This is a genomic window from Acinetobacter wuhouensis (assembly GCF_001696605.3).
Classification (GTDB): domain Bacteria; phylum Pseudomonadota; class Gammaproteobacteria; order Pseudomonadales; family Moraxellaceae; genus Acinetobacter; species Acinetobacter wuhouensis.
Genome location: NZ_CP031716.1, coordinates 3,341,859 through 3,457,201 on the forward strand (window position 1 = coordinate 3,341,859; position 115,343 = coordinate 3,457,201).

General features: G+C 38.4%; 106 protein-coding genes and 1 pseudogene. 51 read left to right on the forward strand and 56 right to left on the reverse strand.

Features of this window, described 5'->3' with window-relative positions; translation table 11 throughout:
* Window positions 1–194 precede the first annotated feature (194 nt).
* From BEN71_RS16665 to BEN71_RS16690, 6 genes are all read left to right on the forward strand, one after another.
* Entirely contained in the window at window positions 195–1,754 is a 1,560-nt protein-coding gene (locus tag BEN71_RS16665) for a helicase HerA-like domain-containing protein (RefSeq protein ID WP_068973567.1), read from the forward strand.
* A 202-nt stretch (window positions 1,755–1,956) separates the two neighbouring features.
* The gene (locus tag BEN71_RS16670; RefSeq protein WP_068973566.1) at window positions 1,957–2,718 is read left to right on the forward strand and encodes a globin domain-containing protein; all 762 of its coding nucleotides are present in this window, start codon (window positions 1,957–1,959) and stop codon (window positions 2,716–2,718) included.
* 317 nt (window positions 2,719–3,035) lie between these two features.
* A complete protein-coding gene (locus BEN71_RS16675) occupies window positions 3,036–3,479 on the forward strand; it encodes an RrF2 family transcriptional regulator (protein WP_068973565.1) in 444 nt (147 codons plus the stop codon).
* A 98-nt stretch (window positions 3,480–3,577) separates the two neighbouring features.
* The gene (gene yihA / locus BEN71_RS16680; protein WP_068973564.1) at window positions 3,578–4,432 is read left to right on the forward strand and encodes a ribosome biogenesis GTP-binding protein YihA/YsxC; all 855 of its coding nucleotides are present in this window, start codon (window positions 3,578–3,580) and stop codon (window positions 4,430–4,432) included.
* 137 nt (window positions 4,433–4,569) lie between these two features.
* Window positions 4,570–5,514: a metal-dependent hydrolase gene (locus BEN71_RS16685; protein ID WP_068973563.1), complete on the forward strand. Its 945-nt coding sequence runs from the start codon at window positions 4,570–4,572 to the stop codon at window positions 5,512–5,514.
* Window positions 5,515–5,649: 135 nt separating this feature from the next.
* Complete coding sequence (locus tag BEN71_RS16690; protein ID WP_086322755.1) at window positions 5,650–6,177, forward strand: hemerythrin domain-containing protein; 528 nt, start codon at window positions 5,650–5,652, stop codon at window positions 6,175–6,177.
* 190 nt (window positions 6,178–6,367) lie between these two features.
* On the opposite strand, the gene BEN71_RS16695 is transcribed toward BEN71_RS16690, so the two are convergent.
* A complete protein-coding gene (locus tag BEN71_RS16695; protein ID WP_068973636.1) occupies window positions 6,368–7,606 on the reverse strand; it encodes a dicarboxylate/amino acid:cation symporter in 1,239 nt (412 codons plus the stop codon).
* Between the two features lie 150 nt (window positions 7,607–7,756).
* Window positions 7,757–8,632: an acyl-CoA thioesterase gene (locus BEN71_RS16700; RefSeq protein ID WP_068973635.1), complete on the reverse strand. Its 876-nt coding sequence runs from the start codon at window positions 8,630–8,632 to the stop codon at window positions 7,757–7,759.
* Window positions 8,633–8,920: 288 nt separating this feature from the next.
* Between BEN71_RS16700 and plsB the strand changes: the two genes are divergently transcribed.
* Window positions 8,921–11,503 carry a glycerol-3-phosphate 1-O-acyltransferase PlsB gene (gene plsB, locus BEN71_RS16705; RefSeq protein WP_068973562.1) on the forward strand — a complete coding sequence of 861 codons (2,583 nt, stop codon included), beginning with the start codon at window positions 8,921–8,923 and terminating at the stop codon, window positions 11,501–11,503.
* Window positions 11,504–11,585: 82 nt separating this feature from the next.
* On the opposite strand, the gene BEN71_RS16710 is transcribed toward plsB, so the two are convergent.
* The 5 genes from BEN71_RS16710 to BEN71_RS16730 all read right to left on the reverse strand — a co-directional run bounded on the left by BEN71_RS16710 (window position 11,586) and on the right by BEN71_RS16730 (window position 14,997).
* A complete protein-coding gene (locus BEN71_RS16710; RefSeq protein WP_068973561.1) occupies window positions 11,586–12,038 on the reverse strand; it encodes a hypothetical protein in 453 nt (150 codons plus the stop codon).
* The gene (locus BEN71_RS16715) at window positions 12,010–12,321 is read right to left on the reverse strand and encodes a hypothetical protein (RefSeq protein WP_068973560.1); all 312 of its coding nucleotides are present in this window, start codon (window positions 12,319–12,321) and stop codon (window positions 12,010–12,012) included. Before BEN71_RS16715 ends, BEN71_RS16710 begins: the two co-directional genes overlap by 29 nt.
* Window positions 12,322–12,380: 59 nt before the next feature.
* A protein-coding gene (locus BEN71_RS16720; RefSeq protein WP_117276768.1) for an IS3 family transposase occupies window positions 12,381–13,540 on the reverse strand; the annotation gives its coding sequence in 2 pieces (ribosomal slippage) (window positions 12,381–13,306 and window positions 13,306–13,540; 1,161 coding nt in all).
* 70 nt (window positions 13,541–13,610) lie between these two features.
* Window positions 13,611–14,126 (reverse strand): DUF6731 family protein, encoded by a 516-nt coding sequence (locus tag BEN71_RS16725; RefSeq protein WP_068975222.1) that lies wholly within the window; start codon window positions 14,124–14,126, stop codon window positions 13,611–13,613.
* Between the two features lie 112 nt (window positions 14,127–14,238).
* Window positions 14,239–14,997, reverse strand: a complete 759-nt coding sequence (locus BEN71_RS16730; protein WP_068975221.1) for an NAD(P)H-binding protein — start codon at window positions 14,995–14,997, stop codon at window positions 14,239–14,241.
* Between the two features lie 59 nt (window positions 14,998–15,056).
* Here BEN71_RS16730 and recG point away from each other — a divergent pair, with 59 nt between their 5' ends.
* Window positions 15,057–17,102: an ATP-dependent DNA helicase RecG gene (gene recG, locus BEN71_RS16735; RefSeq protein WP_068975220.1), complete on the forward strand. Its 2,046-nt coding sequence runs from the start codon at window positions 15,057–15,059 to the stop codon at window positions 17,100–17,102.
* Window positions 17,103–17,402: 300 nt separating this feature from the next.
* Entirely contained in the window at window positions 17,403–18,086 is a 684-nt protein-coding gene (locus BEN71_RS16740; RefSeq protein WP_068975219.1) for a ComF family protein, read from the forward strand.
* Here the strand turns inward: BEN71_RS16740 and BEN71_RS16745 are convergent.
* Together BEN71_RS16745 and BEN71_RS16750 are read right to left on the reverse strand one after the other, a co-directional pair.
* Window positions 18,083–18,475 carry an NUDIX hydrolase gene (locus tag BEN71_RS16745; protein ID WP_068975218.1) on the reverse strand — a complete coding sequence of 131 codons (393 nt, stop codon included), beginning with the start codon at window positions 18,473–18,475 and terminating at the stop codon, window positions 18,083–18,085. The two genes, BEN71_RS16740 and BEN71_RS16745, sit on opposite strands and share 4 nt — an antisense overlap.
* Before the next feature lie 92 nt (window positions 18,476–18,567).
* A complete protein-coding gene (locus BEN71_RS16750) occupies window positions 18,568–19,164 on the reverse strand; it encodes an LOG family protein (protein WP_068975217.1) in 597 nt (198 codons plus the stop codon).
* A 158-nt stretch (window positions 19,165–19,322) separates the two neighbouring features.
* On the opposite strand from BEN71_RS16750, the gene BEN71_RS16755 reads away from it, so the two are divergent.
* Window positions 19,323–20,336, forward strand: coding sequence for a magnesium and cobalt transport protein CorA (locus tag BEN71_RS16755; RefSeq protein WP_068975216.1), 1,014 nt, complete (start codon window positions 19,323–19,325; stop codon window positions 20,334–20,336).
* A 112-nt stretch (window positions 20,337–20,448) separates the two neighbouring features.
* Here BEN71_RS16755 and BEN71_RS16760 read toward each other — a convergent pair whose 3' ends face one another.
* The 8 genes from BEN71_RS16760 to dxs all read right to left on the reverse strand — a co-directional run bounded on the left by BEN71_RS16760 (window position 20,449) and on the right by dxs (window position 29,429).
* The gene (locus BEN71_RS16760; RefSeq protein WP_068975215.1) at window positions 20,449–20,736 is read right to left on the reverse strand and encodes a toluene tolerance protein; all 288 of its coding nucleotides are present in this window, start codon (window positions 20,734–20,736) and stop codon (window positions 20,449–20,451) included.
* A 27-nt stretch (window positions 20,737–20,763) separates the two neighbouring features.
* Window positions 20,764–21,387 (reverse strand): MlaC/ttg2D family ABC transporter substrate-binding protein, encoded by a 624-nt coding sequence (locus BEN71_RS16765; protein WP_068975214.1) that lies wholly within the window; start codon window positions 21,385–21,387, stop codon window positions 20,764–20,766.
* A gap of 21 nt (window positions 21,388–21,408) precedes the next feature.
* Entirely contained in the window at window positions 21,409–22,089 is a 681-nt protein-coding gene (mlaD, locus tag BEN71_RS16770) for an outer membrane lipid asymmetry maintenance protein MlaD (RefSeq protein ID WP_068975213.1), read from the reverse strand.
* Window positions 22,089–22,868 (reverse strand): lipid asymmetry maintenance ABC transporter permease subunit MlaE, encoded by a 780-nt coding sequence (mlaE, locus tag BEN71_RS16775; RefSeq protein ID WP_068975212.1) that lies wholly within the window; start codon window positions 22,866–22,868, stop codon window positions 22,089–22,091. Before mlaE ends, mlaD begins: the two co-directional genes overlap by 1 nt.
* Entirely contained in the window at window positions 22,865–23,683 is an 819-nt protein-coding gene (locus BEN71_RS16780; protein ID WP_068975211.1) for an ABC transporter ATP-binding protein, read from the reverse strand. The genes mlaE and BEN71_RS16780 overlap by 4 nt, the downstream gene beginning before the upstream one ends.
* A gap of 422 nt (window positions 23,684–24,105) precedes the next feature.
* Entirely contained in the window at window positions 24,106–25,938 is a 1,833-nt protein-coding gene (locus tag BEN71_RS16785; RefSeq protein ID WP_068975210.1) for a DEAD/DEAH box helicase, read from the reverse strand.
* 601 nt (window positions 25,939–26,539) lie between these two features.
* Window positions 26,540–27,370, reverse strand: coding sequence for an inositol monophosphatase family protein (locus tag BEN71_RS16790; RefSeq protein WP_065994065.1), 831 nt, complete (start codon window positions 27,368–27,370; stop codon window positions 26,540–26,542).
* Between the two features lie 154 nt (window positions 27,371–27,524).
* Window positions 27,525–29,429 carry a 1-deoxy-D-xylulose-5-phosphate synthase gene (dxs, locus tag BEN71_RS16795; RefSeq protein ID WP_068975209.1) on the reverse strand — a complete coding sequence of 635 codons (1,905 nt, stop codon included), beginning with the start codon at window positions 29,427–29,429 and terminating at the stop codon, window positions 27,525–27,527.
* A gap of 317 nt (window positions 29,430–29,746) precedes the next feature.
* Between dxs and ribA the strand changes: the two genes are divergently transcribed.
* Entirely contained in the window at window positions 29,747–30,349 is a 603-nt protein-coding gene (gene ribA, locus BEN71_RS16800) for a GTP cyclohydrolase II (protein ID WP_068975208.1), read from the forward strand.
* A 291-nt stretch (window positions 30,350–30,640) separates the two neighbouring features.
* Here ribA and hemN read toward each other — a convergent pair whose 3' ends face one another.
* Complete coding sequence (gene hemN / locus BEN71_RS16805) at window positions 30,641–32,005, reverse strand: oxygen-independent coproporphyrinogen III oxidase (protein ID WP_068975207.1); 1,365 nt, start codon at window positions 32,003–32,005, stop codon at window positions 30,641–30,643.
* Between the two features lie 181 nt (window positions 32,006–32,186).
* On the opposite strand from hemN, the gene hemF reads away from it, so the two are divergent.
* The 3 genes from hemF (at window position 32,187) to aroE (ending at window position 34,518) form a co-directional block, all read left to right on the forward strand.
* Window positions 32,187–33,125 carry an oxygen-dependent coproporphyrinogen oxidase gene (hemF, locus tag BEN71_RS16810; RefSeq protein ID WP_068975206.1) on the forward strand — a complete coding sequence of 313 codons (939 nt, stop codon included), beginning with the start codon at window positions 32,187–32,189 and terminating at the stop codon, window positions 33,123–33,125.
* Between the two features lie 264 nt (window positions 33,126–33,389).
* Window positions 33,390–33,596 (forward strand): hypothetical protein, encoded by a 207-nt coding sequence (locus BEN71_RS16815; protein ID WP_068975205.1) that lies wholly within the window; start codon window positions 33,390–33,392, stop codon window positions 33,594–33,596.
* Window positions 33,597–33,729: 133 nt separating this feature from the next.
* Complete coding sequence (aroE, locus tag BEN71_RS16820; protein WP_068975204.1) at window positions 33,730–34,518, forward strand: shikimate dehydrogenase; 789 nt, start codon at window positions 33,730–33,732, stop codon at window positions 34,516–34,518.
* Window positions 34,519–34,587: 69 nt separating this feature from the next.
* On the opposite strand, the gene BEN71_RS16825 is transcribed toward aroE, so the two are convergent.
* Window positions 34,588–36,864, reverse strand: a complete 2,277-nt coding sequence (locus BEN71_RS16825) for a hypothetical protein (RefSeq protein WP_227542624.1) — start codon at window positions 36,862–36,864, stop codon at window positions 34,588–34,590.
* An 83-nt stretch (window positions 36,865–36,947) separates the two neighbouring features.
* Between BEN71_RS16825 and BEN71_RS16830 the strand changes: the two genes are divergently transcribed.
* The 3 genes from BEN71_RS16830 (at window position 36,948) to BEN71_RS16840 (ending at window position 40,701) form a co-directional block, all read left to right on the forward strand.
* On the forward strand, window positions 36,948–37,973 hold the full coding sequence (locus BEN71_RS16830) for an IS30-like element ISAba125 family transposase (protein ID WP_004994718.1): 1,026 nt from the start codon (window positions 36,948–36,950) through the stop codon (window positions 37,971–37,973).
* A gap of 246 nt (window positions 37,974–38,219) precedes the next feature.
* Window positions 38,220–40,043 carry an acyl-CoA dehydrogenase C-terminal domain-containing protein gene (locus tag BEN71_RS16835; RefSeq protein WP_068975292.1) on the forward strand — a complete coding sequence of 608 codons (1,824 nt, stop codon included), beginning with the start codon at window positions 38,220–38,222 and terminating at the stop codon, window positions 40,041–40,043.
* Between the two features lie 229 nt (window positions 40,044–40,272).
* Window positions 40,273–40,701, forward strand: a complete 429-nt coding sequence (locus BEN71_RS16840; protein WP_068975291.1) for a hypothetical protein — start codon at window positions 40,273–40,275, stop codon at window positions 40,699–40,701.
* Window positions 40,702–40,808: 107 nt separating this feature from the next.
* Here BEN71_RS16840 and BEN71_RS16845 read toward each other — a convergent pair whose 3' ends face one another.
* The gene (locus BEN71_RS16845; RefSeq protein ID WP_068975290.1) at window positions 40,809–41,972 is read right to left on the reverse strand and encodes an MFS transporter; all 1,164 of its coding nucleotides are present in this window, start codon (window positions 41,970–41,972) and stop codon (window positions 40,809–40,811) included.
* A 113-nt stretch (window positions 41,973–42,085) separates the two neighbouring features.
* Here BEN71_RS16845 and BEN71_RS16850 point away from each other — a divergent pair, with 113 nt between their 5' ends.
* Entirely contained in the window at window positions 42,086–42,433 is a 348-nt protein-coding gene (locus BEN71_RS16850; RefSeq protein WP_068975289.1) for a winged helix-turn-helix transcriptional regulator, read from the forward strand.
* A gap of 46 nt (window positions 42,434–42,479) precedes the next feature.
* On the opposite strand, the gene hemW is transcribed toward BEN71_RS16850, so the two are convergent.
* A complete protein-coding gene (hemW, locus tag BEN71_RS16855; RefSeq protein WP_068975288.1) occupies window positions 42,480–43,634 on the reverse strand; it encodes a radical SAM family heme chaperone HemW in 1,155 nt (384 codons plus the stop codon).
* Between the two features lie 120 nt (window positions 43,635–43,754).
* Here hemW and BEN71_RS16860 point away from each other — a divergent pair, with 120 nt between their 5' ends.
* A complete protein-coding gene (locus tag BEN71_RS16860; RefSeq protein ID WP_068975293.1) occupies window positions 43,755–44,216 on the forward strand; it encodes a DMT family transporter in 462 nt (153 codons plus the stop codon).
* A 39-nt stretch (window positions 44,217–44,255) separates the two neighbouring features.
* Complete coding sequence (locus BEN71_RS16865; protein WP_068975287.1) at window positions 44,256–45,614, forward strand: MATE family efflux transporter; 1,359 nt, start codon at window positions 44,256–44,258, stop codon at window positions 45,612–45,614.
* 62 nt (window positions 45,615–45,676) lie between these two features.
* Here BEN71_RS16865 and BEN71_RS16870 read toward each other — a convergent pair whose 3' ends face one another.
* Window positions 45,677–45,895, reverse strand: coding sequence for a DUF1737 domain-containing protein (locus BEN71_RS16870; RefSeq protein ID WP_068975286.1), 219 nt, complete (start codon window positions 45,893–45,895; stop codon window positions 45,677–45,679).
* A gap of 207 nt (window positions 45,896–46,102) precedes the next feature.
* Here BEN71_RS16870 and BEN71_RS16875 point away from each other — a divergent pair, with 207 nt between their 5' ends.
* Both BEN71_RS16875 and BEN71_RS16880 read left to right on the forward strand, forming a co-directional pair.
* On the forward strand, window positions 46,103–47,401 hold the full coding sequence (locus BEN71_RS16875) for an ABC1 kinase family protein (RefSeq protein WP_068975285.1): 1,299 nt from the start codon (window positions 46,103–46,105) through the stop codon (window positions 47,399–47,401).
* Between the two features lie 240 nt (window positions 47,402–47,641).
* Window positions 47,642–47,890 (forward strand): type B 50S ribosomal protein L31, encoded by a 249-nt coding sequence (locus tag BEN71_RS16880; protein ID WP_068975284.1) that lies wholly within the window; start codon window positions 47,642–47,644, stop codon window positions 47,888–47,890.
* A 68-nt stretch (window positions 47,891–47,958) separates the two neighbouring features.
* On the opposite strand, the gene crcB is transcribed toward BEN71_RS16880, so the two are convergent.
* Both crcB and BEN71_RS16890 read right to left on the reverse strand, forming a co-directional pair.
* Window positions 47,959–48,339, reverse strand: a complete 381-nt coding sequence (crcB, locus tag BEN71_RS16885; RefSeq protein WP_068975283.1) for a fluoride efflux transporter CrcB — start codon at window positions 48,337–48,339, stop codon at window positions 47,959–47,961.
* 109 nt (window positions 48,340–48,448) lie between these two features.
* Window positions 48,449–49,297: a DUF2071 domain-containing protein gene (locus tag BEN71_RS16890; protein WP_068975282.1), complete on the reverse strand. Its 849-nt coding sequence runs from the start codon at window positions 49,295–49,297 to the stop codon at window positions 48,449–48,451.
* Window positions 49,298–49,449: 152 nt separating this feature from the next.
* Here BEN71_RS16890 and BEN71_RS16895 point away from each other — a divergent pair, with 152 nt between their 5' ends.
* The gene (locus BEN71_RS16895) at window positions 49,450–49,782 is read left to right on the forward strand and encodes a HopJ type III effector protein (protein WP_068975281.1); all 333 of its coding nucleotides are present in this window, start codon (window positions 49,450–49,452) and stop codon (window positions 49,780–49,782) included.
* Window positions 49,783–49,860: 78 nt separating this feature from the next.
* Here BEN71_RS16895 and BEN71_RS16900 read toward each other — a convergent pair whose 3' ends face one another.
* The 4 genes from BEN71_RS16900 to BEN71_RS16915 all read right to left on the reverse strand — a co-directional run bounded on the left by BEN71_RS16900 (window position 49,861) and on the right by BEN71_RS16915 (window position 52,834).
* On the reverse strand, window positions 49,861–50,463 hold the full coding sequence (locus BEN71_RS16900) for a flavin reductase family protein (RefSeq protein ID WP_068975280.1): 603 nt from the start codon (window positions 50,461–50,463) through the stop codon (window positions 49,861–49,863).
* 19 nt (window positions 50,464–50,482) lie between these two features.
* Complete coding sequence (locus tag BEN71_RS16905; protein WP_068975279.1) at window positions 50,483–50,893, reverse strand: GFA family protein; 411 nt, start codon at window positions 50,891–50,893, stop codon at window positions 50,483–50,485.
* A 92-nt stretch (window positions 50,894–50,985) separates the two neighbouring features.
* Window positions 50,986–52,185, reverse strand: coding sequence for a TIGR03862 family flavoprotein (locus tag BEN71_RS16910; RefSeq protein WP_068975278.1), 1,200 nt, complete (start codon window positions 52,183–52,185; stop codon window positions 50,986–50,988).
* Window positions 52,175–52,834 (reverse strand): class I SAM-dependent methyltransferase, encoded by a 660-nt coding sequence (locus BEN71_RS16915; protein ID WP_171405038.1) that lies wholly within the window; start codon window positions 52,832–52,834, stop codon window positions 52,175–52,177. Before BEN71_RS16915 ends, BEN71_RS16910 begins: the two co-directional genes overlap by 11 nt.
* Before the next feature lie 85 nt (window positions 52,835–52,919).
* On the opposite strand from BEN71_RS16915, the gene BEN71_RS16920 reads away from it, so the two are divergent.
* Window positions 52,920–53,087, forward strand: coding sequence for a DNA gyrase inhibitor YacG (locus tag BEN71_RS16920; RefSeq protein WP_068975276.1), 168 nt, complete (start codon window positions 52,920–52,922; stop codon window positions 53,085–53,087).
* A gap of 223 nt (window positions 53,088–53,310) precedes the next feature.
* On the opposite strand, the gene BEN71_RS16925 is transcribed toward BEN71_RS16920, so the two are convergent.
* A protein-coding gene (locus BEN71_RS16925) for an IS3 family transposase (protein ID WP_117276768.1) occupies window positions 53,311–54,470 on the reverse strand; the annotation gives its coding sequence in 2 pieces (ribosomal slippage) (window positions 53,311–54,236 and window positions 54,236–54,470; 1,161 coding nt in all).
* 369 nt (window positions 54,471–54,839) lie between these two features.
* Here BEN71_RS16925 and BEN71_RS16935 point away from each other — a divergent pair.
* Window positions 54,840–55,022 (forward strand): hypothetical protein, encoded by a 183-nt coding sequence (locus tag BEN71_RS16935; RefSeq protein ID WP_068975490.1) that lies wholly within the window; start codon window positions 54,840–54,842, stop codon window positions 55,020–55,022.
* A gap of 102 nt (window positions 55,023–55,124) precedes the next feature.
* Here the strand turns inward: BEN71_RS16935 and BEN71_RS16940 are convergent, their stop codons facing one another.
* From BEN71_RS16940 to BEN71_RS16960, 5 genes are all read right to left on the reverse strand, one after another.
* On the reverse strand, window positions 55,125–55,769 hold the full coding sequence (locus BEN71_RS16940) for an MBL fold metallo-hydrolase (RefSeq protein WP_068975491.1): 645 nt from the start codon (window positions 55,767–55,769) through the stop codon (window positions 55,125–55,127).
* A gap of 40 nt (window positions 55,770–55,809) precedes the next feature.
* Window positions 55,810–56,820: a ferrochelatase gene (gene hemH / locus BEN71_RS16945; protein ID WP_068975492.1), complete on the reverse strand. Its 1,011-nt coding sequence runs from the start codon at window positions 56,818–56,820 to the stop codon at window positions 55,810–55,812.
* A 97-nt stretch (window positions 56,821–56,917) separates the two neighbouring features.
* Window positions 56,918–57,934 (reverse strand): DUF4062 domain-containing protein, encoded by a 1,017-nt coding sequence (locus BEN71_RS16950; protein ID WP_068975498.1) that lies wholly within the window; start codon window positions 57,932–57,934, stop codon window positions 56,918–56,920.
* A gap of 108 nt (window positions 57,935–58,042) precedes the next feature.
* Entirely contained in the window at window positions 58,043–58,921 is an 879-nt protein-coding gene (gene murI, locus BEN71_RS16955) for a glutamate racemase (protein ID WP_068975493.1), read from the reverse strand.
* A 48-nt stretch (window positions 58,922–58,969) separates the two neighbouring features.
* Window positions 58,970–59,581, reverse strand: coding sequence for a DUF1285 domain-containing protein (locus BEN71_RS16960; RefSeq protein WP_068975494.1), 612 nt, complete (start codon window positions 59,579–59,581; stop codon window positions 58,970–58,972).
* 215 nt (window positions 59,582–59,796) lie between these two features.
* Here BEN71_RS16960 and BEN71_RS16965 point away from each other — a divergent pair, with 215 nt between their 5' ends.
* Window positions 59,797–61,509, forward strand: coding sequence for an electron transfer flavoprotein-ubiquinone oxidoreductase (locus BEN71_RS16965; RefSeq protein WP_068975495.1), 1,713 nt, complete (start codon window positions 59,797–59,799; stop codon window positions 61,507–61,509).
* A gap of 48 nt (window positions 61,510–61,557) precedes the next feature.
* Here BEN71_RS16965 and BEN71_RS16970 read toward each other — a convergent pair whose 3' ends face one another.
* The 5 genes and pseudogenes from BEN71_RS16970 to tusA all read right to left on the reverse strand — a co-directional run bounded on the left by BEN71_RS16970 (window position 61,558) and on the right by tusA (window position 68,323).
* Window positions 61,558–62,478 (reverse strand): hypothetical protein, encoded by a 921-nt coding sequence (locus tag BEN71_RS16970; RefSeq protein ID WP_152033051.1) that lies wholly within the window; start codon window positions 62,476–62,478, stop codon window positions 61,558–61,560.
* 1,194 nt (window positions 62,479–63,672) lie between these two features.
* Window positions 63,673–63,949 (reverse strand): annotated as a pseudogene (locus BEN71_RS16975) (DUF2345 domain-containing protein); the annotation flags it as partial.
* 3 nt (window positions 63,950–63,952) lie between these two features.
* Window positions 63,953–65,112 (reverse strand): IS3 family transposase gene (locus BEN71_RS16980; protein WP_117276768.1). Its coding sequence is split into 2 segments (ribosomal slippage): window positions 63,953–64,878 and window positions 64,878–65,112, totalling 1,161 coding nucleotides; the frame shifts between segments, so codons are not numbered across the junction.
* A 24-nt stretch (window positions 65,113–65,136) separates the two neighbouring features.
* Window positions 65,137–67,932 (reverse strand): type VI secretion system tip protein VgrG, encoded by a 2,796-nt coding sequence (gene vgrG, locus BEN71_RS16985; protein ID WP_117276791.1) that lies wholly within the window; start codon window positions 67,930–67,932, stop codon window positions 65,137–65,139.
* Between the two features lie 133 nt (window positions 67,933–68,065).
* Window positions 68,066–68,323, reverse strand: coding sequence for a sulfurtransferase TusA (gene tusA / locus BEN71_RS16990; protein WP_068975110.1), 258 nt, complete (start codon window positions 68,321–68,323; stop codon window positions 68,066–68,068).
* Between the two features lie 193 nt (window positions 68,324–68,516).
* Here tusA and BEN71_RS16995 point away from each other — a divergent pair, with 193 nt between their 5' ends.
* The 3 genes from BEN71_RS16995 (at window position 68,517) to BEN71_RS17005 (ending at window position 71,418) form a co-directional block, all read left to right on the forward strand.
* On the forward strand, window positions 68,517–69,356 hold the full coding sequence (locus BEN71_RS16995; RefSeq protein WP_068975109.1) for an HlyC/CorC family transporter: 840 nt from the start codon (window positions 68,517–68,519) through the stop codon (window positions 69,354–69,356).
* The gene (gene lnt / locus BEN71_RS17000; protein WP_068975108.1) at window positions 69,353–70,912 is read left to right on the forward strand and encodes an apolipoprotein N-acyltransferase; all 1,560 of its coding nucleotides are present in this window, start codon (window positions 69,353–69,355) and stop codon (window positions 70,910–70,912) included. The genes BEN71_RS16995 and lnt overlap by 4 nt, the downstream gene beginning before the upstream one ends.
* A gap of 80 nt (window positions 70,913–70,992) precedes the next feature.
* Window positions 70,993–71,418 carry a GFA family protein gene (locus BEN71_RS17005; RefSeq protein ID WP_068975107.1) on the forward strand — a complete coding sequence of 142 codons (426 nt, stop codon included), beginning with the start codon at window positions 70,993–70,995 and terminating at the stop codon, window positions 71,416–71,418.
* A gap of 56 nt (window positions 71,419–71,474) precedes the next feature.
* On the opposite strand, the gene BEN71_RS17010 is transcribed toward BEN71_RS17005, so the two are convergent.
* The 3 genes from BEN71_RS17010 to gspF all read right to left on the reverse strand — a co-directional run bounded on the left by BEN71_RS17010 (window position 71,475) and on the right by gspF (window position 73,789).
* Window positions 71,475–71,810 (reverse strand): hypothetical protein, encoded by a 336-nt coding sequence (locus BEN71_RS17010; protein WP_068975106.1) that lies wholly within the window; start codon window positions 71,808–71,810, stop codon window positions 71,475–71,477.
* Between the two features lie 282 nt (window positions 71,811–72,092).
* Window positions 72,093–72,530, reverse strand: a complete 438-nt coding sequence (gene gspG, locus BEN71_RS17015) for a type II secretion system major pseudopilin GspG (RefSeq protein WP_068975105.1) — start codon at window positions 72,528–72,530, stop codon at window positions 72,093–72,095.
* Between the two features lie 53 nt (window positions 72,531–72,583).
* Window positions 72,584–73,789, reverse strand: coding sequence for a type II secretion system inner membrane protein GspF (gene gspF, locus BEN71_RS17020; protein WP_068975104.1), 1,206 nt, complete (start codon window positions 73,787–73,789; stop codon window positions 72,584–72,586).
* Between the two features lie 154 nt (window positions 73,790–73,943).
* Between gspF and BEN71_RS17025 the strand changes: the two genes are divergently transcribed.
* On the forward strand, window positions 73,944–76,169 hold the full coding sequence (locus BEN71_RS17025) for a primosomal protein N' (protein WP_068975103.1): 2,226 nt from the start codon (window positions 73,944–73,946) through the stop codon (window positions 76,167–76,169).
* Between the two features lie 17 nt (window positions 76,170–76,186).
* Here the strand turns inward: BEN71_RS17025 and BEN71_RS17030 are convergent, their stop codons facing one another.
* From BEN71_RS17030 to BEN71_RS17040, 3 genes are all read right to left on the reverse strand, one after another.
* Window positions 76,187–78,700: a tetratricopeptide repeat protein gene (locus BEN71_RS17030; protein ID WP_068975102.1), complete on the reverse strand. Its 2,514-nt coding sequence runs from the start codon at window positions 78,698–78,700 to the stop codon at window positions 76,187–76,189.
* Between the two features lie 78 nt (window positions 78,701–78,778).
* Window positions 78,779–79,051: a hypothetical protein gene (locus BEN71_RS17035; RefSeq protein ID WP_068975101.1), complete on the reverse strand. Its 273-nt coding sequence runs from the start codon at window positions 79,049–79,051 to the stop codon at window positions 78,779–78,781.
* Window positions 79,052–79,082: 31 nt separating this feature from the next.
* The gene (locus BEN71_RS17040) at window positions 79,083–79,550 is read right to left on the reverse strand and encodes a Holliday junction resolvase-like protein (protein ID WP_068975100.1); all 468 of its coding nucleotides are present in this window, start codon (window positions 79,548–79,550) and stop codon (window positions 79,083–79,085) included.
* Window positions 79,551–79,693: 143 nt separating this feature from the next.
* Here BEN71_RS17040 and BEN71_RS17045 point away from each other — a divergent pair, with 143 nt between their 5' ends.
* The 4 genes from BEN71_RS17045 (at window position 79,694) to BEN71_RS17060 (ending at window position 82,876) form a co-directional block, all read left to right on the forward strand.
* Window positions 79,694–80,338 carry a ParA family protein gene (locus BEN71_RS17045; protein ID WP_068975099.1) on the forward strand — a complete coding sequence of 215 codons (645 nt, stop codon included), beginning with the start codon at window positions 79,694–79,696 and terminating at the stop codon, window positions 80,336–80,338.
* Between the two features lie 100 nt (window positions 80,339–80,438).
* Window positions 80,439–81,557, forward strand: a complete 1,119-nt coding sequence (locus tag BEN71_RS17050) for an AI-2E family transporter (protein ID WP_068975098.1) — start codon at window positions 80,439–80,441, stop codon at window positions 81,555–81,557.
* A gap of 218 nt (window positions 81,558–81,775) precedes the next feature.
* Window positions 81,776–82,327: a superoxide dismutase family protein gene (sodC, locus tag BEN71_RS17055; RefSeq protein WP_068975097.1), complete on the forward strand. Its 552-nt coding sequence runs from the start codon at window positions 81,776–81,778 to the stop codon at window positions 82,325–82,327.
* 72 nt (window positions 82,328–82,399) lie between these two features.
* Window positions 82,400–82,876 (forward strand): hypothetical protein, encoded by a 477-nt coding sequence (locus tag BEN71_RS17060; protein WP_068975096.1) that lies wholly within the window; start codon window positions 82,400–82,402, stop codon window positions 82,874–82,876.
* A 44-nt stretch (window positions 82,877–82,920) separates the two neighbouring features.
* On the opposite strand, the gene BEN71_RS17065 is transcribed toward BEN71_RS17060, so the two are convergent.
* On the reverse strand, window positions 82,921–84,153 hold the full coding sequence (locus BEN71_RS17065; protein WP_068975095.1) for a DUF2252 family protein: 1,233 nt from the start codon (window positions 84,151–84,153) through the stop codon (window positions 82,921–82,923).
* 185 nt (window positions 84,154–84,338) lie between these two features.
* Here BEN71_RS17065 and yccS point away from each other — a divergent pair, with 185 nt between their 5' ends.
* Window positions 84,339–86,489, forward strand: a complete 2,151-nt coding sequence (gene yccS, locus BEN71_RS17070; RefSeq protein WP_068975094.1) for a YccS family putative transporter — start codon at window positions 84,339–84,341, stop codon at window positions 86,487–86,489.
* A 133-nt stretch (window positions 86,490–86,622) separates the two neighbouring features.
* Window positions 86,623–86,904, forward strand: coding sequence for a DUF3817 domain-containing protein (locus tag BEN71_RS17075; RefSeq protein WP_068975093.1), 282 nt, complete (start codon window positions 86,623–86,625; stop codon window positions 86,902–86,904).
* 60 nt (window positions 86,905–86,964) lie between these two features.
* On the opposite strand, the gene craA is transcribed toward BEN71_RS17075, so the two are convergent.
* Window positions 86,965–88,206 (reverse strand): chloramphenicol efflux MFS transporter CraA, encoded by a 1,242-nt coding sequence (gene craA / locus BEN71_RS17080; RefSeq protein WP_068975092.1) that lies wholly within the window; start codon window positions 88,204–88,206, stop codon window positions 86,965–86,967.
* 328 nt (window positions 88,207–88,534) lie between these two features.
* Between craA and BEN71_RS17085 the strand changes: the two genes are divergently transcribed.
* Complete coding sequence (locus BEN71_RS17085) at window positions 88,535–88,927, forward strand: hypothetical protein (RefSeq protein ID WP_068975091.1); 393 nt, start codon at window positions 88,535–88,537, stop codon at window positions 88,925–88,927.
* 57 nt (window positions 88,928–88,984) lie between these two features.
* Here the strand turns inward: BEN71_RS17085 and BEN71_RS17090 are convergent, their stop codons facing one another.
* From BEN71_RS17090 to BEN71_RS17110, 5 genes are all read right to left on the reverse strand, one after another.
* A complete protein-coding gene (locus BEN71_RS17090; RefSeq protein WP_068975090.1) occupies window positions 88,985–89,881 on the reverse strand; it encodes a pirin family protein in 897 nt (298 codons plus the stop codon).
* 101 nt (window positions 89,882–89,982) lie between these two features.
* On the reverse strand, window positions 89,983–91,056 hold the full coding sequence (locus BEN71_RS17095; protein WP_068975089.1) for a hypothetical protein: 1,074 nt from the start codon (window positions 91,054–91,056) through the stop codon (window positions 89,983–89,985).
* A gap of 99 nt (window positions 91,057–91,155) precedes the next feature.
* Complete coding sequence (locus BEN71_RS17100) at window positions 91,156–91,527, reverse strand: hypothetical protein (protein ID WP_068975088.1); 372 nt, start codon at window positions 91,525–91,527, stop codon at window positions 91,156–91,158.
* 77 nt (window positions 91,528–91,604) lie between these two features.
* On the reverse strand, window positions 91,605–92,033 hold the full coding sequence (locus BEN71_RS17105; protein ID WP_068975087.1) for a hypothetical protein: 429 nt from the start codon (window positions 92,031–92,033) through the stop codon (window positions 91,605–91,607).
* A 147-nt stretch (window positions 92,034–92,180) separates the two neighbouring features.
* Entirely contained in the window at window positions 92,181–93,590 is a 1,410-nt protein-coding gene (locus tag BEN71_RS17110; protein WP_068975086.1) for an FAD-binding oxidoreductase, read from the reverse strand.
* 384 nt (window positions 93,591–93,974) lie between these two features.
* Here BEN71_RS17110 and serA point away from each other — a divergent pair, with 384 nt between their 5' ends.
* Both serA and BEN71_RS17120 read left to right on the forward strand, forming a co-directional pair.
* Window positions 93,975–95,207: a phosphoglycerate dehydrogenase gene (gene serA / locus BEN71_RS17115; protein WP_068975085.1), complete on the forward strand. Its 1,233-nt coding sequence runs from the start codon at window positions 93,975–93,977 to the stop codon at window positions 95,205–95,207.
* Window positions 95,208–95,399: 192 nt separating this feature from the next.
* Complete coding sequence (locus BEN71_RS17120) at window positions 95,400–96,269, forward strand: EamA family transporter (RefSeq protein ID WP_068975084.1); 870 nt, start codon at window positions 95,400–95,402, stop codon at window positions 96,267–96,269.
* Between the two features lie 364 nt (window positions 96,270–96,633).
* On the opposite strand, the gene BEN71_RS17125 is transcribed toward BEN71_RS17120, so the two are convergent.
* On the reverse strand, window positions 96,634–97,329 hold the full coding sequence (locus BEN71_RS17125) for a metallophosphoesterase (RefSeq protein ID WP_227542626.1): 696 nt from the start codon (window positions 97,327–97,329) through the stop codon (window positions 96,634–96,636).
* Window positions 97,330–97,337: 8 nt separating this feature from the next.
* On the reverse strand, window positions 97,338–98,771 hold the full coding sequence (locus BEN71_RS17130) for a tetratricopeptide repeat protein (RefSeq protein WP_068975082.1): 1,434 nt from the start codon (window positions 98,769–98,771) through the stop codon (window positions 97,338–97,340).
* A gap of 169 nt (window positions 98,772–98,940) precedes the next feature.
* On the opposite strand from BEN71_RS17130, the gene BEN71_RS17135 reads away from it, so the two are divergent.
* Window positions 98,941–99,810: an EamA family transporter gene (locus tag BEN71_RS17135; protein ID WP_068975081.1), complete on the forward strand. Its 870-nt coding sequence runs from the start codon at window positions 98,941–98,943 to the stop codon at window positions 99,808–99,810.
* A gap of 60 nt (window positions 99,811–99,870) precedes the next feature.
* On the opposite strand, the gene BEN71_RS17140 is transcribed toward BEN71_RS17135, so the two are convergent.
* Window positions 99,871–100,332, reverse strand: a complete 462-nt coding sequence (locus tag BEN71_RS17140; protein WP_068975080.1) for a hemerythrin domain-containing protein — start codon at window positions 100,330–100,332, stop codon at window positions 99,871–99,873.
* Between the two features lie 313 nt (window positions 100,333–100,645).
* On the opposite strand from BEN71_RS17140, the gene hisIE reads away from it, so the two are divergent.
* Window positions 100,646–101,431, forward strand: coding sequence for a bifunctional phosphoribosyl-AMP cyclohydrolase/phosphoribosyl-ATP diphosphatase HisIE (gene hisIE / locus BEN71_RS17145; protein WP_068975079.1), 786 nt, complete (start codon window positions 100,646–100,648; stop codon window positions 101,429–101,431).
* A 64-nt stretch (window positions 101,432–101,495) separates the two neighbouring features.
* On the opposite strand, the gene BEN71_RS17150 is transcribed toward hisIE, so the two are convergent.
* Window positions 101,496–103,676 (reverse strand): PhoX family protein, encoded by a 2,181-nt coding sequence (locus BEN71_RS17150; RefSeq protein ID WP_068975078.1) that lies wholly within the window; start codon window positions 103,674–103,676, stop codon window positions 101,496–101,498.
* Window positions 103,677–103,962: 286 nt separating this feature from the next.
* On the opposite strand from BEN71_RS17150, the gene BEN71_RS17155 reads away from it, so the two are divergent.
* The 10 genes from BEN71_RS17155 (at window position 103,963) to BEN71_RS17200 (ending at window position 115,282) form a co-directional block, all read left to right on the forward strand.
* Complete coding sequence (locus BEN71_RS17155; protein ID WP_086322694.1) at window positions 103,963–105,456, forward strand: UvrD-helicase domain-containing protein; 1,494 nt, start codon at window positions 103,963–103,965, stop codon at window positions 105,454–105,456.
* A gap of 31 nt (window positions 105,457–105,487) precedes the next feature.
* Complete coding sequence (locus tag BEN71_RS17160) at window positions 105,488–106,855, forward strand: ATP-binding protein (protein WP_068975076.1); 1,368 nt, start codon at window positions 105,488–105,490, stop codon at window positions 106,853–106,855.
* An 18-nt stretch (window positions 106,856–106,873) separates the two neighbouring features.
* Window positions 106,874–107,878, forward strand: coding sequence for an AraC family transcriptional regulator (locus BEN71_RS17165; RefSeq protein ID WP_068975075.1), 1,005 nt, complete (start codon window positions 106,874–106,876; stop codon window positions 107,876–107,878).
* Between the two features lie 136 nt (window positions 107,879–108,014).
* Window positions 108,015–108,644: a sterol desaturase family protein gene (locus BEN71_RS17170; protein ID WP_068975074.1), complete on the forward strand. Its 630-nt coding sequence runs from the start codon at window positions 108,015–108,017 to the stop codon at window positions 108,642–108,644.
* 418 nt (window positions 108,645–109,062) lie between these two features.
* Window positions 109,063–111,900, forward strand: a complete 2,838-nt coding sequence (locus BEN71_RS17175; protein WP_068975073.1) for a monovalent cation/H+ antiporter subunit A — start codon at window positions 109,063–109,065, stop codon at window positions 111,898–111,900.
* 3 nt (window positions 111,901–111,903) lie between these two features.
* Window positions 111,904–112,269, forward strand: a complete 366-nt coding sequence (locus BEN71_RS17180; protein ID WP_068975072.1) for a Na+/H+ antiporter subunit C — start codon at window positions 111,904–111,906, stop codon at window positions 112,267–112,269.
* On the forward strand, window positions 112,269–114,071 hold the full coding sequence (locus tag BEN71_RS17185; RefSeq protein ID WP_068975071.1) for a monovalent cation/H+ antiporter subunit D: 1,803 nt from the start codon (window positions 112,269–112,271) through the stop codon (window positions 114,069–114,071). Before BEN71_RS17180 ends, BEN71_RS17185 begins: the two co-directional genes overlap by 1 nt.
* Window positions 114,072–114,593, forward strand: a complete 522-nt coding sequence (locus BEN71_RS17190; RefSeq protein ID WP_068975070.1) for a Na+/H+ antiporter subunit E — start codon at window positions 114,072–114,074, stop codon at window positions 114,591–114,593.
* Complete coding sequence (locus tag BEN71_RS17195) at window positions 114,590–114,865, forward strand: monovalent cation/H+ antiporter subunit F (protein WP_068975069.1); 276 nt, start codon at window positions 114,590–114,592, stop codon at window positions 114,863–114,865. Before BEN71_RS17190 ends, BEN71_RS17195 begins: the two co-directional genes overlap by 4 nt.
* A 36-nt stretch (window positions 114,866–114,901) precedes the next feature.
* Complete coding sequence (locus BEN71_RS17200; protein ID WP_068975123.1) at window positions 114,902–115,282, forward strand: Na+/H+ antiporter subunit G; 381 nt, start codon at window positions 114,902–114,904, stop codon at window positions 115,280–115,282.
* Window positions 115,283–115,343 lie beyond the last annotated feature (61 nt).

Genomic DNA, 115,343 nt, shown 5'->3' on the forward strand with positions numbered 1-115,343 from the left:
TTATCAAACTTTTATTACTCGGCATCCATTAAATTCCCTAAACATTTAAAACACTATAAATTCAGTAATTTTAGAATTCATCTTACTTTGTCTGAGCATTGTAAAAATAGATAAAAATTAAGCACAACGCATTCTTTCTATGTTAAAAATTAAAGCAATAATTCCAAAGTTTATAGTTAGAAATAGGTTTATTTATGGCAACGCCAATCGTCATTGCAAAAAAAACATCAGATACATCACAAGATATTGTTTTACACTCACAATTTGCTAACCGTCATGGATTAATCGCAGGCGCAACAGGGACAGGAAAAACAGTCACACTCAAAGTCCTTGCTGAAAGCTTTTCACGCATCGGCGTACCTGTATTTTTAGCTGATGCCAAAGGCGATGTTTCTAGTATTGCCAAAGCAGGATCAAGTAACCCTAAATTCGATGAACGTATCAAAAGCTTAGGGATTGAGAGTGTTCCTTTTGCAAGTTCACCAACCACGTTTTGGGATTTATTTGGTGAGCAAGGTCATCCCATTCGAACAACGATGTCGGAAATTGGACCACTCCTCTTGGCGCAAATGCTGAATTTAAATGACACCCAAGAAGGCGTACTTTCAGCGGTATTCCGTGTGGCGGATGATCAAGGTTTATTATTAATTGACTTTAAAGATCTCAAAGCCATGCTGACCTATGTCAGTGAAAATGCAGCCGATTTAAAAGCAGAATATGGCAACCTTTCTCCTGCAAGCTTGGGGGCAATACAACGTAATTTACTCGCTTTAGGCGATCAAGGTGGTGAACGCTTCTTTGGTGAACCTAGCTTAGACATTATGGATTTCATTCAAACGGATACCAATGGTCATGGTTATATCAATCTATTGGTTGCCGACAAATTGATGAATACCCCTAAACTTTATGCAACTTTCCTTTTATGGATGTTGTCTGAACTTTTTGAAAAACTCCCTGAGGTGGGTGATCTAGACAAACCAAAACTCGTATTCTTCTTTGATGAAGCACATTTACTCTTTGACAATGCTAGCCCAACACTACAAGAGAAAATTCAACAAGTCGTCCGCCTGATTCGTTCTAAAGGTGTCGGAATTTACTTTATTACCCAAAGCCCACTGGATATTCCAGAAAGTGTTCTTGGACAATTGGGTAACCGTGTGCAACACGCCTTACGTGCATTTACTCCTAAAGATCAAAAAGCAGTAAAAACTGCGGCTGATACTTTCCGTGCCAATCCTGAATTTAAAGTTGCCGAAGCGATTACTGAACTGGCTGTTGGTGAAGCACTCATTAGTTGCTTAGATGAACAAGGTACGCCACAAGTGGTTGAGCGTGGCATGGTCATGCCTCCATACTCGTCATTTAGCCCAATTACACTCGATGAACGTAAAGCACTCATGGCACAAAGTATTGTTGCAGGGGTATATGACACTGAAGTCGATCGTGACAGTGCTTATGAAATGCTACAACGTAAAGTGGATGACTCTACGCAACAACAAATCGCTTTCGAAGCAGCAGCTCAACAAGCCAAACAGCTTGAAGAAATGACTAAGCAACAAGCTGCTCTAAATAAGCAAATTGCCAAAGAACAAGAACAGCAAGCTAAAGAAGAAGCCAAAGCCGCTGCTGCACGTGCAAAGCTCACTCAAGATGTGATTGGAACTTTTGCGAAAAGTGCTGCGCGTACTTTAGGTGGACCAACAGGGCAAAAATTGGTTCGCGGTTTATTGGGTTCACTGTTTGGTGGGAAATAAGTAATTCCCTCCTAACAACATCTATACATGAGGAAGGTGTAAATGACACCTTTCTCAAAACCATCTAACATTATCATTTTAATCGTGATATAAAATTAACCATAAAAATAATATGGATTTATTTAAAAGATGTATTGCAAATACATATTAATAGATGTATTTTAAATATATCTTATAAAGCCAGATAAAAAGGTCTAGCCAAATGACTCCACAACATATCGAACTCGTAAAATCTACTGTACCTGTCCTTCGTGAAAATGGCGTTGCATTGACAAGCTATTTTTATAAAAGAATGTTGGGGAATAATCCTGATTTAAACAATGTATTTAACCTTGATAGTCAAAATTCTGGTCGTCAACCACGTGCTTTAGCTGCGGCAGTTTTGGCTTATGCTGAAAATATTGAAAATCCGTCTGTATTGGCAAAAGCAGTTGAACATATCACTACAAAACATGTCAGCTTAGACATTCAGCCTGATCAATATTCAATTGTTGGCGAGAATCTATTGCACTCGATTAGTGAAGTTTTAGATGTTCCTATGGATTCTGAACTGATCGCAGCGTGGAAAGCAGCATATTTACAATTGGCTGATATCTTGATTGGTGTTGAAAAGCAAAAATACGAAAACTTGGCTGCACAACAAGGTGGCTGGGCAGGTTGGAGAGCATTTGAAATCACTGAGATTGAAGTGGCTGAAAATGGCAAACTCTTTACCATTCGTAGTGCGGATCAACAAGCAACTGCTCAAGCAGACAACAATGAGTTTATTTCTGTAAAAGTAAAAGTACCAAACAAAGGTATTGAGCAACCGCATCAATATACATTGTCTGCAAATACAGAGAATACTTATCAATTCTTAGTAAAACCTGAAGTCGACCATACTGAATATTCAGTATCGAATATTCTTCTCGACAACTATAAAGTGGGTGATCAAGTACAAGTGACTGCACCTCAAGCCAAATAAGTTTGCATACAAACTTAACTCAAGCTAAAAATTGGCGGTATATGTATCACCCTCGTTCATATATCGCCTTTTTTATCTCAGCATAATGAGTACTCGAAGCAGTTTGAAACGGTAATTTAATCATTTCACGCAATACACAGCCTTAATTCATCAAAGTTCTCATTAACCATTACTTAGGTGACTTATCAAAACATCTCTTTGATTATTGATAAGACAAACACTCTCCAACATGCTAATCTCTTAAAAATTTCTTTTCTTAACAGCATTTACACTCAAGACTGTTATTCAAATGTACATTTCAAAGTTTATTTAAGCTTATGCAACTCAACAAATTTACCGACTACGCACTTCGTATTTTGATGTATATCTCACAACCTAGAGATATACCTTATACCATTGCTGAAATCGCAGAGGATTTAAAAGTTTCACAAAACCATTTAGTGAAAATTGTGCATTTTATGGGTAAACAAGGTTGGCTGATCACCACACGCGGTAAAGGTGGTGGATTAAAATTAAATCCTGAAATTTTAGAATTTCGCTTAGGCTATGTTGTGCGTATTTTACAAGGCGATCAACACATCGTTGAATGCAATACACCACCATGTGTGTTACGCCCGCGTTGTGGTCTGAAAGGCATTCTGGATCATGCTGTTGAAGATTTTTATAAAAGCTTAGATAAATACACAGTTGCTGAAGTTTTAGCAACGCCACCGCAACAACAAAAACAAGTCAGCTCGCCGATTCCAAATTTAAACTTATAAATTTCCGAAGTTTCCTCAATAAAACATTGCAAAATTCGCTTGAATCTTCGACTTCCTTTATAATGCACTATGTTCATCCGTTTAATTGAAGTTGAAGTATGCATCGCAGCAGTGGAAAGTCTAAAAACAGTAAGACCTCAAATGCCCCTAAACAAAAGATTAGCTATGAAAAAAAGGCTGATCCTGCGATTTCAGAATACTCAACTTCATCTTTGAACTGGTTGCGTAAAGCTGAATTCCTTATGAGTGCGCCAAAGCTCAACCTTTGTGTAGAAGACACAGGTTATGAGATTGCTTTTGCAGGTCGTTCAAATGCAGGTAAATCAAGCGCGATTAATGCCCTGACCAATCAAAAGCAATTGGCTCGTGCATCAAAGCGTCCTGGTCGTACCCAAATGATTAACTTTTTCAGTTTGGGCAATCCCGATCAACGCCTAGTCGACTTACCTGGTTATGGCTACGCAGCCGTACCTGAAGCCATGAAAATCGTGTGGCAAAAAGAACTTGAGAATTACTTAATCCATCGTAAGAGCTTACAAGGTCTGGTATTGCTCATGGATATTCGCCATCCATTACAACACTTCGATGTGATGATGTTGGAATGGGCACATTCTCGTCATTTATTTGTCCATGTCCTTTTAACCAAAGCTGACAAACTCAATCGTGGTCCCGCATCTACTGCATTACAAGAAGTGAAAGCTGCATTGAAGAAAATGAAATTGAGTTTCTCAATTCAATTGTTCTCATCACTTAATAAACAAGGTTTAGAAGAACTGGCTTCGGTGATGGCAGGTCGTTTGAACTATACCTTAGACAAAACCATCGGTTTTGACCTTGATTCTATTCCAGAAGCCAGTGCAGATGATGTTGAAGAAGACGCTTTTGAGCAAGACTATGTGCTTGATGAAGCATCACACTCAGAACAAATCGTGGATGAAAATGCAAACAAATAAATAAAATGTGCATTGTCTAACAAAATTCATCACATATTGATACTCGAATGTCCTAAATTGCTAATAACTATTTAGGACATTTTTTTATACTTAAAACATAGAGTGTGAAATCAAGATAGAAAAATTAGGACACTGTGATGAAATTATTATCGAAATTAAAAAACAGTAAGATTGGATCGTCTATTCAATATCATATCAAACCACGTAAAGTGAAGTTTGAATGGCAAGATACCCCGATTGATTGGATTCCAAATCAGCCATTTACCAGTTATTTCATTAATGAAATTAACAACATTCTACCTGCGGGTGAGTTTTGGTTCTGCCGTTTATACAACCGCGTATTGCCTAAAGTGACCGATGAAAAATTGGCTGAGGATGTTCGTGCATTCATTCGCCAAGAAGCGATGCATGCTCAAGCCCATGTTTCTGCAAATAAAGAATACCTCACTGTACGTAACATCGATATTCAACGTAACTTAGATGTGATGGATTTCCTTTTTGGTAAATTACTTGCAGATAAGCCATTTGGTCTTAATGTTCCCAAAGTTCTTGATCATCAATGGGATTTATTCCGTGTTGGTATTGTAGCAACCGTAGAACACATGACTTGTGTACTTGGAAAATATGCTCTTTATAATACCGAATGGGAAAAGTTAGGTGCAGATCCGAATATGCTTGATTTGATCAAATGGCATGGTGCAGAAGAAATTGAACACCGTACAGTTGCATTTGATTTATATCGTCACTTAGGTGGTGGTTATATTTCGCGTTATTATCAAAGTGTCATCGCAATCATTGCTATTTTGGGCTTATGGGTCGATGGTGCTGCACATATCATGGGGCAAGACCCACGTTTTGCAGATAAGAAACCTGCCTTTTATAAGCCGTGGATTTGGCGTGAGTGGGCAGCAATTGCACAGAAAGACAATCGCATCATGCCACACCCACTTTGGTTAGTATCACAGCAATTGGGTTATTTAATGCCGTGGTATGATCCTGTTCATGAAGCGAAGACTGAAGATGCTATTGCATATTTAGATCAGTCTCCTGCTGCTAAGCGTGCCTTACCAAAAGTTGCTTAATATAAAACGCTACTAATCAATCATATTAGCCCTATACGAAAACTGCTTCGTCTAGGGCTTTTTTATTAAAAACAGTGTGACATTGACTATATTTTATGCTTAAAATCCAATCGCCTTAATTTATAAGCAAGCATAATGATTAAATTTATACTCAAGTTATTTAATAAGTTTTTCAACTTTAACTCGCATAAATCACAAGAAACAAGCAAGCAACCCTTAGTTTCAACGGATGAACAGCGCATTTCTTATTCACCTCAACTCATCCCATCTTTAAAGCATGATCATCAAAATTTAGTAGAATTATACAGTAAAATTTCAATCCTCCTGCACACACAACGCTATGTAGAAATCGAGGATATCCTCAGTTCACTTAAAACAGAATTTAACCGCCACATCATGCAAGAAAACGTCAGTTTTTATTGTTATTTAGAACAGCAGTTTGCTGATGATGCCAATCACATGGAAACCATTCGCGACTATCGTAAAGAGATGAATGGCATCTCACATGCATTTATTAAATTTATTAAGAAATGGCAAAGTGATGTGATCACTGCACAAAACGCTCAAGCATTTCGAGAGGAATATGATGCTATTGGTGTTGTATTGGCTCAACGAATCAACAGCGAAGAAAATCACTTATACCCTTTATACCACCCTTCTTAAATCTAGCTTTGATCATTCAAATACTCAGTAAATGCCTTAACTAAAAAAATTTAAGACAAATCAAAAAAGCAGGATTCAATCCTGCTTTTTTATGGCGATTCTGTGTCCCATCCTGAAATAAGTTTACACATTAGAGACTTATTCCATTCTTCCTATCCAATAAAAATTAACAACTTAGTTTCTGAACCATTTAAGACGGCTCTCCCATATCTCGCGTATTCCGATCTACTACTACACTGATCATCATATCGCCTTGGACATTCACCACGGTTCGTACAGTATCTAAAATACGGTCAATCGGTAAGAGAATCGCAATCGCTTCAGCAGGCAAACCGACAGACTGTAGCACCATGATCATGGTCACCATCCCTGCACTTGGAATCCCTGGTGCACCCAAAGAGGCAATCATTGCGGTTAAACAGACAATAATTTGTTGGGTAATGGATAATTCCAGCCCCATTAAATTGGCAATAAATAGAGCAGCAGCCGCTTCATAGAGTGCCGTGCCATCCATATTCAACTGTGAACCAAAAGGAATCACAAAACCTGCGATTTGCGGACGTACACCTAGATTTTCTTGAGTACATTTCAAACTTAAAGGCATGGTTGCCGAACTTGAACTAGTGGCAAATGCGGTAATCAACGCAGCACGCGTGCCTTTAAAAAAAGTGATTGGATTCATTTTGCCAAAAATCCACAGCAACAACGGCAATACCACCACGCCATGAAAAATCGTCGTACCTGTCACCACAACGGCGAACTCAGCCAAACGACTGAGAATCGAAATATCTTCAGTGGCGATTAATTTTGCCATCAAGGCAAAAATACCAATCGGGGCAACTTTCATTACCCAACCGACGAGCATCATCATGATGTCGAAAAATTGACGTGCTAACTGTTTTATACCATTAAAACGCTCACCACCCTGCACCAAAGCCAAACCAAGCAACAATGCAAATAAAACCACCGCAAGGACATTCCCCTCACTAAATGCTTTAAATGGATTGATCAATGTATTTTGAATAAAGTTTGTTAAAAAGGAACTCGGTGTCAGTGTATCTGGGCTTTTATGGTTATTCATTGCTTCTTGGAATAATGCAATATCAACACCTTGCCCAACGTTGAATAGATGTGTCGATGCTAAACCTAGAATCAATGCCAAAGTGGTTGTGGTCACACAACACGCCAAAGTAATTTTCCAAACTCGGCTCAGTTGATGCCCTGCTTCCAAGTTAGAAACACCAACTAGGATTGAACTGAAAATCAGTGGTACTAATAGCATTTTCAATAAGCCAATGAAAATGCTACTGGCAATGCTTAAACCATAAATACTGTTCTCTAAAAATTGTGTATTTGGAAATTGATTAAGTAAAAATCCAAAGGCAACACCAAGAATGGCGGCAACAAAAATTTGGGTGTTTAGGCTGATCTTCACGGACAATAACTATATTTATTTTCAGTTTTTAAACTATGCCATTGAAGTTATTTAGAATCGAGCATTTTTTTGTCACAAGCTCTGCTTTAAAATAGAAAAGCCATCTCGAAAGATGGCTTAGTTCTAGTGAAATAGAATCACAACTTATCTTGGTTCAATTTCACGGGTACGCATCAAGCCTTCTTGAACTGTACTACACACCAACTCACCACCTTGCCACATACGACCATGGCTCAAACCACGAGAACTTGCTGTCACCGTGGCTTCCATGTCGTACAACATCCATTCATCTGCTTTCACTGGCTTATGGAAATAAATTGCGTGGTCAATACTGGCGATTTGTAAACTTGGAGTTAAATAGCTCACGCCATGCGGACGCAAAGCGGTGGTCATAAATGAATAATCTGAATAGAACGCAATGATCGCTTGATTCAATGCCACATCATTCGCCAATTCTGGAGGAAGCTTGTCATAAGCTTTCATATAATAAGCATTAGACGGCGCTTCAGGCTGTGGCTGAAAAGGATTGCCAATATTGATTGGGCGAATATCGACTTGGCGTGGACGCATAAATGCAGTACGCACATTTTCAGGAATAAAACTAATTAAATTCTCTTTCAGTTCTTGCTCTGATTTTAATTCTTCTGGTGCAGGATATTCAGGTTCAGCAATTTGATAATCCAAACCTTCTTCTGGTGTTGCAAATGACACCATTGCTGAGAAAATAGTACGACCGTGTTGAATGGCACGCACTTGACGGCTTAAAAAGCTTTTACCATCACGTAAACGATCCACTTCATAAATGATCGGTGCATTAATATCACCGCCATATAAGAAATAAGCATGTAAAGAATGCACTGGACGGTCAGCGGTATAAGATGCCGCACGTAATGCCTGACCTAAAACTTGCCCACCAAAAACACGCTTACCGACAAGGTTACGGCTTTGTCCACGGAAGATATGTTCTTCAAGTTTTTCAAGGGTTAACAGCTCTACAAGCTCTTGGGTTAAAGCATTCATAAATGACCTTTCAGTATGCTGACGATGTTCAAGCGAGTTGAACAAGGTTTTCATATTCTAGAGAATGGCTCTATTTTGCCATAAATTCTGAGCAATACACTAAAGTTTCATAGACGCTCATGTCACTTCTCATGCACAGTCAGATTGTTTAAAATAAGTTTTTAAAAGATAAAATCTACCCAGAGATAGTCAATTTGTCTGAAAATGACATGCTGTTCTGTGGTTAAATTATAGAAAATATCACCTTATGCGCTTTATCGCGTTATTCACCATTGGCTAGGAGTATTTATGTCCAAGAGTGGCTTTGGTCAAATGTATCGTCGACTTTCGAGTAAAATACTTGACCTCGTGGTAACACCACATGTTCTTGGAGAGGTTCCTACAGAAACTCCACCTCTAGACAACACAGCTGAAAATACTGAAGTAAATACAAGTAAGCAAAAAATTGTTTGCTATGTACTGCAAAATCATTCTCGTAGTAATGCTTTGGTGGTCGATGGTGAAACACGTCGTTTAAAACTACCGCCTGCATTGGATTCTTTTATGATTGGAAACAATCGTGAAAAGGCAGCGGTGATTTTCCTACAGCATCAAGATGAAAATAATTATTTCAACCCACCGACACATAGTTTTCCACCACGCTTATTGCGCTTAGTTGAAGCATTAGATCAAAACCCAGATTTAGACATCGAGTTGGTTCCTGTGACGATGTTGTGGGGACGCTCACCAGATAAAGAAGATTCACTATTTAAACTTTTATTTACCGATACTTGGGCAACGCCAAGTAAGGTTAAGCAGTTGGTGAATATAGGCGTTCATGGTCGTCAATCATTTATTGAATTTCATGAAGCAAAATCACTCCGTGAGTTGGTTGGCGATGCGCAAGAAAAGCATCCAAATGTTTCGCCTGTCACTTGTATTGTCAATCAACTGAATGATTTCCTTGATCGTCAACGTGAGGTGATTCTAGGTCCTGACTTGTCTGACCGTCGCAATGTCATGCAGTCTTTAATCAAAGCACCTGATGTACAAGACGCGATTCGTAAGGAAAGCGTCCGTTCAAAAATCAGCATGATTGATGCAGAGCGTAAAGCGATTGGCTTTGTCAATGAAATTGCTTCTGATTATTCAGCTTCAACGGTTCGTTTTGCTGAACGTGCGCTGACACGTTTATGGACGCAACTCTATGACGGTGTAGAAGTACATAACTTCAATACAGTCCGTGAGCTCGTCAAAGACTATGAAGTGATTTACACGCCATGTCACCGTAGCCATATCGACTATTTATTATTGTCTTATGTGATTTATAAACGTGGCTTGATGGTGCCGTATATCGCTGCGGGTGATAACTTAAATATGCCATTTGTAGGGCAAATTTTACGTGGTGGTGGCGCATTCTTTATTCGTCGTTCATTCCGTGGCAATGCGCTTTATACTTCGGTATTTAAAGAATATTTATTTAACATTCTGTCACGTAATACACCGCTTGAATATTTCATCGAAGGCGGGCGTTCACGTACTGGTCGTTTGCTTCCACCTAAAACGGGTATGCTGGCAATGACCGTACATGGTCATTTACGTGAAAAAGCAAAGCCAATTGTATTTATTCCAACTTACGTGGGTTATGAGCGTTTGATGGAAGGCGCGACCTATGTCGGTGAGATGAATGGTAAAGCCAAAGAGTCTGAGTCGATTTGGGGTATTGTTCAAACCTTGAAAAAGATTGAACGTATCTTCGGTCGTGTGCATGTTAACTTTGGTGAACCTGTTTTCTTAGATGATCTATTAAAACAACACGGCGCAGATCAAATCAAAATTGAACATAATGATGATCCAATTCCGCAAGAAATTTCGGATGCTGTGAATAGCTCAGCCAATGCGATCTTGGAAAATATCAACCGTGCTGTGGTGATCAACCCTGTTTCGTTATTGTCTTTAATTTTATTGGCAACACCGAAGCATACGCTAGATGAAGATATTTGCGTAAAACAGCTCGATACTTATCGTAATTTGTTGACTGCGATTCCGTATGATGGTCGTACGCAAGTCACACCACTTTCAGGTAAAGAAATCATTGCCTATGGTTTAAAACTGAAATTGATCAAGCGTGTACAACACGTATTGGGCGACATTATTGCGATTGAAGATAATCAAGCGGTATTGCTGACTTATTTCCGCAATAACATTTTACATGCCTTTGTTTTACCATCGCTCATTGCTGCTTTGGTTGAACATAATGGTAAGATCAGTAAGGCTGATTTGCTCAATGTGATTCGTACTTTATATCCATTCTTAAAAGCTGAATTGTTCTTAAAATGGAAAGACAGTGAAATCAATGCTCAAGTTTCTGAATATATTGATGCTTTGGCACAAGCGAATTTAATTTTTGTCGATGATGAAGATTTGATTTTCTGCCCTGCACCAAATTCGGAAGATCATAATCAGTTGAAAGTATTGGCTGCACCTGTACGTCAAAGTCTTGAGCGTTATTACATGACTTTGGCATTAATCACGCAACGTGGTTCAGGCAATATTTCAATTCGCCAAGTTGAAGAATTGAGTCACTTGGTCGGTCAGCGTTTGTCTGTGTTGTATGAGTTCAATTCGCCTGAGTTCTTTGATAAAGCCTTATTCCAGAGCTTTGTGAAAGTGTTGACTGAGCAAGGTTATATCAAGACCAATGAAGATCATGCGATTGTGTTTGATGCCCAGTTCCGTAATGTGGCGCAGTATGCCAACTTGGTGTTGGATGATGTCACTTTGCAAATGTTGCAACATATCACGTCATTTACCGATGATGAGTTAAAAGAAGCGTTAGATGCTTTGGCTGCTCAACAAGCGAAGAAACGCTTGAAGCGGAAGAAGAAGTAAATCCTTGTAAATTCCCTCTCCTTTTAGGAGAGGGCTAGGGAGAGGTTATCATATTATTTTCTCCCTAAATGAAACTACTACATTAACTCATAACAACAAAAATATTTTTAAATTTTGAACCAATAGAAACAACTAATAACCCTGAGTAGACCGATAAAAATATAATACAAGTAAATAAGAATTTTAGGTAAAGTACATTAATTAGAAAAGTTAAGAAACAGGCTACCAATAATATTAAAAGTGATAAACATGCTCTAAAAGTGATGCTAACTAATACACCATATTGCCCATTACTCCTCATATTTTGAATTAGTGTTCTATCCATAACTGCAGTTAATAAACTTACAGCACCTATTAAAAAGCCTAACAAAGTTCCTGCAATACCTGCTAACATTTTAATAAATTCATATGGTCCATTACTCTCTTTCAATAAAGTAAGGTAATCTGCACCATATATCCAAAATAATACAGCACAAATTAATGACACAATAAAAGGTATTAACTTCCTAATCTGTGTGAATGTTGAGGTACTCATTTATATCTACCTCCGCATCTAGGTAAGCATCATGTATTAATTTATATAAAGACACTCGTGGAATATGTCTTCCTGAAGTTTCAATTTTCCTAGTACGCTTAATTCGTTCAGCAATTAAATCAATTGGACTAATGACTCCACCTTCATCAATTATTGCAAATAACTTCTGTGGATCATATTGTCTAAATGTTCTTAAAGCATTTTTTGCTCCTTGAAGTCGCTTTATTCCACCATTAAATCTTCTATCAACAGCTATTTTGATATCAAGATAATCACCATCCATCCTATCTAACAACTCCAAAGAATCTTTCGCAAAATCATCAGCTTCAGGTAGTAGTGATCCTAGACAGTATCGTGGACAATCGATCCCTCTAAATTCTTGAAATATTTCTGTTCAAAGGCTTCTGGACTTAACCAGCCGTTTGCAGAATGCCTTCTGACCCGATTGTAATAAATCTCAATATAATCAAACAAGACCGCATTCGCCTCTTTTCGAGTCGAAAACACACTGCCATGTACCACATGACCTTTTAATGTATGAAAGAAGCTTTCAGTCACTGCATTATCCCAACAGTTTCCACGTCTAGACATACTCTGAGTACAATCATTTTTCAGTAACAGCGCTCTAAAATCACGACTACAGTACTGTGAGCCTTGGTCCGAATGAACCATAACACCAGTTGGATAACCCTGACGAGCCATTGCATAGTTAAACGTATCACACACCAACTGGCGGTCTATTCGATGGCTGGTTTGCCACCCCACGATACGACGGCTAAATAAATCTAGCATCACACATAAATACAACCAACCTTCTTTAGTGCGGATATAGGTAATGTCTGTTGTCCAGACTTTATTAGGCTGAGTAACTGTAAATTGGCGATCCAACAAGTTGGGTGCTGTAGGCAAACGATGGGTTGAATCAGTCGTATGCTTGTATTTACGCGCAATCCTGCTACGTAAACCAAGCTTTTTTAGCATCCTTCCAATAGTACGTTCGCTCATGTTGTAACCTAAATCATGCATGTCATGTACTAATGAAGGTGCACCCAATCGTGCATGATGCTGCCAATATACGGCTTTTAAGTCATTATATTTCTGTGCCGTATTGGCTTGACGTTTTCGCCAGGCATAATAGCCTGAAGTGCTGACACCTAGGTATTTACAGGCAGAAGATACGGTGACTTCATTCATATCTAGATCTTGAATTACCGTGTACTTTTCTTGGCATGATCTGTTAGAAAGTACACATGCGCTTTTTTTAAGATGTCATTGGCTTCCTTGAGCTGTTTGACTTCTTTCTCTAATTCCACGATCCGCTGTTGTTCTGGTGAAAGTTGACGTTTGCTTGAACCTGCCGGATTGGTTTCACGAATCCATTTATCTAATGTTGAATAACCCACACCTAATTTCTGGGCGATTGCAGCTACAGACTCGTGTGAGTTTGAAAGTGCATAATCAATCGCTTGCTGTTTAAATTCGGGACTAAAACGTTTAGCCATTTCTTGAATCTCCAAAGATTAAAGTTACGTTATCTTTAGAGGGACGTGCTGTCCATTATTTTGTCTAGGATCATAGATCAGGATTGTTAGGTTTAGGAATTTTTGCAGAAAAAGCAACCAATGTAGAATTAGGATTATTTAATCTCCTAAATTGATCAGAATTTATCATAGTTGATAATTCAACTTTACTTCCCCATAGTGAAGTAAGAGTTTCAGCTAAACGACTGTAATGATTCGCATGAACATTAAAGTGCATAGCCAAAACATTTGAATTTGGATAAAAAATGAAACAATTTTGTTCCACAATACCTTGCCCATCTTGCAAAACTAAATCTTCTTCATCTCCCCCAATTGCACTAATTCTAGGCAAATCATCATCTCGAAATTTTCTAAATGAACCATAAATCCCCCCACTTGTCGTTTCAGATAATTTATATAATTCTCTTGTATAACCTTTATTGGTAAACACCGTTGATATTGCGCCATTTATCATTTCTAAGAAACCGTCATAGGCATTAGTAATCCTACCACCATGCGCTACATGGACTTTGAAAAAGTCCACTCTAATTTGTTTAATTTTAGCCATATTACCTTACAATAACTGATGTGATTTTAACCACTATATATCATTAAAAATTAACTAAGTATATGGAATAACTTATAAAAAAAGAATTAAGTAATTTATTTTTTGCCCAAACCTATCCACCACCACCCTCCTTCGAAAAAATCCTTTTCCCTGTTTCCCTTTCACTCTCCAAAACCAACTCAAGTAAACCCAACTCTCTTTGAATCTTTAAAATCATTTCATGTAAAGGTTGAGGATTATTATTGGTACAAATATAAGATTTTTCAGGATGTTCCACGTGAAGCAAATGCGCTAAGAAACTCGCTAGATCATCGATATGAATCCGATTTGACCAATGAATATTCGGATAACTTTTCGTAGTTTCCGCAAGCTTCACCATTCTCACAGTCGAAGTACCATAAATCCCTGTCGGACGTACAATCACACATTGTTCAGGATAAGCCTGTTGCCACAATTGCTCCATTTTCAAGAGTAATTTCCCTTGTTCATCACTCGGAATCGCTGGCGAATCATCATTAATCATCTCACCGTTATTCTCACCATAAACACGAGTCGATGACACCACAACAATCCGTTTAACAGGATGATTTTTTAAAGCACGTACAATCGGCTGAACAGAATCCACATAAGTCTGTTGATAGGCTTCAACTGAACTTAAAGTCGTATTTCGAGATGGTGCAAGGAGTACATAAACCGCATCAACAGGTTTGATCTGTGACAAATCAAGTTGCTGAATATCCTGAATCAAGTGCTCCGTAAAATCATCCACTTTCGGACTACGGCTCACTGTGGTAATTTGGTGATCTTGTTGAAATAATTGTTTAGCAACACGCTGCGATGTTTTACCATAACCGATAAATAGAATATGCATCAAACGACCTATTCTGAACACTGATCTATGACGATCAAATAAACCAAAGTTGAGGGGACATGGCTGCCGTCCATCAATTGCAAGGGGTTGGCAATGCCGCCGCTGCGCTACTTGAAAAACTGAATATATTCACCACAGACGACCTATTGTTTCATCTGCCCCGTGACTATGAAGATCGTAGCACGATCATTGCCATGAACCAATTGCAGGTTGGGCGAAGTTATCTCATGGAAGGCGTGGTCAAATCCATTGACATGCCACCCGGAAAACGCAAGTCGATGGCGATTCTATTGCAGGATGATTACGGCAAAGTCACCTTACGCTTTTATCATATATATAAAGCATTGATGGATCGTGCCAAAGCAGGCAACCGCTTAAGAATCTTTGGTGAAGTCCGTGTCGGTGCGCGTGGTTTAGAACTGTATCATCCTGAAATACAGCTCATTACCGAACATACACCTTTACCACAAACCGAATTGACCGCCATTTATCCTGCAACGGATGGTTTAACTCAGCCGAAACTGCGTGAATACGTCAAACAAGCACTGAATCATCATGCAGATGATTTGCCTGAACTGTTACCTGAAAAATTCACTAATGGTTATGCACTCAATCAAGCATTGGAATATATTCACCATCCCCCTGTGGATGCCAATATGTTGCAACTGTCGCAAGGTTCGCATCCTGCACAGCAACGCTTAATTTTTGAAGAATTGGTCGCACATCAAATCAGTTTACTGACCCGCCGTGCTTATATTCAGCAAATCGCAGCGCCATCATTTTCCTATAGCAAAAGCTTTGCTAAACAGCTTTTAGCAAGCCTACCTTTTGAAATGACCAATGCTCAAAAACGTGTGTCGAATGAAATTGCCAAAGATTTAAAACAGAACAAACCGATGTTACGCCTTGTACAAGGTGATGTAGGCGCAGGGAAAACATTGGTTGCAGGTGTAGCAGCTTGTCATGCTTTGGAAGAAGGTTGGCAAGTCGCACTGATGGCACCAACGGAAATTTTAGCGGAACAACATTATCTAAACTTTAAAAAATGGTTTGAGCCATTGGGCTTAAATGTGTCATGGCTTTCGGGTAAACAAAAAGGCAAGGCACGTACCGCAGCAGAACAAACCATTAAAGATGGTACGGCAAATGTCATCGTGGGAACACATGCACTTTTTCAGGACAATGTCGAATTTGCCAAACTCGGTTTAGTGATCATTGATGAACAACATCGTTTTGGGGTAGATCAGCGTTTAGCATTACGCAATAAAGGCGTGGACAATACTACCCCACATCAACTGGTCATGACGGCTACACCCATTCCACGTACTTTAGCCATGTCTGCTTATGGTGACCTGGATACTTCGGTGATTGATGAACTACCGCCTGGACGTACACCGATTCAAACCGTGACCATTCCACTTGATCGTCGTGAAGAAGTTTTACAACGCATTGCCAAAAACTGCGCTGAGGGTAAACAAGCCTATTGGGTCTGTACCCTTGTCGAGCAATCTGAAACGCTGGATGCTCAGGCTGCTGAAGCCACTTATGCAGAAATTAAAGGTCGTTTTCCTGAACTCAATATTGGCTTGGTTCATGGAAAAATGAAAGCTAATGAAAAACAATCGGTCATGCAACAGTTTAAAGACAATGAATTACAGCTTTTGATTGCAACTACAGTCATTGAAGTGGGTGTTGATGTACCGAATGCCTCCATTATGGTGATTGAAAATGCCGAGCGTCTGGGGCTTTCGCAACTGCATCAATTACGTGGACGTGTCGGACGTGGTGCAACAGCAAGTTTCTGTGCCTTACTTTATAAAAATCCACTGTCGCAAAATGGTCAGGAGCGTTTACGCATCATGCGTGAAACCAACGATGGTTTTATCATTGCGGAGAAGGATCTGGAAATACGTGGACCGGGTGAATTACTTGGAACAAAGCAAACGGGAGATATGGGCTTCCGTGTCGCCAAACTTGAGCGAGATGATCACTTACTCAACCAAGCCCACCATGTCGCACAACAAGTTTTAAAAGACTATCCTGAAAATGCTGAAGCACTATTGAAACGTTGGTTACCTGAAGCACCGAGATATGCGTATGTGTGATTTAACAAACAGAACTTAATATTAGAAACCTCGAGTAATTTTGCTATCGCGTAAGGCGACATGGATGTCGCCGTCAGGCAAGGGTGATATGGATATCCCCTTTGCCTGACAAAGGATTTTTGTAACTTTTGATCCTTCAAAAGTTAGGCATCGCCTACACAAATACACTTCAACTTTTATCTGAAATATGTGGCTGTGCTAATTCATTATCAATCAATATACCTCAAATTCAAGAATAGATTTATAAGTTCAGTATAGCTATTATTAGAATGGTCAAATCATAAAAAATCAGAATAAAAAATGCTCTCATTCATCAACCAAGTACTCCACAAAAGCGTACAAAGCATCTCCCCTTGCCTACTCTGTGGCATCGACCGCCAACAACAGCATTCACTTTGTAACGATTGCTGGGAACAATTGCCGTGGTACAAACAACACATTGAACGTCATGAACACAGCATCCTTTGCGCACATCATTACGATTTTCCGATTGATCGAATTATCCAAACCTACAAATACGAACAGCAACTGCAATATCAGAATCTGCTCGCACACAGCTTACTGAATTTAAGAACTCCCAAAGTTCACGCCATTGTCCCTATGCCTATTTCCACGGAACGACTCAAAGAACGGGGTTATAACCAAATGTTAATCATTGCGAAAATCATGGCAAGAGAACTGAAAATCCCTGTATGGCAACCCGTGATTCGTGATGCACAACATTCACAAAAAGGCTTAAGTCGGATTGAACGACTGGAAAATATTGAAAACCAATTTCAGATCATAACTACAGAAAAACGTAAGTATAAAAAAGTACTGATCATTGATGATGTAGTCACAACAGGAAGTTCGATTCATGCACTGAGCCAAGCTTTAGAAAAACTCGGCTGTCAGCAGATTTATACCGCATGTATTGCAGCAGGGGGAATTAAACAATCATCTCAACTTGAAGAATCAGAAATCGATGCACAAGAAAATAATTAAGCTAGATTTGCCTTACACCACGGAATCACAACTTCTTTGGTTAATGGTGCAAGTAAAGTCTGCTGATCATCCAAATCAATCCACTTCATTTCTGCAATTTCAGCATCAATCTGCGGTGCTTGATCGAGATTGACCTGATAAACATAACTAATCAACTGATGTCCTGCTTCATTGGCAGCCCGTGTTTCAAAACGCCCAACAAATTGCTCAATTTCAGCCTGTGCACTAATCTCTTCCGCAATTTCACGAATCATGGTCTGCTCAGGTGCTTCATTTGGCTCAAGCTTTCCACCGACTTGCATAAAGAACTGCGTATTCTTCTTACGTACGAGTAGTAATTGATTGTGTTGATTGAGAATAATGGCAGCAGCAACAGTAATGACATTCATAAGATGTATAAAAAATTAAAACACAATATATTGTGATATTAATTCATAAAATATTCAATATATTGTGTTTAAGCATTACCTATATTCTATCATTAAGCCAATTTATCCAGAATTTCACGCTCTTGTGCACCCCATTTAGGCTCAGGCGCTACAAAACGCTCTAACTGTTCTAAAATAACCTCGATTGAATCAGATTGAATTAAAGTGTTGGTAAAGCGACTTTTGGTGAATCCTTTATCTGTACTTAACTGGATAAATTTAAATAGGTCATCATAAAAACCATTCACATTTAAAAATGCGCAAGGCTTTAAGTGAATGCCCAATTGCGCCCAAGTCCATTGTTCAAAAATCTCTTCCCAAGTTCCAGGACCACCAGGCAAAGCGATAAAACCATCTGCCAACTCAGACATTTTGGTTTTACGCTCATGCATATCTTTCACTGTATACAGCTCAGTGAGGTGAGGATGGGCCAATTCAGCATCCACCAAGTTTTGTGGAATAACACCGATGACCTTACCACCTTTTGCCAACGCACTGTCAGCAACCAGTCCCATTAGCCCTGAACGACCACCACCATAAACCAATGTTTTCCCTTGCTTGGCGATAGTTTCACCAGTCAGTTTCGCTATATCAGCAAAGATCTGATCAGTACCTAATGATGAACCACAAAAAATAGCAATAGAATTCATAAATTTAACCTAAGTTTAATTTAACCATGTTACAAATAAAGACAAGCGATCAAGATTTTTTTTACAAAAGAGCGATGTAATCAGTGTTTTTCCTAAAATCCTTGTCTAAAATACACACATCAAATTGACACTACACTGCGCAAGGGAGAAAAGACACTATGCTTGAAGCCTTTTACGCCACTGAGCGCGGTAGCTTAGAAGATGCAACCATTAATGGAGGATTTGATCTACACCCTGAATTGGTGTGGGTTGACCTTATTGCGCCTTCATCAGAAGAACAAGAGTGGGTTTTAGAAGCCTATGAGCAAAACTTACCGACGCTAAAATCCTTAGAAGACATTTCTTCATCAGCTCGATTCTACCGCGATGATGACGGTATTCTACATATCAGTACCTATTTTTTAACAAAAAATAAAAATTACCAAGTTGAAGGTGATCCTGAAGACACCTCTAATATGCTTGCCAATGTACAAACAGTAGCGTTCATTCTTCATAAAGATCGACTGTTTACCCTACGTGGGGAAAAGCTCGTTGCGTTTCGTGCATTCCGTGCACGCGCACGTCGCAATGATTATGAAATCGATTATAAAGACCCTACGTGGATTCTATTAGGCTTACTTGAAGCAAAGCTAGATGAGCTTGCGGATATCTTGGAAGATATCCACAGAGACTTAGAATCTTACTCAACTGAAGTCCTCAACGTACGTCATCGTGAACAAATCTTAGATTTGGATGACATGATTACCCGTTTAGCACAGAAAGAAGACATGCTCGGTAAAGCACAACTGTGTTTGATCGATTTACGCCGTGTACTGACCTTTTTATCGCGCCCACGTGCATTAGGTAGTCACATCTATGACGCGGACATCCGAGAGCTCAGTGAAGACGTACGATCACTGGTTGAGCATGATGCATTCTTATTCCAAAAAGTGCGATTCTTACTCGATACCACTTCTGGATTCATTAACACTGAACAGAACGATACGATTCGTCGATTCTCCATACTTCCAAGTATGCTTGCGCCACCGATGCTCATTGCCAGTATTTATGGGATGAACACGGAGGTTTTACCTTTTGCACATGGCACGACCAGTTTTTATGTCGTCATTACAATTCTAGTTGCATTCTTCGTTGGACCACTGATTTACTTCAGATGGAAAAAATGGATTTGAGCAAGCTTTGAAGCATTGCTTCAAAGCACAGCGCAAGAAACGCACCTTATTTATTAAACATCAATTTAAATCCAATAAAAAAGCACCTTTCAGTGCTTTTTTATTTTTACAGTCAGATTAAATTTAAATCATCTTGTAAATGACAGGCTTGAATGATCTTCATCATTTTTTCAGGCACTGCTTTAAACTGTAAGCCTTGCAAATTAGGAGTCTGTCTCAACCATTGGACAAATACCGACAATGCCAAAGTGCTTCCATGTTCAAGCTGAGATAAGTTTACTGTAAGCGGAAAACTCTTTTCACTTTGAATTATCTTCAAACCACTCAAATAATAGTTCTCAGCATTTTCGTAAGCAATTTTACCACTGACATATAGTTCTTGATTTTTAAACTCAATCACTCGCGTACACCTATCTCAATTATGGGCTTATTTTTTTACAGCTGCATCTGCATCTGGCTCAAATGTTGCAATCGCTTTATCAAGGTTACCGCCATTACGTTTTACGTTCGCAGCAAACTGATTACGGAATTGCAAACCAAGATCGATACCCGACACATTCAAATTACGAACTTTCCACTGGTTACCCGCATCAGACAATTGGAATGACACAGGGATTTTTTCACCTTTGTTATTAAAATCAATTGTCACGACAGGAAATTTGCTCGTAGTCGCTTTATAAGGGCGCATGGTATAGCTTTGGTTTGAATACTTCGCAAATGCACTACCATAATTTTCAATTAAAGTATTACGGAAGTTTTGTTCAAACTGAGCACGTTGCGCAGGTGTACTACTGTTTGCATAAGTCCCCATTACGATACGAGTGAATGCTTGACCATCAACATAAGGATCAAGGTTTTGACGTACAATGGATTTCACTAATGCCGGATTGCTTTGTAATTTTGTATGATCTGCTTTCAAACGCGTAATTAAGCCATCAGCAACACGTTTAACAAAAGCTGGCGGAGCTTCAGCAGGCGCAGCTTGAGCAGCAGTTGCAACCATAGTAGCCAAAATACTAGCTGTAAAAGTTTGTTTTAAAAGCATATTCATTTCAAATAACTCCTCTAATGCTTATTCAACGAATGACGTTTGTGCATCAGTTGTTTCAGTAGATGCAGAATGATCTTGTTCAGATGTATCTGCTTTATCCGATGATTTCCCTGCACCACCCGTGATAAATTTGCTAATCAGATCTTCCAGATCCATAGTACCCTGTGTATTGGCAACACTTTCACCACGTTTGATGTAAGTCAATCCACCACCTGGTACAACTTTGAGGTATTTCTCACCCAACAAACCATTTGTCGCAACCATAATATAAGCATCTTCATCAATATTGGTGATGGAGCTCATGTTACTTAACAGTTGCTTTTCCATTTCTTTTTGTTTCTCAGGTGTTGCCGCTTGATAGTCTGCGCTATAGCGCAAATCACCGATAAGGTTTTCTTTCACTTTCTCAAGCTGTTTCGCATTGAAAGAAGTCAACGAGCCATCCAATGAGAAATTCACAGTCGCTTGACGTGTTACAGGGTCAAGTGTGATTGAGTCAACCTGTCCAATCTTCACACCGCTCATGGTCACTTTGGCACGAGGCTTCAAACCATTGACATTGTCAAATGTTGCGGACATTTCATAACTGTCTTTTAAATTTGTACCAACTAAACCACTGACTTTCATAGCCAAGAAAAATAGCGCAATACCGAAGATGATGACAAAAACACCTACGGCCAACTCACTTGTACGTGATTTCATTAAACACCTCCGAACATGACCGCAGTCAACACGAAATCAAAACCTAAAACACATAAAGACGAATACACAACAGTACGTGTCGTAGATGTTGCAATACCCTCAGACGTTGGCTCACAGGCATAGCCTTGATACACCGCAATCCAAGTACAAATTAAAGCGAATACCAAACTTTTGATGATGGTACCGTTGAATACATCTTTCATAAATTGGGTACTACTGAGAATACCACTCCAGTAAGACCCTTCATCTGCACCGAGAAAATCGACACCGACCATTTTACCGCCCATGATACCAATAGCAGCAAAGATCACAGACAACATCGGTAAACTTACAATGCCTGCCCATAAACGTGGTGAAATCACACGTTTTAAAGGATCCACACCGATCATTTCCATACTAGACAATTGCTCAGTGGCTTTCATTAAGCCAATTTCTGCAGTTAATGCAGAACCTGCACGACCTGCAAATAGTAAGCCCGCAACAACTGGAGCAAGCTCACGTAATAAGGTTAACGATACCGCCGCACCCAACATTGCCTCGCTGCCTAAAGTGACGAGAATGTTATACATCTGCAAGCCGAGTACCGCACCAATGAACAAGCCCGATACGGCAATGATCAAGAACGACAGTACGCCGACTCGATACATTTGATAAATAAAAAGTTTTACACCTAACCATGTGGGCATTGAAAATAAAATGCGCAACAACATCAGTGTTGCAACACCAATACCCTCTACACGTTCTAGAACGCGTCGACCTAATAAGGCAATTGCATTCATGAACCGACCTCATTACTTAAATAGGCTTGATGACTAAATTGATAATCTACAGGCCCTTCAATTGAACCCGTTAAAAACTGTTGTACAAACGGAGAAGCATGTTGTTTTAATTCTTCTGGTGTGCCCTCACCTTGTACTTTGCCTTCTGCAACGACATAAATATAATCAGCAATTGATAATGTTTCATCAACATCATGCGACACAATAATCGTCGTTAAATCTAGGGCTTCACGTAATGAACGAATCAACCGCGTTAAAACCCCCATCACAATCGGGTCTTGCCCTGCAAAAGGTTCGTCATACATGATCAAATCTGGATCAAGTGCAATCGCACGGGCCAAAGCCACGCGACGATTCATCCCACCTGAAAGTTCAGCAGGCATCAGTTTTTCAGCACCACGTAAACCTACTGATTCCAACTTCAGCGCCACTAATTCTGCAATTAAATTTTCTGGCAGTTTAGTATGCGCTCGAATTGGGAAAGCTACATTTTCATAGACTGTCATGTCTGTAAATAATGCACCACTTTGAAATAACATACCCATACGCGCACGCGCGGCAAAAAGCTCACCACGTGACATTGACGCAATATTCTTTCCATCAAGGAGCACTTCACCCGAATCTGGCGTCAATTGACCGCCAATCAAGCGCAGTAAAGTGGTTTTACCCGTACCCGATGGCCCCATGATTGCGGTAATTTGTCCACGACGAATCTGTAAACTGACATTATCGTAGATAACGCGTTCACCTCGGTTAAAGCTTAGATTTTTGACTTCTATTAAAGCTTCAGCTTCGGCATAACTTTGCTTATTCATAGCCGAACATTTTCCTGCATTTATCAGCACACATACTATACTCTGAAATGGCTATTATTTTGTAATTAAAAGATAATGGGAGGGATCAAATCTACGTATTCTGATCTATTTTTAGGTCATTTAGCGTGTTTTTCTTTTTATTTAGATTATAAAAAATAAGTTAGATAGGAAATCAAAAAATCTCTCAAGCTAAAATAAGGCTATAAATAAGATAGCAAAGATTCGATACCAATAAAGTAGAAAAAATATATAGCATCACGATTCCAAAAATATTGTTAGTGCTTGCCAAATTCAACATGCTATAAACCACATTTAACGATTATTTAAAAAAAATTGAACCAATTCACAATTATTCTAGCAAATATTTTCTATGTTGCAATAAAAAACCAGCCCTAAGGCTGGTTTTTTTAAATTTTATCCGATTAGTCGTTAAATTTACGACGTGGACGATCTGAACCAAACTCACGTTTTGGACGATCATCACCAAAAGTACGTTTTGGACGATCTTCGCTAAATTCACGACGTGGACGGTCATTGTTAAATTCGCGACGTGGGCGGTCTGAATTAAACTCGCGACGTGGACGATCTTCACCACCGAATGAACGTTTCGGACGATCGTTGAAGTTACCTTCGCGACGTGGTTTATAGTCTACGCTGTTACCACGGTTGTCATCATTTGAGTTAAAACGCGGCTTATCATTAAAACCACCTTCACGACGTGGGCGATCATTGTTGAACTCACGACGTGGACGATCTTCGAAACCACCTTCACGGCGTGGGCGATCATTGTTGAACTCACGGCGTGGACGATCTTCAAAACCACCTTCACGACGTGGACGGTCATTATTAAATTCGCGACGTGGACGATCTTCACCAAACGTACGTTTTGGACGATCATCGCCATAAGATGGGCGATCACCACGTGGTTTATCATCGAAGCTACGACGTGGACGATCATCACCGCCTTCACGACGTTTGAAGTTTGATTCACCTTCAAAACGACGACCACCACCGAAACCGCCACGACCGCCATCACGACGACCGCCACCGTTACGACCACGACCATCACGGCTACCGCGTGCAGGAGGTGGAGATGGCTCTAAACCTTCGATTTCAGAAACACTTAAACGCGCTTCTAAGTAATCTTCTAAAGCACGGATTTTACCGCGTTCACGGTAAGTTGCTAAAGTGATTGCTTTACCAGTACGACCCGCACGACCTGTACGACCAATACGGTGTACATAATCTTCATTCTTCATTGGAAGACCGAAGTTGATCACGTGAGAAATTGTTGGTACGTCAAGACCACGAGCCGCCACATCTGTAGCAACTAGGATTTTTGCACGACCTTCACGGATACTGCGTAAACGACGGTTACGTACAGTTTGTGGCATTGCACCGTGAAGTGCTACAACTGAAAGACCTGCTTCAGAAAGTTCTTCTGCAAGCATATCTGTGTCTTCTTGAGTTGAAGCGAATACAACTGCTTGATCAACATCTTCTTCATTTAACCAATGGGTAAGCAATTTTTTCTTATGCTCAAAGCCATCAGTCCAATGTAAAGTTTGGGTGATGTCAGTATTGGTAGAGTGACCTGTTTCAATTGCAATACGTTCTGGATCATTCATCATGCGTTCAGCAAGGTTAATGATACGTGGTGCAAATGTTGCAGAGAACATCAATGTTTGTTTACGGTTTAACGCTAAATCGCTGATAGCTTCTAAGTCTTCAGAGAAACCTAGGTCAAGCATACGGTCAGCTTCATCGACAATTAAAGCATCAACTTTATCAAGTTTGATTTGACGACGGTTTACAAGGTCAAGTAAACGACCAGGAGTCGCAACAACGACTTGCGCGCCTTTTAATTGTTGGATTTGTTTACCGAAAGGCATACCACCCATGATTGCAGCAACACGTACACCTTTCATGTGACGTACAAATGCAATCGCGTCTTGACACACTTGTTGTGCAAGTTCACGTGTAGGTGAAATTACCAAGATATTTGGTTGTGTAACTGCTTTCATACGTTCTTTAAACGGTACAAAAGTTTCTTGACCAGCTAAAGCGTTTAACGTAGGAAGTAAGAATGCAGCAGTTTTCCCTGAACCAGTTTGGCTTGATACTAAAAGGTCTTTACCTTCTAAAGCCGCAGGGATAGATTGTTCTTGAACAGGAGTAGGCGTAGTAAAGCCAAGAGATTCAAGTGCTTTCTGTAAAGACTCGTCTAAAGAAAAATCAGCAAAAGTTTTGCTCATAGAGATATTCACCCGAATGTGGGTGCTCCATTAAATATATATGGTCTGATGGACATCGGCAAAAAGCGGCACAGCAATAATCGCTGAAAATATAGAATCAGCGGCGATCCGAGAACGACGATGCGTATAACGCACATTTGATTACAGCCGCAACCTGAAGGAATCGCTTTAGCGATTGGGTGGGGCGCGATATAATGTCCTCTCTTGGGACCGGACGCGCATACACAATATAGAAGGAATGTTCAGGTAATGAACGAAATTTAGTGCGTGCGCGGAGTATAGCAGAATTTAAAATAATGTCACGAAGTTTTATTGTTTTTTCCTGTGAGTGATCATTCGCTTGATTAAAGCTGATTATCTTATGGAGCCTAAAGTACTGAATTGTGGATTAGGATTGTTTTAATAAACTATACAAGACAAAGGAATAAACGAGATTTTCATAAAGCCCTTCTCCCTCTCCTCTCAGAAGAAGGGACATCCAATACATTTCAAAACAAAAAACTTAAAGATATATAACCGAAAATATAAAAATCATCCGCATAAAAAAGCCCTCATTCACATGAAGGCTTTTCAAAACTCAATCTACACAAATAATTAAAAATTATTTCGCAGCTTCACCCCAAGCAGGAACAACTTGTTGCATCAATGGTTTTAACATTTTCATAGAACATGCGATCACTTGACCATTTTCCATAGAATCTGAACCACCACGTGCATCAACGACAGTACCGCCCGCTTCTTTCACGATCAACTCGCCTGCTGCGATATCCCAAGGTTTCAAACCAAGTTCAAAATAACCATCTAAACGACCCGCAGCAACATAAGCCAAGTCCAATGCTGCAGAACCTGCACGGCGATATTGTGCACCCGCTTCTGTGACATTCAATAATGAATCAAAATGGTTTTTCGCATAAGAAACCACTTCACCATTACGGATTTTACGGAATGCATGACCAACACCCATGAAAGTATTTTCAAGACTGTCTTTAACATTTACACGGATACGGCGTTGATTCAACATTGCACCACGACCACGGCTCGCAGAGAACAACTCATCTTTCACAGGGTCATAAATAACACCGTGTTGAGTAATGCCTTTGTGTTGAACAGCGATAGATACGCAGAAATGAGGGAAACCGTTAATGAAGTTTAAAGTACCATCTAAAGGATCAATCACCCAACACCAATCAGCGTCGTGACCTTTACCTTCTTGCAGACCAAACTCTTCACCAAGGAAGCTGTGATTTTTATAACTTTTACGAAGCGTATCAATAGTTAACTGTTCAATGTAGCGATCTACACGTGTTACAGGACCATCAATACCTTTTTCTTCGACTTGTAGATCGAGTTTATGACGATTTTGATGCGCTTTTAAAAGCTCTTGACCAACTAATTGAGCCGCACGCGCAGCCATCACCACCATAGGTTCCATTGAACACCCACTACAAATTTGAAGATACTGATAAAGAATAATGCATAAAAGCCCCGACATTTTAGCAAATATCGAGGCTTTTAGGGGAAATTTGTTGCTAAATTTTAGTGTGACTCATTTTTCATGAATATTTACATCAGTTTAGCAGATAGATTTAAATATGCTGAACCAACTTTGTCCAAGCGTGTTCAATTGAATTTTGAATGCCTTTTGCATCCAAACCACAATCTTGCAACATTTCAGCATGACTGGCTTGTGGCAAAAATTCATCAGGCAAACCAAGATTTAATATTGGCTTGAGAATTTGCGCTTGTGCCATAAATTCATTAACAGCACTGCCCGCACCCGCCATCACGGCATGTTCTTCTACTGTCACGAATAAACTGGTTTTGTCTGCCAAATCGCGAATGATTTGCTCATCCAATGGCTTCACAAAACGCATATTGACCACACGTACAGCAAGATCAAGTTTACTCGCAAGTTGTTTTGCAGCTTCTACAGCAACACTGACACGACTACCAAAAGCAAGAATACTAATACATTCATCATGCTCAAGATTAAATTCAGCAACGATTTCAGCTTTACCCATTTCGAGTGCTGTGAGTTGCTGTTGAATTTCAACGCCTAAGCCATTACCACGTGGATAACGCACCGCCGTTGGACCTTGATGTAAATAAGCAGTGTGCAACATTTGACGACATTCATTTTCGTCTTTTGGTGCCATGATCACCATATTCGGTACAGTGCGCATAAATGCATAATCGTATGCACCTGCATGGGTTGGACCATCTTCACCGACCAAGCCCGCACGATCAATTGCAAAAGTCACATCAAGATTTTGCAAAGCAACATCATGAATCAGTTGATCATAACCACGTTGTAAGAAAGTCGAATAGATCGCAACGACAGGTTTTAAACCTTCACACGCCATGCCTGCGGCAAGTGTTACCGCATGCTGTTCTGCAATCGCCACATCGAAATAACGCTCAGGAAATTGTTGTGCAAACTTAACCATTCCCGAGCCTTCACACATCGCAGGGGTAATCGCTAAAAGTTTCTCATCCTGCGCAGCTTCATCACACAGCCATTGCCCAAACACGTCAGAATACTTTGGTGCTGGATTTTTTGAAGATGTTGCGTTTAATTTGCTAATCGCATGATATTTAATTTGATCTGCTTCCGCAGGCCCAAAACCTTTACCTTTCACCGTATAAATGTGAATCAGGCGTGGACCTTTACGTTTTTTTAAGGCATTGAATACTTGTGCCAATTGCTCGACATCATGTCCATCAAATGGACCAAAATAGTCAAAACCAATCGCTTTAAATAGATTATCGGCAGCATCAGTTGCAGATTCATGCAAACGAGAGGTGTAATCCCATTCAGGACAATCTTGTACAAAAGCTTGACCTTGCGCATCAATATTGACGAACTGCCCTTGCTCCCAAATTGAAGCTAGATGCTTGGCAAAGCCACCTGTGCTTTGCGAAATTGACATATCATTGTCATTCAGTACGACCATCATGTCCGCATTGTGAGCAACCGCATCATTCATCGCTTCAAATGCCATACCTGCGGTCATCGCCCCATCACCAACGATGGCAACCACTTCACGTAGAGATTTTTGATAACGACTGGCTAAAGCCATGCCCAAGCCTGCTGAAATTGCAGTCGATGAATGCCCCACACCAAAGGTATCAAATACAGATTCTTCACGTGCAGGAAAAGCCGCCAAACCATTTTTAGCACGAATCGTACGAAGCTGTTCACGGCGACCTGTTAAAGCTTTGTGTGGATAAGCCTGATGACCGACATCCCACACCAAACGGTCTTCTGGCGTATTAAAACAATAATGCAATGCAACAGTGAGTTCGATAACGCCAAGATTAGCGCCAAAATGCCCACCACTTTGTCCGGCAGCATACAAAATAAATTGACGCAATTCGTCTGCGACCTGTGGCAATTGGCTTTGCTCAAGTTGACGTAATTGTTGAGGATGATCAATCGCATCCAACAAAGGCGTTACAGGACGTTGACTAGGTATTTCGGTATACAACATATGTGGCAAAGCCTTCTAAAGCCTGGCAAATCTAAGCTAGGTACACGGGTTAGCATGATCGTGAGACTGAATCATATCACATTCGATCAGCCACATTTATAATGATGCGTCATTGGATGGTTTCCAAATTCGCAAGCGTGTTCGTAGCGTCAATTATCCTGAATAATCTATCTATATATCAACTATTATTGCTTGCTTTGCACAAAAAAGAAATTTTTTATCCCTGACTTCACAATAAAATCACAATACACGATTCTACTAAAGTCCAAGCATTGCGTTATACTTTAACCAATTGCTCAACAAAAATGGAATATTCTGTGCCAATAGCGTTTGTTGCCACTTCTAAATTACCAACTGCTTATGGTGATTTTAAAATTTCTGTATTTCAAGATCCTAAAACTGGCGAAGAGCATGTTGCGCTTTCTAAAGGTTTGGACACTGCGCCCACTGAGCCTGTTCTTGTTCGTATTCATTCAGAATGTTTAACTGGCGATGCCTTTGGTTCTTTAAAATGTGATTGTGGTCCACAGCTGCACAACACCATGAAAATGATGAATGATGCAGGTCAAGGTGTAATTTTATATTTGCGTCAGGAAGGTCGTGGTATTGGTTTGACCAATAAAATCCGTGCTTATGCATTGCAAGATCAAGGACACGATACGGTGGATGCGAATCTGTTATTGAATTTGCCTGCTGATGCACGCACGTATGATATGTGTAGCATCATGCTCGATCATTTACAGGTTAAACAAGTGAAGTTAATTACCAATAATCCTTTAAAGTTAAAGGCATTGACTGATTTAGGCATTGATGTGGTTAAACGTGTCGGCTTGACTGTAGGTTTAAATAAATTTAATGAAGATTATTTAAAAACCAAACATGATCGTATGTCACATATGTATGAGAAAGATGATTTTTAAATATTTTTTTGATTGACCAAATACCCAATAAAAATTCTCAAGAAATTATTACTATCGCGATTGGCGACATGGATGTCGCCGTTGGGTCGGGGTTCAGGACGAACCTCTGACCCAACAGAGGATTTTTGTCACTTTTGATCCTTCAAAAGTGAGGCATCGCCTACACAAATTAGCTTAAATTTTGCAAGATAACTGGGGCTATGCAAACTTATAAATAATATTTTTATACAACAATTTAAGCACTTTTAAATTTATTAAGTTTTATTTGGATAACCAGCTTCAGCTAATAAATCAAATCGTCATCGAGAAAATTTGCGTTTCAGGCTTACGACGCTTCAAAAGCAAATCAAACGCCATACAAATATTTCGTACAAAAGGCTTACCCTGCTCAGTAATCACAATCCGATCCTGTTCAATCTGCAACAAACCATCATGTTGCATTTCTGCAAGCTGAACAATCACCTGCTCACGCTCAGGAAAATCCATAGTCGAATCCGCCCAAGAGGTTTCAAACGTACACATCAGATTCAAAATGTGCTGACGGATTTTTAAATCCTCAATACTCAACACATGCCCTTTCACCACAGGAATTTCATTGCGTTCAAGACATTCATAATACACATCAATATTCTTTTCATTCTGGGCAAAGCTGTACCAACTGTCACTGATCGAAGATACGCCCAAACCAATCATCACTTGCGTTTTAGATGAGGTATAGCCCATAAAATTACGATGCAAAGTTCCCGCTTGGAAAGACTGATACATACCATCATTTGCCAAAGCAAAATGATCCATACCAATTTCATGATAGCCATGCGCTAAAAGCTTCTTTTTACCTTCTTCATATAAAGTGCGTTTAACATCATCTTTTGGCACATCATGATCTTTAAAACCACGCTGACCATTGCCCTTAATCCAAGGCACATGCGCATAACTATAAAAAGCCAAGCGATCAGGGGTTAAACCATTAGTAAGATCAATGGTATTTAAAACATCTTCTAAATTTTGAAATGGCAAACCAAAAACCAAATCATGCGAAATAGATTCATAACCAATTTCACGTGCCCATTGTGTTACCCGCTCAACATTTTCATAAGGTTGAATACGGTGAATGGCCTTTTGCACATTTTCATTATAATCCTGAACCCCATAACTAACACGGCGAAAACCGAGATCATACAAGGCTTGTAAATGCTCTTTTGTCGTATTATTCGGATGCCCTTCAAAGCTAAACTCATGCCCTTCTGCAATTGTCGCCTTGGCTAGAATCCCTTGAATCAATTGTTGTAAATGTTCAACTGAAAAGAAAGTTGGCGTTCCACCACCCAAATGAATTTCTTTAATATTGGGTTTATCGCCCAATAATTGACAATACAATTCCCATTCTTTTAAAACGGCTTGAATATACGGCTGTTCTACTTCATGGCGTTTAGTAACTTTTTTATGGCAACCACAAAAAGTACATAAGCTTTCACAAAATGGCAGATGAATATATAAGCTAATACCTTCTGTTACATTTGATTCATCAAATGAGCGCTTAAGCGTTAGCTTCCATGCCTCAAGTGAAAATGTTGTTTCATCCCAATACGGCACAGTGGGATAACTGGTATAACGTGGACCTGCAACATTGTATTTTTGAATCAGAGAACAACTCATATTCACGCTCAATTAACCATTCAAGAAATTACGAAGCTTCATGCGCATTGTGCGGAGCTTGCACATAGATTTCAACCTAGTAGAAAAGTCGGAATTGCACTTGAATCCTCAGATATTTTCCTTTTAAACCATTTTATGTTTTGATGTACCTAGCCCTTTCATTTTCCCTTTTGAGGATGTCATGCAGAATCCGACTTCAAATGATATACAACGTGTCCGCGACTATCTCACTGACTTACAAACACGGATCTGTTCAGCCTTAGAACAACAAGAAAAATTTGGTGGTGGCACAGCGACATTTGAAATTGATGATTGGCAACGTCCTGAAGGTGGCGGTGGTCGCTCACGAGTTTTACAAAATGGCACAGTGATTGAAAAAGGTGGTGTGATGTTCTCACACATCAATATTTCCAAGCTGCCTGCTTCTGCTACAGAGCGTCACCCACAAATTGCAGGTGCAAAAGCCCAAGCCATGGGCGTTTCATTGGTCATTCACCCGAATAACCCAAATGTACCCACCTCACATGCCAATGTCCGTTTATTCGTTGCAGAGAAAGAAGGACAAGAACCCATTTGGTGGTTTGGTGGTGGTTTTGACCTCACCCCATTTTATCCCAATGATGAAGATGTATTGTCATGGCATCAGACAGCATATGATCTTTGTGCACCCTTTGGCGAAGATGTTTATGCCAAACACAAACAATGGTGCGATGATTATTTCTATTTAAAGCATCGTGATGAGCAACGTGGTATTGGTGGATTATTCTTTGATGATTTAAATCAATGGGATTTTGAAAAATGCTTCGAATATATTCAAGCCGTAGGGAATGGCTACTTAGAAGCTATCCTTCCAATTTTCCAACGCAATCAAAATAAACCTTATACCGAAGCGCAACGTGACTTCCAACTCTACCGTCGTGGGCGTTATGTCGAATACAATTTGGTCTATGACCGTGGCACTTTATTCGGCTTACAAACAGGCGGACGTATTGAGTCTATTCTTGTGAGTATGCCACCACTTGCAGGATGGTCATATCGTCCTGAATGGGATGAAAATAGTGCTGAGAAACGCTTAACGGACTATTATCTCAAACCTAAAGATTGGTTAAAGATTTTGTAAAAATGACAGAATAATCACATAAATTTAAGCCCTAAACTCTATTTAGGGCTTTCACGCTTAGACTTTACTCAATATTCAACTTAAAGTTTATTCACAATATCTAATAAAAAATCGATAAGTCAATGTACATAGCTTGTGACATTTAAATTTAAATTAACTATCCCTTTCCAAATGAATTCACGTAAACTAATTGCAGTAATGAGCATTAGAGATTTTAATTCCACTATTGATCCTATGTCATTCACAACATCAAGGAAGTTATTCATGCTCTATAAAAAAACAAATCCCACCATGATTATGTTTGGGACATTACTGATTGCCTTATGTTCAGCAATTAGCACCACGATCTTTTCTGAAAGTGCATTCAATGATCATTTTGGTTTTGGCTTAATGGCAGTAGCAATCATTGGACTTTGCATCAACATCTCATATATGTTTATTAATATGATCTTTAGGATTTGTAACCCTTAACTATCAATACCGACAATAATTAAACCCATAATAATTAAAATAATCATTCTAGCGCTATGCTTTAGTCCAAATCTTTTTTGTCGTATATTGTTGCCACATTTAAAATTGACAACTCAATACTTGGACATTTGACATGAGTAAACAATTCGCAGTCATTGGCAACCCAATCGAACACTCTCGTTCACCTGAATTACACCATGCATTTGCACAAAAAACAGGTATTGATTTGCATTATTCAAAACGCCTTGCACCTTTGGACGGTTTTGAAGTCAGTGTAAATGATTTTTTTACGCAAAATGGTGTCGGTATGAATGTCACTGTTCCGTTTAAAGAGCAAGCTTTTGCACTCTGCGGACAACTCACCGAACGTGCCAAAATTGCCAAAGCAGTGAATACTTTATGGATGGAAAATGGCGTTTTGCATGGAGACAATACCGATGGTCAAGGTTTAGTCGATGCGATCAAAGCCCTCGATTGGAATATTAAAAATAGCCAAATTCTGATTATTGGCGCTGGTGGTGCGACCCGTGGCGTGATTTATCCGCTGGTCAAGGCAGGTGCGAAAAAGATTGTTATTGCCAATCGTACCCTTGCACGTGCAGAACAATTGATTGCTGATTTAAAAGATGCCGTACCTGAAGCAGAACTTTCTGCAATTGGTTTAGATACGTTAGATGGTCAATTTGATATTGTAATCAATGCGACATCTGCAAGTTTGAGTGGTGATGTGTTGATTCTTCCTGAAAACTTAAGCTTTGATCATGCTTATGAAATGGCTTATGGCAAACCATCTAGCTTTTTAGATCAAGCCAAAGCACGTGGTGTACCGACGTCAGAAGGTTTTGGCATGCTGGTCGGTCAAGCGATTGAAGCTTTTGCAATTTGGAATGGTGTCCGTCCGAATTTAAAAGACTTTTTATAAGTTTTGAATGAATAAAAAAGAACCTCAGATGAGGTTCTTTTTTTTGAAAATACGGAATCACTCAACCTATTATTTCAGCTTTGCATCATTCACAACTTGATAGGTTTTTTTATACAAATCATAATCAATAAATTCTGCAGCGTTTTCATCCAAACCAGCAACCACATTATTATTAAATTGATTGTTTTTAAACGCTGTATAAGACTTTGCTAAAATCTGTGCAGTTTTATTCAACTTAGTCCGTTGATCTTTTTCGACTGTATTTTCAAGTTCAAACTGCTGCATATAATATTGTGCGAACACAGCTTCCGCTGTTTTATACTTTTTCGCTAAATTCAGAATTTCCGCAGTACTTTTTTGGCTAGTCATCGCTTGGGTAATGATGCCATCAATGGCATTGCCCAGCTCATCGTCATATTGTTCATCTTCTTCTAAATGATGTTTCGTCTTCAGAGCTTCAATCTGTTTCAGCACCGGACCTGATGGGTTATAGACCTCTTCATCTGAATAAGAATATGCATAAATTGCTGCTATTTCTTGTAAATCTTTTGCAGAATATTGTTTGATTAAAACAGGTTTTTCCGCAGTCAATTTAGCGATAAAGACTGCTTTATAGGCCTTTTCATAAGAATTGGTTTGCGTATACACTTGCGTGGCTAATTGTTGAAAATGCTCATCTAAACTCAGATTTTTTTGATCTGATTTTTTGTCTGAAGTAGATAAATCACCTGCAAAACCACCGACTGCCTTTTCCATAAAGCTGCCTTTAAACACTTCTTTAAATGGCTTTGCTTCTTTTAAAGCCTGTTGATCAATAGCTGTTGCTTTTCCATAATTGGAAATCTGCATATCCATTTTGATCTTCAATTGTCGGTCATATTTACCAAAATCCATCCCCATATCATAATCGGCTTTCACAACGCGACCTTGAGCATCTAGAGACAAGTCAACAATCATCGGATTTCGTTGATTTTTAGGTGGTAAACTAGCATCAATTTCGCTTTGATGCTGATCCCACAATTGCTTAAATTGTGCAGCATCAACCAGTTGATCCTGCGCTAAAGCTGTAAACTTCTGGGTCAATGCAGTACGATTTTGTTTTTGTTGAGTATTCTCTACCAACAACTCACCTTGATCCGCTGGATCACTTAATACATCAATTTCATGTTGAGCCTGACAATATTCAACATCGCCAAAACGTACATTCGATTTTGCTTTTGCCAAATCTTCACACTGCTGTTCTGTCAAAAGTTGCGTTGTATTTTCAGAATCATCCGTAGCTTCTGTTTCTTCATCAACAGTCTCACGCTCATTATCCGTGTGATTTTGTGTAACTAAATCGTCTTCGCCCTCTTCTTCTAGTTCACTATGCGCTGTGCGATTAATCGCTTCATATAACTGATACATGGCACTTGTTGCATCAATTTCAGTATGTTCTGTTGCTGCGCTTGTAGATTTTGATTTTGAGTCTTCTGCCTCATCAACATTTTTCGCCAGATTCGATGAGTTAAAACCCAGTACCGAAGTCATAAAATATTGACGATTCACCGATGTATATAAGTTGCCTTGTAAAAATAATTCTTCAAGACTCGTCTTTAAGCGAATTTTTTCAACAATCCCAGATTGTTTCTCTACAGTATTCAGCGACATCGTTTCAAGTTGATCAGGTGAAGCCAATAGATACGTTGTTGCACCAGATTGCTTTAAAAACTCAAGTAAAGCCTTAGCATTTACTCTCTCAATATCATCTTTATATTTTGAAAAATCTAAATAAGCATATTTATCCTGATCTTGAGGGTTTGCCAAATAAGGCATCAAAGAAAAAATATGCGTATAAAAACGCTGGTTATTCAGATCAATAATGGTTGGAATCCGCATTTCAACAGACAAATTTGGTTTCTTATATTTTGTATCCAAATTAAATGAGGCAATTTTCTGACGATAATTCACAGATCCATCATATTGAATTTGCAGATCATTTAAAATGCTCTGCATATAATCTGCGCCTTTGCCAAAGAAATCTCGGAAGCTTGGATTATTTTGCGATGCAATTGCATGATAAAGATCTTTTCTTTGTGCCTCCGTAATCATTATTTTTTGTTCTTTTAAATATTGATTGACCTTTTGTTCAACGACTTTATCTAACTTTTTCACCTCATTTTTTGAGGCTTTGTTCTCTTTTTGTTCAGATGCAAATTGAACTTTAACTTGCCCGCGATAATCAAAACTTGGATATTCATACAACGCATTAAAGCCTTGAATAGCACGTTGACTTGTACTTTTATTATCATTTAAATTATTGTTTTTTATCACATGACTTGAACAAGCTGATAAACTTAGTCCCATGAGACATAATGTAATTTTTTTTAAATGCAGGCAGAGTAAAACTTGAAGTGCGACATAAACCACCTAATTAATTTAAAGGGTTTATGGAGTATATAAAATTGTCATACCATCATCTTAACTTTGAAGATCGTACTGCATTAATGCTTGAGTCAAGAAAAGAAGGCTTTTCAGCCAGAAAATTTGCTGAACTCATTAAAAGACATCCTAGTACGATCTATCGTGAGCTTAAAAGAAATAGCATCAATGACGTTTATCAAGCTCGATATGCTTCTGATAACACCTTCGCTAGACGTAGACGTGGTCACAGAAAACTCAAAATCGATTCAATCCTCTGGAAATTTATTGTTGAAGCGATCCGTTGTTTATGGTCTCCTCAGCAAATAGCAAAGCGTTTAAAGACATTTCCTGATTTGGATCAAACAATGAATGTAAGCCATACAACGATTTATTCAACGATACGAGCATTACCAAAGGGTGAGTTGAAAAAAGACTTATTATCCTGTCTACGTCATGAAAATAAAAAGCGAAAAGCTAACGGTGAACCTAAAAAAGATTCTATATTACAGGATATTAAAACTATTCATGAGCGCCCAGCCGAAGTTCAAGAAAGAAAAATACCGGGTCATTGGGAAGCTGATTTAATTAAAGGTAAAGACAATAAAAGTTCGATAGCAACACTTATTGAACGAAATACACGGCTCTGTATCTTGGCAACATTACCTGATGCAAAGGCAGAATCAGTGCGCAAGGCTTTAACTGAAGCTCTGAAATATTTACCTGCAGAACTGCGTAAAACGTTGACCTATGACCGTGGACGTGAGATGTCAGAACATAAAATACTCGAAGAAGATTTAGGCATAGATGTATATTTCTGTGACCCACATTCACCCTGGCAAAAAGGCACATGCGAAAATATGAATGGTTTAATTAGGCAATATTTACCTAAAGGGATTGATTTAAATCAGGCAGATCAGCATTATTTAAATCAAGTTGCCATGTCACTGAATACTCGTCCTAGAAAGGCGTTAGATTGGCTTACACCATTAGAGAAATTTGCTCAGCTTGTTGATTATCATATGGCTTTTGAAACTGTCGCACCTCATGTTTGAATTCGCCGCATTTTAATCCACCCAATATAGTCAATATTTTTATATCAATAAAAGTATAAAAACATAATAAAAGACAATCCTTTCTAGACTATCAAAAATTAAACAATTTCGCATGTGCAGAATCTCTCAAATTCGCATTTCTGACATTTTTTTTAGCCAGACTTATCAATGCAATTCTCATATGGTTATGAATAATGAAACTATAGATTTTAAATCCACAACTATTTCTAAATTAGGATTAAACACATGCCAGCATATAAAGCCCCACTCCGTGACATTCGCTTTTTAATGAATGAAGTATTTGATTACCCTGCTCACTATAAAACTCTCTCTATTGGCGAAAATGCCGATGCAGATACGGTTGATATGATTTTAGAAGGTGCTGCAGATTTTTGTGAAAATGTACTTTCTCCTTTGAACCAATCAGGTGATGAAGAAGGTTGTCATTTTAAAGATGGCGAAGTAACAACGCCTAAAGGTTTCAAAGAAGCTTATAACCAATTTATCCAAGGCGGTTGGCAAGGTTTGTCTTACCCTGAAGAGTTTGGTGGTCAAGGCTTACCAATGTCACTCAACCTTGTAAAATCAGAAATGATGGGTTCTGCAAACTGGTCATTTACCATGTACCCAGGTTTGAGCATGGGTTGTATGAACACGATTCTACAATTTGGTACAGAAGAACAAAAAAATCTGTATATGCCACCACTTACCGCGGGTACTTGGTCAGGTACGATGTGTTTAACTGAGCCTCAGTGTGGTACTGACTTAGGTCAAGTTAAAACCAAAGCAGAACCGAAAGCAGATGGTACTTATGCCATCACGGGTACAAAAATCTTCATCTCTGCAGGTGAACATGATTTAACTGAAAATATCGTACATATCGTACTTGCACGTCTACCAGATGCACCTGCTGGTACTAAAGGTATTTCACTGTTCATCGTACCTAAGTTCATTCCAAATGCAGATGGTAGTGTCGGTGAGCGTAACCCTGTGACTTGTGGTTCAATTGAACACAAAATGGGTATCCGTGCTTCTGCAACTGCAGTGTTAAACTTTGATGAAGCAACTGGTTTCTTGATCGGTGAAATCAACAAAGGCTTACATGCAATGTTTACTTTCATGAACACCGCACGTATTGGTACTGCGGTTCAAGGTCTTGCACATGCTGAATTGTCTTTCCAAGGTGCATTACCTTATGCAAAAGACCGTATGTCTATGCGTGCATTATCAGGTAAAAAAGATCCTGATCGTGTAGCAGATGCGATCATTCACCACGCTGATGTACGTCGTATGTTATTGACTCAAAAAGCCTTTGCTGAAGGTGGTCGTTCGATGATTTATCATGCGGCTCAGCTTGCAGATAAAATGGCGGATGCACTTGCACAAGGTGACCAAGCGAAGTTTGATGAATATGATGATAAACTTGGTTTCTATACGCCGATTTTGAAAGGTTTCTTGACTGAAATGGGTCTTGAGTCTGCAAACTTAGGTATGCAAGTCTTTGGTGGTCACGGTTATATCAAAGAACACGGTATGGAACAGATTGCTCGTGATGCACGTATCTCAACATTGTATGAAGGGACAACGGGTATTCAAGCACTCGACTTAATTGGTCGTAAAGTTCTTCTATCTTCTAAAGGTAAAGTGGTTCGTGAATACACTGCTGAAATCTTAAAATTCTGTGGTCAACATGCTCGTAATAAATACATGCGTCGTTTTGCATGGGACTTAACTAAAGTATGTGCACAGTGGAATGCTTTAACTGTTCGTATCATGCTTGCTGCACGTAAAGACCGTGACATCGTGTCTTCTGCATCTGTAGACTTCTTGATGTTCTCTGGTTATTCAATGATGGCGTTCTATTGGGCACAACAAGCAGCAGTAGCATCTGAAAAGTTGGCTTCGGGTACAGGTGCAGAAACCCCTGAATTCTATAAAGCAAAAATCAAAGTTGCTGATTTCTACTTTGACCAATTGTTGCCACGTGCACAAGGTCATGCAGAATCTATGGTGAACCCATCTAAAACCACGATGGCACTTGAAGCAGAACATTTTAGCTTTGACTACTAAGTTTTTAATTTAAATATTTAAGCTTAGAAAATAAAAGACCGCTACGGCGGTCTTTTTGTTATGAAAGCTCAAAAAATCCTCAACACAAAACGTTAATCAAATTACATTTTTAAATAAAATATGATAAATATTTTGCATTTTAAATTATTATATATTACTTTATCACAAAATAGATTATTCATTTCCTTGAAAAAAAATCCAAAACGAAATGATCAACAGGAATTATTAAATGAAAACTCAACTATTATTAATCATTGCAGGTATTGCACTTTCGGCATGTGCCAATGTAGGAAACTTAGGGCATATTTCAAACCCATCAAAAACTGCACTCAATATTATTCCAGATCATAAACTTGATTTGATTGCAGATCGTGCAAATGGGCTGAAAACCCTAACGCCGATCAATGATGAAAAAGTGATCGAAAGCTATAAGCAAAACCATAAAACTACAGCAGTTTGTCAGAAATTTTCTTTTGCTACTTCAGAAGCATCTACCGATCCAGCAGCAAGAACAACAACACTTACATTACTGAATGGTGAACGTGTTCTCTATCGTGATCTTTGCTTTGTTCAGAAGTCTAATCCAGACAATAGCAACTATTTAACAATGCCTATTCAAGATTCCGAACAATCTGCTGCAGCTGCGCAAGCACAGTAAGATGCTTTTAAGAACGGCCGAATAAAGTGTTTTGAAAACCCGAGTTTACATCGCAACTCGGGTTTTTATTTATCATAGAAGTAATCTTCTGTGCATTATTTAAATGCTCAATTGCCTTTCATTTGATAAATAAAACCTAGAAAAACAATGAAACTGGCGAATACAGGTAAATACCACAACGGCCAATTAAAATAAAAAATCAGACCACCCATCCCCGCACCGATCGCGCTGCCCAAATACAATGCAGACTCATTTAAGGCAACCGCTAATTCTCCACCGCCCTTTTGTTCTCTTTCAATAATCAACTGTTCATTTTGAGGAACTTGTAAAGCCCAGCCCACAGCTCCCCATAACACAATTGGGACTAAGGTCAACCACGGATTCCACTTTGCCAGAAAAGGGATCAACAAGAATACGATACTGAGAATTAACATAATCCATGAGGTTAATCGCTTATTAGACACCCTCTTAGCAACATAACCAACCAAGATGCTTCCCAATATCCCGCCCACACCCCAAAACCATAAAAATGGCGTGATATTTTGTACAGCACCAAAATCAGCTGAATTGAGAAAAGGGAAAAGATAGGTATAAAAACCAAGACTGGAAACTGCTGCAAGAAGTGATATGAACAATATTTTCAAAACACTTCGATCTTGTAGAAGTCTCAGTTTTTCACTTAAGCTCTGTACTTTAAAGCCCTGAACTTGAGGTAATTTAAAATATAAACCAATAAAAGCTAAGCCACCTAAGACTGAAATCATATACATAGATGCCTGCCAGCCCAACTGATTTGAAATGAGTAATCCAATCGGTACTCCAAGTACCGTACCTGCTGCCATCCCTCCCATAATCATCGAAATAGCCTGTCCTCTCTGTTGAGGATTGACCACAGTAGTCGCAATCGCAATACCGATAGCCAAATAAACGCCAGCACCTATACCTGCAAATAGCCTTGAAATGAACAGTATGGAAAAATGCGTAGCCAATGCACTGATAAAATTAGCGATAAAAAATATGAAAAGCGCAGATAATAAACCCAGTTTTTGTTTATTTTCAGGCAATAATGCTACGATAACAGGTGAACCAAGACCATAAGCCAGTGTAAAAACGGTCACTAGCTGAGCTGTTAAAGTAATTGATACATTAAAGTCATGTTGAATGAGCGGTAATAAACCTGCTGTAATATACGATGACATGCCTAAAGAAAATGCACCAATCGCAATAAAATACACTGCCAAAAAATTTGAATTATTTTGAGTTTTAACCATACTAATGACATACAAAATGAATGAATAACTCAATCTACGCCACTATTTTAATTTGTATATATCTTACATTTTTGAGCTCAAGTATAGTTTTTGGTACCTAAAGCAGAGAGTTTATGAAGCAAAATCACTCAGGTTGTCCCGTCGAAGAAGTTTTTGTTCAATTAGGTGGACGTTGGAAAATGATGATTTTATCGTTTCTTTTAGAAGAACCTAAACGCTTTAATGAGATCAAAAAAAGCATACCTAATATTTCACAGCGAATGCTTGTTTTAGAACTCAATTTCTTGGAAAGCAAAGGTTTTATAAAAAGAACGGTATATTCTGAAAAGCCTCTAAAAGTAGAATATTCTCTTACTGAAGAAGGACAATATCTTGATCGCTTCATTTTAATGTGTCGTGAATATGGTACATGGATCAGAGAAAGAGAATTTATGCGTAATCAATTTGATCAAAACCAATAAATTGTTACATTTATTGGTGATCTAAAAACAAAAATTTAAAACAATTTTATAAGAATTCTTCCAACACTGAGTTTAAAAATAGATGTCCTTTATCTGTACAATTGAGAATATTTTCATCATCGACCATCAACTGACGCTGACGAAGTGAGTTTAATAATTCATCCAAATGCGCCAAATCCAAACCTGTACGTTGTGCATAAATTGCAGAAGCCACACCCTCATTTAAACGCAAGGCATTCATCATAAATTCAAATGGCATATCTTCGTTTTCAATGCGCTTGAACTGTAAATTTTCCGCAGGCACTTTGGCTAAATAGTCTTTTGGCAAGCGAGTTTTTTGAAAACGATACACACCATCAGGCTGAGTGACTTTGCCATGCGCCCCTGCACCGATCGCCAAATAATCGCCAAATTGCCAATAATTTAAATTATGTGCCGATGGCTTTTCTTTACGCCAAGCAGATACTTCATAATTGATAAAGCCTTGTGCTTTTAAATAAGCTTCGCCATGTTCTTGAATATCTGCCAACACATCATCGACAGGTAAAATCGGTTGGGTACGGAAAAATACTGTATTCGGTTCAATGGTCAACTGATACCATGAAATATGCGTTGCACCACTTTCCACGGCGAGTTTTAAATCCAATAAAGCTTGTTCTATGCTTTGCTCAGGCAAACCATGCATCAAATCCACATTGACCCGTTCAAAACCTTCTTGTTTGGCATGTTGAATTGCTGAAATCGCATCATCGTTGGAATGAATACGTCCTAATTTTTGCAAATGTTCAGTATTAAAACTTTGTACACCAATGGATAAGCGATTAATTCCCGCAGCTAAATAATCTGCAAATGGATCGTGTTCCACCGTTCCGGGATTGGCTTCTAAAGTGATTTCACAGTCTTTTTCAAAGGGAATAAGTTCTTTCAGTTGTGTAAATAACCATTGATAACTTTGCGCTGAAATCAGTGATGGTGTTCCTCCACCAATAAACACACTATGAATTTCACGTCCCTGCGCAAAATCAACTTGGGTTTTAAAGTCCTCAACCAATGCCTGTAAATATTCTTGTTCCAATGCCAAAGATAATTTTCCATCAGGCACAGCATGCGAATTAAAGTCACAGTACGGACATTTACGCACACACCACGGCATATGAATATAAAGGGACAATGGAATATTTTGGGGATTTAAATCAGCCAAGGAACAAGCTCAGAACAGTATGGAGAATGAGGATTTTAGCATGACTTCTCACTTTCGATTAGAACAAGTCATGAATTTCTATTAGACTAAAATTCAACCAAGAAGATGCATGATAATAAGATGATGAAACTCTCTAGCCAATTTATCCTCCTATTACCCCTAGCGATGGGCATTGGTATTGCCATGGTTTTTCAGACAGCGATTAATTCACAATTACGTGAATATCTTTATTCGCCCTTACAAGCTGCCCTTTTGTCATTTTTAATTGGTACAATAGTCCTTGCTATTTTTGTGTTTTTTCAACCGACATCAAAACCCAGTCTACACGATTTAGGGCAAATTCCTTGGTACTTATGGCTTGGCGGAATTTTGGGTGTCTATGCAATCAGTATGAGTATTTATACTGCACCTAAACTTGGTTTTCTCACTTTGTCAGGTTTGATCATTTTTGGGCAAATCATGTTGTCGATGTTCATGGATCATTTTGGATGGCTCGGTGTCGAAAAAACACAGCTCAACTGGCAACGTCTTTTAGGTGGCGTGGTGATTTTTATTGGTGTGCTTCTCACTCTACAACGCTAACCATTTTTATTCTAAGCACATTTAAAACGAGTAAATCCTGTGTCTGATGCTTTAAAAGCCACAACTACCCGCTTTGAATTAAAGCAATTGTTTCATCTAATGCTTCCAATTTTAGTCACGCAATTTGCTTATGCAGGTTTTGGACTGATTGATACCATTATGGCAGGACATATGTCTGCTGAAGACCTTGCAGCGATTGCAGTCGGTGTAGGCTTATGGATTCCTGTGATGCTATTGTTTAGTGGCATTATGATTGCAACTACACCATTGGTTGCTGAAGCCAATGGCGCACGTACACCTGAAAAAATTCCATCCATTGTTCGCCAATCACTATGGGTTGCTTTAGTACTTGGCATCATTGCCATGCTCGTTTTACAGGCAATGCCTCTGCTATTACCATTATTTGGTGTGCCTGAATCTTTACTTCCCAAAGCCAGTTTATTTTTACATGCAATTGCGTTTGGGATGCCTGCGGTGACCATGTATGCTGCATTACGTAATTATTCTGAAGCTTTAGGTTATCCACGCCCTGTCACTTTACTGAGCTTGGTTGCCTTAGTGGTTTTAATTCCACTGAATTTTGTTTTTATGTATGGGCTTGGACCAATTCCTCACTTAGGCAGCGCAGGCTGTGGCTTTGCAACTGCAATTTTGCAATGGCTCATGTTTATTGTTTTAGCGATTTATGTATTCAAAGCAAAGCGCTATCAAAAGACTCAACCATTGACCCATTTTGAAAAAATCAATCCTGTCCTTATTAAACGAATTCTTAAACTTGGACTGCCGATTGGTCTCGCAATATTTTTTGAAGTGAGTATTTTCAGTACAGGCGCAATTGTCCTTAGTACTTTAGGTGAAGTCACCATTGCCGCGCATCAAATTGCAATTTCAGTCACATCACAATTGTTTATGATTCCAATGTCATTGGCACTCGCACTCACCATTCGAGTAGGAACCTATTATGGTGAAAAAAATTGGGTGGCAATGCGACAAGTCCAAAAAGTTGGGCTCATGACCGCCACACTTTTTGCTTTTATTACCATGTTACTGATGTGGTTATTGCGTCATCAAATTGTGGCTGTGTATACCTCAGATTATGAAGTCGCTCAGATTGCAGTATATTTAGTTTTATTCGCTATCGCTTATCAACTGATGGACGCATGGCAAGTCAGTGCGGCAGGTTGCTTACGTGGTATGCAGGACACCAAAGGTCCAATGTGGGTCACAATGCTTGCCTATTGGGTGATTGCTTTCCCGATCGGGATCTATCTAGCACGCTATACAGATTTTGGGGCAGCTGGTGTTTGGATTGGTTTAATTATCGGCTTAAGTATTGCTTGTGTGTTATTACTTATGCGGTTGTTTATGAATAATAAACGTTTGAGCCTAGGTAATTAATCACTCAAATTGATCAAAACCGTCTTAAATGATCTTGGTTTAAGACGGTGCATAACATGGTATTACTGAGAAGATTGTTGATTCATCGCATCCTTCAACCCTTGCGGGACTTCACTTTCATCTGCAACATCTTTCACAATCGCCTGCCCGACAATCACATCTGTTCCATTAAACGTCATGGTCGGTGAGCCATAGAGTTCATAACCTTCATTTAACGCTTTTGTGACTCTTGCACAAAAATTCACATCATCTTTACCGGTTAAATAACGATAGACTTTCATACTGCTATAACACCTTAAATCTTACCTTTATTTTAATCCAAAATTCATGCAAAGGTGCTTATACTGTACTGAACGATGCAATATTCAAAATAATATAAAATAGCCAAGAAGAAACAAACGCTTAACAAATTACAGTAGGCAGCACCACAATTGTCGCCTATGATCAAAACAATCCAGCATTTAATCCACATAAAAGGATGATTACGAATGTCGAAAAATACCAGCACACCCGGTCGCCGCTTTATGAAACTTGCCAGTATGACGGCAAGTATCGCGACAAAAACGGTATCGAATTCTATTCGTAACTTTAATGCGGATGAAGAACAAAAGAATGAAGCACGCAGTAAATTATTTCAGGATATTGGCGTACAAATTGCAGACACCTTAGGAGAAATGAAAGGTGCTGTAATGAAAGTTGGACAAATTGCCTCTCAATATAAAGACATTTTTCCGCCCGAAGTGGCTAGAGCCATTGCCAAATTACAACGCCAAGCCCCTGCAATGCCCTTTGCAGACATCAAAAAACAAGTCGAAAAAGAACTTGGTAAGCCTTTAGAACAAATCTTTCGTCATTTTGAAGAACAACCTTTTGCTGCTGCTTCGATTGGACAAGTTCATAAAGCGACTCTACCCAATGGCAACGAAGTCGTCGTTAAAGTGCAATATCCAGGTGTGGATGAAGCGTGTGAAAGTGATTTAAAACAAGTTCGTTTAGCCTTACGTTTGATGGGCGTGCTAAAGGTTGATAAAAAACTGCAAGATCGCCTATTTAAAGAAATTCAAGACAGCTTACATGAAGAGCTCAATTACGAAATTGAAGCGCAAAACCTACAAGTTTTTAAAACCTTTCATCAAGCTTTAGATACAAAAATCATTATTCCTAAAGTATTTACTGAATATTCAAGTCGTCGCATTCTCACCTTAAGCCTTGAAAAAGGTGAAAGTATTGAAACTGCGAGTACATGGGATTTAAGTACACGTAATGAAATTGGTCGTCGCTTAATTTTGGCTTTAGGGCAACAAATTTTCTTTTTAAAACGGTTTCATTGTGACCCACATCCAGGCAACTTTGCCTTCCGTGAAGATGGTAGCGTGATTATTTATGACTTTGGGGGCGTAAAAACCCTTTCGAATGAAATCATTACTCATTTCAAATCGCTCGTTCGTGCAGGTCGTAAAGCCGATATTTCTACCATTGAAAATGAATTGACCGCTTTGGATGCACTTGCAGAAAAAGGGAAATTCCCTGAAGAACTGTATAAATCATGGTTAGAAGTCTTGCTTCGCCCACTCACCACTGAATATGATTTTGCTGAAAATTCTGCGCATCATGACGGTGTTAAATTGGTGAAAAAATCATTGAAATATTGGGATGTATTCAAACCTTCACCCGATACACTCATGGTCAATCGAACCATTTCAGGACAATACTGGAACTTAATCCAATTAAAAGTTAAAGATAATCTCAACGATTTATTTGAAGAATTAGTACCGCCTCAAGATTGATTGATCTTTAAATCGAACACTTAATTTTATTTTAAGCCTACAGATTTAAATTAAAACTGTGTTCAAGACATATTCAAAGTCGAAGCAACGATCCTCCTGCTTCGGCTTCTTTTTATTTCAAATTCTCTGTTCTTCAATAGAATACACAAATTCGTAAATTGACTTTAGAACTTAAGTGACTTTACAAATTAATTGTTATGTTATAACATTTCTTTAAATTAACAATTTTCGAGAAATATCATGCGTACAAATATCCATCCTGAATACCGTGAAGTTTTATTTCATGACACCAATGCAAATGCTTATTTCATCATTGGCAGTACCATTCAAACCAATAACACCAAACAGTATGAAGGTAAAGAATATCCTTACATTACTTTAGATATTTCAAGTGCCTCACATCCTTTTTACACAGGTGAGATTCGTCAAGCAAGTAATGAAGGACGTATTGCGAGCTTTAACAAGCGCTTTGCTCGTTACAAACGCTAAGTTAAAACTTACTGATGATTGTTGTATTTTCCAGCCTAAGTCTATCCTCCGACTTAGGCTTTTTTTATTTATTTTGAAGATAAAATCATTTGAAAAATATAAAAACCAATCGCTAAAAAAATCACGCCTACAATGACGCTCGAAACGGTATACGCCAAAGCTAAAGGTAATTGCCCTTGACGAATCAACTGGAACATTTCCAAGCCAAAACTCGAAAATGTGGTAAATCCACCTAAAATTCCGACCATTAAAAACAAGCGTGTTTCATTTTGCAATACTGGATAACGTTGGGTAAATGCAAAGAATACACCTGCTAAAAAACACCCGAGAATATTGATTGACCATGTTGCCCACGGAAAAAGGCTGTGCGGTTTGGAAATGATAAATCCCGCACCATAACGCAAGCTTGCACCAATTGCCCCACCACATGCGACCAACAGCCAATTCATTATTGAGTCCTTAGATTTGGAGAGAAATACATTTATTCATCACTTAAAACACTGTAAATAACTAAGTGTGAATAACATTGAAGTTATCCACAGAATACCACTTGAGTTGTTAAGAATCTAATTTCAGCACTGATTCATTCCGTACATAAAAGTCCAATTCAGGCACAACAAAAGCAAATACCTTTTGTTCATTTACCCCCCAATCTTTTAACAATGGACAATGAATATCCAATACTTTTGCTGCTTGGATTTGATTAAAATCAAAAGGCATTTCAATATCACCTTGCGACATTTTTTCAGGCTGATCAACCCACTCTACCCACGCATGATCTTGATCGACCAAGTAGCGAATAGCATCATCCCATGATGAAAATAAATCTTGCCAAGTTTTTGGTAATTGTTGATCTGTATGGATCTCGACTGTACTGGTCAATTGATACCTTTCATCAACATGAAGTTGCGTATGAATCTGTGAATTATTTTTTTGATGAATAAATGATTGTGCAAATTGTGCAGGCATCGCATCACTGGCAAGCCGTCCACTCAATACATAGAGCTTTTGATCAACCACAACGTGTTCAAAAATCACAGTTTTGTCTTGCTGTTGTGGTTCGATATAAAAGCGCCAATTACTTTGTTTTGGTGATGGCATCAATTTTCGAAACCAGCCTAAGAAAGCAAAGCCAAAATGCTCATGTTGATAGGTCAATATGGTAAAAATGGTTTTACCTTGTTTTTCCCATAACTGAACATGTTTTGGATAACGTGAACGTACTTTTTCAATATCAACCAACCATGACAAATAAACAATATTTTTGACTCGGCTTTGTAATTTAAAGAATGGTAGAACTCGCATCAACGCACGGCGCAAATTTAAAAGCCATGAACTTTGCATCAAATAAGCAATGAATTTCATGATCCAATTTAAATCTTTATTTTTAATTTGATGTCGATTCATAACGCTCTTTGTTATTGCTTTGTTTTATTTATTCTAGCAAATCTATGCAAATAAACATCACAACTAGAGCAACAATAAAACATAAATAGGCATTACGTGATTTCAAATGAATCAGCTATGATAAGCGCACAATTAAATCAGGAATTCAAATCGTGGCTCAAGATTTATTAAAACAACTGCAAGCAGGTGAAGCTCAATTTGCCGATGTCATTGCTTTTATTGAAGCACATTATACGCACATGCCAACTGCATTTCAAAATGGTCAACAACACAATGCAGCGACTGAAAACCAAGGCAGTGCTAAAGTCTTTTCTTTCGCGCAATTGAATAATTTAGATCAACAACAAACTTTAAATCTATTTGCGGAACATTATGCTTCTGTATTGGCAAACCCTGAAGCAACAGATCATCAGAACATTCGCCAGTTTATGCAACATGGTTGGGATGGAATCAAATTTGAAGGTAACGCTTTAACAGCAAAATAATTGAATATTGAACAGACCTTCTGAATATAAAGCAGGTCTGTTCTGTATTTTGTCTATAGTCTAAAGTTTCTCTATAGTCTAAGGTCGCGCTAATGTGGCTAAATCAGTGCTAAGACTATAAAAATCTCCACCCATTTTGCCCACACTCTGTAGCTTTTCTTGATCAATCACACGACCGTCCCAAAGCTGGTCATCGACATAAATTGATTTCACATCCAGCAAGACAGCTGTACCACCTGATGGAAGTGAGCTTAGTTCAATTACTTCTCTTAGATGACATTCATAACGAATAGGTGCATGTTTCACAGCGAGCGCTAGAACTGTTTGACTCGGCTCAGTTTCAATCTGTGCAAAATCAAACTCACTTTGCTCCGCAGGCAGTGAAACGCAAGATAAATTCATCTGCTCAAGCAAAGCTGTATTTACAATATGTACCACACATTGTTGAGTTTCGATGAGATTTCGCAGTGTATCTTTATTTTGCCCATCTCTTGGATTGACTTGCGAATACCATAAGATCGGTGGATTGCAACTGGCAACATTAAAAAACGAATAGGGTGCAATATTAGCAACACCATCTTTAGATAAAGTACTGATCCAAGCAATTGGTCGAGGCGTGACGCCACCTACAAGCAAACGATAAATTTCATTTGCTGCCAAGTCTGACGTATTAAAAATCATACGAATAATTTCTCAATATTTAAGGTCGTTCATCGTACTGTGGTAAACCATCACAAATCGTATCCCACTCCGCCTTATAAGCGGTAAATGTATGCATGGTTGGCTTTTGCTCGAGTGGTGTATCCAAAGTTCCAATTCTTAAACGATAAGTATCAGGTGTTTCAGCTTTAATACTGATAATCGGTGAAGCACATTCACCACAAAAACAACGCTGTGTGGTTTCACTAGACTGATATTTTTTCAGTAACTGCTCACCTTGTACGATTTTAAAATCTGCTTTTTGAATGGGTGCATTGGCAGCAAAAGCACTACCATTTGCCTTACGACAACGACGGCAATGACACTCGATAATATCGCCAATTTCGCCATGAATTTCATAGCGAATCCCACCACACAAACAACTTCCTGTATATAGTTTTTCAGCAGACATGACTTAACTCTAAAATATAAAACCATTTAAAATTAGCACATCTTACAAGCGTTAATCCAAATTTAATCTTATGAAATTGTTGTTTCCGTTATTCACTTTGTTAAATACTGATGCACACCTTGCCCTGCTGCACGACCTGTCGCAAAACACGCAGTCAGTAAATATCCGCCCGTTGGTGCATCCCAATCCAACATTTCCCCACAACAAAACACATGAGGATTGGATTTCAGTTGTAAATGCTCAGTGAATACAGATTGTTTCACACCACCTGCACAGCTAATCGCTTCCTCAATTGGACGAAAACCTGATAGCTCGATTTTTAAATGTTTAATTTCATTCGCCAACTTTACAGCGTGATTCCACAGTGATTTATCCACCACTTCACGGACTAAATTGGCTTTAGCAATATCCAAGCCCGCTTTACGCCAAATATTCGCAGTCGATTGCTTTTTTGAAGGCTGTAATTTTTGCGCCAATTGTGCCACCGTCAAATCAGGCAACAAATCCAAATATAAGCACATAGATTGTTGCTGTTTCAGTTGCTGTCTTAACGCTCGTCCTTGCTTATAAATCAGCCCACTTTCTAAACCATAATGTGTAATGACAATATCACCCTGTGTTTTAGATGCATGCTCTACCCATGCCTCAACACGTTTTAAAGGTTGCCCAAACACAGCTTGCATAAACCTAGACCATGCTTTTTCCACACCTGCATTACTGGCTTGAAATGGCTCAATTTCTTCCGCATTCAGCCATTTTTGCCATGCGCCATCACTGCCTAAACGTGACCATGACACTGCACCGCAAGCAAGAACGATTGCATCAAACTCTTGCTCAAAAATCTGTTCCGTTTTCAAATCCTGAATTTTTAAAATTTGATTGCTCAAATCCAAAATTTGATGACGATAATGAAATGTGACCTTTTGCTCAGCCAAACGTTTCAGCCAAGCTCGTAACAACGGCGCAGCTTTCATTTCAATTGGGAAAATCCGTCCCGAAGTACCGATATAGGATTCAATACCTAAATTCTGCATCCACGCTTGAATCCAATTGGCATCCCATTGTTTGACCCACGGGCTTAACCATTCCACCTGATCATAACGCTGTACAAATTGTTCAAGCGGTTCAGCATGGGAAATATTTAACCCTGTTTTACCTGCCATCAAAAATTTGCGTGCTGCCGAAGGTTTCTGCTCAAAGATATGCACTTCATAATTATGCGCACTCAGCACTTCCGCAGCCATCAAACCCGCAGGACCTGCCCCGACAATCGCAATGCGTTTATTCGGCATCTTTAGACTCAGTCATTTGCGTATTTTGACCTTGCAAAGGCTGAAAATCATCAAAGCGAGTTGTGTAATTTTCAGGTTTAGAAATGATTAACTGCTGACACAACTCACCCCGTTCCAAGTATTTCACTTCAAAATGAGTGCGTGCTGAATCTGATGCGATCACCTGCTTTTCATAAGGTAAATGCCAAACCTGTTTTAGTTGTTGTTCCGCTTCTTCAATATATTCAGGAATATTACTGGCTAAAGTAATAGTGCCATTCACAGCTAATCTTGAGATGAGAAACTCAAAAAATGGCATATTCAACCAACGCTGAGCAGGATTATGTGGCTCAGGATTTGGATAGAGTATAAAAAATTGTTGTACTTGTTGTGGGAATAAAGCATGCACCACCCACGGCAAAGCATCAGCATGCATTGGGGTTAAATTGCTTTGCCCTTCGAGTTGATGTTGCTTTTGCATCGCTAAAAATTTTTCACGTGTCCGTTCAATGGCGATCAATTTCAAATCAGGATGTTGCCCTGAAAATAACAAAGCATGTTTCCCCTTACCTGCACCTATTTCTATACAAATAGGATGATTCTCAATGGCTTGGAAATCACGAGGAGCGCGCATGCGATGTGCTTGAAATTGACGAATTGGCATAAACAGATCAAACTAAGAAAAATCAGCGCAAGTTTAACAAGTCTGCGTTATTTTTGCTTCTTAGATTGTCTATTTAAATCAGGAATTCATCATGCCTAAATCATTTCCATGTCCACGTTGTGGTGAAGCGACCACTTGGGAAAATAATGAATTTCGTCCATTTTGTTCAGATCGTTGTAAATTGATTGATCTCGGCGCTTGGGCAAATGAAGATTATAAGCTTCCGACTGAAGACTCTCCTCCTGAAGAAGACTCATAAGTTTTCTTACAATTAAATACAGTGATATTTTCATTGAAAAACGTAAACTTACGTAATAATTCAAAAAAAATTAAAACAATATACACATATATTTCACAATAATCGTCTACTTTTTAACAATAAAAGTTATATTATAAAGATGTGTTCTATTTCACACTTTTAAATATAAAAAATTAAAAATCATGTCTCAAAATTACTGAGCATAGGTAGGAGTATTCTGATCCTAGACAGTATCGTGGACAATCGATCCCTCTAAATTCTTGAAATATTTCTGTTCAAAGGCTTCTGGACTTAACCAGCCGTTTGCAGAATGCCTTCTGACCCGATTGTAATAAATCTCAATATAATCAAACAAGACCGCATTCGCCTCTTTTCGAGTCGAAAACACACTGCCATGTACCACATGACCTTTTAATGTATGAAAGAAGCTTTCAGTCACTGCATTATCCCAACAGTTTCCACGTCTAGACATACTCTGAGTACAATCATTTTTCAGTAACAGCGCTCTAAAATCACGACTACAGTACTGTGAGCCTTGGTCCGAATGAACCATAACACCAGTTGGATAACCCTGACGAGCCATTGCATAGTTAAACGTATCACACACCAACTGGCGGTCTATTCGATGGCTGGTTTGCCACCCCACGATACGACGGCTAAATAAATCTAGCATCACACATAAATACAACCAACCTTCTTTAGTGCGGATATAGGTAATGTCTGTTGTCCAGACTTTATTAGGCTGAGTAACTGTAAATTGGCGATCCAACAAGTTGGGTGCTGTAGGCAAACGATGGGTTGAATCAGTCGTATGCTTGTATTTACGCGCAATCCTGCTACGTAAACCAAGCTTTTTTAGCATCCTTCCAATAGTACGTTCGCTCATGTTGTAACCTAAATCATGCATGTCATGTACTAATGAAGGTGCACCCAATCGTGCATGATGCTGCCAATATACGGCTTTTAAGTCATTATATTTCTGTGCCGTATTGGCTTGACGTTTTCGCCAGGCATAATAGCCTGAAGTGCTGACACCTAGGTATTTACAGGCAGAAGATACGGTGACTTCATTCATATCTAGATCTTGAATTACCGTGTACTTTTCTTGGCATGATCTGTTAGAAAGTACACATGCGCTTTTTTTAAGATGTCATTGGCTTCCTTGAGCTGTTTGACTTCTTTCTCTAATTCCACGATCCGCTGTTGTTCTGGTGAAAGTTGACGTTTGCTTGAACCTGCCGGATTGGTTTCACGAATCCATTTATCTAATGTTGAATAACCCACACCTAATTTCTGGGCGATTGCAGCTACAGACTCGTGTGAGTTTGAAAGTGCATAATCAATCGCTTGCTGTTTAAATTCGGGACTAAAACGTTTAGCCATTTCTTGAATCTCCAAAGATTAAAGTTACGTTATCTTTAGAGGGACGTGCTGTCCATTATTTTGTCTAGGATCATTCATATGTTTATTGGTATTAAAATTTTTATTTCGATGTTGGCTGCTCTTTGCGTATTTTTTACTTTCGTAGGTGTATACGCATTAGATCCATCACTAATTACAATTGGTATTCTATTTGCTGTTTCCATAGTATTAGTTGTATTAGAAGCACAGAACCAACTCACAAACCCTTTTATGAAAGGTTAAGCACATTATATAGACCAACTTAACACAATTGTTTTAAAAAATTAAGTATGTATAATTCCACACTTTGATACAAAAAAACTAATTGATTATCAAAAAGTGGATATAAAAATGAAAATGTACATAATTTTAAAAACGATGCTAAGTTTCTTTATCGTCCTGTGTGTAATCTTTCTTGCACTTGGTTTTTATAGTTTAGATCGCGCATTAATTTCAATTGGATGCTTATTTGCAGTCGCAGGGTTTATTCTGCAACTCGAAATGAAGGATCATTTATTTGATCCTTTCGCTTAGTACTCAAAACAAATAAGAACGTTTCAATTCATTTCGAATTGAAACGTTTTTTATTTTATAACTTTCTTTTCTCATTTTTCCGTTAACTTACTTAAAAACATTCTACCCAGCTTTACTTGCAACAAATGGGTTGTATTGTTTTTCATAGCCAATTGTACTCATTGGCCCATGACCTGAAATAAATTGAGTTTCATCAGGCAAACTAAAACATTCTCGTTGAATTGAATCTAAAAGTTGCTGGTGATTGCCCTTAGGAAAATCTGTCCGACCAATAGAACCTTTAAATAAGACATCTCCAGTCCACAGCACGCCATATTTTGCATTATAGAACATCACATGCCCTGGGGTATGACCTGGTGCAAAACGAACTTCAAACTCTTCCTCGCCTAAAGTTAATGTCTCACCACCATTTAACCATTGATCCACATTCACTGGATCTGGAACAGGAAAGCCATAACGTGCAGATACTTCTTGAATCATATCTAACCAAAATGCATCTTCTTTATGTGGTCCAATCACAGGCACATTCCAATCTTTCACCAATGCACCAACAGCACCAGCATGATCTAAATGCCCATGCGTTAACCACAATGCTTTTACAGTCAAACCTAATGCTTCAACTTCTTGTTTTAATTTTTCAGGATCACCACCTGCATCAATCAACACAGCCTCTTTGGTTTCGGAATCCCAGACAATCGAACAGTTTTGAGCAAATGCTGTTACGGGAACAATTTTGACTTGCAACATATTAATTTCCTTAAAACAAACCCAAGCTTAGGAATAAAAATTAAGCCTGTAATTGCGATTTCAAAGCATCGAGTTGAGCTTCTAATAAATGTGCCAATAGATCAATATGATCCGAACGACTATTTAACGCTGGAATATATGCATATTGCTGACCACCTGAATTTAAAAATAATTCAGCATTTTGAATTGCTAATTCTTCAAGCGTCTCCAAACAATCTGCTGAAAATGCAGGACTTAAAACTTGTACAGATTGAATGCCTTGTTCAGCCCATTCTTTTAAAATTTGATCCGTATAAGGTTTCACCCACTCTTGCTTACCAAAACGTGATTGGAAGCTAATTGCCCATTGCTCATCACTTAATCCTAACGCTTGAGCAACTTTCGCAGCGGTGATACGACAACGATCTGCATAAGGGTCGCCTTTGTCCGCATAAGGTTGAGGAATACCATGGAAAGACATCAATAACTTTGTCGGCTGCCCATGTAACTGTTGATAATCACGTACACTGTTTGCCAATGCTTGAATATAGAGAGGATGCTGATAATAGTCACGAATCAAACTTAAACCGGGAATATTTCTTTGTTTCAACAGCCATTTTGCAAGTGCATCAAATAGTGGTGCTGTTGAGGTTGCTGAATATTGGGGAAATAAAGGAAAAAGTATAATGTGATCAAATTGCTGAGTTTCAGCATCTTTCAAAATCGCGTCTATGCTTGGTTGCCCATAGGTCATCGCTGGAACAATGCTAAGATCAAAATTTGTATTTGAATGCTCAAGTGTTTGCTGAGTCTGAGCCACTTGTTGCAACAAAATTTCACGCATCGGTGAATCATTTGACCACACCTGTGCATAAGCTTCAGCAACTCGTTTGGGTCGAAATGGTAAAACAAACAAATTTAGAATAATTGCCCATAAAAATTTAGGAATTTCAATGACACGCTGATCAGATAAAAACTGCTTTAAAAAGGCACGAACTGCGGGCGCAGTCGGTGCATCAGGTGTACCCAAATTGGCAACAATGATCAGTACTTTAGGTTTGGATAAAGACATTTTAACTCGATCTGCTCAATATCATGATCTCTTTGTATCAGCTTAACAGAGTCTTTATCTAAACAAAATTTTTATCTAGTGTTGCAATGATGATCACTTAAAACATAGAAGAACGATTACTGATACGTTGAGAGTTCTCAAGTAATTTTAGACATTTATCTGTCATCTGCCATAACATACGCTGACGATCATCCCGACCAACAGGAATAATCCATTCGTTTTGTCGCATTTGCTGTTTAATGGTATGCAATGAACGTACATTAATCTGCGCACGTGACACCGCATGTGCTCTTGGCATCACCACTTGAGCATCGGTTAAACCTGTATTATTTAGATATTCATTCAATACTTTTGAAAAGAAATCTTCTGGCGTCGGTTGACGAAATTCTACAGATAAAATTTTCAACAACTCCGCCCATGTCATTTCTCTGATCGGAGACAATTCCTTAAAATTACCATCTTGATAAGCATGCATTCGATAATCAAAATTAAATACTTCATGCAAAGACACTTTCGGCAAAGTTAAAAAAGGATCTGCTTCTTTTTTGCCTTGCTCAATCGAAACTTGTGCTAATTTTGCTTTTAATCTGTCAATTTCATCTTGTAAAACTTGGATATTTTGTGGTCTCACCCAACCCACAACAGGATAACGTTCTAACATTTGTGGCATATAAGAACGTACAGCAAGTTCTAAATCTCGCAATGTTCTATAGGTCACTACTTGTTCAACTTCTTTTTGTAATTGATGTCTAAACTCGTTGAATTTTTCAATCAAAATGGTTTTTTCTTCTTTTAAATGTGCTTCACGTGACTCAGGATTTTCATGCATAAACACAATAATCGGTTTCTGCTTGGTCACTGCATAAATATACTCAAGATGTAAATAACTCACACCAGAAACAGACTGCTCACCGTATTGGCTACCCAGCAATAATAAAACATAATCACAATCATCAATTTGACGACGAGCAAATGCCGTACTTAAAGGTGTACGCTGTTCTAAGCCCCAAGAAAAAAAACCCATCCCGATGAGCGTTTGTGTAATAACCATGCGCTCTGGCTGCATTTCTTTGCCAGATGTTGTAATAAAAACTTGATACCGTTTGTCGAGCATAGGTAAACCCATTCTTGTCACATCACACTTAAGATCAACCCTAAATCACTATAAGCTTAATGTGCCCTACACTTATAAAAACATTAAATATACCTGATATTGAACGAATTAGCCCAGTTTTTCAGCAATATTTTCGATAGACCATGTAATTTTTTCTTGTATTAAATGATTTAAGACTATTTTTAACGCATTTGCATTTCCTCCGCTCACATAACATTGTAAACGAACACCATCATTTTGCGGAGAACTTGAAGCCAGTCCATTTTTTATCAAAATTCGTGCCGTTTGCCGTGCAACGGCTAAACCTGAATCAATGAGATTTAATTGATCACCATAAAGTTCCTGAATACTTTGTTTTAAATAGGGATAATGTGTACATCCCAAAACCAAATAATCAGAACCTTTTTCTACAATTGGATCTAAAACTTTCTGTAAGCTTTGCTTACACTCCAAACTGTTATATCGACCAGATTCAACAAATGGCACCAATTCAAGATTAGTCACTGTAATGACATCAACATTGGCAGGCTCAGCAAAACGTGTCATGACATCTTTAATTAATTGACCGCGAAAAGTCGCAGGCGTTGCTAAAACTGAAACAACTTTAGATTTGCTTTGCAAAACAGCAGGCTTCAATGCTGGTACTAAACCAATAATCGGAAAATTTTCCCCATAATGCTCACGTAAATAATCCAAACTAAATGCAGATGCTGTATTACATGCGACCACAGCAACTTTACATCCCTGACGATAGAGCCATTCAATCGCATGGGCTGTTAATTCACGAATATCCTGATCTGTACGAGGACCATAAGGAACATGTGCAGTATCTGCATAATAAACAATACGTTCATTGGGCAAATACATTGCAATCTCTTGAGCTACTGACAATCCACCTATACCCGAATCAAAAATACCGATTGGGGCATCAGCTGATGCTTTAGGCATCGGATTTTCTAAAGGATATAAAGGAAGAATGGCGCTCATTTGATCCACTATATGTATGAGTCAAAAACAATGAATAAAGCTTAAACCTCAAGTGCCTAATTGCAAGTGAAAATCACCACTTTGTAACGATAAAATAGCATCGCCCTGCTCATTTTCAAGCAAAGAGCCGTACTCGATCAGATGAAAAAAAGCATTGCGTTGAATTAAAGCATTGATGCCGAATCGGATATGTACATAAGGTCGAAGTTCGCCCTGATATTCACGCATGAAAATTGGATGCTCAGCATCAACCAATACAATGTCTTGATTGGTGGTCGTCACTTGAAGATAAGTTTGACCATCAAGTTCAATTTGATCGACTTGATTAACCAATAAAGGCTCATCTTCTACATCTATTTCAATCTGCTCAACAGGCGTTTTTAAATAAAATTTATTGTCTTCTTTCCACAACACCTTGGTGAAGAGGTCTAAAAGGGCTTGTCGCTTGATCAATTGACCTTCGTGCCACCATTCTCCATTGGCTTTTACCTTCAAATCCATTTTGCCACAATGCTTTGGATGCCACTGCTCTAAAGGGGGTATTGACCTTTTGTGACCGGAGTGTACATCTTTTAAGTATTGTGTAATGCTGATTAAGTTTTTATTATCAGAAACAGGCTGATTTTCAGTCACTGATGTTGAATTATTTTGATTTACCATGGTTTATGCCTTGCTGACTAAAAAATAATACGACTCAGCCAATTGGCTAGATCAAGGTTTATAACTATACTAGCGCAAAATATATTATCGATACGAGCGTTAATTCGTATCACGGAATTTTTAGAACACTCACGGCAGCACCGACTGATTTTTGTTCAAATTAATGTTCAATAAATGCACACGGTTGCCACCCTATGAAATATGAGGAGTCCTACATGGAACACATCGAACGTGAATCGATGGAGTTTGACGTAGTGATCGTAGGCGCAGGCCCTGCGGGTCTTTCTGCTGCGATTAAAATTCGTCAATTGGCTATTGAAAACAATCTTTCTGACCTTAGCGTCTGTGTGGTTGAAAAAGGCTCTGAAGTTGGTGCGCATATCCTTTCTGGTGCTGTACTTGAACCTCGTGCAATCAATGAACTTTTCCCGAACTGGAAAGAAGAAGGCGCGCCTTTAAATGTGCCTGTGACTGAAGATAAAACATTCTTCTTAATGTCTGCGGAAAAATCACAAGAAGCGCCACATTGGATGGTGCCAAAAACCATGCACAATGATGGTAACTATGTGATCTCACTAGGTAACGTGGTTCGTTGGTTGGGTACTAAAGCTGAAGAGTTAGAAGTTTCTATTTTCCCAGGCTTTGCTGCTTCTGAAATCCTTTATCATGAAGATGGTTCTGTAAAAGGGATTCAAACGGGTGATATGGGTATCGGTAAAGATGGTGAGCCGACTCACAACTTTACTCCTGGTTACGAACTTCATGCAAAATATACAATTTTTGCAGAAGGTTGTCGTGGTCACCTCGGTAAACGCCTACTTGCTAAATTTAACTTAGACAAAGATGCTGATCCACAACACTATGGTATCGGTATTAAAGAGCTTTGGGAAATTGATCCTGCAAAACATAAACCTGGTTTAGTGATGCATGGTTCGGGCTGGCCTTTAGCTGAAACTGGTTCTTCTGGTGGTTGGTGGTTATACCATGCTGAAAACAACCAAGTGACTTTGGGTATGATCGTTGATTTGTCTTACGAAAACCCAAATATGTACCCATTTGCTGAAATGCAACGTTGGAAAACACATCCTCTGATCAAGCAATATCTTGAAGGTGGTAAACGTATTTCTTACGGCGCGCGTGCAGTTGTGAAAGGTGGTTTAAACTCACTGCCTAAATTGACATTCCCAGGCGGTTGTTTGATCGGTGATGATGCAGGTTTCTTAAACTTTGCAAAAATCAAAGGCTCTCATACGGCAATGAAGTCAGGCATGCTATGTGGTGAAGCTGTCTTTGAAGCGATTGCTGCGGGTGTAGAAAAAGGCGGTGATTTGGCTGTTGCCCGCGTAACTGAAGGCGAAGATTTCTTTGCGAAAGAATTAACTGCTTATACTGACAAATTCAATAACAGCTGGTTAAAAGAAGAGTTACATCGTTCACGTAACTTCGGCCCTGCAATGCATAAATTCGGTCTTTGGATGGGTGGTGCGTTTAACTTTATTGATCAAAACATCTTTAAAGTACCATTCACTTTACATGACTTAATCCCTGATTTTAGTGCGTTAAAAACTGTAGATGCCTCGACGTTTAAACCGAACTATCCAAAGCCAGATGGTAAATTGACTTTTGATCGTTTATCTTCTGTATTCGTTTCTAACACAGTACATGAAGAAAATCAGCCAGCGCATTTGAAATTGACTGATGCATCTATTCCTGTAAATGTAAACTTACCAAAATGGGATGAGCCTGCTCAACGTTATTGCCCTGCTGGTGTTTATGAAATCATGGAAAATGATGATGGTTCTAAGCGTTTTCAAATCAACGCGGCGAACTGTGTTCACTGTAAGACTTGTGATATTAAAGACCCATCTCAAAACATCACTTGGGTAACACCTGAGGGTGGCGGTGGTCCTAATTACCCTAATATGTAATTTCTCTATTGAGATAAAAAAACCCGCTGAGTGCGGGTTTTTTAATTGCTATAAAATAAAATCTTTCGCTTGAGTTGCGTAATTAAATTTCCCTGAAATTTCGGATGGATAAACAAACTCTAAGTTAAATTTAGTATTGAATTTCAATTTAACATTAGGGTTTTCCTTGAAAAAATCATTAATTTTTTTTATTTTTTTATTATCTATAGAAAAAATAAACTCCTTACTTTTACCTGAATCTAAATAGAGTGTATCCTGATTATCATCTCCGGATATTATATTATTTATTGTTAAATCAACATTAAAAAAATCCAAACCATTATATATTGACAAATGTGAACTAATAGTGCTTTCATCTGAATTTTCATAACCACCCCAAGCTTTTATATTATTTATTCCAACTTTGAAATTAGTTGGATTAACAAAATTAATAACTAGAAGATAATTACCATTTTTTTTTATAATTTTATCCTCCACATAAAAACCTTTGCTTAATTTAAACTCATTTATATCATCATAAATTTTAAATTTTTCTTTAAACCAATTTTCAAACTCCTTCGCATTTTTATCTTTATAAGCAGCAGAAGTAACTGGTGCAGAAACAATATGCTCAACACTATTTTCAATATATCGACCAATAATTTTATCCGCTTTTTTCATAAATTGATCATTTTTTTTTGACAGATTTAAAAGTTCTTTATACTTACTTTTAAACTCTAACCAGTTTTCATCACTGGCTTTACTTTCTACTAAACCTATCCCTCTGATTTCACTTTTATCACCTATATCCACATAATTGTTCTTTAAATAGTATTTTTCTTTTTTATTTATACCAATTTTTCTAACAATTGGGCTACCATATAAACTAGGAGGAGAATATGTATAAAACTCAATCTTATTATCGCCATATGACATTTTAGAACATCCCAAAACAATTAAAATAAATATTATATTTTTAAGACTCAACACCCCAACTTATCCCTGTTTCATCTGAGAACCAATCACGGATTTGATTCATATAATAATTCTGCATCAATGGATTTTCAGTTAAAGCTCCTTTCCCCATTAAATTTTCTGTTGAAAGCCTCTTCCAATCATTTTTGGGTTCAACTTTCTTAAAATCTATCTGATTTGGTGGGTTTGAATTTGTATTAATATACATCTTATGAACAGAGCCACCATAATCAAAATACTCATCAACCCAATTAAACAAATGCCCTACCTCGTGCGTAAATGCATTTTCATTTTTCCAATTTGGTTCTGGTATCCAACTCTCTATCGAGTAATGACTAAAATCAACTGAACCATCATCTATTAATGAATAAAAATCTGATGCCTTAATTTTATTCAAATAACTTTTAGTTATTGTAGCCCCCCAGTGATCTGCATTGGGTCTTACAGCAAATTTATGTAAATAAATTTTTCTATCCGAAATTCTATCCTCCTCAATCTTTAATTTTATTTTTATTTTGCAGATACACCCCTTTGTACTACAGTTTCTTGGTGCTAGATAGAATTGCTTTTTATTTAGATTTTTTTCCACAATACTTTTAACATCTGAATCATTTAGCCATTTAGGATTATCTATCTCCTCATCTAACACCTTATAAAATTTCTCGTTAAAGACATATGTACTATCATATGGCAACTCTACATCTTCACCTTTTAAATTTTTAACAATATTATCATTTTTATCCAAAACTACCCTTCTGAAACCAATGTAACGTAATTTCGTAGTCGCTATAATTTCATTAGTTTGTTGATCAAAAGCTAGATCAAACTTTTCATTAAATTCTGAAAAATCATATTCTAGCACTTCTGATTTTTGCCCAGTTTTGGGATCTGTATAAATCACACCATTTGGGCTTAATACATCGCTATTTTCTAATTTTTTTAAAATTAATTTCCCTGCTTTATCATAATTAAGAATCTTCCCTGATAATTTAGGAGGTAAATAATTTAAAGTTATAACATTCTTAAGTAAACTTGTGCATTGATGATTTTGTGAAATATTGCCATCAGAATTAACCGACTCGCCCAGCTGATTAAAATTCATATTTTCTGTTGTAATATTTAATTTAGATTTAATTGGACACTCAATTGGTTTTAGATTATTTGTAAAATTAAAGGTTGGAAGTTCAATTAATTGGATATGTTTTTCTGCCCCCCCCACAAACTTATGCTGCCCCGCCTTTGCTTCAAACTTCGCAGGTGTCGTCGGCAAAACACCGCCACTACTAATTTCAATCTGCGAACCGCCAGCAATCAAAACAATCTTCTTATTCGCTTTAATCTCAATCTTATCTTCAGTTGAAATCACCTGAACCCCCTTACGAGCAATCAAGTCAGCACCATCACCCTGTGCTTGAATCTCAACCTTACCCTTACCTGCATAAAACCTAGCACCATCTTGCGCAGCAAAAAGACTAATCTTCGACTGATCCTAGACAGTATCGTGGACAATCGATCCCTCTAAATTCTTGAAATATTTCTGTTCAAAGGCTTCTGGACTTAACCAGCCGTTTGCAGAATGCCTTCTGACCCGATTGTAATAAATCTCAATATAATCAAACAAGACCGCATTCGCCTCTTTTCGAGTCGAAAACACACTGCCATGTACCACATGACCTTTTAATGTATGAAAGAAGCTTTCAGTCACTGCATTATCCCAACAGTTTCCACGTCTAGACATACTCTGAGTACAATCATTTTTCAGTAACAGCGCTCTAAAATCACGACTACAGTACTGTGAGCCTTGGTCCGAATGAACCATAACACCAGTTGGATAACCCTGACGAGCCATTGCATAGTTAAACGTATCACACACCAACTGGCGGTCTATTCGATGGCTGGTTTGCCACCCCACGATACGACGGCTAAATAAATCTAGCATCACACATAAATACAACCAACCTTCTTTAGTGCGGATATAGGTAATGTCTGTTGTCCAGACTTTATTAGGCTGAGTAACTGTAAATTGGCGATCCAACAAGTTGGGTGCTGTAGGCAAACGATGGGTTGAATCAGTCGTATGCTTGTATTTACGCGCAATCCTGCTACGTAAACCAAGCTTTTTTAGCATCCTTCCAATAGTACGTTCGCTCATGTTGTAACCTAAATCATGCATGTCATGTACTAATGAAGGTGCACCCAATCGTGCATGATGCTGCCAATATACGGCTTTTAAGTCATTATATTTCTGTGCCGTATTGGCTTGACGTTTTCGCCAGGCATAATAGCCTGAAGTGCTGACACCTAGGTATTTACAGGCAGAAGATACGGTGACTTCATTCATATCTAGATCTTGAATTACCGTGTACTTTTCTTGGCATGATCTGTTAGAAAGTACACATGCGCTTTTTTTAAGATGTCATTGGCTTCCTTGAGCTGTTTGACTTCTTTCTCTAATTCCACGATCCGCTGTTGTTCTGGTGAAAGTTGACGTTTGCTTGAACCTGCCGGATTGGTTTCACGAATCCATTTATCTAATGTTGAATAACCCACACCTAATTTCTGGGCGATTGCAGCTACAGACTCGTGTGAGTTTGAAAGTGCATAATCAATCGCTTGCTGTTTAAATTCGGGACTAAAACGTTTAGCCATTTCTTGAATCTCCAAAGATTAAAGTTACGTTATCTTTAGAGGGACGTGCTGTCCATTATTTTGTCTAGGATCAGATTGAGCATGCGTGATTAAATTCTTCTGCGTACTGTACTGAATACTCTCACCCGCAGTTTCATAAATCTGTTGATCCGCTGAAATATGAATATCTTCGTTGCTTGTCATAGCAATACTATTTGGTGCAGCAAGAACCATCATCGCATCTTGGAAAATTTTAAATTCAGCTTGAGATTTAGCATCAGATTTGGACTTCGCACTCAAATTATCCATAAAGCCACTCAAGCCTTTAAAACCTTCAAGCGGGTTCAACAAACCTTGTTTTGCAAAACCTACAATGGATTGGACTTGATTTGATGTTTTCTGAATATCACTGAATAGACCTTTAGCATCTTTTAACGCTTTAAATGGATTCTCACTTAAACCACTTCTTAGTGACTGAAATTGATCCTTATAATTTTCTAATTGCTGTCCAGTATCTTTAACAAAACCTTCAAACTCTTGAATGGTTTGCTTTACGTCTTTGAATGAATCATTAAATTGCTGAATGACACCTTTAACATCACCCTTGATTCCACCTACTTTTTCAACAAAACCACCTAAATTTCCAAGTGTACCAAGCGGATTTGAAGTAAGCCCAGATTTAAAATCACCCACTAAATTCGTAATGGCAGCAACTTTTGAAACCTCAAGTCCTTTGAGCAATGCAGATAAATTATCAATCACCTCTAAAGGATCCGTCTGCTGATTCTTAGCAACTTCACTTAAGGCTTTTGAACTATTGAGTGAATTTTCAAGTTGTTGTTTGGCTTCTTTGGCATCTAGGTGTGTGTCACTGGCTTGGTCTTGTTTATAGGTGGAAAGGAGTAAGCCTTGCCCTGCACGGACTGCTCCCCATTGATCTGTACGCAACTCAAAACCTTCGCCTCGTCCATCACTGGTCTCTTTGTCTTTGGGATGACTCATGTTTCCGAGGTTGAGTTGGCTTGCACCATGACTATTTTGCAGTTGTGTGGATATTTGTCCTGTGGTGTCGTCAAAGCGGAGTTGTCCAAAGCCTTCGCCTTGGTATTCTTTGGAGCGAATGCCTGCGAGTTTTTTGGTATCAGGCAGCTGTCCCTTTTTGTCGAATTGGGTCGGACTTCGTTGGGCTTCGTGAATGCGTCCAACCACAAAAGGTCGATCAATATTGCCATCAAAGAAGTCGATAACTACGATTTCACCGATACGGGGTAGGAATCTTGCTCCGTAGCCTTCGCCTGCCCATGGAGTAAGGACATCTACCCATGCTGAGTCGGTATCGTTGTCGTTTGTGCCCGCACCACCATCGTGTCCATGATCTTCTGTTCGAGTGAAGAGGAATCTGACTTTAATACGCCCCCATTCATCGACATGGATTTCTTCTCCACTCGGTCCTACTACTTTGGCACGTTGTGGATGGGTTGTTGGGCGGTGTTGGAGTGGATTGTATTCGGGTACGGTGGTGATGTTGCGTCGTTGTACTGTTAGGCTATTGGCTTGACGTTCTGCTGTTGTGTTGTCTGTGCTATTTGTATTTTGAGTTGTGCTTTGTTGGGTATGTTTCGGTACCCAATTGCTTTCTTGTAGCAGTTTGTTGATCTGTTCTGTTAGATCTTTGGGTAGGTTGTTTTGGTTGTAGTAGTTTTTTTCGGTGATCAGAAATTCTTGATCTGAGCCACTGTGTTGGTCGATCTCTGGGTGTTCGGTGAATTTGAACCAGTAGCCGACTTGTGCATCGCGTACGGTTGAGTTGGCAATAAATTGTTTGGATTGGCTGTTGTAGTAGTCACTGAGGTTTTGATTCAGTTTTTCAATTTGGCTGTTGTTGGATGCTGTAGCTTGGTCTTCACCATTGAGGTCTTGCATCCATGCAGGGCTGATATGCCATGCTTGTTCTAAGCCTAAACTTGCATTGTCTTGGTTGTTGCTGTGTTGGTGTTTGCTTTGGACACTACCTGCGCCTTCTTCTTGTTCAAGTACATCGGCTTGCCAGCGTTGGACGTGGACGGCTGTGGGTTGGATACTGCGTTGTCCAATGAAACTGGTGATGCTGTCTTGTTTTTCTGTAGCACTGCTTCGGTGGTAACGAATGTTTCTTCGATCTAGGGCTTTGTATTGGCTATTGTCATCAATTAAGCGAAGTTTCTGTGCTTGGATTTGTGTTGCACTGTTTGGGACTTGGAGTTGTGCTTCGTCAATGAGCCAGTTGATGCCTTCACTGCGCATCAAGCGAGTTAGAAAGTCATAATCGCTTTCATTGCTTTGCATGATGAATGGACGAATGTCGTAGTCTTGTTTGAGTCCGCTTTTATCTAAACTTAAACTTGATGCGAATAAAGGGCTTTTGTCTTGCCATTCTTTAAAGATGGTTTCGATGACTTCAACTGCCGATTTATTCATAAACACACGACTATTACGGCGTTTATTCCATAGTGAAGTTGCATCTTGAAGTTTGAGTTTGTAAATCGTTAGTGAACCATCACTTTGTCCTTGGGCTGCTTCGGTGATGATTCCTGTAGTACGGAACAGTTGTCCTGCATCGGTGACTTGATCAATTGCAACTTGTGTACCAATGAATTGTTTCAGAGGAATCGTTGCAGATGTTGATAGGCAAATCAGTTCAGCAGACACGCCTTGGTTCAACGCGTGTTGTCCGTCGATGCGTTGTAAGTAGACTTGTTGGTTTAAGTCTGTATTTGTAAATTGGATATGAATGGCACGTTTTTGGGCGGTAAGTCCAAGTTGATCCAATATTTTATTAATACTATTCACTAAGCTGTTCATTCGAATATTTAATTATTATTAAAAATATGTTTAGATTATAATCAAAAAAGTAACTAAAACTTATTATTTTTATGTAAAAAAGAATGAATAAATCTCAAGTTATTCATTCCTCTATTTTTATTTTACTAACAAACTAGCCCTTTTTGACCAGATAATGAAATTCTTTATTTCCTTCTGCATCTTGTACTTCTTCTTGTAAAATCAATTCATGCCCAAGATGCATACAAAATTTTGGAATATCCCAAGACGTTGAATTATCCGTGGCAAAAACCTCTACCACATCACCTGATTTAGACTTACGAATCGCTTGATGCAACATCATCACGGGTTCAGGACAGCGCAATCCACGTGTATTCAATTGAATGTTCGGTGTAATAGACTGATCTGACATTTTCAACTCTCAAAACACAACTAAAGTAAATCAAAATTTTAACACAAACTCAAATAATCAATAAGCTTTACTATTTCTTGGCAAGATGACTCATGCTTTCATCTATTTACCTCATTTAATAGATAGACATCTGTATTTTCTTCGGTATGATAAAAATTCATTTACCAGATATTAAGCGTCTTTAGGAAAGATCATGCACGAGGAATCAGGCACATCGTGGGGAATGCGTGGATTACGCAAATGGCTAGGCACAGCACCAGAAACCCGCGATGAACTGCTAAAATTAGTACAAGATTCACGTCGTTTTTTAGAACCAGATACCGTTGCAATGTTAGAGGGCGTTTTAGACCTTCCAGCAACAAAAATTCGTGAAGTGATGACGCCGCGTACAGCGATGGTTAGCTTGCAAGAAGATGACCAACTACTTGATATTTTGCATGTTCTAATTGAATCTGCGCATTCACGTTTCCCAGTGTTTTCAGCAGATCAACCTGAAAATGTAGTGGGTATTTTGCTGGCTAAAGACTTATTGCCATTTTTAACCGATCGCTCATCCAATGTCGATGTACACGCACTGATGCGTCAACCTTTATTTGTACCTGAAAGTGCGCGTTCTGACCAAGTATTGAGGATGTTGAAAAATACCCAAACGCATATTGCAATTGTGATTGATGAATATGGTTCAACAGCAGGTTTGGTGACTTTAGAAGATATTCTTGAAGAAATCGTTGGCGAAATCGAAGATGAACATGACAATGTTGATGAAGAAGCGCAATTTATTGTTCCCGATAAAAGTCATAACACAGCCAACACGTGGATTGTACAAGCACTTACACCAATCGAACATTTTAACAATGTTTTAGATGCTGAATTTTCTGATGACGAAGTAGAAACTATGGGTGGTTTATTGCTTCAAGAAATTGGTTTAGTCAGCGATCTACAAGGGCAAGTCATTGAACTTGAGGATTGGCAATTTACCATTATTGAAGCAGATGCCCGCACTATTCATCTGATTCGAGCTGTACGTAAATGAGAGCATATTTTGACAAGCTGTTAAATTCTTCACAACAACAAAAACAGTTACCTTTCATTTTCCCTTTACTGATTTCGTTAATGTCGGGCGCAGTGTTCAGTTTAGCACTGGCGCCTTTTTATTGGTGGTGGTTGGCGATCTTATCACCTGCCCTACTCTACGCATGTTTAAAAGGTCGTACACCCAAACAAGCTTTTGCGATAGGTCTAAGTTATGGCTTTGGCTTATGGTTTGTTGGGGCTTTTTGGTTGTATACCTCAATCCATGTCTATGGCGATACCAATGCCTTTTTAAGCGTACTCATGATTGCGGTCATGGCGCTTTTAATGGGGCTATTTAGCGCAGTCCAAACTTGGGTATATCGTCGTTTTTTTCCAGAAACACCTTTGACCTTCGCGCCACTTTGGGTATTTTTTGAATGGTCTAAAACGTGGGTCTTTACAGGCTTTCCGTGGTTATTTGCAGGTTATGCATTTACTGAACGCTTTTTAGATGGCTATGCCCCTTTATTTGGTGTTTTTGCTGTTTCATTTGTTGTGATTATTCTTGCCTGTGCGCTCGTTGAAATTCTGAATAAAAAGTTTTTTTGGGCAATCCCTGCAATTGTACTTTTGCTCGGGGCATGGGGCACTTCATTCATTCAGTTTGTACAACCAAAAGCTGAGAAGCCACTGAGTGTTTCCCTCATTCAAGGCAATATTCCACAAGATTTAAAATGGTTGACTGAATACCAAGTTAAAACCTTAGAAATTTATGTCAATTTAAGCCGTACTGAATGGGGACGTGACCTGATTGTTTGGCCTGAATCATCCATTCCATTATTCCAAACCGATATTGAACAGTTTTTGGAAATGATGGATCAGCAAGCCAAAAGCACAGGTACAGCATGGGTAACTGGCATTCCCTATTGGGATTTAAAAGAATCACAACAGAATGGCTATCCAATGTATTACAACAGTATGATGGCTTCTGGTGATGAAGGTTCGGGCTTATATAAAAAGCAAAGACTCGTGCCTTTTGGAGAGTACATTCCCCTTTCTGGCTTACTCAGTTGGGTACTTCCTGCATTGCAAAATGACCCGTCAATGAGTGGTTTTTCACGTGGTGCTTCTGATCAGAAACCATTTAACATTAAAGGTCACCATTTAGCCGCAGCGATTTGTTATGAGGTCGCTTATCCAAATTTAACCCGTCGTAATGCAATCAATAGTGATTTCTTAGTCACTGTTTCAAATGATGCATGGTTTACTGGAACCGCGGGGCCGTTGCAACATTTACAAATGGTACAGATGCGTGCCAAAGAAAATGGACGTTGGTTTATTCGTGCCACCAATACTGGAGTAACTGCTTTTATTGATCACAATGGACATATTGTGAAACAAGCACCTGTGGATCAAAAAGCTGTTTTACGTGGCGAATTACCCGCGATGCAAGGCGAAACTTTATATACGCGTCTAAGCGATTGGCCAATTTTAATCTTCTCATTATTATTGCTGATTTTAGGATGGGTTTATCGTCCTAAAAAAGTTGATGTGAGTTTCAAATCTAGACGCTAATCTTGACTATATAAATAACCTCTTATCGTAAATATAAGAGGTTATTTATGATTAAAATGAAGAATAACAAAGGATAAAAAATGCTAACAGGAAAATGCCTCTGTCATACCATTCAGTTTCAAATCAATAAACCAATCAATATCATTTATCAATGTCACTGTAGCTTATGCAGAAAACAATCTGGGACACATGCCAATCATGCAAGCATGGTCAAATCACAATATTTTCAATGGATTCAAGGTCAAGAAAATATTATCACCTATAAGAAAGACACTGGCTTTACTTCTTGTTTTTGTCAAAAATGTGGTTCACCTGTTCCCAATCAAATTGGTCAAACCACGTTTATCTGGATTCCTTTAGGACTCATTGACAGTGAATTATCTCCTGTTCAAACGCTCCATTTTTGCGTCAACTCTAAAGCCAATTGGGAATGCACTTCGATGAATCCACAAAGCTATGAATATCTCCCTCACTGGGATGAAATCGAACAATTTTTTGAATCATAAAAAACCGAGGGCAACCTCGGTTTTTTTATTTTTAGAATATCTTAAATCAGAACATCTTAGATTTGAGTCACTAAGTAAGACATCATGCTGACTAAGAATAACATCGGTAAATAACGATAAATTTTTACCGCATATTGTTCAGCGAATGATGATAGTTCTGTTTTTAATTGCACCACGGTAAAATTCAAAGCACTACAAAAACTGATAATTGACACAGCACTAAACACACTGATTGCCATAAAACCAATCATGATTTGGCTACTGGCATCTGCGCCTTGCCACAAATTCATAAAAAATTGGCTCATGGGTAACAGGCTCAAAATGAGTAAAACAGATTTGAGCATGCTCCAATGAAATTGGGTAATTTCATCCGATAATAATAATGCTTTCATCTCATTCTCCTGAGCAATTCATGTTGCCTTGAGAACTATTATGCAAGCTTTTAACTAAATAAAAAGTCTATTTTTATCCATGATTTAACTTTATTGTAACTATTAAATATGGGAATAATTCTTATTATAAATCTCAAATCAAATTTATTTTATAATGTAATATTTTTCAATGATTTAATGTTATTTTTATAATTAAGAAAGATTATCACTTCACTCAATATTTATTTATTCGATTAAGTGAAGTGATTTATTTCATCATCAATAACTTAGAATGATTTTCAATTAAGGTGTGTAATAAATATCAGCATCATTCCCTTCGCCGCCTTGTTTACCATCGGCACCAAATGAATACAGATCAAACTTACGACCTTCTGAGCCTGGAATCACATATTGAATATCGTTTTCCCAGCTATCTTTTGGATAACCACCTTTCACATAACCTTCTGGCATCCAGTTTTTTGCTGTCGCAGGCTTATTGATCAAAGCATCCAAACCACCTTCTTGACTGGTTGGATAATGGCTATTGTCTAATTTGTACTGATCCAAAGCACCCGCTACACCTTTTAAAGTAATTTTGGTGGTGTCTACTTTGGCTTTTTCCCCGCGTCCCATGACATTTGGAACGATCAATGCGGCTAATACACCTAAAATCACGATCACGACCATGACTTCGATTAAGGTAAAACCTGTTTGGCGAGTTCTATTCATCTTCTGTTGCATTTACTTACTCTCTAAAAACTCTTTATAAAAATAATTTGGTTAAATCGTATCAATCAAATCATATTGTTCATATTGACGATTGGCAACATCACAGCAATCACAATAACCAAAACAATACCCGCCATAAACACCAACATCAACGGCTCTAACAATGCCAATAAGGTCGAAATAAAAGACGATACTTCTCGGTCTTGCATATCTGAGGCACGACTCAGCATACGGTCTAATTCCCCAGACGCTTCACCACTTTTGATCATTTGTACCATCATCGGTGGGAAATAACCACAACGCTCAAGCTGTGTTGCAAGGTTCCCACCCTCCGTGACTTTTTCTGCGGCAATATTGACGGCATCTCGAATCACCCAATTGCTACTCACGGCTGCACCAATTTTCAATGCATCTACCAAAGGCACACCTGATTGGGTCAAAATGGATAAGGTACTGGCAAATCGTGCTGCATTTATACCACGTGATAATTTACCAAATAATGGCAATCTAAGGGTTAAACGATCAAAGGCATAATGTCCTGCCGATGTCCGTAAAAATCGAACCAATAAAAATATTCCGAGCACACTAGCAACCAATATAAATGGCCAAGCTTGCCGAATAATGTCACTGGTTTTCATTAACACCACAGTAATCCAAGGCAGTGCTTGTTTACTTTGATCAAAAGTTTTGACGATGTCCGGAACGACATAGGTCATTAAGCCCATGACGATTGCAAATGACATCAACATCAGAATAATTGGATAGATCATTGCACCTTGAATCTTCTTTTGCATGGCAAAACGGTTTTCGGTGTAATCTGATAATTGATCAAGAATAAGGTCTAAATGCCCTGAACGTTCACCTGCTGCAACCGTGGCAATATACAAATCGGGGAATCGTCCTGTTTGTTGCATGGCTTGGGCTAAGGAATGCCCTTCGAGTACTTTAGAACGTGCTGAAAGCAATAAGTTCTGCACATGTGCTTTTTCACTTTGTTTTGCCACCGCACGTAAGGCTTCTTCCAAAGGAATTGCAGCAGCAACCAGTACAGATAATTGGCGTGTCATCAATGCCAAATCATAAGCGGAAAATTTACGCTGAAATAAGCCTGAGCTTTGTGTTTTATCCTTTTGCTCAACAGCATCCACAGTCACAGGAATCAGTTCTTTGTCCCGTAACTGTTGTCGGATCTGACGTGCTGAATCTCCCTCTAACACGCCTTTTTGCTGCTTCCCTGAAGCGTCAATCGCAGTAAACTGATATGCTGGCATTATAATGCTCTAGTTTTCCAAAATTTTTTGCTTACGCTGTTGCGTCAAACCCTATAAATCATTCATATTCTTGTTTATAAATGATCGCTACACTCTAACACAAGCAGAATCCGTACACGATACAATTTCATCGTTGAGTCTTTGAATCTTAAATATGCCGAATAATATTGATACGCCGACACCAATTTACCGAGTTCAAGTTGCTGTACCTGTCTATTTGAACGACTGCTTTGATTATCAAGTCAGTCCTGAACAATATGCACAGGCAGAGATCGGTGCTCGCGTGGCGGTATCTTTTGGTCGACAAAATCTGATTGGCATCATTGTAAAGAAAATCCCCATTGATGAGCCCATTGATTCACATTTCAAACTTAAATTCATTACTGAACTGTTAGATGATCAGGCCATTTTAGATGCGAAAGTTTTAAGTTTATTGACATGGTCTGCGCAATATTATCAATTTCCAATCGGAGAAGTGATTCAAACTGCTTTACCGACCTTATTACGTCAAGGAAAGCCCTACAATTTATTGGCACGTATTTGGAAAGTACTCGATTTAAATGCTGAAGACAAAGTAAAGCGTTCCGAGAAACAGCAAGAAGCTTATAAAATTTTAAAATTGCATCCCAAAGGGACACAGGAAAATATTCTCAATCTTAGCGGTGTAGAAACAGCGACGTTAAAAGCACTTGAAAAGAAAGAGATTGTTCGTTGTGATTTAGAAGAACAAAACTTTAAGCCTGAGCCTGTGCAGTTGGCGCAGATGCCACTGACACCGAATGAAGACCAAAAGAAAGCTATTCAAAATATTTTAAAATCTCAAAATAAATATCATGCATATTTACTCGATGGTTTAACTGGTAGTGGTAAAACTGAAGTTTATTTGCAAGTCATGCATGAGGTATTGAAACAAGGCAAGCAAGTTTTGGTTTTAGTGCCTGAAATTGGTTTAACCCCACAAACTATTAGCCGTTTCCAATCCCGCTTTCATTGCAATATTGCTCTGCTCCATTCAGGTTTAAATGACACTAAACGTCTACAAGCTTGGCAACATGCACAGACGGGTAAAGCGTCTATTATTTTGGGTACACGTTCAGCGATTTATACGCCATTACCAAATCTGGGTTTGATCATTTTAGATGAGGAACATGATCTCTCATTTAAACAGCAAGAAGGCTTCCGTTATCATGCACGTGATGTGGCGATGTATCGTACGCACTTGGAAAATTGTCCGATTATTTTAGGTTCAGCGACGCCAAGTATTGACAGTTATTATTTAGCACGTCAGGACAAATTGACTCGCATCGAATTGAACCAACGTGCAGGCACGGCGGTGATGCCGAAAATGCATTTAATTGATTTAAAAGTCGCGAAAAAACAAAATGGCTTAAGCGATAGTTTAATTGCCGAAATTAAAAAACGTTTAGAGAAAAAAGAACAGGTTTTAATTTTTCTCAACCGTCGAGGTTATGCCCCTGTTTTAATTTGTGAAAGTTGTGGATGGCAAGCCAATTGTCCACATTGCGATGCGCATTTCACGTTGCACTTAAAGCCTTATCAGCATTTGCATTGTCATCATTGTGGCACGATCAATCGCATGCCTGATGCTTGTCCAAGTTGTAATCAAACCCAGCTTAAACCGATTGGCATGGGTACTGCAAAAGTTGAAGAAACCTTAAATGAATTATTTCCGAATTTTCCAGTGTTACGTGTAGACCGTGATTCCACCAGTCGTGTCGGCAGTTGGCAAAAAATTTATGATCAAATTCAAAAGAGTGAACCAACGATTTTACTGGGTACACAAATGCTGGCGAAGGGTCATCATTTCCCTTATGTCACTTTAGTGGCGATTTTAGATATTGATGCAGGTTTGCTGAGTGTGGATTTTCGTGCGACAGAACGAACCGCACAATTGATTATTCAAGTAGCTGGTCGTGCAGGTCGTGGTGAGAAAAAAGGCGAAGTTTATTTACAAACTTTGCGTCCCGATCATCCTCTATTAAATACACTCATTGATAAAGATTATCGTGCTTTTGCAAAGCAGACTTTGAAAGATCGTCAAGCGGCCTTAATGCCACCTTGTCGTTATGCCATCATGATCCGTTGTGAATCTAAACATCAGGAAGAAAATTTAAAATTTCTCACTGAAATGACGCAGTTACTTCGCCAAAATTCAGAGGAAAATTTAATTGATATTTGGGGGCCTATTCCTGCGCCGATGGAACGTAAAGCTGGACGTTATCAATCGCATGTTGTTTTGCTTTCACAAGATCGCGCCAAGATGCATTTCTATGTACGTCAATGGTGGGCTAATCTTTTACACAGTAAGCCATCTTCGATGAAAGTGACGATTGATGTTGATCCACAGGAGTTGAGTTAATCGCTACTCAACTTGATTTAAGACTGACCAAATAAACGCTTAAAGAATCCTTTCGACTTCTTTGATGGAAGCACATGCTCAGGAAGATCCGCTTCATTTTCTTGGGCGAGTGCGAGAACACGAACATAGTCATCTTCTGATTCAAATGCACCATTTTTGATATAATATTCAAGCAACGCAATGTACGCTGCAGAATATGAACCTACTTCCAAGCTACGTTCATAATATTTTTTGGACTTTTCTAGATTTACATCGATACCGAAACCGTATTGATAAAAGATTCCCCAATAAATATAGGTAAAATCTTCATCTTTAGACTTTTTTAAATACTTAATCGCATTTTTATAATCATCAATTCGATAATAAATTTCGATCATTTCATGCGGGTTAGACATTCCTTGCTTTTCAGCCTTTTTAAAATAATCCAATGCAAGTATCAAATCTTGTTCAACTTCCTCACCGTTATAGTAATTAAACGCCAAATTCTGTAGGGCTAAAGCATAATTCTGTGCTGCTGACATGGAATATAATTGGATGGCTCGTGCTACATCTTTCTGAACACCTATCCCAGTCATATAGTGATAACCTAAATTATTTTGTGCATTGGCATCGCCTAGATCAGCAGATTTTTTATAAAGTTGAATTGCTTCATCAATATTTAATACACTTTCATTTTCGGTATAAATATATGCCAATTGGCACATCATCTCTGCATGTTGTCGTTCAACACCAATTTTATAAATTTTAATCGCTTCGTCTAAATTGCCATTTTCAGCTTCTTCCATCCCTAAATAGGACAATTGGCGATCATCTAAATATTGATAATAATTAAATCCTTGTGTTTCTTCTAAATTTTTAACATAGCGTTCAAAATAAGTTAAATCCTCACCTTCAAAGTAACTACGGCTCAAATATAATTTTGCACATTGTTCATTCGTCATTTCTTCACAGTTCAATGTCTGGTCTATATGCACTAACTGATTATTTTTATACGCTAAAATATAAAAATCATTTTGTAAAAATCCACAAATATAGTCATACTTTTCATCACTAAAAGAATGATCAGATAATTTAAAATATTGATAGCCCAGAGCGTCTTTTATGATAAAAATATCATCACTGACATATTGAATGCTTAAAATTTGCATGTCGAATGGAAAGACATAATCATCATTTAAAGCATCGTACAATGCGTACAGATTCTTGGTATTGGTCAAAATATAATGATCTTTCAGCGCAGTATGTTGATGAAAATAGTCATCTTGAATATTCAGAATATCTTCAATTTCAATACTTTTTTGCAGAGCACAATGATAAAACATCCACGCTTTATTACGTTGCAACGCGATACAACTGTTCTCACTGGTATATTTTATTTTTTCAATATCATCAAAAATTAACATTCCATGTGAATCATATAGCTGATAAAAAACAGCTTTTTTCTTAAAAGGTTTTAACAGCAAATATTGATGATTTAACTCACGTAAATTCTCAGGATAAAACTCCCCAATATATTCACCGAGACGGTTATAAAATTTTAAATAGGGCGACTTAGCAATTGGCTGCGTAAGAAAGTTTTCAGACCATAGCTCAAATGGTTGATCACTGTTTTCAATGATCGAACCTAGAGACTGATCGAGTACCTGAAACACACCATTCTTTTTAACTTGTAAATATCCATTATAAAGAAAGTCGATTTCCTCATAATCGATTGGCAATAAAATCTGTTCATTCAATAAGTCAATTAAGCCAAGCTTACCATCCCGAACAACAATCGCTTGTTTTTGTTCAAAATCATTGATCTCACCAATCTCATCCCACTCAGGTTTAATGCAAATTTTCCCGTCTGCATAAACCACACCGAACTTTTGATCTTTTTCAACAATGGCATACCCCATATAGGAAAAAGCTTGAATGTCGTTATAAATAGCAGGAAGAATAATTTTAGATTTTGCATTCATCAAACCATAATGTTCATCTTCACAAATGATATGCACTTCTGGATGCATAAGATGACCAACTTCGAGCAAATACCAACCGTAATCGACATATTCGTGCTCAAGTAATTCCAACCAACTTTTAAAATGAAATTGACTTTCCAATACTGGATTCAACGGTTCAAGCGAATTAGCTTCAATTGCTTGTTGAAAAGCATGTTGATTTAACTGTAATTCTTCTACAAAATCTTTTGCTTGCTGTTTTTTAGGCTCATCACGCATATTAAAGACATCTGTTGCATCCATATAAAAATGCTCAAATGCTAAGTCATTTAAATATTCAAGGACTTTGTTGCGTTTCTCCTGAAAATCATGATGTTGAAATAGATCTAATTGTTGTTCTAATAAGCTATAAAATTTCGTGAGTTGTTCTACACCGATTTTTTTATTGAAATACAGACTTTTCCCTTTTGCTTTTGGCTCAGCGAGCAAAGGAATAAAAAGGAGTGGAACAACATATTTCCATTCACTAATATAAGATGAAAACTCACTCGTTTCTGCACAATAATTATAAAGATATAGGCGATGTGACATTGTAATTTAGATATAAATTATAAAAATATTAAACTCATCATACATTTAAAAAGTAATTATGTGAGATAAATGATTAGATTATTCACCTAAAGCTTTTACAAACGCATAGGCGAAGTGAGTTGGTACTAATGGCGAATGATAGCCCACAAAATAATCCAAAGTATCTGTCAGTATGTTGTAAGCGCAAGATTGCTCATGAACATCATCTTGAAGAATCTCCATCAAAACTTGGTAGAGCTGTTGCTTTGAAAGATGTTGTTGATACTTTATCTGAATTAGAAATCTAAAAAATGAATCGATTTTGTCATTTTCCAATTCATTTAAGAAACTCAAAATTTGTTGTTTGATCATTGTGATGATCCAATTTTAACTATGCTATTTTTTAATCCTCAAAATCAATCCGAATCGTTTCAAAACGTACCCGCCCTTCTCTTATTGCTTGAGCAATCGCCTGCTGCCCTTTAGTCAAACGAGCACCACCACTTTTAATATCAATCAACACCACTTCTATATCTTCTGCTAAACCATCACCATCACGAAAATCCGTATAGCCATCAAAAACCACATAATCAATCGGATCGCCTAAAAACTTCGCATCACTCGGTAAATAACGAAACTCAGGCATAATCGGTGCAAGTTGCTCTGCCATTTTCCCTTTTAAAACAGCACGACTGGTATTCACACTACGTTTTTGGGCATGTGCCAAAGCCTGCTGATGTTCGAGCTCCAACTCAGAAATGTATTGCTCATATTCCGCTTTAATTTTGCCATTACGTGTGCTTGATAGCACGATTGTGGTTAATACTATACCTATACAAGCACCGATTAACATTGCCATCCCAACGGACATGCTTTTTCCCTTATCAATTTGACCTAAATTAGGCTTTACACAATGTAAACAACTACTAAAGTTTTGTCATGTGTAACCTATACGCTTGAAAATAGTGCTACAGTAAGACAAAACCCAATCTTGACAGAATCTATAGATCACTCATGAAAACAATACTCATTGCAAATTTAAAAGGTGGATGCGGTAAAACAATTACAGCAATAACATTAGCAACTGCATTAGCTCAAAAAGGCTATAAAGTCGCATTGGCTGATGCTGATACACAAAAATCTGCCCTGCAATGGTTAAAACAGCGTCCTGAACAAGCGGCGACAATTCAAAGCTTAGATTGGCGCCATGAAAAATCAATTGGTGATGCGCCTAAAAATCTCGATTATTTAATTATTGATGCACCAGGTGCTTTAACAGGTGAACACGCTGAACAGCTTATCAGCGAATGTCATGCTGTCGTCACACCTCTACAACCCTCTTTCTTCGATATTGACAGTACCAAGCGCTTTCTAAAACATATCCAAGACATTAAAAAAATTCGTAAAGGTAAGGTTGCAGTACATTTGGTGGCAAATCGTGTAAAACCGAATAGTTCGAGTTCAAAAGACATTCAGCAATTTTTTGAGAAAATTGAGCAAAAACCTGTAGCTTGGATTTCAGAACGTACTGCTTATGGTCAATTGGCAATGCAAGGTCTCAGTATTTTCGATAAAAACCAAAAGAACTTTTTAACCATACAAGAACAATGGCAACCGCTACTTGATGCTTTAATAGACGACCCAAGCGATTGGTTCTAAAGTCATTTGAGAATACCTAAATAAAATAGGTGCTCAATTTGCCAGACTTTATTTTTCAGTTAATATTGAGTTAGCCTCTCAACCGTTTTTAGAGTGATCAGTGCAAGATTTTACGTCGAATTTACAGCGCATCTTATTATTCGGATTATTGTTTATCCTGATTTTTTTAGGCTACGATATTCTGAAGTACTTTATTGTACCTGTGTTATGGGCGTGCATTATCGCCTATATGACATGGCCAATATACAAACGCATTTTAAGATTATTGGGTGAAAATCGTCCGACGCTTAGTGCGTCATTGATGATCACGCTTGTTGTATTGGTTATCGGAATTCCACTGACATTTGCAATTTTTATTTTGCAGCATGAAGGGCGTAATCTCTATTTCGACTTACAGCGCCAAATGTCATCAGGACATTTAACGGTTCCAGATTTGATTCGTGATCTTCCAATTATCGGCAAAGAAATCAGTCGAACTGTCCGTGAAATCAATGCCGACCCGACCAGCCTTTCTCAAACGATAGGTGCATGGATTCAGGGACATATGAATTATGGTAAATTCATTTTAAATGAAATTACCAAAAATCTGGTAAAACTCAGCTTTTCCATCATGTCTTTGTTCTTCTTTTATCGTGATGGACAAACAATTTTGGCACAAGTGAGTAAAGCGCTTCAGATGCTGATTGGTCCACGTATTCATCATTATCTAGATACAATTTCTGAAACAACTCGTGCTGTTGTTTATGGTGTTGGTTTAACTGCTGTTGCACAATCTATTCTTGCTGGTATCAGTTATTTTGTTGCAGATGTGCCAAATCCAATGGTACTGACCATTGTCACATTCTTACTTGCGCTTATTCCTTTTGGGCCCCCTGTCGCTTATACCACGGTGTCTTTATGGCTATTTTCTAAAGGACATACCATCGAAGCAATAGGTGTCATGGCTTGGGGTATTTGTATTGTCAGTACAGCAGATAATGTGATTCGTCCTTTGGTCATTTCTGGTGCAACCAAAATTCCGTTCCTGCTCATCATGTTTGGTGTCCTGGGTGGACTGGCAAGTTTTGGTTTAGTCGGTTTATTCATCGGCCCTGTGATTTTAGCGATTCTATTGGCAATTTGGCGTGAATGGTTACATGAAACTGAAGAACCTAAAATGATCATGCCTGATGCAACAATGGCCTATGACATCAAGGATGATGACTCACCTAAACTATAGATGTTTCATGTTTTATTTTTAAACATTTTAAGAAGATGATTCGCAATAAATACACATTAGCGAATCGTCTTCCCCTATCAAGCACATAAAGCATAATAAGTGCCAATAAAATCGTCATTAAATAAAACTATACAATCAGATATTTAATTCATATTGTTTATCATTTAAAGCTTTGTTTGAATATTGTTTAATACTGACTAAATCAATTGGATGCACCGATGACATCTATCATTTTTAAAACTTCTGTACTTTGTACTTGTCTTGCTTTTTTTACAGCGTGTACAACTACACCTACAACAAAAAAATCACCAGAGCCTCAACAAACTGTTGATATAAGCTCTGTTTCAGCTCAAGGTGTCGGTGGAAAAATTGGTACTGTTAACTTTCAAGACTCTCCAAACGGCTTAAAAATTAATACTGAATTAAGTCAATTACCATCGGGTTATCATGGTTTTCACATCCATGAAAAAGGTTCATGCGAACCTGCTGAAAAAGATGGGAAAATGGGCGCTGCTTTAGCCGCTGGTGGACATTTTAATCCACATAAATCCGCTCATGGCACACCAAATGACGGGCATATGGGAGATTTACCCGTGCTGAATGTCGATTCAAATGGTAATGCAAAAACGACACTTATTGCACCGCGTTTAAAACTTGCTGATATTCAGGGCTTAGCTGTCATGATTCATGCGGGTGGAGACAACTATTCTGATCTTCCGAAACCTTTAGGCGGTGGTGGTGAACGTATCGCCTGTGGGGTTATTCAATAATTAAATGATGTAATGTGGATAAAATTAATTTTATCCACAATTTAAAAATAATACTGCCCACAATTAATCATCATGCAAAATGATCCAATTTCATTAAAAAAAATTCAGCACGATTTAATCATCATCATTACATTACTGAATAAAACTTATTTTAAAACTTCAAATAGTTTAGAACTTAGCCAAGACTCTAAATTTATACAGAATAAACTGCTTGAAACAATGCAAATTCTTCTCGAACTTTTCAATGTCATTTCAGAAAAACACCCTCAATCGAATACTATTGACCATCTATCAACTGACTTTAAAAATGATTTCAAAATGTGTGGTGTAGTAGATTTTCAGAATAGGAATACATCTAAACCAATTCAAATTACACAACTGAAAAAGACCATTTCAAATATTGCCATCCGATTAGACCGTAGCGCGATCCATTGTAAATTTTGCCCAGAACTAGGAATACGTCCTTATGTACCCTTTATTGCAAAGGCATTGTGCATAATCTTTGAACTACAACATTATTTACAAGATAAAAGTAAAATACATGTTTGAATCTAAATTCAGACATGTATTTTTAATCTAGGACTTTTTTTGCATTATTTTTGATGCGATAAAGCATAAAGACGGCAATGATTTAGATACCCTGCCTCATGTACACTGATCAACTCGACAATACTACGCCATAACCAAAATGGCGCATCAATCGTTTTTGATTGATTGCGTTTTAATTCCTTGATCCAAGAGTTTCGAGTAACGTCATCCATTTGTCGTACATGCGCACGTCCAACAACAAATGCCAAATAGAAAGCTAAATTCTGCGCTTCTTGTTCCCCCATCCCTTCGATCTCTAACTTTAAATCTTGCGGTAAAAGCTCTCGGATAAACACTGAGGTATCGAGGAACTTACTTACTCGCATCCGTTCGCCCAAATATGGAGATAAATGTCTCGCACCTTCAACGATACGCAGTGCATTGTCTTTCGGCATAGGCGCATCTGAATATCGAGGAGCAAGCGCTTTAGTGGCTTCTTTTAAATCCATCAAACATAGCCCCTTGCCACGTTGGACTTTGCCATCCATTGAATCAATCAGCACAATGTAACGTAACAAACCCAGTGAGCTACACCCTTTCACCCAATATGCTGAATCGAGTACCCTTAACTTAGCATCTTCATCACGTTTTCCAATCATCGTGACAAGATCTTGAAGCTCAGGCTGCTGGAAAACTAAATCTATTTCACTTTGTTCTTTTTTTAATAAAGGCCAAAACTTTTTGCCTAGCGTAATTTCTGGCTCTAAACCACTTAAACGCTCTTCCGCCAAACATTTCCATGTCCGTTTTACAGCTTTCTTCATCACAGTTTGAATCAATAATGGATGCTCAAGCTTATGACTCAAACGTCCATTACGTTCCAAGGCATGTACATAACCCGCATATAAAGATTCAATCATTTTGGCAGTGATGACACCAGGTAAATCCGAACTCCGTACTGCTGTTGCTAGTGATAATCCTAAGCGAATCAAATCATTGGCGGGATTTCCAATCACCGTCTGATCTAAATCACGGATTTCAATATCAATTTGACCTTTCGCATTGGCAACAGGTCCAAGATTTCCAGTATGACAATCCCCACAAATCCAAATTGCAGGTCCTTGTGGAATTGAGCTAATTTCTGCTTGTTTTAACCAATCATAATACTTCGCTGTATTGCCTCGTACATAAGCATGAATAGAACGCGCCATTTTTAAATTACGACGTTCCACCAACGCTGCATCACGGAACCGAGGTAGTTTTATTTCTGATTTTGACTGACTTGATGATTTTGGCATTTTTATAATTTTGGAAATTTCCGACAACCTATTGTGAATATTTTAGAGCCATTTCGTAAGAGATAAACTGTATATAAAATGTTGATTATTTATCCTTTCTTTTTACATTTCGATAATCAATAAAGCATTTCTACAATGCAGAATTAGGTAAAATACTGACTCAGCCCAACAACCGAACATTCACTGTGAATAGTTATTATCAAATCTTTCAAAATATTAAGTCCAATTCGATCTTAATTTATTGCTTACAGATTTTGATTGTACTGAGTGGTACAACACTTGGGCTGTATTTTCTAGGTTATCACCAATTAATTGTTCCAATTACTCTAGGTGCGATTGCCACTGCGCTGACCGATTTCGATGACCGGCTCAGTATTCGTTTAAGAAACCTCGCCTTTGTCTGCATCCTATTTTTCACTGTTAGTAGTATTCTCGATTTTCTTTATCCTTATAAAATTTTATTTTTAATTTATTTATCACTGTCCAGTGGCTTATTTATACTCATGGGTGCACTGGGGCAACGCTATGCAACCATCTCATTTGGCACGGTTTTATTGTCCATTTACACCATGTTTGGGCTAGGTGAATATTCTGAATGGTATCAACAGCCCACTTATTTTGTGATGGGTGCTTTATGGTATGGCTTTAGCTCGATTATTTTCTATTTACTTAAACCCACACAAGCAGTACAAGACAATTTATCCAATAGTTTCAGCCACCTTTCTGAATTGCTCATGTGCAAGGCGAAATTATTTGACCCTGACAATACTCAAAATGTTGAACAACTTTTATATGACTTGTCCTTACAAAACAGTATTGTGGTACAAAGTTTAAATAGCACTAAAGCATCCTTACTCACTCGCCTGAAAGCCTCACGTGCCAATAAAAATACCATTTACTGGTTAAATTTATACTTCCTCGCTCAAGATATTCATGAGCAAGCAACTTCTAATTATTTACATTATGAAAAAATTCAGCAGAATTTTAGTCGTACCGATTTAATTTATCGCATACAAAAAAATGTCCGCTTACAAGCCATTAATTGTCTAAAATTGGCAGAATTTATTTTAAATCGACAAAGCTTTCAAACCAATCCAGACAATGCCTTAGCTTTAGAAAATTTACACAGTTCCATGTATGAGTGGATCCAGCAAAATCCACATAATCTTGAAGTTAAAAATCTACTCTTGGTGTTAAAAAATCTAAAAAATGTACAAGATCAATTTATTAACCTGAGTATAGAGCAAAATAATTATCAACAAAGTTATAGCCTACATCGAGATAACTTGAATTTATTGGATGATGATATTCACGGCGTACAAGATTTATGGCTCAAGATTAAGCAACATTTAACCCCAAAATCTGCGTTGTTTCGCCATTCCGTACGAATCGCTTTTGTTTTTGCTGTGGGCTATAGCATTTCCTTGCTGCCTTTTGCAAAAAATGGTTATTGGATTTTACTCACCAGTTTATTTGTCTGCCAAATCAGTTACTTTGCCACCAAAAGTCGTTTAAAACTGAGAACTCTAGGAACAGTGTTGGGTGTGGTACTGGGGATTCCGATTCTCTATTTCGTACCCAGTATTGAAGGACAGTTGGTACTCACTATTATCTTTGGTGTGTATTTTTTCTATTTGCGTTCAAAAAAATATGCCATGGCTACCCTCATGGCAACCATGATGGTTTTGCTGATTTTCAATTTAAAAGGTGCAGGTTATGCCATCATTTTACCTAGAATTATCGATACATTATTGGGCTGTTTGATTGCATGGTTTGCCGTGAGTTTTATTTGGCCAGATTGGAATTTTCGTGATATTTCCAACAATATTCGTAAAAGCAGCAAAGCCACTTTGGATTATTTTGATGCCGTGGTTGAACAATACCAACACGGACGAAATAACAGTGTTGATTATCGTAAAGCTCGTCGTGCTGCGCATAATGCACAGATTGAATTATCCAGTATGATTTCGAGTTTGAGTACTGAACCGAATCCAAATCAAGATCTTATTCACAATGCTTTCCGTTACTTGGTCTATAGCCATAGCCAACTCAGCTATATTTCTGCACTAGGTAGCCACCGAGACGCCATACAAGACCCACATATTTTAGCCTTGATGCTCTGGTGTAAACAGACTTTAAATGATGTATTACTCAATCAAAATCTGTTGAATGAACCCGAGATCAATGAAAAATTGTCCGAGATTCAACTACTCAGTGATCAAGAAAATTTATCTGATGAATTATTACTGGTACTCAAGCAAATTAGTTTATTGCTCGAAACTTTACCTGAGTTGTTAAAACTTAAGACCAATCTGTTGACTTTGGAAATTAAATAATTGATGTTTGAAACAGCATCAAAATCATATTTTATATTTCGTTGGATGTAGATGAAATTTCAGGCAAAAATTATTCGACTTTTCATTTTATTCAGATAGACTCAATTGCTCATTCTCATTTGACGAAGTGACCATGAATATCAAAACCTTACGTATTGTCGGTTTTCTTGAAGGGCTTTCTTTTCTTCTCCTGTTATTTATTGCAATGCCTTTAAAATATATTTGGGGTAATCCTATGCTAGTTAAATACGTCGGCATGGGACATGGCGTGTTATTTATCGCCTTTCTTGCTGTTTTATTTATTGTTTGTGAAAAGCAAAAATGGTCTATTAAAATGTTTATTTTCGGTTTAATTGCTTCAATTTTACCGTTTGGACCTTTTGTTTTTGATCATAAATTAAAGAAGTTTGAATAATAAATATCCCCCTCACCCCAGCCCTCTCCCTAAGGAGAGGGAGTACGTGAGGTATTAAAACTAAAACTCACCATTGGCTTTGCGCTGTTGCATAATCCCTTTCAAAATTCCACGTGGAACCGTGAACCATAGAGCGATCAAAGCAAAACATGAAATCGCGTATGCCCACAGGTGAAAATACTCATACAGAATACGAATAATTTCAATCACCACAAAGAAGGTCATCATTAATAATACTGATACTGCTGCGGCAACAGTGCCTTTAGACACCTCAGAAGACATTAACGCAAAACGATAAAGCACTGAAAAGCTAATCCCTTCACCAAAGCTGACTAAAGTCATGCCTAAAATGACGCAGTAAAGAAAGTATTCTCTCCAGATCGTACCAATAACGACAATTGCCGTTCCAAGTAGCATCAGCGGTAAACCAATCAAAACTGTGCGACCCAAAGCCAAGCGATCGACCAATTTAATCAGTACGATATTGCCAACGATTAAACCACCCAAAACTGGGAACTGTGCTAAACCATATTGCAAACTACTTAGCCCAAGTTCTTCGACGAGCATGACAGGTGATAAGGCAATCCATAGCATCAGTGGCATTGCCACCATCGGCATGCCTAGAGTTAAACCGAGAAAAGTCTTATTTTTAAAAACTTTCTTATAGTCATCCCAAATATAGCTCATCGGTTGTTTAGGAATACTGATTTGATTATTCGGCATTTTGGCTTTTAAACCAAACCAACTCAGAAAAGCCAAAAAGGCAATACCAATAAAGCCCCAATGCCATGACACATGGTCAATCAGCGCAGCACCGACCACAGGGCCAATCAATGGTGCGAGTAAGGAAATATTTGCCATGAGTGCCATGACTTTAATGGCATCACGTTCTTCAAAGGTTTCTTGAATCGCAGCATAACCTGCTGAAGCAATCACAGATAAGCCAAAACCTTGGAGGAATCTTAAAACTAAAAAGCTTTCAATATTCCCAGTTAATAGAATGAGTAAACAGGTAATGACGAAGAACGCCACACCACCCAATAATACTTTTTTACGCCCGATTTGATCGGACAACGGCCCCATAATCCCAGCGACACAAGCGCCACCGAGCAGGTAAAATGACATCGATGACGGTGCCCACGCACTGCTCACACCAAACTCTTTGGTGATCGCAAGCATCGCTGGCTGAATCAAATCATTGCCGATATACACTGAAAATTCGAATAATACCAAGGCCAATGGAAACATCAGCGTAGCACGACTCAAACTTAAGTTTTGTCCTTGTTGTACTGAATTTTTCATGACTTTCTACATATCTTTCATCATGTTTGGATGACTTGAGCAATTTTCAGGGAGAAAAATACCGTCACACTGCAAACAAGCGTGTTAAACACTAACTTTTAAAATTAAATTGTGGAGTTTGCTTTGAGAGAAAGCGAGTTGAACACCGTATTCACAAGGTGTCTAGAACATATAATATTTGTGAGAATTGACTGAATGGACACTGTGAAATGAATATATCCTAAATTCAGTGAATACAGTCTAACACATGCGCTTTTCATGTCAAAGTTGAACATTTTTTATTCTTAAGATATTCTAAATCCTCTATAAATAAATATGAATAATTTAAATGAAAAATAAAAACCCTGTCGTCATGATCATTATTGGTATTGTTTTATTCCTTATTGGTGGTGGTCTTTATTTCACAAGCTCCAAGCCCAATATCAGCGCAGAAGACCAAGCACGTTGTGAAAGTTTAGTTCAACAAAAATATGGTGAAAGTTCCAGTTCTATCATTGGCAGTTGTAAAACTGACACTGGTTTTGTTGCGATGATGGATGCTCAAGCTGGTGGTACAAATTCAGCAGAAGCAACAGCAAAAGCCATTAGTTCTGCCAATAATCAAGAACTCGGCTTAGGCTTCTTCGGTAAATTCTTAACAGGTTTATGTGTCGGTATAGGTATTGCGATGATCATTAAAGGTTTTATTGCTCTGAGAAATAAAGCCAATCCAACTGCTTAATTAAACTTAAATGACTTTTAAAGCATGCGGTTACACTAATCACATGCTTTAACGGATTTATTCATCTTCTAAGACTTTGGATTTGATGAATGTGCCATTTTTAATGTCATCAAAAGCTTCCAGTATTTCATCATAAGTGTTCATGACAAATGGACCATGACCATTAATCGGTTCTTGTAATGGCTTGCCGGTTAGAAGTAATAATTTACAGTGTTGCAAAGCAGTAATTTCAAAGCCTTGTTCAAGGTTCGACATCACGGCAAGTGATTGTTCTTCAAATATTTCATCTTCTGGCTGAAATTGTGCTTTGCCTGTTCGTAAATACACAAGCGTAGTATCACCTGCCCCTGCGGGTAGCGTTATGGTCTGCCCTGCTTGGATTTCAATATCTAAAACATTGAGTGGTGAATGTACTTTTGCAGGCCCTTGATGTACTTCATTGTTTTCATCCACATACGTTCCTGCAATGACGCGTAATGTTCCTGCTGATTTTGGTAATTCGACCACGGGAATATTGGCTTTACGCAGACTTTGATAGCGTGGTGGATTCATTTTGTCTTTGGCTGGTAAGTTGACCCACAGTTGCACCATTTCAAAGTATCCACCTTGCTTGGAGAATGCTTCGCTAAAGACTTCTTTGTGTTCTACGCCTGAAGCTGCGGTCATCCATTGCACATCGCCTGCTGAGACAATTCCACCTCCACCTGTTGAATCTCGGTGTTCGAGTTCTCCTGAAAAGATTAAGGTAACGGTTTCAAATCCTCGGTGTGGATGTTCGCTTACACCTTTACGTAAATTGGTTGGTTTTAAAATGCCTGGACCTAAGTGATCAAGTAAGAGGAATGGTGAAACGGTATTGCCCAATTCATAGTGTGAAAAGACTGAAAGCACTGGATAAAAATCGCCAATGGCAAAGCGGGTATCGTTGCGATGGATAAAGGCAAGGGTTTTCATATTGTTATACTGATGAGTTTTGATTCTTAAAGATAGCCTATCAAGTCTTTGGATTCGATAGGCTTTATGAGTTTCTGTGTTGCAGATTTAGAATGCCAGAGTTACTCAATAGATTTTTTTACTTTTAAAGCTTCTGCTAATGCCTTATTTGCTTCAGTGAGTAATTTAATTTGCTCGACAGAATGATCAAAATTTTGATTAGACTCAATATAAAGCTCTTGTCCAAAGAACCGATCAGCCAAATGTTTACGGAGTTCTAGACGATCTTCATCTTTGAGTTCACTTACATAAAGTGGAAAAGATGCAAGTTCGGTACCTATCATCCTTGCTTTGTATGCAACTTTACGATGTTTTGAAGATTCTTTTGTTAAATACCAAGCAGGAGTGGTTAAACTAAAGAGCATAAGAATACGAAGTAGACTGTCTATACCAAATGGTATCTCAATAAAGTTACTATCTCTTAAATGATTCCAATTTTGAATAGAGATATTGAAGAAGCACAATAATAAAATAATTCCTACACTACAGAAAATATATAAAGCCCAATTTCTATAATTATTCGCTATAGTCATTTCTTCCTTATAAATATCCACATACAATTTTTCAATTTCGCCATTAGTTACTTTGTCTGTAATTTTATTTAATATTTCTTTCTTATTTTTTAATTCTTCAATCATTTTAGCAGCTTGTTCATAAGAATCTATTAATTCTTGCCGTTCTTGACTAATTTCTAAAATTTGATTGTTTACTTTCCTAAGATCATTGTGAGAATTTTTTAGACCAATAGCTAATTCCTCTGAGAGGTGAATATATTTTAATCTGTTTTGTAAAACCTCTTCAAAATCTATTTCATATCCCTGAAAAGTAGCTGACTGCGATCTTACAGTGACAATTTGTGATAATATTTTTTTGCATAATTCATCTATTGTAGGTAATTGATTATCCTGAAAGATATTCTTAGAATTTCTAAAAATAGAAGCTAAGTCAAATAATGCAGTATTACTTTCAAGTTTATAGAAATAGCGCCATTTCTTATCTGGATCATCAAATTCTTTTAAAATTTTTATGACATTCGTATAATTTTCTAATTCAGCTAGTGAATATTGCTCGCTTAAAAAATTTAAAGAGACATATATTTCTTTTATCGCATCAGAAATACTCTTATTCAAATTCATTTACTAAAACCCCAAAAATGGAAAAAGTGCATCAAAATTAATACACTTTTATGAAACATAATTACTTAATTTACAATAATTATTTTAAAAAATTACCTATCAAGCACACTTCGCTTTTTGGAAAGTCTTGGTATTTTTCCCACGATAGCATTGATATTCCTTTTGTGTATCTACACGCTTCCACTGACCATCAACATTTTTAAAACTATATACTGTACGGATCGAACGAACCGAATCATCCATCAAGCCTGTTTCAGTCAACTTCACTTCCGCTACCGTCGGATTTTCTACTTTGTTAAAATACTGACGTAACTCAACTGTTGCCAAATTCTTACGCAGATCAGAACGCTCATTTAAAACCTGATCTAAAGGTGTGCTGCCACCACCGACCTTATTCACTAAATTTTGAGTCGTCGCACAACCCGATAAAACACCCAAACACAGCGCAGAAATTACAACTAAACGATTCATATTCTTAAATTCCATACTTAACTTACGACTAAATTTTGCCTTAATTCCTCATTTTACAATAGTCGTACTTTGTAGTCTTAGCGAAGAGAATCATGCGGTTTAAAGGCAAACTTTAACCAATAAAAGGAAATAATCAGCAACCCAAAAGCAAATTTGTCAAAATGCATGACCACCTCATAAATGATTGGAAAACTTGAAAGAAGGATCAACCAACGACCATAATTTTTAAACGCCCCATTGCCTTTAAAATAATAAATAATGCAACTCCAGCTCATCACGATAAAGCCAATCGCAAGTGCATACAGGCACTTTCCATGTGCTTGAACAATTTCTTGATCTTGGTAACTTTCAGGACTTAAGCTGTACTTAACTAAAAAGTAAATTAAACCTGCCGTCATAAATACTGTCAGTGGTAAATAACGTAACAACAATCTGAGAGAATGATCAAATGCTTTACGCCTTTGTTTGGATTGGTCTGCTTCAAGCTTTATTCTTATTTTATCCATGGTGATATTCTTTTAATATTTTTGTTAGATTTCGAATAGCTGAAAAAAAGCGCATTCTATTGAATACGCTTTTTAACATAAATCTATGCGATTACAAAATGAATAACCGCATCAAGCTTGAATCAAATAACTGGCAGATCAAACAAGTTAAAGATCAAACAATTTACCTGGGTTCATTACACCATTTGGATCGAACACTTTTTTCAACGCTTTCATATATTCGATTTCTTCAGCAGAACGAGTGTAGTCCAAATATGGCTTTTTCGTCATACCCACACCATGTTCAGCAGAAATAGAACCATCATATTTCTTCACAGTTTCAAACACATATTTATTCACCACCTGACATTTAGCAAAGAATTCATCTTTAGATAAATTTTCAGGTTTTAAAATATTTAAGTGCAAGTTACCGTCACCGATATGACCAAACCAGCAAATTTCAAAGTCAGGATAATTACTTTCTACAATTGCATCAATTTCTTTAATAAATGCAGGAACATGCGTAATCAACACTGAAATATCATTTTTATACGGTGTAAATGGTGCAATCGTTTCAGAAATATCTTCACGTAAACGCCATAAGCTTTGAACTTGCTCAAGGCTTTGACTCATCACACCATCAAGTACCCAACCTTGTTCCATGCAATGCTCGAAGATTTCCATCGCAGCATCCATGATTGGCTCATACGGCGCTTCAAATTCAAGCAATACATAGAATGGGCATTCAGTTTCAAACGGACGTTGAACATGACCACGATCCAAAACTTTTTGCATTGCCAATTCACCAAAGAATTCAAATGCAGTTAAATCAATTTTGCTTTGGAATGCATGAAGTACAGGCATGATCGCATCAAAATCTGGCACACCTAAAACTAAAACTTGTAAATCATGTGGCGCACGTTCAAGTTTAATTTCAGCTTCAGTGACTAAACCTAAAGTCCCCTCACCGCCAATGAATAAATGCTGCATTGCGTAACCAGTCGCATTTTTAATCATGCCTTTGTTTAAACGCAGTACATCACCCTTACCTGTCACTACAGTCAGACCAAGTACCCAGTTACGTGTCATGCCGTATTTGATGACTTTGATACCGCCCGCATTGGTACCAATATTTCCGCCCATTTGAGAAGAACCCGCAGATGCAAAATCCACTGGATAATACATACCCTGTTCTTCAGCATAATTTTGCAATTGTTCAGTCACTACACCCGCTTGGATACGCACCATACGATCCGCAGGATAGAATTCTAGAATTTGGTTCATCTTGTCAAAACTAATGACAATTTCACCATTGGCAGCCACAGCACCAGCAGACAAACCTGTACGACCACCAGACGGTGTAATCGCAACATTAAACTGATTGGCAAGTTTAACAATCGCTTGCACTTGTTCTGTGCTCGATGGAAAAACGATGACCGAAGGATTTGGATCAAAATGCTTGGTATGGTCTTTACCCCAATTTTCTAAACTGTCAGCATCTGTTTTTATACGGTTTTCACCAACAATCTGCGTCAATTGGGTCAATAATTCGGGTGCTATCGTAACTGGAGCATTCATCGTTTTGCGGACCTAGCAAGAAGTAAAAGAGAGGTTGTAGCGCTACAACTTTCGATATTTTAAACCAGTACATGAAAGTTTTTCGCAAATTTTCATGGTTTAAATCATTAACAATACCGATTTTTCAGTCATTTTAGCCAAATGACTGCTCAGGATAAAGCACAGATTTGAATTTGATTATCCACACTTTGTGTATGATCAATTCAACAACAATATTAAAAATCAATAAATTAGAAAAAAACCTGTAATCTATTTGATTTATATATAATGCTTATCAGAAATCGTAGATAAAATATCCGTCGATACTGTCATAACGAAATATCTATAGAACCATGTATATGGTATCATACTGCGACTAAATTTGGCCTTTGTAGCGGAGCCGTAATGAGCCAACATCTTTCACTACCTAAAGATAAAATTCGTTTCTTGTTGTTAGAAGGCGTTCACCAAAACGCAATCGACACTTTAAATGCTGCTGGATATACCAACATCGATTTCCGTAAAACTGCGCTTGAAGGTGAAGCGTTGAAAGAAGCGGTTAAAGATGCACACTTCATTGGTATTCGTTCCCGTACGCAATTAACCGAAGAAATCTTTGAAGCTGCGAATAAATTGATCGCAGTCGGTTGTTTCTGTATCGGAACCAACCAAGTGAATTTAAATGCAGCCATGATTCGTGGTATTCCTGTATTTAACGCACCATATTCAAATACGCGTTCAGTTGCTGAACTTGTACTTGCTGAAGCGATTCTTTTACTTCGTGGCGTACCTGCGAAATCAGCATCAACTCACCGCGGTGGTTGGAACAAGTCTGCTGTAGGTTCGTTTGAAACTCGTGGTAAAACTTTAGGTATCGTGGGTTACGGCTCAATCGGTTCTCAACTTTCAGTTTTAGCTGAAAGCATGGGTATGCATGTGATTTATTATGATGCAGTCACTAAACTTCCGATGGGTAATGCACGCCAAGTGGGTTCACTTGATGAACTTCTTGCCAATGCTGATGTGGTAACACTTCATGTTCCTGACGTTCCTTCTACAAAGAACTTCTTCGCAAAAGAACAATTTGCGAAAATGAAAGAAGGTTCAATCTTCTTGAACGCTGCACGAGGTACTTGTGTTGTGATCGAAGATTTAGCTGATGCAATCAAATCAGGTCATATTGCTGGTGCAGCAGTTGACGTATTCCCTAAAGAACCTAAAGCAAATGGTGAAGAATTTGTTTCTCCACTTCGTGGCTTAGACAACGTGATCTTAACACCTCACGTGGGTGGTTCGACTATGGAAGCGCAAGCGAACATCGGTCTAGAAGTTGCTGAAAAATTTGTTGCTTACTCAGATAAAGGGATGACTTTATCTGCTGTGAACTTCCCTGAAATCGCACTTCCATTGACTGAAGGTAAACACCGTTTACTTCACATTCATAAAAACGTGCCAGGCGTTCTTTCTAAGATCAACAACTTGTTCGCTGAACACGGTATCAACATCTCTGGTCAGTCTTTAATGACTAAAGGTGATGTCGGTTACTTAGTGATGGACGTTGATGCAACTGCATCTCAAGAAGCACTTGATACACTTCATGAAGTTGAAGGCACAATCCGCGTTCGCGTATTGTTCTAAGACTCATTGATGTTAAAAACCACAGGTTTTGCCTGTGGTTTTTTTATGTTTAAATTTTAACAATGAGTCAAATTATGATCATTATTTTCACTAATTCTCACCTATTCATCTGATTTAGAATGTATGATCTAAACTGATTAAAACTTCCAATATCGTTCATATTTTAAATAAATATCAACTGATCAGACTCCAATGCCAAATCTCAAAAATGCCCCACATTTCCAAGCCTTGATCTTACTGTTCATTGCGATGATCAGTATGCAAAGTAGTGGTGCACTCGCCAAAATCCTGTTTGATCAATTTCCTGTACTGACCATTTCAGCGATGCGTTTATTACTCGGCTCTTTGATCTTGGCGATCATCTTTAAAATTTGGCAGGCTGATTTTAAACAAGTGAGATGGAAAGCGATTATTAGCTATGGTCTTGCTTTGGCTGGGATGAATGCCCTGTTCTATTTATCCATTGCACGGATTCCTTTGGGCATTGCCGTTGCTTTTGAATTTATTGGCCCATTGAGTGTGGCGCTGTTTCATGCACGACAAAAGTTTGATTTTGTCTGGGTAGGATTGGCAATCTTAGGATTGGTTTTACTGTTTCCATTTCAACAAGCTTCACAAAGTTTAGACCCCATCGGCATTGCTTTTGCTTTAGCCGCAGGTGCATGTTGGGCGCTGTATATTATTGCAGGGCAACGACCTTCAGGCGTTTCAGGCAATCATACGGTGTGTTTAGGAATGTTTATTGGCATGCTATGCCTCATCCCTATTGCCTTAATTACGGGTATGCCAATGAGTGTTTTTGAACCCTCGAACCTGATTTATTTTATTGCTTTGGCTATTTTGGCAAGTGCACTGCCTTTTTCTTTAGAAATGATTGCCCTCAGAAATTTATCGGCTTTGAGCTTTGGAACATTAATGAGTTTAGAACCTGCAATTGCTGCATTTTCAGGCTTTATTTTCTTAGGTGAACAATTGCTTTGGACACAATGGCTGGCTTTAGCAACCATTATCAGTGCGTCGATTGGCTGTACGGTGACGACACAAAGAGCGAGAAAAGCGTAGCTTGATAATAAAGCTCTAATAAGGTCTGATATTTAAAATTACCTACTTAGCTGATGTTACGTAGTAACATCAAATACATATTTAGAATCTTGAAAAAAATGGATACGCGATAACGTCATCCGCAATTGTCTGAGGCAGGACTACTTTTGACTAAAAATGTTTCTGCGATGTATTCAATATTTTGACGGAAGCTGACGAGTTCTGCGGATGACAATGGTTTTGCCCACTTTTGCCGAAACAAAAGTGCGGTCGAGCCGAAGGCTAACCCCTAAATCAAAACTTTTGATGTAAGACTCCGCCAAGTAGAAATAATAACATTTAAAATAAATCTTATTTATAATTCATAAAATCAGTTATTTAGTATTTATATAACAAGCACTTGCTCTTCAATCGCTAAATTCTGATCTATTTCCACAATCGTTAATTCACCACCAAAACACGCACCCGTATCTAGATAATAACAATTGTCTTTTCGAGTCACACGATCCACCACGGTATGACCGAGAAAAATCTGATCAATGCCAGATACAGTTGAATACTTTAAGAAACGACGATTTTTAATTCGTCCTCTGCCCCATAAAGCAGACTCACGGCTTTTAGACTGAATGGTAACTTTGAATTTATCCCAATCATTCAGATCAATATCTGCATGGACAAAACCATATTTTTTATTTTGATAATCAACTTCTAAAAGCAACGGAACACGTTGCAGTCTTTCAATAATTTGCTTTTGCTGTTCTATACTGAGTTGATAAAACCATTTTCCACCATGCTGTGCATGTAGATTTGCCATTGATGGTTCAACATGAGAAAGCAAACACATTTCCTCATGATTGCCTAAAATTGCTTTAAACCACGGTTCATCCAGTAAATTTAGACATTTAAAGCTGTCAGGGCCACGATCAACCAAGTCCCCAACAGCAATGAGCATATCTTGCTGAAAGTTAAATTGTATCTGTGCAAGCTTTTGCATCAGTTGATCATAACAACCATGCAAATCACCCACCACAAATAAGCGTCCTTTGTGGTGGGTATATTTTTCAACTGATGCAAAATTCAAAACAGAGATTACCTATATTCAATTGAAGCTGCTTCGATATGTTGATTCTCTTTTGCTAAATCCAAATATTTCGTAGCAGTCTTCTTATTCTTACGAACACCTAGACCATCGCGATAGATTTTGAATAATTCAAAATATGCATCCACATCCCCTTGATCAGCCGCTTCAACGAATAAAGTTGCACTTTGTTTTAAATCTTCTTTAACCAGCTTACCATCACGGTAAAGTTGCGCTAACAGAAAGAAAGCACGTGGGACATTCAACGCTTTGGCTTTATTTAACCAATACAATGTTTGTTCAGCATTTTCTTGACGTTGTTGATAAATCGACATACACAACATTGCTTGTACATGGGCTTTATCTGCTGCTGCATTTAACAATGGTAAATGATGCTCGTGTTCCAAAGGCAATAACATCGCCAATTCAAACTGTGCATCAGTATGATTTTGCATGGCTGCACGCTCTAACCAAGAAACACCTTGCTCAATATTTTTCTCAGCACCAATACCATAACGTAAACATTGTGCTAAAGAATATTGCGCAGGCACATTCCCTGCCACTGCGGCATGCGTCAACAATTCAAAAGCCAAAGTCGTATATTCTTTCTGTTTTTGTTCAGTTTTAACTGTTTCAGCATCTTTCAACAAGGTCACTGCTGCAAGATAAGCGGATTCGACATGCCCATTCTTTGCAGCTTTGAGTAAAAACTCTTGTGCAATTTTAGCATCACCATTGGCACTTTTTTGTTCGATCAAAGCGCGTACATAACATCCAAAAGGGTCATTGGCTTCTTGGGCAATGTTGGCATATTTGAACGCAGCATCTACCTTATTGTGAGTTAAATAACTGAATGCCAATAACGCACTTGCAAAACTATCATTTTCAGCAATGATCAATAAATCATTTTGAACTTTAATCGAATCAAACCCTGGATATTCAACGCAGAATTTCAAACTATTTTGATGCTTATTTTTAATATAGTTTTCCACCAATAATTGATAAGCAGCAGCTTTATCTTGCTGTAGTTTATGCTGCGCATGTAAAAAAATTGCCTCAGGCTGATTTAACTCTACTGCGTGTTGCAAGTGCATCAACCCTTGGGCTTGAGACAACTGATCCGTAGAGTTATTTAAACCCAAATATGCGAGTTCTAAATGTGCCAAACCGTGATTGAGCTGTGCGCCATGTTGAAAAAATAAAATCGCAGCTTGAATGCTCTGATTGACATAGTGCCCCAAGACATGCCACTGCCCCAGTAAAGTACTGGCTGGTGCAAAACCTTGATTTGATGCATTGACCAATAAGTCAACACGTGCTTGAGCTTCTTGCTCGGTCTGTGCATACCCCTGTTGTTCTTTTTTAAGTACTTCTACATACCATGTTTCAGCTTGACCTAATTCATTTGACTTTAATTCTACGATTTTTTGGGTATTACCTGACATCTTCTATTCCTAACACATGTGCCATTACAACTATATTTATCCCCATCTTACAGAGGTGTTATGAGAATCACAAAGAAAAATATCACCTGAATATTCATATATTTTCAAAATACCGACAGAATTTGCAAAAAGTGCTAAAATTTTTGAGTCACTTTTCTACACGATTGATATGCCAAATTCTCAACTTATCGCTGTACTGTTCATGGTCTTATCGATGGTGTCTTATCAGATCAGTGCATCATTTGCCAAACAACTTTTTCTAGTTTTAGATCCTCTCACGGTCGTTACACTTAGGCTTTGTTTTGCTTCTATTTTAATTGTCTTGATGTTCCGTTCATGGAAAATTATCAAACGCTTACCCTATTTAAAATGGAAAAACTTATTATTCTATAGCGGTTCAGTCTGCTTGATGAATGTATTGTTTTATGCCTCTTTAGGTAAATTGCCTCAGGGAATCGCCGTAGGGCTTGAGTTTTTAGGACCTTTAACCCTTGCATTACTCTCGATCAAACAAAAAAGTGACTATATCTGGGTTTGTTTAGCGATCTTTGGTATTGCACTGATGGTGCCTTGGCAAGATGCAACAGCGCAAAATTTTTCTTATATTGGTGCTGCATTTGCCCTCGGTGCTGGGGTTTGTTGGGCGATCTATATTTACTATGGTCAAAAGGTTGTTCGCCAAAATATCGGGATGCATGCGCTCAGTATTGCCATTGTTCTATCCGCAATGGTGCTATTACCGATCAGTACCGTACACAACCCCGATGCTTTATTACAAACCCAATATTGGGGTAAAGCATTACTCATCGCACTGCTCGCAACCGCAATTCCTTATGCACTCGACCTACTTGCCTTAAAACGACTCAGTAAAATGAGCTATGGAACACTGTCTAGCTTGTCCCCTGCACTGGCAGTTGTTTCAGGAATGCTTTTGCTCAATGAACATATCACCACTGTGCAAATGGTTGCTTTGGTCTGTATCATGCTTGCTTCGATAGGGGTGACATTTAGAGCAAAAAATACCGAACAAGGCGATTGAGTTAAACATGCTTTTGTAATGTTTTGATCAAGATATTGATCGGTTTAAGTCAAAAAAATATTAACCCGTTAAACTGGTTTTATCCTTTGCTTTATATTTTTTATATTCTGTTAAATATTTCTTGGCCAAAGTCTGTTTTTGTTGATCATCAAAAATCTTTCCAGCTTGCTGAAAAAAGCCACGCTCTTCTTCTTGTAAGTGATGATGTACTGTTTCAGACAATTTCTTGGCTAATATTAACCAACGAGAATGACTCAAATCAGTCTCAGCAAGTTGCTCCAACAATTCATCCATAAGATGATGTTCAGCCAAAGCATGACGGCTAATGTTTAACCCAGAATCCGTCATCATTAAAGGAATATAAAAATAACGGTCTTCAGCGACTGCATGCGCAAATAGTTCATTTTTCAATAAAATAAAAAGTTGCTTCCGTTCAGGTGTATTGCCTGCTGTTTGCGTCAACTGTTCTGCTAATTTTTTTTGTATTTCATGGCTTTCTCGCAAAGCCTCAAATATATTCATCAAACATCCTCTTTTTTTAATTCAATCGTCTTCTATGCACTACCCTGTTAAATTAAGATGCGTAAATAAACGATCATAGAGGACTCACAAAAAAAATACCTCGTAAATTTTCAATATATTTGTATCAAAAAATTGAACAGCTTTGACATATATGGACTAAGAAATCGAGAGCACCAAACATGATCTCAAAATTTCACTGGGTGCTAAAGATTAAATAATTTCCAAGATTTTCCGCAAATCATTTCAAATCACGTAAACTATAACCGCTACGAAATAGCACAAAAATTTTAAATCAATGAATTGGTGAAATCCTATGAACAACTTGCAATGGCTCGATGAAGTAAAATTTAACGAACAAGGACTTATTCCTGCTATTGCACAACATCATCAAACAGGGCGTATTTTGATGGTGGCATGGATGAACCGTGAAGCACTGCAACTCACTGCTGAAAAAATGCGTGGCGTATATTTCTCACGTTCACGTAATAAATTATGGTTCAAAGGCGAAGAGTCTGGACATTTTCAAACCGTTTATGAAATCCGTTTAGACTGCGATGCAGATGTGATCGTATTGCAAATCGAACAAGAAGGTGGCATTGCTTGTCATACAGGTCGTGAGTCTTGTTTCTATCGCAAACTCACACCAAATGGTTGGGAAATTGTCGATGCTCAACTCAAAGACCCAAATGCAATTTATGGCGAAAAGGCTTCAACCAATCCACATACATTGGCAATGAATTCTTCAAATGTACAATCTGAACAAGTGGAAGTCTTAGATTACTTAGGCAAAATGATGGCTGAACGTAAATCTGCCGATCCTGAATCATCTTATGTTGCCAAGCTTTATCATAAAGGCTTAAACAAAATCTTAGAAAAAGTCGGTGAAGAAAGTTTTGAAACTGTGATTGCAGCCAAAGAATATCAAGCACATGCCAACGAAGATAATAAAAACGATTTAATCTACGAAGTGGCGGATGTATGGTTCCATACCATTGTGATGTTAGGTTATTTCGACCTTGATGTGCAGTTGGTTTTAAATGAATTGGCTCGTCGTCAGGGGCTTTCAGGCTTGGTTGAAAAAGCCAATCGCGATCATTAATTTTGATTCATTTGAAATAAAATCCCGTGCAATTGCACGGGATTTTTTATGCTCTTAATCTATATTAAGAAGATTTCTTTTCAACAGAAGGTGCAACAGGATCAGCAGTAATATAACCGACTGCTGCAGCAAACTTATTGTTATAGTTTGTATTAATTGCTGCATCCAATTCCGCAAGTAAGCTTGTTGTTAAGCCACTACGAGAACCATCTGCATTGTCTTTGTAGAAACGATTCCACTCATCACCAGGATGCTGGAAGTTGCTCATGATATATGTCCAACCATTGACCTCATCCACAGCATGTAAACCTGTAGATTCAGCACCCGCTGGTGCAGATAAAATACGATCTAATTTTTTCGTATCAACGTTATATGCCCAAAGGTAATTATTAATATGGTTACCAGAATCTTCACCGATAAACAAAGTACGAAGTTTCTCTGAATATTTTAAATTATCAGGACTCGCAATTTTTTCAGGGTCAGCTGTATTACCAAAACCATCAAAACTAATATCGACGCCACGTAATAATAAACTGGATTCGCTAGGTACCCACTCACTGTTAATTACGGTATTAGTATTGTCTTTCTGACCACTTGTTAACTTATGTTCTAAAATTCCGCCTGCCGTAATTTTCGGGAACTTCACATTGTGTTCAGCGAGATAACCACTACCACCTTCAACCATTGAATCCACAATGTTTGCTAGAGCTGAATACGCTTTTTTATCCGCAACATTCACTGTGGTGCCTTCATTTTTGGTGAGCGCCATAGAAGCACCAACAAATGCTGCATAGCGGTGAGTCTCAAGAAACGCTGCTGCAAGCTTAGTCTTATCACTCGTGTCTTTCAGTTTAAGATAAACACCAGTTTTACTTAAATAAGTAAATTTAAAGCCTTGCGCTTCTAAATCTGCTTTTTGTGTTGCTTGTTGTGTTTTTAAACGCGCTTTTGCCGCATCTGCCAAAGCTTTTTGCTCTGTTGTCGGATTAGCCGCATCAATTGCAGATTTTTCAGCAGGAGTTGCATCGGTTGGATATTTAACAACTTGTAAAACTGATTCAAAAATATCTGTTGCTTTAATTCCACTTTTGATCAGATTCTCAATCTCTGCACTGGTCGCGTGACCAAGCTTAATCCATGAAATCTTACCAGCTGTGGTATCCGTCAACTGTGTAATGAATTTTGCAACATACAAAGTTCCCGCAGATAAATCCTTTTCTTTATCCGCAACAAACATGAATAAGCCACCATTGGTATAATCATCTCCCATGAGTACTGTGCGATTATCTGCAAAGACTTGTACCAACTCATGTGAAATACGACCTAGGCAATAATGCTTTTTCACAGAACCAGTACCATCTGCTTTCACTGTGATTTCTGGTAAATGACCATAATTATATGGATTTGCAGAAGTTTCATCACCATATATATTTTTACTAAATGCTTTGAGTGTCGATAATGATTGACCTAGTTTTTGGTCAAATGCATCTGGTTCGTACTCTTCACTCGAAAGATGCGTTCCCCATGGCGAAAGACTCGCACCACATGTAATCCAAAGACCATGTGCACTAGAAGTATCAACATTATGGTATTTGATTAGTGATAAATGACCAGTTTTAGGATCTTGGTCAAGTGTTAGTACTGCGATTGGAGAAGATAACTTTCCATACGTATCTCCACCTGCTTGGTCTTTAGACAAATATTCAAATTGTACGACATGAAAAACAGGGTTACCTTTTACGCCCAAAGTCTTTTTATCGGCATCCGTAAAATCTTTACCAGTTGCTTGTTTAAAGCTAATTAGAGAACTACCATCTGGACAATCTGAAAAGAATTGACGTTCTTTACCTGTAACAGACTTATCGATAATCGGTTGATTTTTAATATCATAATAACCACCCGCAATGATTTGACCACCTTTACCATCAGGTACTTTGGTACCTGTCAGGAAGAATGGCTTATAACCCAATTGATATTCAGTTTTACTGCCATCATCCCAACTGATTGAAAGTTTAGATGTACAAGCTGTCGTCGCCATTACAGTAACTGTGGTTGGAGCAGCCATTGGTGTAAATGTTGCTGTTTTTAATTTAGCAGGATTAACCACTGGTGTTGTAGTGTCATTACTATCATTGCATCCTGCTAATGTCGCAGATGTTGCCATTGCCCCAAGCGGAAGAAAAGGAATGCTGGCTAACCATGTAAGGACTTCACGACGTGTGTGTTGGTTGGCTGAATTTGTCATAATATTTCCACAATATTTTAGAATTTTTCCCTGCTTGAGTGTAAAAATCTGTTATGACAATTCCGTTTCACTTTTAAGTCACTTTCAAGACAAAAACTTAAAAAATTCATATCATGATAAATATGAAGTACTAAGCAATACTTTGATTCTCATTCTAATGTATCAAATTTTATTGGAGAGCTTTGTTGCCGTCATTTCCTAAAGAGATTTAACCCAAGCGCTTAGTAAACTTTGCTATACTTCTGGCTCGATTAAATTTTCAACTGAATAAGATTTTATAAATACTGTGCCTCATTCTTTTAGCCCGACTCATGAACAAAATTTTGCCATTGCAGAAGCAAAAAAGGGACAATCCTTTAAAGTGATTGCCTATGCTGGGACAGGTAAAACAACCACACTTCAGTTGATCAGTGATGCAATGCCTGAACGACGTGGCATGTATTTGGCATTTAATAAGGCAATTGCATCTGAAGCACAGAATAAATTTCACCAAAATGTAAATTGTCGTACCTTTCACTCCTTGGCATTTCGTAGCATACCGCGTGGGGTTACAGACAAACTACGCTTACCACGATTAAGCCCAAGTTTTATTGCCAAAGAATATCGCCTAGAGCCCATCACGCTTAGACGCTTGATGGGTGGACGCTATGAAAAATATGTGCTGATGCCAAGTCGTTTAGCCAGTTTGGTCGCAAATGCTGTCAGTTATTTCTGTTCCACCAGTTCTCAGTATCCTGCTCCTCGCCATATCCAAGCACCGAGTTGGTTACATCCTGATGATGTGGAAAGTTTACAAACCCATTTATATAAATCTGTTGAAAGACGTTGGCTAGAATCGATTGATCCAAATCACCAAGCAGGGATTGGACACGATATTTATTTAAAATTGTGGGCATTATCAGATCCGTTTATTCCCGCAGATTATGTGCTATTTGATGAAGCCCAAGATGCCGATCCACTCATGCTCGGTATTTTACTGCGTCAAAGAAATACCCAAGTGATCTATGTCGGCGATGCCCATCAACAAATTTATGCATGGCGTGGTGCGGTGAATGCGATGCAACAAATGCCACTGCCTGAATCAAGACTTACAACTTCATTCCGTTTTGGCGATGCCATTGCTGATGTTGCAAACAACCTATTAAGCGCACTTGATGAAACTGTCCCTTTATTGGGTAATCCAGATATGAAGTCGAGTGTGGTGAATAAACCCCATACCAAAATGCGCGATGCAATTTTGTGCCGAACCAATGCCCGTGCAATGGAACTACTCCTTTCAGGTTTAGTACAAGGTGACAAAGTCAGTTTGCAAGCCGATCATGTCAAACTCAATCGCTTTGTCGATGCAGCCAGTTTGCTCAAACAAGGTAAGCGCGTAGTCGATGTTCCTGAATTGGCTTGGTTTAACTCTTGGCATGATGTGCATGAGTACTGTGAAACCAATGATGGCAGTGATATCAAGCCTTTAGTGAAATTGGTCGATGATCATGGTACAGAACCTCTCAAAAAAGCACTTGCTAAAATCACCCCGATAGAGCAAGCTGATTATGTGATCTCTACTGCACATAAAGCCAAAGGCTTGGAGTGGAACCGTGTCCATATCGAAGATGATTACCAATTTAAAATAAATGGTTTAGAGCATAAAATCAGTGATGAAGAATTAAGATTATTATATGTGGCATGTACCCGTGCCAAAGTCAGCTTAAATATTCACCATATCTATGACCTCGTACAACAATTGAAAGTCAAAGCGCCCTTAAAAAATAAAGCAACGGCATAAGCGTCGTTGTCATTCGATTTATAGGTATCCTATGAAATTAGAAGCAATTCAGTTTCGGCACACATATCATTTTGCCGACTTAAAAATAAATTTTGATTATAAAAATAAGCCTATTACACTGATTGTGGGTGATCAAGCCAGTGGAAAAACAGCAATCATTAAAAATATGTACCAAGCGCTGACATGGTTCCCTGCACGCCTTAAGGATTTACGTACCCCAGGTGTCGTCATGTCCGACCAAGACATCATGACAGATCGGGTACAATCCAAAATAGATGTTCAAATCAGCTTTCCGACTGAAATTGGAAAATTACCTGAAAGTGAAACAACTGCTGAAAAAGATCTCAATCGCTGTGATTGGCAACTCTATAAAACTCTCAACAGTAGTGGAGTCGGTATCAGCAAAGTTGAATTACAACAATTAGAACAAGTGGTTGGGCTATATAACCAAGCAATTAAAAATGATCCTATCCAAGGTTTTCCACTCATTGCCTATTATCCTGCTGAACGCTTTGTCAATGAAATCAATGTACTCAGCAAAAATAACCCAGCTGTTCTATATCCGCACAATGCTTATGAACTTGTGCCAATTCCATATACGACTTTTGCTCGTTTTTTTGAATGGTTCAGAGAAATTTGTGATATTGAAAATGCACAAACAGCACAACTTTTTCAGACAATCTTAGCGCAAAAACAAGAACCAACATCTGTAGAAAGCTTACAAAATATCTTGTTCCATGCACGTTCACAACTCCATGCACCTAGCTTACAAGCGCTCAAAAAAACCTTGAATATTGTGATTCCAGAAGTAACTGATATTTTCCTAGAATATCAGCCCAAATTACAATTGATGGTGACCTATAAAAATCAAAGCTTTTGCTATCAACAACTTTCCAACACGGTAAAAAATTGGATCGGACTTGTTGGTGACCTTGTACGCCGTATGTGTCTGCTCAATCCTCTTAGCTTATTCCCATGTGAAGAAGGTGATGGAATTTTGTTAATTGATCAAATTGATGTGGATTTAGATCAATTTGGGCTGCAATTAATTTTAGAACGTTTGAATCAAGCTTTTCCACGTTTGCAAATTATTGCTACGGCGAGCCATGAAGAATTGCTTGATCAAGCAGATGAATATCAATGCTTTAAACTGGAAAATAAACAACTCTACGAAGTCAAAGCCAATTCCACATGGTTAGAATATCAAGATATTTATGAAAATTTATTGAAAACTAGCACTGAAACTTCGGAACAAGAACTGCTTGAACCAAGTATGCAAATGGTCAATGTACAAAAACTATTTCAACAATATCAGCATTTAAGCAAAGAACAACAAAGTGAATTAAGACAGCTCATCCAATCAGGGGATGACACTTCTTCACAAGAATCTTTGTTGTAAAAAATTCAGTTGATGTCGATGATTGATACAAAAAGTAGTGACGCAGGAATTTTCCTATGGATGACTTATCAAGCCATGCAACACATGGGCTTAGATGCGGCTGCTATTTTCCAAAGCGTCCATTTACCTGATCAAGCACCTGATAAAAACATTCGCCGTGCAAATTCGACCCAACAACGCTTTTGGCAAGCGGCTGAAAAAATTAGTGATGATCTCTATATTGGTTTACACGTCGGTGTGAACATGCCTACTTTTCGTGGGCAAGTGATTGAATATTTATTTTTGAGTAGCTCAACCTTTGGTGAGGGACTTGAACGTACACTCAAATATCAAAAAGTGTTGAGTAGTGCATTTCATCTTGAATTACAAAAGAATAATGAACATGCTTTTCTGACAGGTTTTCAGCACCCTGTCCGACACTATCAAGATTGTGCAATTAGCATATTAGTGAATTTTTTTCGTTATATCTCTGATGGAAAATTTCGAGTCAATCACATCCAGCTCCCCTATTCTAAAGACATTGATGCCAAAGAATACGAACATCAATGGCAATGTCCTATTGAGTTTGGTCATCTACAAGGGCGACTTTGCTTTGATTCGGACATTCTCAATCTGCCATCTCCAGCCGCAGAACCCAATTTATTAAAGATTCATGAGAATATTGCAGAACAGCAATTAGAAATTTTAGAAAAACACCAGTTGATTGATGAGATAGAAAAAATACTGGCGAGTGGTGTACTCGAATCTGGGCAGTTTGATCAAGAATACATTGCAGAACTACTGCAAAAAAATCCAAGAACCTTGCGTGCGGATTTACAGTTAATTAACAGCAGTTATGAAAAAATTTTAGCCAATTATCGTGAAAAGTTGTCCCGTAAACTTTTAGCCTATACTCAAGAAAATATCGATCAAATCGTTTATCTCACAGGCTTTTCAGAACCTTCAGCATTTTCAAGAGCTTTCAAAAAATGGACAGGTGAAACACCTACAGCCTATCGACAAAGGAAAATGAATAACACGTAAATAAAGCACCTAAATAGAAGTCTTTAATCGCTTTATTTGACAAATTAGGCAGAAATTTTCATGTCATTTCAGTCAAAAGAATAAATAAATATTTGCTTAAACTTGATAAAAATTAAAGATATGAAACGGTGTTATTATGCTAGGTTTTCCAATGGGTTTATTTGTTGCCAATGGCATGGAGTGGTATTTTCATAAAGTCTGGTTACATGAATTTCCAACAAAATATCGCAATAGCCCTTTTTTCACCCATATCGCACATCATAAACGTGCTCGTTTAAATGCTTTTCATGATGAAGGCTATGCTGAGTCGATGTTTAAAAATGCTGAAATTTATAATGAAAAAACAGCATTGATTGCGTTATCTGTTGCTGCTACACCATTATTGCCAATTGCACCTTTTTTCACTGCTGGTCTGTATTATGGCATTTGGAATTATTGGAAAGTTCATGCCAAGTCGCATCTAGACCCTGAATATGCAAAGAAAAGAATCCCATGGCATTATGACCATCACATGACTAGCAATCAAAATGCCAACTGGTGTGTGACTAAGCCATGGTTTGATTACATCATGGGTACACGTGTCATGACGGATGCTTCAGTGACTGAAACCAATCCATTAGCGATTGCGATGCCGAACTGGTTAGAAAAGCGTGTTAATAAAATTGCACGGCGTATTTTACCAAAAGCATTTGCCAAAATTGAGCAGAATACTCAATCTGATCTTCAAAATATGCGGCAAGGAATCGAAGTGGCGCTTGCGAGTTAAATCAACTTAGTTAGCACAGCTCTCACAAATCTTTTCTCATATGGTGAAATCTCAACAACTGAGATTCCACCATTTATATTCCCCTCCTTTCACCCTAATCCTCACACCATGCCCTTCATGAATATTTTTCAAACAATATAACCGTGCGATAGCGCGTATAATTCACAATGTTTGCGTAAAAAAAGACAAAATAAATTGATGTTATTCTGTTCATGTAATAAGATGAAAATGTCGATTTTGATTCGATTTTATCAATCTAAATTGATTTTCTAATCGTTTTCTCAAGTTGCGCAACACAACTGTTTTTTACTTATTAATTTAATTCGGCTTTCAAGATTTAAGTTATTGGACTGTTCTTTGCACTCCTCAAATCCTTGAAAGATAAAATTCACATAGGTTTTACAACCTATTCAAGACAATGGATATCCGTGTGCTACCGATTATTATCCTACTTCCGTTAATACTTGGCACAACCCTTGTCCTCTGGCTAAAACAATTCTCTCGAGGAATTACAGCTTTAGGGGCAATTGGAGTCAGTTTAAGCAGTTTCATCCTGCTCCTGACTCAAGCCAAACCCGTATTGAATGGTCAATCCATCTTAGAGCACTGGCAATGGCTACCTCAAGTTGGAATTGATTTAAGCTTCCGCTTAGATGCATTGAGCTTAATCTTTTCGTTGCTGATTACAGGCATCGGTACGCTGATTTATATCTATGCCTATTACTATCTCAGCCCCAAAAACTCTCTCAGCAAACTCTATACTTTATTGATGTTGTTCATGGCGGCCATGTTGGGTATTTCGCTGTCGAATAACTTAATTATTTTGTTGGTTTTTTGGGAACTCACCAGTATTTCCTCATTCCTTTTGGTCGGATATTGGAGCAATTACGATGCAGCCCAAAGAGGCTCACGTATGGCGCTTACCATTACAGGAATGGGTGGTTTAGCCATGCTCGGTGGCTTTATTCTATTGGGGCAAATTGCGGGAACGTATCAAATTGATCAACTCACAGGTATGGCGCAACACATTCAAAATAGCGCCTTATTTGTTCCTGCTTTATTACTGATTTTATTAGGTGCTTTTACCAAAAGTGCGCAATTCCCGTTCCATTTTTGGTTACCTAATGCGATGGCAGCACCAACGCCTGTTTCAGCATATTTACACTCAGCCACGATGGTAAAAGCAGGGATTTTCCTTGTTGCTCGCTTATTGCCTATTTTTGTCGGCTCAACACTGTTTCATAATCTTGTGACCACGATTGGTCTATTCACCTTATGTATGGCCGCTTTTTTTGCCATTTTTAAAGAAGATTTAAAAGGTTTATTGGCTTATTCAACGATCAGTCATCTTGGTCTGATCATGTGTTTGCTTGGAATCGGCTCTCCGCTCGCTGTCGCTGCGGCAATTTTCCACATCATTAACCATGCTACATTCAAAGCAGCATTGTTCATGATCGCGGGGATTATTGACCATGAATCTGGTACGCGAGATTTAAGAAAGCTTAGTGGTTTATGGCAACTTCTTCCATTCACAGCAACATTGACAATGATTACTGCTGCAGCAATGGCAGGTGTTCCTTTGACCAATGGTTTCTTGTCTAAAGAAATGTTCTTTACTGAACTGTTGGCAAATCTATCAGGTGCCTATGTTGTTTTAGCAGCAATCGTTGCGACATTGGCGGGGTTATTTGCTGTTGCCTACTCTGTTCGCTTGGTTCACGGCGTATTCTTTGATGGTGATGTGGGTCGTGATGTTCCAAATAAAGATGCTCATGAGCCGCACATTGGTATGCGTGCGCCCGCAATATTATTGGCAATTTTATGTATTCTAGTGGGACCACTTCCTGCACTCTTGGTAGAAAATATTGTCAATGCAGGAACCAAAGCAACGACACAACTTCCGCAATTTGAAGGTGTTCATTTAGCCATTTGGCATGGGTTTAATCTGCCTTTATTGATGAGTGCGATTGCATTAGTCGGTGGTGTGATTTTCTACTTTGCCTTAGCCAAAGGCGGGCGCATCCGTGAAATCGACCTAGACCCAAGTTTAGGGCGTTTGCAAGGTAAATTGCTATTTGAAGATTTCCTCAAAAATCTATTACTCATTTCGCGCAAAATTAAAAAGAAAACTGAAACAGGTTCTTTGCAGAACTATTTATTGTGGATTTTAGTGTTTAGTGTTGTATTGGTTGCAACACCATTTATTGGTCAAAATATTACAACAGGTACGCGAGAACTGACACACGCGCCACTCGTTGCAATTGTCTTATGGTTACTCCTCTTCTCAGCATGTTGGATGATGTTGTGGTTTCATCATGAGCGTATCAAAGCCGTCTTAATCAGTGGTGCGGTAGGTTTAGTGGTCACTATGATTTTTGTGACCTTATCTGCACCTGATTTGGCTTTAACGCAAATCACAGTCGATGTGGTGACTACTGTTTTACTACTCATGAGCTTGTCACTACTTCCACAACTGACACCATATGAATCAAGTCGTACACGACGTTGGCGTGATGCTGTCATTGCCATTGGTGGTGGTTTAGGCATCAGCTGGATTGCATGGTTGATCATGACTCGCGACCACAATTCAATTTCGTGGTTCTTTGTACAGCAATCACTTCCACTCGGCGGCGGTTCGAATATTGTCAATGTCATTCTCGTAGACTTCCGTGGCTTCGATACCTTTGGCGAGATCACCGTACTCGGTATCGCTGCAATTGGCGCACTATGTTTAATGGATGGTATGCGTGCGCACGGTACAACCATGACCGAAGGTCTAAGTTACCGTTTTAACCCATCTCCATTGATGTTCCGTATGACTGCATCTTGGGTTTTGCCGATTGCACTCGTCGTGAGTTTATTCATTTTCCTACGTGGACATAATTATCCTGGTGGTGGTTTTATTGCTGGCTTAATCACATCTATGGCATTGATCATTCAATATATTGCACTTGGACAAGATCAAGCCGAGCACATGCTCAAAGCCAAGTCTGGTCGCTTATATGAAGTTTGGATCGGTTTAGGATTGATTATTGCAGGCTTAACAGGTATTGCTGCATGGCTCTGGGGTCGTCCATTCTTGACCAGTGCGCATGTTTATGTGGAATCGAGTCTGTTTGATACCTTCCACTTTGCATCAGCAGCTGCATTTGATTTAGGTGTATATGGCACAGTGGTTGGTGCAACCATGTTGCTCATTTCTGTTCTTGGCGATTCTCGACATTCAAGTATGTCGGGTCCTGTACCAAAGGAGTAATTCATGATCAGTTTAGAATTTTTAATTGCAACTGGGATTGGATTATTGGTTGCCACGGGTATTTATTTGATTCTACGTGCACGTACCTTCCCTGTAGTTTTAGGTTTGGCCATGATCGGCTATGCAGTGAATATCTTTCTTTTTGCAATGGGAAGACTACAAACCAATTCACCTGCGATACTCACCCAAGCACATAAAGTGACAGACCCTCTTCCACAGGCTTTGGTACTGACTGCAATTGTGATTGGTTTTGCCACCACAGCTTTTATTGTGCAATTGGCACTACGCAGTCGTTTTGAGTCGGGTACTGACCATGTCGATGCCAAAGAAGAACAGAGTAACTTTGACCCGCGTGAGGATGAGCCATAATGAGCAGTTTTTTAAATTTTTGGTCCGCTCATTCTCCAATTTTCAGTATATTAATTCCTGCATTCACAGGTTTTGTGCTGATTTTATTGGGCAATCCCGGTTCAGGTTCTTTAAAACAGGATTGGCGTCAGCCGTGGCGTAGAGGCATCAGTTTAATTTCCGTATTACTGGGATTAGCCACTGCGATCAGCTATCTGATTCAAGCCAATACTGGAAAAATCTTTGTTTACCAACTCAGTGAATGGACAGCCCCTTTTGGCATTGTAATGGTCTTAGACCGCCTTTCTGCGCTGATGCTTGTGCTAACTTACGCCCTTGCTGCACCGATTTTATGGTTTGCCAGTAAAGAATGGGATGAGCGTGGGCGATATTTCCATGCGATGTTCCATTTATTATTAATGGGACTATGTGGTGCGTTCCTCACAGGCGATTTATTTAACCTATTCGTTTTCTTTGAAATATTGTTAATGGCATCCTATGTGCTGTTATTGCATGCACAAGGTAAAGCTCGCTTTCAACTCGGTATTCATTACGTCACCATTAACCTATTGGCTTCTGCGCTGTTCCTGATTGGGCTTGGCATGATCTATGGCAGTGTCGGTAGCTTAAATATGGCTGACGTTGCACGTATCTTGCCAACACTGGAAAATGATCAACATCGTTTGGCAATTGCAGGTGGATTACTACTCTTCGTTGTATTTGGTATTAAAGCCGCGATGTTACCCGTCGGTTTTTGGCTTCCAAAAACCTATGCTGTGGCGACCACGCCTGTTGCAGCAATATTTACCATCATGACCAAAGTTGGGATTTATGCAATTTTACGTGTCAATGGTACGGTGTTTAATGATGCGCTTGGGCAATCGCTGTTAAACACCTGGTTACTCCCGATCGGCTTACTCACCTCACTTTATGGCGCCATTGGAGCATTGGCTTCAGAGCGTTTAAGACGCTTTGTTGGATTCATGGTACTGTCTTCAATAGGCACTATCTTAGTTGCGATTTCACTCTCAAATACGCAAGCTTGGGCAGCAGGCTTATATTATTTAGTCCACAGTACCATTATCGCAGCGTCATTCTATTTATTGTGTGGCTGGATCACCTCACAACGTGGAGCGTTTAAAGATCATTTAAAAGTTGCACCGAAAATGAAGCAAGAAAAAGCCATTTCTATTGCATTCTTTTTAATTGCGCTAATGATGGCAGGTCTACCCCCATTTAGTGGGTTCTTAGGCAAAGTTCTACTTCTACAAGCAACTGCCAATCATGCTTTTCAGATCACGATTATTGTGATTATTCTCATTGTGAGTTTATTGAGTATCATTGCATTTACACGTGCTGGTTTTATCCTGTTTTGGAGAGCAACAACACCTGAAAGCAACCCACAAGAAGAAGCGTTTATTGCCTATCAACAATTGCCGAATCAAGCCCCTGCTCGTAATGATAAAACCATTTATTTATTACTTGCTGGATTGATCGCCTATGTTGCATGTGCTGCGCCGATTTTAAGCTATGTTGAAAAAACAGCTGCTCAAATCACAGATGCACCATTGTATCAACACAGTATTTTAAAAACAGATGAGCATGGTCAGGTCATTAGTGTTGAACCATTCGATCCAAACTATGTCCCTGAAACGAAATATAATGGTGAAATGGTAGATCCAAATGCACATTATATTCCGTATCTGATTAGCCCCGAGACTTTAAAGGGTGAGCATATTTCTGAATATAAAAAGCGTCAGATCCAAGGACAAGAGCAACAACAGCAAGTTGAAAATGATCAACTCAAACCAATGGAGCAATAAATGCAAAAAAATTCTTTATTCGCTCGGATGGTACCACATCCATTTGTTTCGGTAATTGTGGCAATGAGTTGGTTAATGTTGAATCACAGCGCAGCATTATTTGATGTTGTTGTTGCGATTGTTCTAGGCTTAATCATTCCTAAACTGATACAGCCGTTTATTGTAAATACGCCGAATATTCATTGGAATATTGCAATAAAACTATTCTTTGTGGTGCTATGGGACATTATCATTTCAAATGTTAGAGTGGCTAAACAAGTACTCGGTTCAACCAAAAACTTAGAGCCAAAATGGTTTCGTGTTCCATTGGAAACTGACCATGAACATGTGAACACTTTACTCGCGATGATCATCACCACGACCCCGGGAACTGTCAGTGCTGGGATTGACCAAGAACGTGGCGACATCCTTGTACATGCCTTAAGTTGTAGTGACCCAGATGCTGAAATTGAAGCGATTAAACAACGCTACGAAGTACCATTGATTGAAATTTTTGATGTTCAGCAAGGAGATAACACATGATCATTCTTCCTTATGTTTTAGGTCTTTGTTTACTTGCTGTCACCATCTCCATGCTATTGTGTTTAATTCGTCTTGTCATGGGACCCTCGATTGTTGATCGCTTGTTGGCACTCGATACTTTGTTTTTAAATGCCACCTGTTTAATCGTTATCCTTGCAATTTATTGGGCGAGTACCAATATGTTTGAAGGCGCTTTACTGGTTGCAATGCTTGGTTTCGTCTCTACCGCTGCACTTGCCCGTTATTTCACAACGGGTCATGTAATCGATTAAGGAGAACTATCATGGAGAATCAACATGGGAAATAATATGCAACTCCTCATGGAAATTTTGGTTTCTTTCTTTTTGATCGTCGGTGCATTTTTCACATTGGTCGGTGGTATCGGCATGGTCAAACTACCCGATTTGTTTATGCGATTACACGCACCTACTAAGTCAAGTACTTTAGGTTTAGGTAGTTTTTTAATTGCGGGGATGATTTATGCAGCATTTAATCATCGCCTTGGTTTTGCTGAGATTTTGATTACACTACTCGCATTTATTACGGCACCTGTATCTGCAAATTTGATTGCACAAGCTGCGATTCATTTGCGTTTACGTTCAACCTCGGGTGATGTACCTGAAGCGATTAATCGACCATTGCCATGGCAACGCCAAAAGGTCATCAAACAATTTAAAGATGAGATTTAAATTATACTAAGACTCTGTCTTTACTTTTAAATCGTTACAATAGTCGCTCCCCAAATAAAGA

Coding starts and splice junctions, on each gene's coding strand:
- BEN71_RS17085 (WP_068975091.1), top strand. CDS start 88,535: ATGAAAAATAAAAACCCTGTCGTCATGATCATTATTGGTATTGTTTTA.
- BEN71_RS16700 (WP_068973635.1), bottom strand. CDS start 8,632: ATGAATGCTTTAACCCAAGAGCTTGTAGAGCTGTTAACCCTTGAAAAA.
- gspG (WP_068975105.1), bottom strand. CDS start 72,530: ATGCAACAGAAGATGAATAGAACTCGCCAAACAGGTTTTACCTTAATC.
- hemF (WP_068975206.1), top strand. CDS start 32,187: ATGCAGAATCCGACTTCAAATGATATACAACGTGTCCGCGACTATCTC.
- BEN71_RS16860 (WP_068975293.1), top strand. CDS start 43,755: ATGATGAAACTCTCTAGCCAATTTATCCTCCTATTACCCCTAGCGATG.
- lnt (WP_068975108.1), top strand. CDS start 69,353: ATGAGAGCATATTTTGACAAGCTGTTAAATTCTTCACAACAACAAAAA.
- serA (WP_068975085.1), top strand. CDS start 93,975: ATGAGCCAACATCTTTCACTACCTAAAGATAAAATTCGTTTCTTGTTG.
- recG (WP_068975220.1), top strand. CDS start 15,057: ATGGCTGCCGTCCATCAATTGCAAGGGGTTGGCAATGCCGCCGCTGCG.
- BEN71_RS17160 (WP_068975076.1), top strand. CDS start 105,488: ATGAAATTAGAAGCAATTCAGTTTCGGCACACATATCATTTTGCCGAC.
- BEN71_RS16755 (WP_068975216.1), top strand. CDS start 19,323: ATGCTTGAAGCCTTTTACGCCACTGAGCGCGGTAGCTTAGAAGATGCA.
- murI (WP_068975493.1), bottom strand. CDS start 58,921: ATGAGCGCCATTCTTCCTTTATATCCTTTAGAAAATCCGATGCCTAAA.
- BEN71_RS17150 (WP_068975078.1), bottom strand. CDS start 103,676: ATGACAAATTCAGCCAACCAACACACACGTCGTGAAGTCCTTACATGG.
- BEN71_RS17200 (WP_068975123.1), top strand. CDS start 114,902: ATGCAACTCCTCATGGAAATTTTGGTTTCTTTCTTTTTGATCGTCGGT.
- hisIE (WP_068975079.1), top strand. CDS start 100,646: ATGAACAACTTGCAATGGCTCGATGAAGTAAAATTTAACGAACAAGGA.
- BEN71_RS17035 (WP_068975101.1), bottom strand. CDS start 79,051: ATGATCAAACAACAAATTTTGAGTTTCTTAAATGAATTGGAAAATGAC.
- BEN71_RS17180 (WP_068975072.1), top strand. CDS start 111,904: ATGATCAGTTTAGAATTTTTAATTGCAACTGGGATTGGATTATTGGTT.
- BEN71_RS16670 (WP_068973566.1), top strand. CDS start 1,957: ATGACTCCACAACATATCGAACTCGTAAAATCTACTGTACCTGTCCTT.
- BEN71_RS16725 (WP_068975222.1), bottom strand. CDS start 14,126: ATGGCTAAAATTAAACAAATTAGAGTGGACTTTTTCAAAGTCCATGTA.
- BEN71_RS16675 (WP_068973565.1), top strand. CDS start 3,036: ATGCAACTCAACAAATTTACCGACTACGCACTTCGTATTTTGATGTAT.
- hemH (WP_068975492.1), bottom strand. CDS start 56,820: ATGTCTTTATCCAAACCTAAAGTACTGATCATTGTTGCCAATTTGGGT.
- BEN71_RS16905 (WP_068975279.1), bottom strand. CDS start 50,893: ATGTCTGCTGAAAAACTATATACAGGAAGTTGTTTGTGTGGTGGGATT.
- yihA (WP_068973564.1), top strand. CDS start 3,578: ATGCATCGCAGCAGTGGAAAGTCTAAAAACAGTAAGACCTCAAATGCC.
- BEN71_RS16995 (WP_068975109.1), top strand. CDS start 68,517: ATGCACGAGGAATCAGGCACATCGTGGGGAATGCGTGGATTACGCAAA.
- BEN71_RS16710 (WP_068973561.1), bottom strand. CDS start 12,038: ATGAGTACCTCAACATTCACACAGATTAGGAAGTTAATACCTTTTATT.
- gspF (WP_068975104.1), bottom strand. CDS start 73,789: ATGCCAGCATATCAGTTTACTGCGATTGACGCTTCAGGGAAGCAGCAA.
- BEN71_RS17170 (WP_068975074.1), top strand. CDS start 108,015: ATGCTAGGTTTTCCAATGGGTTTATTTGTTGCCAATGGCATGGAGTGG.
- BEN71_RS17135 (WP_068975081.1), top strand. CDS start 98,941: ATGCCAAATTCTCAACTTATCGCTGTACTGTTCATGGTCTTATCGATG.
- BEN71_RS16790 (WP_065994065.1), bottom strand. CDS start 27,370: ATGGAACCTATGGTGGTGATGGCTGCGCGTGCGGCTCAATTAGTTGGT.
- BEN71_RS16910 (WP_068975278.1), bottom strand. CDS start 52,185: ATGCCGAATAAACGCATTGCGATTGTCGGGGCAGGTCCTGCGGGTTTG.
- BEN71_RS17190 (WP_068975070.1), top strand. CDS start 114,072: ATGCAAAAAAATTCTTTATTCGCTCGGATGGTACCACATCCATTTGTT.
- BEN71_RS17075 (WP_068975093.1), top strand. CDS start 86,623: ATGAATATCAAAACCTTACGTATTGTCGGTTTTCTTGAAGGGCTTTCT.
- BEN71_RS16965 (WP_068975495.1), top strand. CDS start 59,797: ATGGAACACATCGAACGTGAATCGATGGAGTTTGACGTAGTGATCGTA.
- BEN71_RS17030 (WP_068975102.1), bottom strand. CDS start 78,700: ATGTCACATCGCCTATATCTTTATAATTATTGTGCAGAAACGAGTGAG.
- craA (WP_068975092.1), bottom strand. CDS start 88,206: ATGAAAAATTCAGTACAACAAGGACAAAACTTAAGTTTGAGTCGTGCT.
- BEN71_RS16940 (WP_068975491.1), bottom strand. CDS start 55,769: ATGTTGCAAGTCAAAATTGTTCCCGTAACAGCATTTGCTCAAAACTGT.
- BEN71_RS17045 (WP_068975099.1), top strand. CDS start 79,694: ATGAAAACAATACTCATTGCAAATTTAAAAGGTGGATGCGGTAAAACA.
- BEN71_RS16935 (WP_068975490.1), top strand. CDS start 54,840: ATGAAAATGTACATAATTTTAAAAACGATGCTAAGTTTCTTTATCGTC.
- BEN71_RS17100 (WP_068975088.1), bottom strand. CDS start 91,527: ATGAATCGTTTAGTTGTAATTTCTGCGCTGTGTTTGGGTGTTTTATCG.
- mlaE (WP_068975212.1), bottom strand. CDS start 22,868: ATGAATGCAATTGCCTTATTAGGTCGACGCGTTCTAGAACGTGTAGAG.
- BEN71_RS16840 (WP_068975291.1), top strand. CDS start 40,273: ATGAAAACTCAACTATTATTAATCATTGCAGGTATTGCACTTTCGGCA.
- BEN71_RS16835 (WP_068975292.1), top strand. CDS start 38,220: ATGCCAGCATATAAAGCCCCACTCCGTGACATTCGCTTTTTAATGAAT.
- BEN71_RS17175 (WP_068975073.1), top strand. CDS start 109,063: ATGGATATCCGTGTGCTACCGATTATTATCCTACTTCCGTTAATACTT.
- BEN71_RS17025 (WP_068975103.1), top strand. CDS start 73,944: ATGCCGAATAATATTGATACGCCGACACCAATTTACCGAGTTCAAGTT.
- BEN71_RS16950 (WP_068975498.1), bottom strand. CDS start 57,934: ATGCTCGACAAACGGTATCAAGTTTTTATTACAACATCTGGCAAAGAA.
- BEN71_RS16745 (WP_068975218.1), bottom strand. CDS start 18,475: ATGAATGTCATTACTGTTGCTGCTGCCATTATTCTCAATCAACACAAT.
- BEN71_RS16665 (WP_068973567.1), top strand. CDS start 195: ATGGCAACGCCAATCGTCATTGCAAAAAAAACATCAGATACATCACAA.
- aroE (WP_068975204.1), top strand. CDS start 33,730: ATGAGTAAACAATTCGCAGTCATTGGCAACCCAATCGAACACTCTCGT.
- BEN71_RS16875 (WP_068975285.1), top strand. CDS start 46,103: ATGTCGAAAAATACCAGCACACCCGGTCGCCGCTTTATGAAACTTGCC.
- BEN71_RS17130 (WP_068975082.1), bottom strand. CDS start 98,771: ATGTCAGGTAATACCCAAAAAATCGTAGAATTAAAGTCAAATGAATTA.
- BEN71_RS16690 (WP_086322755.1), top strand. CDS start 5,650: ATGATTAAATTTATACTCAAGTTATTTAATAAGTTTTTCAACTTTAAC.
- BEN71_RS17065 (WP_068975095.1), bottom strand. CDS start 84,153: ATGCCAAAATCATCAAGTCAGTCAAAATCAGAAATAAAACTACCTCGG.
- BEN71_RS17090 (WP_068975090.1), bottom strand. CDS start 89,881: ATGAAAACCCTTGCCTTTATCCATCGCAACGATACCCGCTTTGCCATT.
- BEN71_RS17185 (WP_068975071.1), top strand. CDS start 112,269: ATGAGCAGTTTTTTAAATTTTTGGTCCGCTCATTCTCCAATTTTCAGT.
- BEN71_RS16740 (WP_068975219.1), top strand. CDS start 17,403: ATGCTCTCATTCATCAACCAAGTACTCCACAAAAGCGTACAAAGCATC.
- crcB (WP_068975283.1), bottom strand. CDS start 48,339: ATGAATTGGCTGTTGGTCGCATGTGGTGGGGCAATTGGTGCAAGCTTG.
- BEN71_RS17005 (WP_068975107.1), top strand. CDS start 70,993: ATGCTAACAGGAAAATGCCTCTGTCATACCATTCAGTTTCAAATCAAT.
- dxs (WP_068975209.1), bottom strand. CDS start 29,429: ATGTTGTATACCGAAATACCTAGTCAACGTCCTGTAACGCCTTTGTTG.
- BEN71_RS16880 (WP_068975284.1), top strand. CDS start 47,642: ATGCGTACAAATATCCATCCTGAATACCGTGAAGTTTTATTTCATGAC.
- sodC (WP_068975097.1), top strand. CDS start 81,776: ATGACATCTATCATTTTTAAAACTTCTGTACTTTGTACTTGTCTTGCT.
- BEN71_RS17120 (WP_068975084.1), top strand. CDS start 95,400: ATGCCAAATCTCAAAAATGCCCCACATTTCCAAGCCTTGATCTTACTG.
- BEN71_RS16825 (WP_227542624.1), bottom strand. CDS start 36,864: ATGGGACTAAGTTTATCAGCTTGTTCAAGTCATGTGATAAAAAACAAT.
- BEN71_RS16830 (WP_004994718.1), top strand. CDS start 36,948: ATGGAGTATATAAAATTGTCATACCATCATCTTAACTTTGAAGATCGT.
- BEN71_RS17165 (WP_068975075.1), top strand. CDS start 106,874: ATGATTGATACAAAAAGTAGTGACGCAGGAATTTTCCTATGGATGACT.
- plsB (WP_068973562.1), top strand. CDS start 8,921: ATGTCCAAGAGTGGCTTTGGTCAAATGTATCGTCGACTTTCGAGTAAA.
- BEN71_RS16920 (WP_068975276.1), top strand. CDS start 52,920: ATGCCTAAATCATTTCCATGTCCACGTTGTGGTGAAGCGACCACTTGG.
- BEN71_RS17040 (WP_068975100.1), bottom strand. CDS start 79,550: ATGTCCGTTGGGATGGCAATGTTAATCGGTGCTTGTATAGGTATAGTA.
- BEN71_RS16900 (WP_068975280.1), bottom strand. CDS start 50,463: ATGATTTTTAATACGTCAGACTTGGCAGCAAATGAAATTTATCGTTTG.
- BEN71_RS16765 (WP_068975214.1), bottom strand. CDS start 21,387: ATGAATATGCTTTTAAAACAAACTTTTACAGCTAGTATTTTGGCTACT.
- BEN71_RS16815 (WP_068975205.1), top strand. CDS start 33,390: ATGCTCTATAAAAAAACAAATCCCACCATGATTATGTTTGGGACATTA.
- BEN71_RS17095 (WP_068975089.1), bottom strand. CDS start 91,056: ATGAATTTGAATAAGAGTATTTCTGATGCGATAAAAGAAATATATGTC.
- BEN71_RS17110 (WP_068975086.1), bottom strand. CDS start 93,590: ATGAATGCTCCAGTTACGATAGCACCCGAATTATTGACCCAATTGACG.
- tusA (WP_068975110.1), bottom strand. CDS start 68,323: ATGTCAGATCAGTCTATTACACCGAACATTCAATTGAATACACGTGGA.
- BEN71_RS17060 (WP_068975096.1), top strand. CDS start 82,400: ATGCAAAATGATCCAATTTCATTAAAAAAAATTCAGCACGATTTAATC.
- BEN71_RS16890 (WP_068975282.1), bottom strand. CDS start 49,297: ATGAATCGACATCAAATTAAAAATAAAGATTTAAATTGGATCATGAAA.
- BEN71_RS16850 (WP_068975289.1), top strand. CDS start 42,086: ATGAAGCAAAATCACTCAGGTTGTCCCGTCGAAGAAGTTTTTGTTCAA.
- BEN71_RS16750 (WP_068975217.1), bottom strand. CDS start 19,164: ATGAATTCTATTGCTATTTTTTGTGGTTCATCATTAGGTACTGATCAG.
- BEN71_RS16780 (WP_068975211.1), bottom strand. CDS start 23,683: ATGAATAAGCAAAGTTATGCCGAAGCTGAAGCTTTAATAGAAGTCAAA.
- BEN71_RS17105 (WP_068975087.1), bottom strand. CDS start 92,033: ATGGATAAAATAAGAATAAAGCTTGAAGCAGACCAATCCAAACAAAGG.
- BEN71_RS16845 (WP_068975290.1), bottom strand. CDS start 41,972: ATGGTTAAAACTCAAAATAATTCAAATTTTTTGGCAGTGTATTTTATT.
- BEN71_RS16730 (WP_068975221.1), bottom strand. CDS start 14,997: ATGCATATTCTATTTATCGGTTATGGTAAAACATCGCAGCGTGTTGCT.
- BEN71_RS17195 (WP_068975069.1), top strand. CDS start 114,590: ATGATCATTCTTCCTTATGTTTTAGGTCTTTGTTTACTTGCTGTCACC.
- BEN71_RS16715 (WP_068973560.1), bottom strand. CDS start 12,321: ATGGATGGTGATTATCTTGATATCAAAATAGCTGTTGATAGAAGATTT.
- BEN71_RS16685 (WP_068973563.1), top strand. CDS start 4,570: ATGAAATTATTATCGAAATTAAAAAACAGTAAGATTGGATCGTCTATT.
- BEN71_RS17010 (WP_068975106.1), bottom strand. CDS start 71,810: ATGAAAGCATTATTATTATCGGATGAAATTACCCAATTTCATTGGAGC.
- BEN71_RS17140 (WP_068975080.1), bottom strand. CDS start 100,332: ATGAATATATTTGAGGCTTTGCGAGAAAGCCATGAAATACAAAAAAAA.
- vgrG (WP_117276791.1), bottom strand. CDS start 67,932: ATGAACAGCTTAGTGAATAGTATTAATAAAATATTGGATCAACTTGGA.
- hemN (WP_068975207.1), bottom strand. CDS start 32,005: ATGAGTTGTTCTCTGATTCAAAAATACAATGTTGCAGGTCCACGTTAT.
- BEN71_RS16960 (WP_068975494.1), bottom strand. CDS start 59,581: ATGGTAAATCAAAATAATTCAACATCAGTGACTGAAAATCAGCCTGTT.
- mlaD (WP_068975213.1), bottom strand. CDS start 22,089: ATGAAATCACGTACAAGTGAGTTGGCCGTAGGTGTTTTTGTCATCATC.
- BEN71_RS16785 (WP_068975210.1), bottom strand. CDS start 25,938: ATGAGCAAAACTTTTGCTGATTTTTCTTTAGACGAGTCTTTACAGAAA.
- BEN71_RS16870 (WP_068975286.1), bottom strand. CDS start 45,895: ATGAAAGTCTATCGTTATTTAACCGGTAAAGATGATGTGAATTTTTGT.